General features: G+C 69.5%; 108 protein-coding genes, 2 tRNA genes and 1 riboswitch (1 of these 111 running past the window's edge). Of the genes, 67 read left to right on the top strand and 43 right to left on the bottom strand.

Features of this window, described 5'->3' with window-relative positions:
* Nucleotides 1-1,232 (bottom strand): maltose alpha-D-glucosyltransferase (treS, locus tag BMY74_RS38360; RefSeq protein ID WP_089925372.1); only part of this gene is annotated, 1,232 nt, incomplete at its 3' end.
* A 49-nt stretch (nt 1,233-1,281) separates the two neighbouring features.
* On the bottom strand, nt 1,282-3,258 hold the full coding sequence (locus BMY74_RS38365; RefSeq protein ID WP_089925376.1) for an alpha-1,4-glucan--maltose-1-phosphate maltosyltransferase: 1,977 nt from the start codon (nt 3,256-3,258) through the stop codon (nt 1,282-1,284).
* 348 nt (nt 3,259-3,606) lie between these two features.
* Between BMY74_RS38365 and BMY74_RS45465 the strand changes: the two genes are divergently transcribed.
* The 4 genes from BMY74_RS45465 to BMY74_RS38385 all read left to right on the top strand — a co-directional run bounded on the left by BMY74_RS45465 (nt 3,607) and on the right by BMY74_RS38385 (nt 9,465).
* Nucleotides 3,607-5,190 carry a serine/threonine-protein kinase gene (locus BMY74_RS45465; protein WP_245786607.1) on the top strand — a complete coding sequence of 528 codons (1,584 nt, stop codon included), beginning with the start codon at nt 3,607-3,609 and terminating at the stop codon, nt 5,188-5,190.
* 291 nt (nt 5,191-5,481) lie between these two features.
* Complete coding sequence (gene glgP, locus BMY74_RS38375; RefSeq protein WP_089925379.1) at nt 5,482-8,070, top strand: alpha-glucan family phosphorylase; 2,589 nt, start codon at nt 5,482-5,484, stop codon at nt 8,068-8,070.
* Between the two features lie 298 nt (nt 8,071-8,368).
* Nucleotides 8,369-8,911, top strand: a complete 543-nt coding sequence (locus BMY74_RS38380; RefSeq protein WP_089925382.1) for a hypothetical protein — start codon at nt 8,369-8,371, stop codon at nt 8,909-8,911.
* A gap of 239 nt (nt 8,912-9,150) precedes the next feature.
* A complete protein-coding gene (locus BMY74_RS38385) occupies nt 9,151-9,465 on the top strand; it encodes a hypothetical protein (protein WP_089925385.1) in 315 nt (104 codons plus the stop codon).
* A gap of 120 nt (nt 9,466-9,585) precedes the next feature.
* Here the strand turns inward: BMY74_RS38385 and BMY74_RS38390 are convergent, their stop codons facing one another.
* The 4 genes from BMY74_RS38390 to glgX form a co-directional block, all read right to left on the bottom strand.
* Complete coding sequence (locus BMY74_RS38390) at nt 9,586-10,707, bottom strand: hypothetical protein (protein ID WP_143091872.1); 1,122 nt, start codon at nt 10,705-10,707, stop codon at nt 9,586-9,588.
* 53 nt (nt 10,708-10,760) lie between these two features.
* On the bottom strand, nt 10,761-11,150 hold the full coding sequence (locus BMY74_RS38395; protein ID WP_089925390.1) for a rhodanese-like domain-containing protein: 390 nt from the start codon (nt 11,148-11,150) through the stop codon (nt 10,761-10,763).
* Nucleotides 11,147-11,734: a cysteine dioxygenase gene (locus tag BMY74_RS38400; RefSeq protein ID WP_089925393.1), complete on the bottom strand. Its 588-nt coding sequence runs from the start codon at nt 11,732-11,734 to the stop codon at nt 11,147-11,149. Before BMY74_RS38400 ends, BMY74_RS38395 begins: the two co-directional genes overlap by 4 nt.
* 246 nt (nt 11,735-11,980) lie before the next feature.
* A complete protein-coding gene (glgX, locus tag BMY74_RS38405) occupies nt 11,981-14,095 on the bottom strand; it encodes a glycogen debranching protein GlgX (RefSeq protein WP_089925716.1) in 2,115 nt (704 codons plus the stop codon).
* A gap of 89 nt (nt 14,096-14,184) precedes the next feature.
* Here glgX and BMY74_RS38410 point away from each other — a divergent pair, with 89 nt between their 5' ends.
* The 4 genes from BMY74_RS38410 (at nt 14,185) to BMY74_RS38425 (ending at nt 18,085) form a co-directional block, all read left to right on the top strand.
* Entirely contained in the window at nt 14,185-15,027 is an 843-nt protein-coding gene (locus BMY74_RS38410) for an ABC transporter ATP-binding protein (RefSeq protein ID WP_089925396.1), read from the top strand.
* A 174-nt stretch (nt 15,028-15,201) separates the two neighbouring features.
* Nucleotides 15,202-15,978, top strand: a complete 777-nt coding sequence (locus tag BMY74_RS38415; RefSeq protein WP_245786608.1) for an enoyl-CoA hydratase/isomerase family protein — start codon at nt 15,202-15,204, stop codon at nt 15,976-15,978.
* Complete coding sequence (locus BMY74_RS38420; RefSeq protein WP_089925399.1) at nt 15,968-16,924, top strand: class I SAM-dependent methyltransferase; 957 nt, start codon at nt 15,968-15,970, stop codon at nt 16,922-16,924. Before BMY74_RS38415 ends, BMY74_RS38420 begins: the two co-directional genes overlap by 11 nt.
* Complete coding sequence (locus BMY74_RS38425; RefSeq protein WP_089925403.1) at nt 16,925-18,085, top strand: THUMP-like domain-containing protein; 1,161 nt, start codon at nt 16,925-16,927, stop codon at nt 18,083-18,085. It begins immediately after the preceding gene.
* On the opposite strand, the gene BMY74_RS38430 is transcribed toward BMY74_RS38425, so the two are convergent.
* Nucleotides 18,044-18,631, bottom strand: a complete 588-nt coding sequence (locus BMY74_RS38430) for a TetR/AcrR family transcriptional regulator (RefSeq protein ID WP_089925405.1) — start codon at nt 18,629-18,631, stop codon at nt 18,044-18,046. The two genes, BMY74_RS38425 and BMY74_RS38430, sit on opposite strands and share 42 nt — an antisense overlap.
* A 92-nt stretch (nt 18,632-18,723) precedes the next feature.
* On the opposite strand from BMY74_RS38430, the gene BMY74_RS38435 reads away from it, so the two are divergent.
* Nucleotides 18,724-19,113, top strand: a complete 390-nt coding sequence (locus BMY74_RS38435) for a DUF4267 domain-containing protein (RefSeq protein ID WP_089925407.1) — start codon at nt 18,724-18,726, stop codon at nt 19,111-19,113.
* Here BMY74_RS38435 and BMY74_RS38440 read toward each other — a convergent pair.
* The 4 genes from BMY74_RS38440 to BMY74_RS38455 all read right to left on the bottom strand — a co-directional run bounded on the left by BMY74_RS38440 (nt 19,049) and on the right by BMY74_RS38455 (nt 25,861).
* Nucleotides 19,049-19,774, bottom strand: a complete 726-nt coding sequence (locus tag BMY74_RS38440) for a nucleotidyltransferase domain-containing protein (RefSeq protein ID WP_089925411.1) — start codon at nt 19,772-19,774, stop codon at nt 19,049-19,051. The two genes, BMY74_RS38435 and BMY74_RS38440, sit on opposite strands and share 65 nt — an antisense overlap.
* A gap of 24 nt (nt 19,775-19,798) precedes the next feature.
* Nucleotides 19,799-21,625 carry a hypothetical protein gene (locus BMY74_RS38445; protein WP_089925413.1) on the bottom strand — a complete coding sequence of 609 codons (1,827 nt, stop codon included), beginning with the start codon at nt 21,623-21,625 and terminating at the stop codon, nt 19,799-19,801.
* A 65-nt stretch (nt 21,626-21,690) separates the two neighbouring features.
* Nucleotides 21,691-24,948 carry a GH92 family glycosyl hydrolase gene (locus BMY74_RS38450; protein WP_089925416.1) on the bottom strand — a complete coding sequence of 1,086 codons (3,258 nt, stop codon included), beginning with the start codon at nt 24,946-24,948 and terminating at the stop codon, nt 21,691-21,693.
* Between the two features lie 58 nt (nt 24,949-25,006).
* A complete protein-coding gene (locus tag BMY74_RS38455; RefSeq protein ID WP_089925419.1) occupies nt 25,007-25,861 on the bottom strand; it encodes a nucleoside hydrolase in 855 nt (284 codons plus the stop codon).
* Between the two features lie 52 nt (nt 25,862-25,913).
* Between BMY74_RS38455 and BMY74_RS38460 the strand changes: the two genes are divergently transcribed.
* Entirely contained in the window at nt 25,914-26,666 is a 753-nt protein-coding gene (locus tag BMY74_RS38460) for an acyltransferase (protein WP_089925422.1), read from the top strand.
* A 3-nt stretch (nt 26,667-26,669) separates the two neighbouring features.
* Here the strand turns inward: BMY74_RS38460 and BMY74_RS38465 are convergent, their stop codons facing one another.
* Genes BMY74_RS38465 through BMY74_RS38485 form a run of 5 tightly spaced genes read right to left on the bottom strand, consistent with a single transcriptional unit; the run spans nt 26,670 to nt 31,302 of the window.
* Nucleotides 26,670-27,434: an SGNH/GDSL hydrolase family protein gene (locus tag BMY74_RS38465; RefSeq protein ID WP_089925424.1), complete on the bottom strand. Its 765-nt coding sequence runs from the start codon at nt 27,432-27,434 to the stop codon at nt 26,670-26,672.
* Between the two features lie 48 nt (nt 27,435-27,482).
* Nucleotides 27,483-28,730: a glycosyltransferase family 4 protein gene (locus BMY74_RS38470; protein WP_089925427.1), complete on the bottom strand. Its 1,248-nt coding sequence runs from the start codon at nt 28,728-28,730 to the stop codon at nt 27,483-27,485.
* Between the two features lie 4 nt (nt 28,731-28,734).
* Entirely contained in the window at nt 28,735-30,198 is a 1,464-nt protein-coding gene (locus tag BMY74_RS38475; protein ID WP_089925430.1) for a 1,4-alpha-glucan branching protein domain-containing protein, read from the bottom strand.
* On the bottom strand, nt 30,195-30,923 hold the full coding sequence (locus tag BMY74_RS38480; protein ID WP_245786610.1) for a class I SAM-dependent methyltransferase: 729 nt from the start codon (nt 30,921-30,923) through the stop codon (nt 30,195-30,197). The genes BMY74_RS38475 and BMY74_RS38480 overlap by 4 nt, the downstream gene beginning before the upstream one ends.
* Before the next feature lie 10 nt (nt 30,924-30,933).
* Nucleotides 30,934-31,302 (bottom strand): hypothetical protein, encoded by a 369-nt coding sequence (locus tag BMY74_RS38485; RefSeq protein WP_089925433.1) that lies wholly within the window; start codon nt 31,300-31,302, stop codon nt 30,934-30,936.
* A 145-nt stretch (nt 31,303-31,447) separates the two neighbouring features.
* Between BMY74_RS38485 and BMY74_RS38490 the strand changes: the two genes are divergently transcribed.
* On the top strand, nt 31,448-32,086 hold the full coding sequence (locus tag BMY74_RS38490) for a TetR/AcrR family transcriptional regulator (RefSeq protein WP_089925436.1): 639 nt from the start codon (nt 31,448-31,450) through the stop codon (nt 32,084-32,086).
* Here the strand turns inward: BMY74_RS38490 and BMY74_RS38495 are convergent, their stop codons facing one another.
* Nucleotides 32,087-32,929, bottom strand: a complete 843-nt coding sequence (locus tag BMY74_RS38495; protein ID WP_089925438.1) for a DegV family protein — start codon at nt 32,927-32,929, stop codon at nt 32,087-32,089. It lies immediately after the preceding gene.
* Between the two features lie 315 nt (nt 32,930-33,244).
* On the opposite strand from BMY74_RS38495, the gene BMY74_RS38500 reads away from it, so the two are divergent.
* The 4 genes from BMY74_RS38500 (at nt 33,245) to BMY74_RS38515 (ending at nt 36,391) form a co-directional block, all read left to right on the top strand.
* Nucleotides 33,245-34,195, top strand: coding sequence for a coiled-coil domain-containing protein (locus BMY74_RS38500; RefSeq protein WP_143091873.1), 951 nt, complete (start codon nt 33,245-33,247; stop codon nt 34,193-34,195).
* Entirely contained in the window at nt 34,192-34,746 is a 555-nt protein-coding gene (locus BMY74_RS38505) for a hypothetical protein (protein ID WP_089925443.1), read from the top strand. Before BMY74_RS38500 ends, BMY74_RS38505 begins: the two co-directional genes overlap by 4 nt.
* Before the next feature lie 11 nt (nt 34,747-34,757).
* Nucleotides 34,758-35,492 carry a hypothetical protein gene (locus tag BMY74_RS45470; protein WP_089925447.1) on the top strand — a complete coding sequence of 245 codons (735 nt, stop codon included), beginning with the start codon at nt 34,758-34,760 and terminating at the stop codon, nt 35,490-35,492.
* Nucleotides 35,493-35,584: 92 nt separating this feature from the next.
* Entirely contained in the window at nt 35,585-36,391 is an 807-nt protein-coding gene (locus BMY74_RS38515; RefSeq protein WP_089925451.1) for an isocitrate lyase/PEP mutase family protein, read from the top strand.
* Here the strand turns inward: BMY74_RS38515 and BMY74_RS45475 are convergent.
* Both BMY74_RS45475 and BMY74_RS38520 read right to left on the bottom strand, forming a co-directional pair.
* A complete protein-coding gene (locus tag BMY74_RS45475) occupies nt 36,388-36,537 on the bottom strand; it encodes a hypothetical protein (RefSeq protein WP_177230128.1) in 150 nt (49 codons plus the stop codon). The genes BMY74_RS38515 and BMY74_RS45475 overlap by 4 nt on opposite strands.
* Before the next feature lie 64 nt (nt 36,538-36,601).
* Entirely contained in the window at nt 36,602-37,444 is an 843-nt protein-coding gene (locus tag BMY74_RS38520) for a DegV family protein (RefSeq protein ID WP_089925457.1), read from the bottom strand.
* Between the two features lie 215 nt (nt 37,445-37,659).
* Here BMY74_RS38520 and BMY74_RS38525 point away from each other — a divergent pair, with 215 nt between their 5' ends.
* The 9 genes from BMY74_RS38525 (at nt 37,660) to mnmA (ending at nt 45,912) form a co-directional block, all read left to right on the top strand.
* Entirely contained in the window at nt 37,660-38,442 is a 783-nt protein-coding gene (locus BMY74_RS38525; protein ID WP_089925460.1) for an electron transfer flavoprotein subunit beta/FixA family protein, read from the top strand.
* A gap of 13 nt (nt 38,443-38,455) precedes the next feature.
* On the top strand, nt 38,456-39,409 hold the full coding sequence (locus BMY74_RS38530) for an electron transfer flavoprotein subunit alpha/FixB family protein (RefSeq protein WP_089925463.1): 954 nt from the start codon (nt 38,456-38,458) through the stop codon (nt 39,407-39,409).
* A 280-nt stretch (nt 39,410-39,689) separates the two neighbouring features.
* Nucleotides 39,690-39,812 (top strand): hypothetical protein, encoded by a 123-nt coding sequence (locus BMY74_RS46740; RefSeq protein ID WP_281245042.1) that lies wholly within the window; start codon nt 39,690-39,692, stop codon nt 39,810-39,812.
* Nucleotides 39,813-39,859: 47 nt separating this feature from the next.
* The gene (locus BMY74_RS38535) at nt 39,860-40,555 is read left to right on the top strand and encodes a hypothetical protein (RefSeq protein ID WP_089925469.1); all 696 of its coding nucleotides are present in this window, start codon (nt 39,860-39,862) and stop codon (nt 40,553-40,555) included.
* Nucleotides 40,556-40,721: 166 nt separating this feature from the next.
* Nucleotides 40,722-41,495 carry a GNAT family N-acetyltransferase gene (locus BMY74_RS38540; RefSeq protein WP_089925472.1) on the top strand — a complete coding sequence of 258 codons (774 nt, stop codon included), beginning with the start codon at nt 40,722-40,724 and terminating at the stop codon, nt 41,493-41,495.
* Complete coding sequence (locus BMY74_RS38545; RefSeq protein ID WP_089925476.1) at nt 41,492-42,364, top strand: lysophospholipid acyltransferase family protein; 873 nt, start codon at nt 41,492-41,494, stop codon at nt 42,362-42,364. Before BMY74_RS38540 ends, BMY74_RS38545 begins: the two co-directional genes overlap by 4 nt.
* Nucleotides 42,321-43,664 carry an MFS transporter gene (locus BMY74_RS38550; RefSeq protein WP_245786611.1) on the top strand — a complete coding sequence of 448 codons (1,344 nt, stop codon included), beginning with the start codon at nt 42,321-42,323 and terminating at the stop codon, nt 43,662-43,664. Before BMY74_RS38545 ends, BMY74_RS38550 begins: the two co-directional genes overlap by 44 nt.
* Nucleotides 43,664-44,833 (top strand): cysteine desulfurase family protein, encoded by a 1,170-nt coding sequence (locus BMY74_RS38555; RefSeq protein WP_089925479.1) that lies wholly within the window; start codon nt 43,664-43,666, stop codon nt 44,831-44,833. Before BMY74_RS38550 ends, BMY74_RS38555 begins: the two co-directional genes overlap by 1 nt.
* A complete protein-coding gene (gene mnmA / locus BMY74_RS38560) occupies nt 44,830-45,912 on the top strand; it encodes a tRNA 2-thiouridine(34) synthase MnmA (RefSeq protein ID WP_089925483.1) in 1,083 nt (360 codons plus the stop codon). Before BMY74_RS38555 ends, mnmA begins: the two co-directional genes overlap by 4 nt.
* Before the next feature lie 214 nt (nt 45,913-46,126).
* Here mnmA and BMY74_RS38565 read toward each other — a convergent pair whose 3' ends face one another.
* Together BMY74_RS38565 and BMY74_RS38570 are read right to left on the bottom strand one after the other, a co-directional pair.
* Nucleotides 46,127-46,978, bottom strand: a complete 852-nt coding sequence (locus tag BMY74_RS38565) for a serine/threonine dehydratase (RefSeq protein ID WP_089925486.1) — start codon at nt 46,976-46,978, stop codon at nt 46,127-46,129.
* Nucleotides 46,975-47,478, bottom strand: a complete 504-nt coding sequence (locus tag BMY74_RS38570; RefSeq protein ID WP_089925489.1) for a DUF6584 family protein — start codon at nt 47,476-47,478, stop codon at nt 46,975-46,977. The genes BMY74_RS38565 and BMY74_RS38570 overlap by 4 nt, the downstream gene beginning before the upstream one ends.
* Nucleotides 47,479-47,514: 36 nt before the next feature.
* Here BMY74_RS38570 and BMY74_RS38575 point away from each other — a divergent pair, with 36 nt between their 5' ends.
* Complete coding sequence (locus BMY74_RS38575; RefSeq protein WP_089925493.1) at nt 47,515-48,657, top strand: hypothetical protein; 1,143 nt, start codon at nt 47,515-47,517, stop codon at nt 48,655-48,657.
* A complete protein-coding gene (locus BMY74_RS38580; protein WP_143091875.1) occupies nt 48,654-49,082 on the top strand; it encodes a hypothetical protein in 429 nt (142 codons plus the stop codon). The genes BMY74_RS38575 and BMY74_RS38580 overlap by 4 nt, the downstream gene beginning before the upstream one ends.
* Nucleotides 49,083-49,335: 253 nt before the next feature.
* Here the strand turns inward: BMY74_RS38580 and BMY74_RS38585 are convergent, their stop codons facing one another.
* Nucleotides 49,336-50,670: a glycoside hydrolase family 18 protein gene (locus tag BMY74_RS38585; RefSeq protein WP_089925499.1), complete on the bottom strand. Its 1,335-nt coding sequence runs from the start codon at nt 50,668-50,670 to the stop codon at nt 49,336-49,338.
* A 139-nt stretch (nt 50,671-50,809) separates the two neighbouring features.
* On the opposite strand from BMY74_RS38585, the gene BMY74_RS38590 reads away from it, so the two are divergent.
* Both BMY74_RS38590 and BMY74_RS38595 read left to right on the top strand, forming a co-directional pair.
* On the top strand, nt 50,810-51,859 hold the full coding sequence (locus tag BMY74_RS38590) for a methionine synthase (protein WP_089925502.1): 1,050 nt from the start codon (nt 50,810-50,812) through the stop codon (nt 51,857-51,859).
* Nucleotides 51,860-51,951: 92 nt separating this feature from the next.
* Nucleotides 51,952-53,805, top strand: a complete 1,854-nt coding sequence (locus BMY74_RS38595) for a glycoside hydrolase family 9 protein (RefSeq protein WP_089925505.1) — start codon at nt 51,952-51,954, stop codon at nt 53,803-53,805.
* Between the two features lie 54 nt (nt 53,806-53,859).
* Here BMY74_RS38595 and BMY74_RS38600 read toward each other — a convergent pair whose 3' ends face one another.
* Nucleotides 53,860-54,339, bottom strand: a complete 480-nt coding sequence (locus BMY74_RS38600) for a GNAT family N-acetyltransferase (protein WP_089925507.1) — start codon at nt 54,337-54,339, stop codon at nt 53,860-53,862.
* Nucleotides 54,340-54,404: 65 nt separating this feature from the next.
* On the opposite strand from BMY74_RS38600, the gene BMY74_RS38605 reads away from it, so the two are divergent.
* The 6 genes from BMY74_RS38605 (at nt 54,405) to BMY74_RS38630 (ending at nt 59,460) form a co-directional block, all read left to right on the top strand.
* Nucleotides 54,405-54,920, top strand: coding sequence for an LppU/SCO3897 family protein (locus BMY74_RS38605; protein ID WP_143091876.1), 516 nt, complete (start codon nt 54,405-54,407; stop codon nt 54,918-54,920).
* A complete protein-coding gene (locus BMY74_RS38610) occupies nt 54,917-55,474 on the top strand; it encodes a YdeI/OmpD-associated family protein (protein ID WP_245786612.1) in 558 nt (185 codons plus the stop codon). The genes BMY74_RS38605 and BMY74_RS38610 overlap by 4 nt, the downstream gene beginning before the upstream one ends.
* A 5-nt stretch (nt 55,475-55,479) precedes the next feature.
* Nucleotides 55,480-56,133, top strand: coding sequence for a hypothetical protein (locus BMY74_RS38615; RefSeq protein WP_089925518.1), 654 nt, complete (start codon nt 55,480-55,482; stop codon nt 56,131-56,133).
* A 33-nt stretch (nt 56,134-56,166) separates the two neighbouring features.
* A complete protein-coding gene (gene ligA / locus BMY74_RS38620) occupies nt 56,167-58,275 on the top strand; it encodes an NAD-dependent DNA ligase LigA (protein ID WP_425434896.1) in 2,109 nt (702 codons plus the stop codon).
* Entirely contained in the window at nt 58,268-58,756 is a 489-nt protein-coding gene (locus BMY74_RS38625; RefSeq protein WP_089925524.1) for a GNAT family N-acetyltransferase, read from the top strand. The genes ligA and BMY74_RS38625 overlap by 8 nt, the downstream gene beginning before the upstream one ends.
* Nucleotides 58,757-59,208: 452 nt before the next feature.
* Nucleotides 59,209-59,460, top strand: coding sequence for a hypothetical protein (locus BMY74_RS38630; RefSeq protein WP_143091877.1), 252 nt, complete (start codon nt 59,209-59,211; stop codon nt 59,458-59,460).
* Here BMY74_RS38630 and BMY74_RS38635 read toward each other — a convergent pair.
* Entirely contained in the window at nt 59,449-59,865 is a 417-nt protein-coding gene (locus BMY74_RS38635; protein ID WP_143091878.1) for an SWIM zinc finger family protein, read from the bottom strand. The genes BMY74_RS38630 and BMY74_RS38635 overlap by 12 nt on opposite strands.
* Nucleotides 59,866-60,095: 230 nt before the next feature.
* On the bottom strand, nt 60,096-60,320 hold the full coding sequence (locus BMY74_RS38640; RefSeq protein WP_089925728.1) for a hypothetical protein: 225 nt from the start codon (nt 60,318-60,320) through the stop codon (nt 60,096-60,098).
* Between the two features lie 104 nt (nt 60,321-60,424).
* Between BMY74_RS38640 and BMY74_RS38645 the strand changes: the two genes are divergently transcribed.
* A complete protein-coding gene (locus tag BMY74_RS38645; protein ID WP_089925534.1) occupies nt 60,425-62,080 on the top strand; it encodes a DUF262 domain-containing protein in 1,656 nt (551 codons plus the stop codon).
* Here the strand turns inward: BMY74_RS38645 and BMY74_RS46745 are convergent, their stop codons facing one another.
* Entirely contained in the window at nt 62,081-62,206 is a 126-nt protein-coding gene (locus BMY74_RS46745) for a hypothetical protein (protein WP_256557383.1), read from the bottom strand.
* A gap of 60 nt (nt 62,207-62,266) precedes the next feature.
* Between BMY74_RS46745 and BMY74_RS38650 the strand changes: the two genes are divergently transcribed.
* Nucleotides 62,267-62,950, top strand: a complete 684-nt coding sequence (locus tag BMY74_RS38650) for a 3-keto-5-aminohexanoate cleavage protein (RefSeq protein ID WP_089925537.1) — start codon at nt 62,267-62,269, stop codon at nt 62,948-62,950.
* Nucleotides 62,951-62,976: 26 nt separating this feature from the next.
* Here the strand turns inward: BMY74_RS38650 and BMY74_RS38655 are convergent, their stop codons facing one another.
* Entirely contained in the window at nt 62,977-63,630 is a 654-nt protein-coding gene (locus BMY74_RS38655; protein ID WP_177230139.1) for an ACT domain-containing protein, read from the bottom strand.
* Nucleotides 63,631-63,860: 230 nt separating this feature from the next.
* Here BMY74_RS38655 and gatC point away from each other — a divergent pair, with 230 nt between their 5' ends.
* The 7 genes from gatC (at nt 63,861) to BMY74_RS38690 (ending at nt 73,065) form a co-directional block, all read left to right on the top strand.
* Entirely contained in the window at nt 63,861-64,160 is a 300-nt protein-coding gene (gene gatC, locus BMY74_RS38660; protein ID WP_030467875.1) for an Asp-tRNA(Asn)/Glu-tRNA(Gln) amidotransferase subunit GatC, read from the top strand.
* Nucleotides 64,157-65,641, top strand: coding sequence for an Asp-tRNA(Asn)/Glu-tRNA(Gln) amidotransferase subunit GatA (gene gatA, locus BMY74_RS38665; RefSeq protein ID WP_089925543.1), 1,485 nt, complete (start codon nt 64,157-64,159; stop codon nt 65,639-65,641). Before gatC ends, gatA begins: the two co-directional genes overlap by 4 nt.
* Nucleotides 65,638-65,835, top strand: coding sequence for a hypothetical protein (locus BMY74_RS38670; RefSeq protein WP_245786613.1), 198 nt, complete (start codon nt 65,638-65,640; stop codon nt 65,833-65,835). The genes gatA and BMY74_RS38670 overlap by 4 nt, the downstream gene beginning before the upstream one ends.
* Complete coding sequence (gene gatB / locus BMY74_RS38675; RefSeq protein WP_089925546.1) at nt 65,832-67,334, top strand: Asp-tRNA(Asn)/Glu-tRNA(Gln) amidotransferase subunit GatB; 1,503 nt, start codon at nt 65,832-65,834, stop codon at nt 67,332-67,334. The genes BMY74_RS38670 and gatB overlap by 4 nt, the downstream gene beginning before the upstream one ends.
* 205 nt (nt 67,335-67,539) lie before the next feature.
* Nucleotides 67,540-67,743 (top strand): hypothetical protein, encoded by a 204-nt coding sequence (locus tag BMY74_RS38680; protein WP_143091879.1) that lies wholly within the window; start codon nt 67,540-67,542, stop codon nt 67,741-67,743.
* A gap of 122 nt (nt 67,744-67,865) precedes the next feature.
* Entirely contained in the window at nt 67,866-70,400 is a 2,535-nt protein-coding gene (locus BMY74_RS38685) for a CHAT domain-containing protein (RefSeq protein ID WP_177230129.1), read from the top strand.
* Nucleotides 70,401-70,578: 178 nt separating this feature from the next.
* Nucleotides 70,579-73,065: a M14 family zinc carboxypeptidase gene (locus tag BMY74_RS38690; protein WP_089925557.1), complete on the top strand. Its 2,487-nt coding sequence runs from the start codon at nt 70,579-70,581 to the stop codon at nt 73,063-73,065.
* A gap of 77 nt (nt 73,066-73,142) precedes the next feature.
* On the opposite strand, the gene BMY74_RS38695 is transcribed toward BMY74_RS38690, so the two are convergent.
* From BMY74_RS38695 to BMY74_RS44485, 3 genes are read right to left on the bottom strand one after another with little or no spacing between them, the layout of a single operon-like run.
* Entirely contained in the window at nt 73,143-73,526 is a 384-nt protein-coding gene (locus BMY74_RS38695) for a VOC family protein (RefSeq protein ID WP_089925560.1), read from the bottom strand.
* Nucleotides 73,523-73,891, bottom strand: a complete 369-nt coding sequence (locus tag BMY74_RS44480; protein ID WP_143091880.1) for an SgcJ/EcaC family oxidoreductase — start codon at nt 73,889-73,891, stop codon at nt 73,523-73,525. The genes BMY74_RS38695 and BMY74_RS44480 overlap by 4 nt, the downstream gene beginning before the upstream one ends.
* A complete protein-coding gene (locus BMY74_RS44485; protein WP_143091881.1) occupies nt 73,888-74,412 on the bottom strand; it encodes an MPN domain-containing protein in 525 nt (174 codons plus the stop codon). Before BMY74_RS44485 ends, BMY74_RS44480 begins: the two co-directional genes overlap by 4 nt.
* Before the next feature lie 146 nt (nt 74,413-74,558).
* On the opposite strand from BMY74_RS44485, the gene BMY74_RS38705 reads away from it, so the two are divergent.
* Complete coding sequence (locus BMY74_RS38705) at nt 74,559-75,506, top strand: LysR family transcriptional regulator (protein ID WP_089925564.1); 948 nt, start codon at nt 74,559-74,561, stop codon at nt 75,504-75,506.
* Nucleotides 75,507-75,510: 4 nt separating this feature from the next.
* On the opposite strand, the gene BMY74_RS38710 is transcribed toward BMY74_RS38705, so the two are convergent.
* Nucleotides 75,511-76,671 (bottom strand): PQQ-dependent sugar dehydrogenase, encoded by a 1,161-nt coding sequence (locus tag BMY74_RS38710; protein WP_245786614.1) that lies wholly within the window; start codon nt 76,669-76,671, stop codon nt 75,511-75,513.
* A 35-nt stretch (nt 76,672-76,706) separates the two neighbouring features.
* Complete coding sequence (locus tag BMY74_RS38715) at nt 76,707-77,585, bottom strand: alpha/beta fold hydrolase (RefSeq protein ID WP_245786615.1); 879 nt, start codon at nt 77,583-77,585, stop codon at nt 76,707-76,709.
* A 28-nt stretch (nt 77,586-77,613) separates the two neighbouring features.
* Here BMY74_RS38715 and BMY74_RS38720 point away from each other — a divergent pair, with 28 nt between their 5' ends.
* Nucleotides 77,614-78,528 (top strand): 2-hydroxyacid dehydrogenase, encoded by a 915-nt coding sequence (locus BMY74_RS38720; protein ID WP_245786616.1) that lies wholly within the window; start codon nt 77,614-77,616, stop codon nt 78,526-78,528.
* Between the two features lie 25 nt (nt 78,529-78,553).
* Here the strand turns inward: BMY74_RS38720 and BMY74_RS38725 are convergent, their stop codons facing one another.
* The gene (locus tag BMY74_RS38725) at nt 78,554-78,853 is read right to left on the bottom strand and encodes a hypothetical protein (protein ID WP_089925573.1); all 300 of its coding nucleotides are present in this window, start codon (nt 78,851-78,853) and stop codon (nt 78,554-78,556) included.
* 83 nt (nt 78,854-78,936) lie between these two features.
* On the opposite strand from BMY74_RS38725, the gene BMY74_RS38730 reads away from it, so the two are divergent.
* On the top strand, nt 78,937-79,665 hold the full coding sequence (locus tag BMY74_RS38730; protein ID WP_089925576.1) for a DoxX family protein: 729 nt from the start codon (nt 78,937-78,939) through the stop codon (nt 79,663-79,665).
* Nucleotides 79,666-79,674: 9 nt separating this feature from the next.
* On the top strand, nt 79,675-79,917 hold the full coding sequence (locus BMY74_RS38735) for a hypothetical protein (protein ID WP_089925580.1): 243 nt from the start codon (nt 79,675-79,677) through the stop codon (nt 79,915-79,917).
* Here the strand turns inward: BMY74_RS38735 and ilvD are convergent.
* From ilvD to BMY74_RS38750, 3 genes are all read right to left on the bottom strand, one after another.
* Nucleotides 79,914-81,758 (bottom strand): dihydroxy-acid dehydratase, encoded by a 1,845-nt coding sequence (gene ilvD / locus BMY74_RS38740; RefSeq protein WP_089925582.1) that lies wholly within the window; start codon nt 81,756-81,758, stop codon nt 79,914-79,916. The two genes, BMY74_RS38735 and ilvD, sit on opposite strands and share 4 nt — an antisense overlap.
* Before the next feature lie 77 nt (nt 81,759-81,835).
* Nucleotides 81,836-82,261, bottom strand: a complete 426-nt coding sequence (locus BMY74_RS38745; protein ID WP_089925585.1) for a vitamin K epoxide reductase family protein — start codon at nt 82,259-82,261, stop codon at nt 81,836-81,838.
* On the bottom strand, nt 82,258-82,698 hold the full coding sequence (locus BMY74_RS38750; RefSeq protein WP_177230131.1) for a PH domain-containing protein: 441 nt from the start codon (nt 82,696-82,698) through the stop codon (nt 82,258-82,260). Before BMY74_RS38750 ends, BMY74_RS38745 begins: the two co-directional genes overlap by 4 nt.
* Nucleotides 82,699-82,930: 232 nt before the next feature.
* On the opposite strand from BMY74_RS38750, the gene BMY74_RS38755 reads away from it, so the two are divergent.
* The 4 genes from BMY74_RS38755 (at nt 82,931) to BMY74_RS38770 (ending at nt 86,659) form a co-directional block, all read left to right on the top strand.
* Nucleotides 82,931-84,763 carry an acetolactate synthase large subunit gene (locus BMY74_RS38755; RefSeq protein ID WP_089925593.1) on the top strand — a complete coding sequence of 611 codons (1,833 nt, stop codon included), beginning with the start codon at nt 82,931-82,933 and terminating at the stop codon, nt 84,761-84,763.
* Entirely contained in the window at nt 84,763-85,269 is a 507-nt protein-coding gene (ilvN, locus tag BMY74_RS38760; protein WP_030467896.1) for an acetolactate synthase small subunit, read from the top strand. Before BMY74_RS38755 ends, ilvN begins: the two co-directional genes overlap by 1 nt.
* A 22-nt stretch (nt 85,270-85,291) precedes the next feature.
* On the top strand, nt 85,292-86,305 hold the full coding sequence (gene ilvC, locus BMY74_RS38765) for a ketol-acid reductoisomerase (protein WP_089925596.1): 1,014 nt from the start codon (nt 85,292-85,294) through the stop codon (nt 86,303-86,305).
* Between the two features lie 90 nt (nt 86,306-86,395).
* The gene (locus tag BMY74_RS38770) at nt 86,396-86,659 is read left to right on the top strand and encodes a DUF397 domain-containing protein (protein WP_089925599.1); all 264 of its coding nucleotides are present in this window, start codon (nt 86,396-86,398) and stop codon (nt 86,657-86,659) included.
* Here BMY74_RS38770 and BMY74_RS38775 read toward each other — a convergent pair.
* Nucleotides 86,592-87,158, bottom strand: coding sequence for an AAA family ATPase (locus BMY74_RS38775; protein WP_177230132.1), 567 nt, complete (start codon nt 87,156-87,158; stop codon nt 86,592-86,594). The two genes, BMY74_RS38770 and BMY74_RS38775, sit on opposite strands and share 68 nt — an antisense overlap.
* Before the next feature lie 513 nt (nt 87,159-87,671).
* Between BMY74_RS38775 and serA the strand changes: the two genes are divergently transcribed.
* The 3 genes from serA to BMY74_RS38790 all read left to right on the top strand — a co-directional run bounded on the left by serA (nt 87,672) and on the right by BMY74_RS38790 (nt 94,111).
* Complete coding sequence (gene serA / locus BMY74_RS38780) at nt 87,672-89,267, top strand: phosphoglycerate dehydrogenase (RefSeq protein ID WP_371927540.1); 1,596 nt, start codon at nt 87,672-87,674, stop codon at nt 89,265-89,267.
* A 241-nt stretch (nt 89,268-89,508) separates the two neighbouring features.
* Nucleotides 89,509-92,784 carry a S8 family peptidase gene (locus tag BMY74_RS38785; RefSeq protein ID WP_425434897.1) on the top strand — a complete coding sequence of 1,092 codons (3,276 nt, stop codon included), beginning with the start codon at nt 89,509-89,511 and terminating at the stop codon, nt 92,782-92,784.
* A 289-nt stretch (nt 92,785-93,073) separates the two neighbouring features.
* The gene (locus BMY74_RS38790; RefSeq protein ID WP_089925743.1) at nt 93,074-94,111 is read left to right on the top strand and encodes a 3-isopropylmalate dehydrogenase; all 1,038 of its coding nucleotides are present in this window, start codon (nt 93,074-93,076) and stop codon (nt 94,109-94,111) included.
* A gap of 69 nt (nt 94,112-94,180) precedes the next feature.
* Here the strand turns inward: BMY74_RS38790 and BMY74_RS38795 are convergent, their stop codons facing one another.
* Entirely contained in the window at nt 94,181-94,600 is a 420-nt protein-coding gene (locus BMY74_RS38795) for a YciI family protein (RefSeq protein ID WP_089925608.1), read from the bottom strand.
* An 80-nt stretch (nt 94,601-94,680) separates the two neighbouring features.
* A riboswitch (cobalamin riboswitch) is annotated at nt 94,681-94,827 on the top strand.
* Between the two features lie 34 nt (nt 94,828-94,861).
* Between BMY74_RS38795 and BMY74_RS38800 the strand changes: the two genes are divergently transcribed.
* The 6 genes from BMY74_RS38800 (at nt 94,862) to BMY74_RS38825 (ending at nt 101,486) form a co-directional block, all read left to right on the top strand.
* Nucleotides 94,862-95,884 (top strand): FecCD family ABC transporter permease, encoded by a 1,023-nt coding sequence (locus tag BMY74_RS38800; protein ID WP_245786617.1) that lies wholly within the window; start codon nt 94,862-94,864, stop codon nt 95,882-95,884.
* Nucleotides 95,884-96,624 (top strand): ABC transporter ATP-binding protein, encoded by a 741-nt coding sequence (locus BMY74_RS38805; protein WP_089925612.1) that lies wholly within the window; start codon nt 95,884-95,886, stop codon nt 96,622-96,624. Before BMY74_RS38800 ends, BMY74_RS38805 begins: the two co-directional genes overlap by 1 nt.
* A complete protein-coding gene (locus BMY74_RS38810; RefSeq protein ID WP_089925616.1) occupies nt 96,621-97,601 on the top strand; it encodes an ABC transporter substrate-binding protein in 981 nt (326 codons plus the stop codon). The genes BMY74_RS38805 and BMY74_RS38810 overlap by 4 nt, the downstream gene beginning before the upstream one ends.
* 798 nt (nt 97,602-98,399) lie before the next feature.
* Nucleotides 98,400-99,983: a citramalate synthase gene (gene cimA, locus BMY74_RS38815; RefSeq protein WP_245786618.1), complete on the top strand. Its 1,584-nt coding sequence runs from the start codon at nt 98,400-98,402 to the stop codon at nt 99,981-99,983.
* A gap of 17 nt (nt 99,984-100,000) precedes the next feature.
* Nucleotides 100,001-100,759: a fumarylacetoacetate hydrolase family protein gene (locus tag BMY74_RS38820; protein ID WP_089925625.1), complete on the top strand. Its 759-nt coding sequence runs from the start codon at nt 100,001-100,003 to the stop codon at nt 100,757-100,759.
* Nucleotides 100,760-100,826: 67 nt separating this feature from the next.
* Nucleotides 100,827-101,486, top strand: a complete 660-nt coding sequence (locus tag BMY74_RS38825) for a response regulator transcription factor (RefSeq protein ID WP_089925628.1) — start codon at nt 100,827-100,829, stop codon at nt 101,484-101,486.
* On the opposite strand, the gene BMY74_RS38830 is transcribed toward BMY74_RS38825, so the two are convergent.
* Nucleotides 101,476-102,732, bottom strand: a complete 1,257-nt coding sequence (locus BMY74_RS38830; protein WP_089925631.1) for an FAD-dependent oxidoreductase — start codon at nt 102,730-102,732, stop codon at nt 101,476-101,478. The genes BMY74_RS38825 and BMY74_RS38830 overlap by 11 nt on opposite strands.
* 382 nt (nt 102,733-103,114) lie before the next feature.
* Between BMY74_RS38830 and BMY74_RS38835 the strand changes: the two genes are divergently transcribed.
* The 3 genes from BMY74_RS38835 (at nt 103,115) to BMY74_RS38845 (ending at nt 104,290) form a co-directional block, all read left to right on the top strand.
* On the top strand, nt 103,115-103,852 hold the full coding sequence (locus tag BMY74_RS38835) for an HAD family hydrolase (RefSeq protein ID WP_245786619.1): 738 nt from the start codon (nt 103,115-103,117) through the stop codon (nt 103,850-103,852).
* A gap of 151 nt (nt 103,853-104,003) precedes the next feature.
* Nucleotides 104,004-104,075: transfer RNA gene (locus BMY74_RS38840), tRNA-Gln, on the top strand.
* A 142-nt stretch (nt 104,076-104,217) separates the two neighbouring features.
* Nucleotides 104,218-104,290, top strand: a tRNA-Glu gene (locus BMY74_RS38845).
* 1,243 nt (nt 104,291-105,533) lie between these two features.
* Here BMY74_RS38845 and BMY74_RS38850 read toward each other — a convergent pair.
* Nucleotides 105,534-106,235, bottom strand: coding sequence for an IclR family transcriptional regulator (locus BMY74_RS38850; protein WP_177230133.1), 702 nt, complete (start codon nt 106,233-106,235; stop codon nt 105,534-105,536).
* 73 nt (nt 106,236-106,308) lie between these two features.
* On the opposite strand from BMY74_RS38850, the gene leuC reads away from it, so the two are divergent.
* The 3 genes from leuC to BMY74_RS38865 all read left to right on the top strand — a co-directional run bounded on the left by leuC (nt 106,309) and on the right by BMY74_RS38865 (nt 109,195).
* Entirely contained in the window at nt 106,309-107,715 is a 1,407-nt protein-coding gene (leuC, locus tag BMY74_RS38855) for a 3-isopropylmalate dehydratase large subunit (RefSeq protein ID WP_089925638.1), read from the top strand.
* 2 nt (nt 107,716-107,717) lie between these two features.
* A complete protein-coding gene (gene leuD / locus BMY74_RS38860) occupies nt 107,718-108,320 on the top strand; it encodes a 3-isopropylmalate dehydratase small subunit (protein WP_089925641.1) in 603 nt (200 codons plus the stop codon).
* Nucleotides 108,321-108,505: 185 nt separating this feature from the next.
* Nucleotides 108,506-109,195: an HU family DNA-binding protein gene (locus BMY74_RS38865; RefSeq protein WP_089925644.1), complete on the top strand. Its 690-nt coding sequence runs from the start codon at nt 108,506-108,508 to the stop codon at nt 109,193-109,195.
* 298 nt (nt 109,196-109,493) lie between these two features.
* Here BMY74_RS38865 and BMY74_RS38870 read toward each other — a convergent pair whose 3' ends face one another.
* Both BMY74_RS38870 and BMY74_RS38875 read right to left on the bottom strand, forming a co-directional pair.
* Nucleotides 109,494-110,411, bottom strand: a complete 918-nt coding sequence (locus BMY74_RS38870) for an NUDIX hydrolase (protein WP_245786625.1) — start codon at nt 110,409-110,411, stop codon at nt 109,494-109,496.
* On the bottom strand, nt 110,411-112,705 hold the full coding sequence (locus tag BMY74_RS38875; RefSeq protein WP_177230134.1) for an RNA degradosome polyphosphate kinase: 2,295 nt from the start codon (nt 112,703-112,705) through the stop codon (nt 110,411-110,413). Before BMY74_RS38875 ends, BMY74_RS38870 begins: the two co-directional genes overlap by 1 nt.
* Before the next feature lie 430 nt (nt 112,706-113,135).
* Here BMY74_RS38875 and BMY74_RS38885 point away from each other — a divergent pair, with 430 nt between their 5' ends.
* Nucleotides 113,136-114,668 (top strand): LVIVD repeat-containing protein, encoded by a 1,533-nt coding sequence (locus BMY74_RS38885; protein ID WP_089925653.1) that lies wholly within the window; start codon nt 113,136-113,138, stop codon nt 114,666-114,668.
* Here BMY74_RS38885 and BMY74_RS38890 read toward each other — a convergent pair.
* Nucleotides 114,590-114,974 carry the 3' end of an acyltransferase family protein gene (locus BMY74_RS38890; protein ID WP_089925656.1) on the bottom strand. 782 nt of this gene lie beyond the right edge of the window, so only the last 385 of its 1,167 coding nucleotides appear in the window; the start codon falls outside the window, past its right edge — the gene reads right to left on this strand; the stop codon is at nt 114,590-114,592. The two genes, BMY74_RS38885 and BMY74_RS38890, sit on opposite strands and share 79 nt — an antisense overlap.

Genomic DNA, 114,974 nt, shown 5'->3' on the forward strand with positions numbered 1-114,974 from the left:
GACAGCAGCAGCGCGGTGAACAGTTCGTGCTGGTTGCGGTCGTTCTCCAGCAGCGGGGCGAGCCGTCGGCGGATGCCGATGTTCGCCTTCATCCGCGGGTCCTTGGCGTACTCGGAGTACATGTAGTCGCGCTCTTCGTCGCTGACCATCTCGAGCGTGAGCTCGTCGTGGTTGCGCAGGAAGATGCCCCACTGGGCGTTCTCCGGGATCGCCGGCGTCTGCGCCAGGATCTCCGAGATCGGGAACCGCGACTCCCGCCGCACCGCCATGAAGATCCGCGGCATCAACGGGAAGTGGAACGCCATGTGGCACTCGTCCCCGCCGACCGCCGGGTCGCCGAAGTACTCGACCACGTCCGACGGCCACTGGTTCGCCTCCGCCAGCAGCACCCGGCCGGGGAACTCGTCGTCGACGACCTTGCGGCACTTCTTGAGGAACTCGTGCGTGCGCGGCAGGTTCTCGCAGATCGTGCCCTCCTCTTCGAAGAGGTACGGCACGGCGTCGAGGCGGAACCCGTCGATGCCGAGGTCGAGCCAGAAGCGCAGGATGTCGAGCATCGCCTCCTGCACCTCCGGGTTCTCGTAGTTGAGGTCCGGCTGGTGGCTGAAGAAGCGGTGCCAGAAGAACTGCCCGCGCACCGGGTCGTAGGTCCAGTTCGACGTCTCCGTGTCGACGAAGATGATCCGCGCGTCGGAGTACCGCGAATCGTCGTCGCTCCACACGTAGTAGTCGCCGTACGGGCCGTCCGGGTTCTGCCGCGACTCCTGGAACCACGGGTGCGCGTCCGAGGTGTGGTTGAGCACCAGGTCGGTGATCACCCGGATGCCCCGGCGGTGCGCCTCCTCGAGCAGGTAGACGAAGTCCTCGACCGTGCCGAACTCCGGCAGCACCGCGCGGAAGTCGCTGATGTCGTACCCGCCGTCGCGCAGCGGAGAGGCGTAGAACGGCGGCAGCCAGAGGCAGTCGACGCCGAGCCACTCCAGGTAGTCGAGGCGGGAGGCGAGCCCCCGGAGGTCGCCCGTGCCGTCACCGTTGGAGTCGCTGAAGGCGCGGACGAGGACCTCGTAGAAGACCGCGCCCTTGAACCAGTCGGGGTTCGCCGAGGCCGGCTTGGCCGACTTGAAGTCCTCGGCCTGGGGTTCGACCAGGAAGCCTTCCGCGTCGACGGCCTCGCCGGTGTGGGGTGTTCCTTCCAGCCCGAGCGCGGAGTCGGGACGGGTGTCGTCGGACATGGTTCCCACCTCGTCGGGGGTTGTGCGGGTGAGCATGCTGAAGGGTGCCCTAGGAGAAACGTCGTTGCAGGCTCACGACGTGTGCGGTGGCGCGCCAGGGTTCGAGGCGGATGTAGTTCGCCTGGCCCCAGTCCCACGTCTCGCCGGTGACCTCGTCGTGTGCGATCACGCGCTCGTGCCAGTCGAACCCGAGCTCCGGCAGGTCGAGGTACAGCGTCCCCTCCTGCGCGTTGTGCGGGTCGAGGCTGACGACGACCACGACCGTGTCTCCGGTCGCCGGATCGCGCTTGGAGAAGGCGACCAACGCGTCGTTCTCGACGCTCTGGAACTTCAGCGTGCGCATCTGCTGGAGCGCTGGGTGCGCCTTGCGGATGTGGTTGAGCTTGCGCAGCCACGGCTCGAGGCTGCGGCCATCGGCCAGTGCGCGGGCGTAGTCGCGTGGCCGCAGCTGGTACTTCTCGGAGTTGAGGTACTCCTCGCTGCCGGGCTTCACGGCCTCGTGCTCGAACAGCTCGTAACCGCTGTACACGCCCCACGTGGGGGAGAGGGTGGCCGCGAGCGCCGCGCGGAGCCCGAACATCGCGGGGCCGCCGAACTGCAGCGACTCGTGCAGGATGTCCGGCGTGTTCACGAACAGGTTCGGCCGCGCCTCGTCCCAGTGGTCGCGGATGTCCTCGCCGAACTCGATCAGCTCCTGCTTGCCCGTCCGCCACGTGAAGTACGTGTAGGACTGGGTGAAGCCGAGCTTCGCGAGGCCGTAGAGGCGGGCCGGGCGGGTGAAGGCCTCGGCCAGGAACAGCGTGTCCGGGTAGACCTCCTTCACCTTCCAGATCAGCCACTGCCAGAAGTCCGGCGGCTTGGTGTGCGGGTTGTCGACCCGGAAGATGCGCACCCCGTGCTCGGCCCAGAACAGGACCACGCGCAACACCTCGTGGTAGAGGCCCTGCGGGTCGAGGTCGAAGTTGATCGGGTAGATGTCCTGGTACTTCTTGGGCGGGTTCTCGGCGTACGCGATCGTGCCGTCGGGCAGCTGCGTGAACCACTCCGGGTGCTTGAGCACCCACGGGTGGTCCGGCGCGCACTGCAGCGCGAAGTCGAGCGCGACCTCCAGTCCGAGCTCCTTCGCCCGCGCTACGAGCGCGTCGAAGTCCTCGATGGTGCCGAGCTGCGGGTGGATCGCGTCGTGCCCGCCCTCGTCCGCGCCGATGGCCCACGGTGATCCCGTGTCCTCGGGCGTCGCGACGAGCGTGTTGTTGGGGCCCTTGCGGTTGACTCGCCCGATCGGGTGGATCGGCGGGAAGTAGACGACGTCGAAGCCCATCGCCGCGACCCGGTCGAGCTCCTTGGTCGCCGTGGCGAACGTGCCGTGCACCGCCTGGCCGGTCTCGTCGATCCCGCCCGTGCTGCGCGGGAAGAACTCGTACCACGAGCCGTACGCCGCCTTCTTGCGGTCGCACCAGATCTTGTGCGTCTTGCCCTTGGTGACCAGCTCGCGCACGGGGTGCTCGAACATGATCTTCTGCACGTCGGCCGCGAGCGCCGGCGAGACCCGTTCGGTGAGCGGCCTGTCCGTGTCGCGCAGCGCCTCCGCCGCGGACATGAGCAAAGCTCGCTCTTGTCGCCTATCGGGTCGCCTTGCCACCCGATCGAGTAGCTGGGCACCGATTTCAAGATCGTTTGCGAGATCACCGGCACCCTGTCCCGCCGCGATCTTCACCTCAACGGCGTGGTTCCAGGTGCCCCAGGGGTCACTCCACGCATCGATGCGGAAGCTCCAGGCGCCCTCGGCGTCCGGAACCACCGTCGCGCCCCACCTGTCGAGGCCGACTCCGACCTCGTGCATGCGGGTCTGGCGAGCGACTCGGTCGTTCGGCCCTCTCCACGTGACGGTGGCCGCGAGCTTGTCGTGCCCCTCGCGCCAGACCGTGGCCTGGACCGGAATGTGTTCTCCCACAACGGCTTTGGCTGGGTATCTGCCAGCCGACACCACCGGGGTCACGTCGTCGATACCGAGTCGTCCGCTCATCGGCAGCGCCCTTCAGCCGTGTCGCTCCGCGTCAATGCGTTGAATCCTGCCTTGCTCGATCAAGCCCTCTGACAGCGGGTTACCCCATCTAGATCCGTACCCAGCCGTGTTCGATCGCACACCTCGACCGCCGTTCGTGTCCAGTGGGTGGACCGCAAACCTTCGTCGCGTTTCTCGGCGGTCAGGCGGGTGCGTCGCGGTGCCCTGCTGAGCGTCGAGGAACCCGATGAAGATTGCGGTCCACCCACAGGGTCTCTCGTCCACCTTCTCCATGCTTGGTGGCTGTCTGATTGCACTCTTCCCGTACAACTCACCGTGTTACACGCGCGCTACGGGTACCGTGCGCGCGTGAACAAGCTTGGAGGTCGCTACGTCCTGCTTGACCAACTCGGCGCCGGTGCGATGGGTGTCGTGTGGCGGGCGCGCGACGAGTTCCTGCACCGTGACGTGGCGGTCAAGCAGCTGCTTCTCAACGACGTCGAGTCGAACGAGTTCCACGAGGCGGTGCAGCGCGCCATGCGCGAGGGCCGCATCGCGGCGCGCCTGCAGCACCCGAACGCGATCGCCGTGTACGACGTCGTGGTCGAGGACGGCAAGCCCTGCCTCGTCATGGAGTACCTGCCCTCCCGCAACCTCTCGTCGATCCTGTCGGACCGCGGCACGATGCCGCCGCAGGAGGCCGCGCGCATCGGGTCGCTGGCGGCTGGCGCGCTGGCCGCCGCCCATTCCGCCGGCATCGTGCACCGCGACATCAAGCCCGGCAACGTCCTCATTGGACGCGACGGCACCGTCAAGATCACCGACTTCGGCATTTCGCGCGCTTTGGGCGATGTGGCCGTCACCAAGACCGGCATGCTCGCGGGCACGCCCGCGTACCTGGCGCCGGAACTGGCCCGCGGCGCCGAGCCCGCGCCGCCCTCGGACGTGTTCTCGCTCGGCGCGACGATCTACGCGATGACCGAGGGCGAACCGCCGTTCGGCAAGAGCACGAACGACCTCGGCCTGCTCTACAAGGTCGCGCGCGGCGAGACCCGCCCGCCGATGCGCTCGGGCCCGCTCACCGGCCTGCTGACGAGGCTCCTCGCGAACGAGCCGTCGCAGCGCCCGACCGCGGCCCAGGCGGCGGAGGAGCTGAAGGCGATCGCCGCCGGCCAGCCCGTCCCCGCCACCCGCGTGATCCCGCCGCGCCCGATGACCCCGCCGACCGGCACCGCCGTGATGGGCGCCGCGGGTCCCGGCACCCAGACGCAGCGCCCGATGCCGCCGCAGCAGCCACCGCGCACCCGCCCGCCGGCCCCGCTGCCCGCGACCTACGACGACGGCTACGACGACTACGAGCCGGAACCGGAACCGAAGAAGAGCAACCGCGGCCTCGCCGTCGCGGCCGCGGTCCTCGGTGTGCTCCTGATCTCCGGCGTCGCCTACGCGATCTACTCGAACTACGGCGACGACTCGACCGGCGCGGGGGTGAACCCGTCGGTGACCACCACGTCGGAGACCCCGGAACCCACCTACGACAAGCCGACGCAGAACACGCCGACCAAGACGACCGAGAAGCAGACGCCGTCGTCCAAGCCGGCCCCGACGACCACGACGAAGCCGCCGGCCACCAAGTTCACCCCGGCCCAGATCACGACCTTCGTGAAGCAGCACTACGCGAAGCTGCCGGCGAACGTCGACGCCGCCCGAGGCGACTGGGACCCGGACAAGGCGCCGAGCTCGGCCGAGGAGAAGGAGTTCTGGGGCCAGTTCTCCAAGGTCGCGATCAAGGAGGGCCCGCTGGTCGACGCCGGTGAGGACGGCACGTTCACCGTCACGACGGCGCTGGAGCTGACCGAGAAGGAGACCAACAAGGTCTCGGTCGAGGAGCACACGCTCAAGATCTCGGGCAAGGGCGACAAGCCGCTGATCACGAACGAGCAGAGGGGCTGAGCGCCGTCCGGTCGGGCCGAGCCGGGCGTGGCGCCCTGCGGCCGTCTCGAAGGGACGGCCCGCAGGGTTCGCCCGAGACCTGCGAACCACGGGCCGGCGGGTGCGTCGGCGCGTCCGGTGTCACCGGACCGGGTGCCGGGCTCCGCCGAGGCGCCGGCGTGGACAGGCGTCCCGAGCTGCACTTCTGACCTGTTCACGGCCCCTGCCCGTCTTGACCGGTTCTGCAAGTCGTTGCAGGTCTGACCGGGAACGTTGTCAGCCCCTGGAGGGTGGCAGGTAAGTTCGCTCGTCATGCGAGCACTTCGACGGTTCACCGTGCGAGCCAGCCTGCCGGAGCCCTTGTCCGCGTTGAGCACGCTCGCCACCAACCTGCGCTGGACGTGGCACCCGCCGACGCAGGACCTGTTCGCCTCGATCGACCCCCGCGTCTGGTCCGAGGTCGGTGGCGACCCGTTGCGCCTGCTCTCCGTCGTGGACGCCGGGAAGCTGGAGGCACTGGCGAGAGACGAGCAGTTCCTGCTCAAGCTCCACGCGCTCGCGAGTGACCTGGAGCGGTACGTGCAGGGGCCGCGCTGGTACCAGCGCCGGCAGGACGAGATCACCCAGCGCCGTGAGCACGGTGCGCCGGACACGCCGCTGCCCACGAGCGTCGCGTACTTCTCGATGGAGTTCGGCGTGCACGAGGCGCTGCCGAACTACTCGGGCGGTCTCGGCATCCTCGCGGGCGACCACCTCAAGGCGGCGTCCGACCTGGGCGTGCCGCTGATCGCGGTCGGTCTGCTCTACCGGTCCGGGTACTTCCGGCAGTCGCTGTCGCTCGACGGCTGGCAGATCGAGCACTACCCGTCGCTCGACCCGCGCGGGCTGCCGCTCGAGCTGCTGACCGAGCCGTCCGGGCTGCCGCTGCTCGTGCACGTGGCGATGCCAGGCGACCGGATGCTGCGCGCGAAGATCTGGAAGGCGCAGGTCGGGCGGGTTCCGCTGCTGCTGCTCGACTCGGACGTGGAGCAGAACGACGAGGACCTGCGCGGTGTCACCGACCGGCTCTACGGCGGCGACCAGAACCACCGGATCCGCCAGGAGATCCTCGCGGGCATCGGCGGCGTGCGGGCCGTGCGGACGTTCTGCGAGCTCACCGGGCACGCGCAGCCCGAGGTCTTCCACACCAACGAGGGCCACGCCGGGTTCCTCGGCCTCGAGCGGATCCGCGAGTACATCACCAACGACGGCCTCGACTTCGACCAGGCGCTCACGGCCTCGCGCGCCGGTGCGGTGTTCACGACGCACACCCCCGTGCCCGCCGGCATCGACCGGTTCCCCGTCGACCTGGTGCAGCACTACTTCGGCGCCGAGAACCTGGTGCCGGGCGTGAACACCCAGCGCATCCTCGCGCTGGGCGCCGAGGACAACCCCGGCATGTTCAACATGGCGCACATGGGGCTGCGGCTCGCCCAGCGCGCGAACGGCGTGTCCAAACTGCACGGTGAGGTCAGCCGGGACATGTTCCGCGGCCTCTGGCCGGGCTTCGACGCCACCGAGGTGCCGATCGGGTCGGTCACCAACGGCGTGCACGGACCGACGTGGGCCGCGACCGAGATGAGCAAGCTGCTGGGAGCGTCCGAAGCGGACACCCAGAGCAGCACCGGGTTCGGCATCGGCTCGTTCGAGCCGGTCACCGACGCCGGGCTGTGGGAGCTGCGCAGCACCCTGCGTGGCCGCCTGGTCGACGAGGTGCGGCGGCGGGTGCGCGAGTCGTGGCTGCAGCGCGGCGCGTCGGCGCTGGAGCTGGGCTGGACCGACGGCGTGTTCGACCCGAACGTGCTGACCGTGGGCTTCGCACGGCGCGTGCCGACGTACAAGCGCCTCACGCTCATGCTGCGCGACCCGGAGCGGCTGCGTTCGCTGCTGCTGCACCCCGAACGGCCCGTGCAGCTCGTCGTGGCGGGCAAGTCGCACCCGGCCGATGACGGTGGCAAGGCGCTGATCCAGCAGATCGTGCGCTACGCCGACGACGCGGGCGTGAGGCACCGGATCGTCTTCCTGCCGGACTACGACATGTCCATGGCCCGGTACCTGTACTGGGGCTGCGACGTGTGGCTGAACAACCCGATGCGTCCCCTTGAGGCGTGCGGTACCTCGGGCATGAAGGCGGCGTTGAACGGCGGCCTCAACCTGTCCATCCGCGACGGCTGGTGGGACGAGCTGTACGACGGCTCGAACGGCTGGGCCATCCCGACCGCGGACGGCGTCAACGATCCGGTCCGCCGCGACGACCTGGAGGCGAACGCGCTGTACGACCTGCTCGGCTCGCAGGTCGCGCCGCTGTTCTACGACCGCGGTGAGGACGGCGTGCCCACCCGCTGGATGTCGATGGTCCGGCACACGCTGGCCTCGCTCGGCCCGGTCGTGCAGGCCTCGCGCATGGTCCGCGAGTACGTCGAGACGTACTACGCGCCGGCCGCCGCGTCCGCGCAGAACGTCGTCGGCGAGGGCTACCGGGGCGCCAAGGAGCTCTCCGCGTACCGGCACCGGCTGCGCGCGTCGTGGACGCGGGTGCGGGTGCTCGACAGCGACCTGGTGCTCGGCGGCTCGTCGGTGCCGGTGCTCGGGGCGCCGGTCATCGTGCGCGCGCGGGTCGAGCTGGCCGGGCTGGAACCGTCCGAAGTGGACGTCCAGGTCGTGCTCGGCAAGGTGTCGCACGACTCCGACGAGCTGAAGGACGTCGTGTCGTCGCCCATGAACTACGCGGGCAACGGCAACTACGAGGCCGAGGTGCCGCTGCCGCACGCGGGGGCGCTCGGGTACACCGTGCGCGTGCTGCCGCGCCACGGCCTGCTGGCGACTCCGGCGGAACTCGGCAGGGTCGTTCTCGCTAGTTGACGTTTCACCAGATCAACACAGGGCATCCGGTTCGCCTTCCCAGGGCGAGCTGGATGCCCTGATGTGTTCGTCTTCCTCGTTTCCCGTTCACTGCTGGTGACATGGCGCAGGCGTGTACCCCTGTACCCCCTTCCCTCAAACGAATGACCACTTGTTCGAGTGGGTGAATTCGTGATCTCCGCTGGTAGGGGTACGTGTGCGGGCTTACGCTCCATGGCATGGAATGAACCGCTCCTGAATTCGTGAGCGATTTCCGGTGCGGCTCCAAGTGAATTGCGCATTGAGGAAGAAGGTAGCCGTGAAGAAAACGATTACCGCACTCTCGCTCGTCGCAGCTCTGTTCACCGCGTCCACCATCCCGGCTGCCACCGCGTCGCCCGCCGCGCCAGAACTCCCAGCCGCCTGCGCCGGTCTCGTCACGGACCTCGCCGGAAAACTCCAGAAGACCATCGCCAGTCTCCTGCCCCTGCCCAACGTGGGTGCGGTGACACCGTTGATCGGTGACCTGCTCGGCCTCGTGACAGCCATGCAGAGTGCGGGCTGTCTGCCGACACCACCGGTGAGCGTGCCGGGTGTGCCGCTGCCGGCCAAGGCCGCCGAGTACGCGGGTCCGGCCGAGTGCCTGCCCGTCGTGCTGAACCTGATCGCGTCCGTCGCCGGGCTGGGCGGCACCGTCCTGGGTGCCGCGAGCGGTGCGTTGCCCGACGTCGGCAAGCTCACCGGCCTGTTGACCACGTTGCTCAAGACCGTCACCGACCTGCTGAGCAAGTGCGGGCTGCCGGCACCTCCAGGAGGCCTGCCCACGCTGCCGGGACTGCCGCTGCCGGTGGAGAAGGGCTGATCTGATCGCGGGGTGGGAAGGGCCCGTCACCGGTCTCGGTGACGGGCCCTTTCCTGTGTGCGGAGCGTGGTATTCCTCAGGAACAAGAATAGGACCGAAGAGCTGCGAGGTCACCCATTCGTCGTAGTCCAAGCCTTTTTCTTCAAACCACACAATGGAGCGAAGGATTCGAAATCGGCTCGGAGACGTGGTTAATCTGCAATTGCTCGATCCGCTGCTCGAAGAACGGAAAACTGCAGATGATCAAGAAGGCAATCGTCCTCGGTGCCGCCATCGCGGGCATGGGACTTTTCGCGTCGACCGCGCACGCCGCTCCGACCCCGAGCCGGGACGTGCTGGACACGCAGCTCGTCGGTCCCATCTCCATCACCGCGCTGTCGCACAACCCGTGGACTCCCGGGAACGGCAACGTCACCGGATCGGGCAACATCGGAGGCAACGGCAACAACGTCGGAAACAACAACAACGGCGGTAACGGCAACAGCAACGGTGGCGGCGGCAACAACGTCGGCGCGGGCAACTCGGGCGGGAACGGCAACAATTCCCCCGGCTGATCCTCGCCGCTCGGCCGGCTGACCCGCCGGACGGCGTCGATCACGCCGCCGGTGCGCCCTCCGGCTCCCGTCGCCCAGCTGGTTCCCCGGCGGTCGTGAGACCACCCGGACTTCCTCGGATCAGCTGATCTGCAGACGGGCGCGGGTCGCCGCCACCCGCGGACTCCAGCCCGCGAGCTCGTGCGCCTCGGCCACGAGTTCGCGGGCTTTCGCGTTGTCGCCGTCCGCCATCCACGCCCGCGCGATGGTGACCAGGTCGTCCGCCCGGCCCTGGGCGTTCTCGCTCGACTCGGCGGAGTACCCCGCGAGCTGCCTGGCCTTCGCGGTGTCGCCCTCGATCAGCGCCATGATCGCCAGCGTCCCGTGCGCGCGGGACTTCGGATATCCGGCCTCGTAGGCGTTGGCGAACATGCCGCGCGCGGTCTCCAGCCCTGCCTCCGCCGGGAACTGCCCCGCCTCGACCGCCAGCACCGCGACCCCGGCGGTGGTCGCCATGACGAACGCCAGGTCGCGTTTGCTCAGGTCAGGGCGGTTGCTCAGGCCGATGACGGTCTGCAGCGCGTCGAGGTAGCGCTCGCGCGCACACGACGTCACGACCTTGAGCCCGACGACGGTGAGCAGGTCGGGGTGTTCCTGGACGAGCTCGGCGTAGATCCGTTCGGCTTCGTCGAGGTCACCACGCTGGTAGGCGTCCATGCCGGCGATCACGCCCGGCCGCGCCTCCAGCTCGCCGAGCGGCCGGCCGGTCATCTTCGGCAGCGTGAACACGAACCAGCCGAGGCTGGTGTTGCCCGCCTGGTCCCTCGGCACGAGCTGCAGCAGGAAGCACGCGGTGGCGGCGAGTGCCATGCCCTTGCCGAACGAGGACCCGATCGCGAGCCACGTCAGAGCCGCGACCGCCGCGCAGACCAGGATCGCGAACGCCCCGGCGAGAACGGTCCGCCGGCGCACCCCCGGCTTCAGCCCGGTGATCCCGACCGTGGCGAGCACCGGGATGCGGCGCAGCACCAGCCGCTGGTGCGTCCACGTCCACGACTTCAGCTCACCGCCGATGCCGATGATCACGTGCGTGATCCGGAGTCCGAAGAGGACGGCGCCGAGCGCCAGGCCCGCCTGGGCCGCGGTCAGTTCCACGAGCAGGCCGACCAGCGCTCCGGCCAGGCCGAGGTAGAACTCCGAGAGGGTCCAGGCGATCGTGCCGGCCACCACCAGCGCCGTCACGACCGTGCGCACAATCGTCACGATCACCAGACGTTACCGGCGTGGGAGCGGTTCCCGGACCGAGCCCACCGGACTCAGACCACCGGCTGCGAGCCGCCCTCGCGGATCGGCAGTCCGGCGGCGCGCCAGCCGCGGAACCCGCCGACGAGGTCCGTCGCGTTCGGCAGCCCGATCTTCTGCAGGTCCCTGGCCGCGAGCGACGACGCCCAGCCCTCGTTGCACACCACGACCACGGTCGTGTCGGCGGTGAAGCCCGGCAGCCGCCACTCGCCCGCGGGGTCGAGCCGCCACTCCAGCACGATCCGCTCGACCACGACGGAGTTCTCGATCTCGCCCTCGGCCAGCCGGTTGTGGGCCGGCCGGATGTCCACGACCAGCGCGTCCTCCAGCTGGTGCAGCTCGTGCGGTTGCAGCCGCTGGAGGTGCGACCGCGCGTCGTCGAGGATGGCGTCCAGGGTGCTCACGGGCCCTCCAGGTCGGCCAGCTGACGCAGTTCCGCCAGCGGCAGGCGCTGCGCGGGCAGCGGCGGGATCGAGTCGGGGATGTCGAGCAGCGACGCGTACTCGCGTGTCGGCACGAGCGGTGGCGAGTAGGCGTGCACGGTCGCGGCCGGGGCGTCGAACGGGTTCAGCACCTGGTGCGCCCGCCCGGACCCGAAGCCGAGCGCGTCGCCGGTGTCGCGGACGGCGGACCGGATCGGCCCGGCGGGGTAGCGGTAGTCCTCCTGCAGCTTGCCCGTGAGCACGGTGAACGACCCGGCCGATCCGCCGTGGTCGTGCGGCTCGGTGTGCTGGCCCGGCAGCCACGACAGCAGCCAGAGCTCGACGCCCTCGGTCAGTCCGAGCCGCGCCCACCAGCGGCGTTCCTCCGAGTAGTCGAGGATCCGCAGCAGCCCCGTGGTCAGCTCGCTCGCCACGAACGACGTCAGGTCGCGCAGCTCACGAGGGGTCCACAGGTCGCGGGACGGGTGGATCACGTCGCGCAGCAGCCGGCCGTCCAGCACGGGGTGGAGGTCGAATTGATCTTGTTCGGCATACGTCGAGGTCACGCGCTCGCTCCTGAAGGCCGCGTCCGGGTACGGGGTAGCGATCAAGACGCGACGCAGGGCGCTTGCTCAGCGCGTGCGTCGCGTCGGGCTACACCCGCACGACGCCACGAGCACGAGGTCGATCGTGCGGTCGGTCCAGCAGTAGACGACCACGACCGAGATGGTGCCAGAGATTTTCGGAACGTGGCTAGAGCGTCCACAGAGCGAAAGAACGTCGGACACAGAGTCAAGTGACCGGAGGGATTTCTAGCGCGGAATGCGGAGCAAGAGCAACGAGCGGGCCGCCACCGACAGCTTCGCGCGTGGAGTCAGTGAACCGGGGTTGGCGGGGGAGCCGTCGACCGTCGTCGTGTCGAGGAACGGCTCGTACGACGGCCCGTAGCGCTCGTGCGGCAGCGTCACGTCGATGGGATCCGCACCGGCGTGCATCAGCATCAGCCACGAGTCGTCCGATACGAGCTCACCGTCACGCGTGCGCGAAAGGCAGTTCGAGCCGTCGATGAACATGCCGAGCGTGCGGCGGCCCTCGTCGAACCAGTCCGTCTCGGCCATCTCCTGCCCGTCCGGCCGGAACCACACCAGGTCGGGGTTGCCGCTGGGCGTCGTGCGGCCCTCGAAGAACTCGGGCTGCCGCAGCGCCGGGGACGACGCGCGCAGGTCGATCAGCCGTTGGGTGAACCCGAGCAGCGCCTCACCCGCGTCGCTCGTCGTCCAGTCGACCCAGGACACCTTGTTGTCGAGGCAGTACGCGTTGTTGTTGCCGCCCTGGGTGCGCCACATCTCGTCGCCCGCCGTCATCATCGGCGTGCCGGTCGACAGCAGCAGCGTCGCGAGCAGGTTCCGCGCCTGCTTGGCCCGCAGCGCGAGGACCTCCGGATCGGACGTCTCACCCTCCGCGCCGCAGTTCCACGACCGGTTGTCGTTCGTGCCGTCGCGGTTGGACTCGCCGTTCTCCTCGTTGTGCTTTCCGTTGTAGGACACCAGGTCCCGCAGCGTGAAGCCGTCGTGCGCGGTGATGAAGTTGATCGACTGCCACGGCCGGCGCAGGTCGTCCGCGTACAGGTCGCTCGACCCGGACAACCGGTACGCGAGATCGCGCACCGACGTGTGCCCGCGCCAGAAGTCCCTGACCGTGTCGCGGTAGCGGCCGTTCCACTCCGCCCACTGCACGCCGAAGTCGCCGACCCGGTAACCGTCGCCCGTCGCGTCCCACGGCTCGGCGATCAGCTTGGCCCGGCACAGCACCGGGTCCGTCGTGATGGCCGTGAGCAACGCGCTGTCGCGGTCGAAGAACCCGCCGCCCGGCCGCCCCATCGTGGAGGCGAGGTCGAACCGGAAGCCGTCGACGCCCATCTCGGCCGCCCAGTACCGCAGCGAGTCCGTCACCAGCCTGACCACCTGCGGCGACCCGGCGTCGAGCGTGTTGCCGCAGCCCGTGATGTCGACCGTGCTGCCGCCGCCCGCGTGCAGGTAGTAGCCCGGCGCGTCGTAGCCGCGGAAGCAGATCGTCGGCCCGTCCGGACCGCCCTCGCAGGTGTGGTTGTAGACGACGTCGATCAGCACCTCGATGTTCGCCGCGTGCAGCGCCGCGACCATCGTGCGGAACTCCTGGACCTCGTTGCCGCGCTCGCTCGCGTAGGCCGCGTGCGGCGCGCAGTAGGCGAGCGGCGAGTAGCCCCAGTAGTTGCTCGCACCCCTGCCGATCAGCGACGGCTCGTCCTGGAACGCCTGCACCGGCAACAGTTCGACGGTCGTGACGCCCAGCCGCGTGAGGTGCTCGATCGCCGCCGGGTGCGCGAGACCCAGGTACGTGCCGCGCAGCTTCTCCGGGATCTCCGGGTGGTTCTTGGTGAAGCCCCGGACGTGCATCTCGTAGATCACGGCCTCTTCGAACGGCACCTCGGGCTTCACGCCCGTGTCCGCCCCGCCCGGCGAGCTCACGACGGACAGCGGCACGCTGCCGAGCGAGTCGACCGCGGACGGCGGCCCGTGCATCGGGTCGCCGACGTACCCGAGCGCCGCCTCCAGGTTCGTGATCCGGCCCTCGACCTGCCGCGCGTACGGGTCGACCAGCAGCTTCGCCGGGTTGCACCGCAGCCCGCGCCCCGCGTCGTACGGGCCGTGCACCCGGAACCCGTACCGCTGCCCCGGTGTGACACCCGGCACCAGCCCGTGCCAGACGCCGAACGTCCGTTCGGTCAGCTCGACCCGCTTCTCGGTGCCGTCGTCGTCGACCAGGCAGACCTCGACCGCGTCGGCGACGTGGGACGTCACCGCGAACCGGACACCGCCCGCCTCGGCGTGTGCCCCCAGCGGGAACGGTCGGCCTGCCAGCACCTCGGACTCGGGTCGCGTAGCCATGCCTCCGATCTTGGCATCCGCGACCGACAAAAAACTCGAGAGTTCACACCGGCGGCGCAGCGGGGCCGCCCGGCGCGAGGGACACCCCGATGAGTGGTCGGTGCGGGGCCGTTCGGAACAATGGGGGCGTGGCGGACGTCGACGTGACAGATCTGGTCGTGCACATGGCGGGCGTATCGGTCCGCCGAGGGAAGAACACGCTGGTCGGCAACATCGACTGGAGCGTGGAACTGGACGAGCGCTGGGTGGTGCTGGGCCCGAACGGTGCCGGCAAGACCACCCTGCTAAGGCTCTCCAGCGCCGAACTGCACCCGACGAGGGGCAAGGTCCACCTGCTGGGTGAACGCCTGGGCAAGACCGACGTCCAGGAGCTCAAGCCCCGCATCGGCCTGTGCAGCGCCGCGCTCGGCGGCCGCATCCCGCCCGACGAGACGGTGGTCGACCTGGTCGTCTCCGCGGGCTACGCCGTGCTCGGCCGGTGGCGCGAGGAGTACGGCAAGGAGGACACCGACCGTGCCCGCGAACTGCTCGGCACCCTCGGCATGGAGCACCTCGCCGACCGCCTCTACGGCACCCTCAGCGAGGGCGAGCGCAAGCGCACGCTGATCGCCCGCGCCCTGATGACCGACCCGGAGATGCTGCTGCTCGACGAGCCCGCGGCCGGGTTGGACCTGGGCGGCCGCGAGGACCTGGTCGCGAAGCTCTCGGAGCTGGCGATGGACCCCGACGCGCCCGCGATGGTGCTGGTCACGCACCACGTGGAGGAGATCCCGCCGGGCTTCACGCACGCGCTGCTGCTGCGCGAGGGCTCGATCGTGGCGCAGGGCCTGCTGGAGGACACCCTCACCGAGGAGAACCTCTCGAAGACGTTCGGGCAGGACTTGGAACTGCAGAAGTCGGGAGACCGCTTCTTCGCCCGCAGGAAGATCTGACAAGCTACCGCTAGGTAACGTGAGGGCAGCCGGACTGAACCGCGAGTTCGCGTCGGTCGTCCGGTCGCCTCTTCGGGTCAACCGCCGAAGGCGATTCGGGCCGAAGCGGCGGCCGGACGACCGACTTCCCGGCGAACGAGCCGCCGTCTGCGCAGCAGCGGCAAAGGAGGCACTGTGGAGTTCGTGAGGCTCGAGGTCCAGGACGGGATCGGCACGATCCGCCTGGAGCGGCCGCCGATGAACGCCCTGAACCGGCAGGTGCAGACCGAGCTCCAGGCCGCCGCCAAGGAGGCCTCCGAGCGCGCGGACGTCTACGCGGTCATCGTCTACGGCGGTGAGAAGGTCTTCGCGGCCGGCGCGGACGTCAAGGAGTTCGCGCAGATCTCCCACGCCGAGATGACCCTGCGGGCCAAGGGCCTGTCGGACGCCCTCGGCGCGCTGGCCTCGGTGCCGAAGCCGACGGTCGCCGCGATCACCGGCTACGCGCTCGGTGGCGGGTTCGAGGTCGCGCTCGGCTGCGACCGCCGCATCGCGGGCGACAACGCGAAGGTCGGCCAGCCCGAGATCCTGCTCGGCCTGATCCCCGGCGGTGGCGGCACGCAGCGTCTCGCCCGGCTGATCGGCCCGTCGAAGACCAAGGACCTGCTCTACACCGGCCGGTTCGTCGGCGCCCAGGAGGCGCTCGAGATCGGCATGGTCGACGAGGTCGTGGCGCCCGACGACGTGTACGCGGCGGCCGTGCGCTGGGCCAAGCAGTTCGTGAACGGGCCGGTGCTCGCGCTGGCCGCGACGAAGGCCGCCGTCGACGGTGGCCTCGACACCGACCTGGAGTCGGGCCTCAAGCTCGAGAGCCACCTCTTCGCGGCGCTGTTCGCGACGGAGGACAAGAAGGCGGGCGTGGAGTCGTTCATCGAGAACGGCCCCGGAAAGGCGAAGTTCAGTGGCAACTGATCCGGCACCCAACCCGCACGCGACGGCCGAAGAGGTCGAGGCGGCCTACAAGGACACCAAGCTCGCGCAGGTGCTCTACCACGACTGGGAAGCGGGCACGTACGACGAGAAGTGGTCGATCTCCTACGACGACCGCTGCATCACCTACGCGACGGACCGCTTCCGCGCCGCCGCCGGTGACGTCGGACCGTACGAGCACGCGCTGGAACTGGGCTGCGGCACGGGTTTCTTCCTGCTGAACCTGATGCAGGGCGGCGTGATCAAGAAGGGCTCGGTCACCGACCTGTCGCCCGGCATGGTCGAGGTCGCGCTGCGCAACGCCGAGCACCTCGGGCTGGACGTCGACGGCCGCGTCGCCGACGCCGAGCGCATCCCGTACGACGACGACACGTTCGACCTCGTCGTCGGTCACGCGGTGCTGCACCACATCCCGGACGTCGAGGCGGCGATGCGCGAGGTGCTGCGCGTGCTGAAGCCCGGCGGCAAGTTCGTGTTCGCGGGCGACCCGACGAACATCGGCAACTTCTACGCCCGCAAGCTCGGCCAGGCGACGTGGTGGCTCACCACCAACATCACCAAGGCCGTGCCGGTGCTGAACGACTGGCGCCGCCCGCAGAAGGAGCTCGACGAGTCCTCGCGCGCTGCCGCGCTGGAGGCCGTGGTCGACCTGCACACGTTCGACCCGGACCAGCTCGAGGCGACGGCCCGTCGTGCCGGTGCCGTCGGCGTCCGCGCGGTGACCGACGAGCTCTCGGCCGCGCTGTTCGGCTGGCCTGTGCGCACGTTCGAGGCCGCCGTGCCGCGCGAGAAGCTGGGCTTCGGTTGGGCGATGTTCGCCTACCGCACCTGGCAGAACCTCTCGTGGGTCGACCAGAACGTGCTCTCGAAGGTGCTGCCGCGCGAGGTGTTCTACAACGTGGCGATCACCGGTAAGAAGTCTTCGTAAGTGGGTTACGCGTTCACCACGTCCGACGTGGCGTTCCTGCGCTCCGCCGCCGGAACCGCCGCGTTGGCCGAGGTGGACGCGTTGCCGTTCACGGACTCCACGCGCCTGCGTGACGTCGAGACGGCCCGGAAGCTCCTCGGACCGTCGTTCGCCCCGGTCGTGGAAACCGTGCTGCTCCGGCGCCGTGCTGTGTCCAAACTGGACTCCGCCGGGTCGTGGCTCTTCACCGACGACGCGCTGCAGCAGGCCACGGCCTCGGCCGTCGCCCGGCACCGGGCGGCGCGGTTCGCCGGACGCACCGTGCACGACGTGACGTGTTCGGTCGGCGCGGACCTGTTCGCGTTGAGCGAGGTCGCGTCGTTCTGCCTCGGCTCGGACCTCGACCCGGTGCGGCTCGCCATGGCGCGCAACAACGTTCCGGACCGGCCCGTGGTCGTGGCCGACGCGCTGCGGCCCGTCTCCCGTGCGTCCGCGGTGACGGCCGACCCGGCCCGCCGCGACTCCGCCGGGCGCCGCAAGTGGAACCCATCGGACTTCGTGCCGCCGCTCGACGAGCTGGCCGAGGTGTACGCGGGTGTCGACCTGGCGGTGAAGTGCGCTCCCGGCATCGACTTCGCCGTCGCGCCGTGGGCCGACGAGATCGAGGTCGTGTCGCTGGACGGCGCGGTCCGCGAGGCCTGTTTGTGGACACGAGGCCTCGCCACGCTCGGGGTGTCGCGCCGGGCCACGGTGCTGCACGGCTCGTCGTCGTGGACCCTGACGGACGCCGAACCCGATGACTGCCCGGTCGCCCCGCCCGGCGCGTGGCTCGTCGACCCGGACGGCGCGGTCGTGCGCGCCGGCCTGGTGCGGCACTACGCGGCGCGGCACGGGTTGTGGCAGCTCGACGAACGCATCGCGTACCTGAGCGGCTCCGAGCCCCCGCCCGGCATCCGCGCGTTCCGCGTGCTCGAACACGGGCACTACACGGAGAAGTCGCTCAAGTCGTTGCTCAAGACGCGGGGGATCGGCCGGCTGGAGATCCTCGTGCGCGGCCTGGACGTCGACCCGAACACGATGCGCAAGCGCCTCAAGCTCTCCGGGTCCGGGTCGGCGACGGTCGTGCTGACGCGGATCGGCTCAGGGCCGGTCTTCGTCCTGTGCGAGGCTGAGCGCACCTAGCAGCAGGTCGAGGCGGGTCTTGTCGTGCGCCGGGCGCAGCCTGCCGCCCTGCATGAGCGTCGCGATGCCGTGCAGCGAGCTCCAGAAGACCTCCGTCAACGCCTCCAGGTCCCGGTCGCCCCTCACCGGTTCGACCGCGGCGACCAGTTCCCCGAACGCGTCGAGCAACTCCTGCGGCACCTCGTCTGTGCCCCACGGGATGTCGGACTGCTGCACGAACATCGCGTCGTAGAGCGCTGGCCTCTCTCTCGCGAACTCCAGGTACGCCTCCGCCGCGGCCCGCAGCCGTGACTGCCCGCGCGACGGCCGGGCCTTCCGCAACAGCCGGGCCAGGTCGCCGCAACCCTGGATCGCGACCGCGCGCACGATCGCGTCCTTGCCCTTGAAGTGGCTGTAGAGCACCGGCTGGCTGTACTCGACCTTCTCGGCGAGCCTGCGCGTGGTCACCGCGTCCCAGCCCTCCGCCTCGGCCAGGTCCCTGGCCGTGTCGATGATCAGCTGGTGGCGTTCGGCCCGCTCGCGCTCACGCCGGTTCTGGATCGTCACGCCACAGAATCTAGCACTGCTAGACATGCGAGCGCTCCTAGTGTTAGCGTCGCTCGTGTCGCTAGCAGTGCTAGATTCCTTCGGAGGATGCAATGCGCTTGGCCACGATCATGGGGTGGCTCGTCGTCGCGGCGGGCTTCTACTTCGGCTTGAGCTACCTGCTCAACGGGGACGGGGCCGCGGCCGGCTTCGGCATCGTCGACCCGGCGGGCTACTACGTCGTGAAGGGCGTGCGGGATCTCGCCTACGCCTTGACGGCGCTGGTCCTGCTGCTGATGAAGCAGTACCGGGCGTTGGGCTGGGTGGTGCTGGCGGACGCGATCATCCCGATCGGCGACTGCCTGGCCGTGATCACGCACGGCGGCACGGTGGGCTACGCGCTGATGGTGCACGGCTCGGCTGCCGTGCTCGTGCTGATCACCGCGTTCCTGCTGCTCCGTGCGACAGCACCCGAACGGCCTCGCGCAGTTCCGGCTCGGTGATCTCCCCGAGCAGCAGCCCGGTCAACGCCCGGAACGCCCGCCACAGCTCGTCGGGATGCGTGGACAGGACCAGCGTCCCGGCGAACGCGCCGGCCTCGGACAGGTCGTCGAACCCCCTGCCCTGCACCGCGTTCACGCCTTCGCGCAGGCACCACAACGACATCACGTGGTCCCGCAATCCGTTGATCATGTAGACCGCCTGCCACACCCGCCCGCGCGCGATCGACGACCGCGCGTGCAGCGCGTACAGCCACGCGAGACCGATGAGCTCGTCGCGGTCGGGCTGCCCGGCCTGCGGCAGCTCGTTGGTCTCCCCGAACAGCAGCCGGAACGCGGGCCCGGTCGCCCCGAACTCGTCCGACGGCCAGAACGCGACGTCGACCTGCAACGTCGACCGCATCAGGAACACGCGGAACAACACGTTCCCGCGCCGCACGTCGAGATGGCCGACGGCACCGCACGCGTACATCAACGCCGTCCAGTCGACGACCACGGCGTCGAACTCGCGCTTGACCGACAACGCGAAGTCGATGTCGGACCAGCGGTCCTCCTCACCGACCGCGACCGACCCGGTGAGCGCCGCCCCGACCACCCGCGGATCGACGTCGGCGGCGTTGACGAGATCACGACGCACCTGGTCGCGTTCGGAAACCGTGAACACCTCACAACCTTATGCGCCACCACTTCAGCCAGGCTTGCGAACCAGGTTCGTGTACCCGGCCAGCGCCAGCGTCGCGAGCCCCCACACCGCGAGCTGCACCAGCCAGATGGCCGCCGTGAACGCCTGCCCCTTCCGCGAGGCCGTGTCGAGGTCGCACCGGGCCCGCATCCCGGTCATGGCCAGCGGCAACCCGCGATCCAGGCCGAGCCCGACGAGTTCCACGGTGGAACAGGGAGTCCCGGCACCGACCGGTGCCGTGGCAACCCTTTCCGCGACGAGGTGCCCAGGCCGCGTGGGGACCTGCCCGGCCAGCCAGCCGATCGCCCCGGCCACGACGAGGACCAGCAACAACGCGGCGGCGGTGCGGCGAGCGCGGTACCCGTACCCGGCCAGCGCGCCCCACAACCAGTGGAACCACCGCGTCATCCGCCCGCCCAGCGACTGCGGGCTCCGCCGCCGCAGATCCGTCTGCTGTGCCATGAGAATCCGGCGCACCGTGCCGTCGTGACCCGCCGCTCGCTCGACCGCGGCCAGCCGCTGGTAGCCGGACGCGTGGTAGGCGGGGGTGTGGCAGCGGATGACGTGCAGCCACTCCTCCCAGTCCCAGCGCGGCGCGAGCGACCTGTAGCTGAAGTCTTCAAGGCGCACGAGGTTCTTGTGCTCACACGTCGCGCCGCGGCCGCGATCGGGGCACAGGGCGGAGTGCGGCAGTGCCACCGTGACGCCGACCGTCGTGTCCCGGAGGTCCACAGCCGGGGCCGACTGCGTCTCCAGCGTCACCGTCTCACCGCAGCCGAAGCTCTCGTCGATGCGGGCGCCCACCAGCCTGATCGCGGAGTCGCCTGCGGAGAGCCGGGTCCGGCCGTGCAGTGCGAGGGCTCCGCCCACGCGGACACGGTCGGCGGTGAGCGCGGGACCGGCAGGGTTGCTGATCGTCGTGTCCGTCAGTGCGATGACCCCACCGATGCGGCCGCCGAGCAGGTTGACCGCCCCGGCCGAGTCGTGGCCCACGATGCGGACCTCGCTTCTCAGCAGGAGATTTCCGTCGATCTTGACGCTGTTCGCGTCCACCGCGATGCCCGCCGTGCTGGTGATCTCGGTGTCCTTCACGCCGACCTGGCCTGAGACGTGCGCACCGCGGAGGGCGAGTCCTTCTCCGCGACCGCTGATCCGGATGCTCTCCCACAGCGCCAGGTTGCCACCGATCTCGGCGCTTTCGAGCACCACAGCGGGACCTGAGTCGTTGGTGATCTCCGTCTCCGACACGTCGAAGTCCGTCACGAAGCGGGCGCCGGTGAAGTTGATCGCACCGCGGGTGCCCTGTCCGTGGATCCGGACGCCGCCTCGAAAGGAGACCTGCCCGCCGACCCCCAGGCCACTTGCCTCGATCGCGGGACCGGTGGTGTTGGTGATCGCCGTGCCTTCGAGGCTCAGGTCTCCGCCGATGTGTGCACCTACGAGTCGGACCGCGCCTGCTGTCCCGTCACCAGTGATCCGGACGCCGCGGCGCAGGAAGAGGACGTTGTCGACGTGGAGGCTGTCCGCGTGGATTCCCGCGCAGCGGCCGCCGTTGAAGATCAGGTCAGGCAGGCTGGCGAAGAGGGCGGTGATCGGCTTCTCGATCGTGCAGTCGGTGAAGGCCAACCCGACCGAGGCCTTCACCCTGGTGAGGTTGAGGGCGCCGTCGACACGGGCGCCGCGCAACCTCACCCCACTTGGGTCGAGCTCGCCGTGACGTCCGAGCAGCAGTTCCCTGATCAGCTCGGCGGGCACCACGTCGTCGGGCTCGGTGCAGGTCAGCCACTGGCCGTTGCGGGCGGCCTCGACGAGCCGCCGCTCGATGTCGGTCACCCGCGGATCATGCCCGCGGCAGGGGCGGCCCGGTCCGCGGAACCGGGCCGCCCCACCGGGATGGCCTAACCCAGGGCGACCGCGAAGACGTGCATGTTCACGTCGTCCGGCAGCACGACGCTCGCCAGCGTCTTGCCCTCCGGTGCCACGTACGTCTTCGTCGCGAAGATGTGCGTGGCGACCTTCTCGTTGCCGCCGCCGGACTGGTTGCGGTACGGCGTGTTCGCGACGACCACGTTGCCGAAGCTCGGTGCCGCCCCGCCGCCGCCCAGCGTCCAGTCGCTGAACCCGATGTCGACCGACGCCGTGGTGCCGTCGGTGAACGTCACCGTGGCCGCCTTCGAGCGCGCCCCGTTGGCTGCGGAGCCGATGAAGGCGAGCTTGGTACCGGACAGGGACAGCGTCTGCTTCTGAGCCGTCGCGTTGTCGGGACGGCCCGCGGGCGACGACGGCCAGGTGAACGTGAGTCCGTCGACGGTGGCCGTGCCGCCCGGCGGGAGTCCGGCCGCGGCCAGGGCTTCCCGCGAGTAGCTGTAGCCGCCGCCGTCGAAGTCGCCCTCGCCGGTGGCGTCCGCCGAAGCGCCCACGTTGTTCACGGCGGCGAGCATGCTGCCCGCCGGCGCGACCTTCACGATCTGCGGCAGCACCACCGGTTTCTGGGCACCCTCGACGGTCACCGTCACGGTGATGTCGTAGAAACCCTGTGCCGCATCGGGTTTCGCCGTGACGGTGAACTCACCCGGCACGGCACCGGTCGCCGGCGTGAACGTGAGGGCGTCCGAGCCGGTGATCGTGTAGGTGGCCTTCGGGTCGCCGTCGTAGAGCTTGACCGAGTTGACCTTCGCCGTGACCGTCTTCCCCGGCTCCACCACGAGCTGGCGCGGTTCGACCGTGAGGAAGTACGGCTGGTCGTGCGTGATCGGCTTCTCGCCCTCGCGGAACGACGGCGGCGCGTCGGAAGCGCCGGTGCCCCACGACGAAGGCGCCTTGCCCAGCACGAAGTCGAGCCTGCCACCGCGCTGCACGAACGACTCCGGCAGCCAGGTCTTCGTGGCGGCCTTGCCGTTGACCTTCAGCGACTGCACGTACTTCGTGGCCGTGTTCGCCTGCGGTGCGGTGATCGTGATGTCCCTGCCACCGCCGCGGTTGATCTTCACCGACGTGAAGAGCGGGGCGCTCAGCACGAGTTCGGCGCGGGACGGCACCTGCGGGTAGATGCCCATGGCGGTGAACACGAACCACGACGACATGGCGCCGAGGTCGTCGTTGCCGGGGATGCCGCCGGGGGCGTTCTTCCAGAGCGTGTTGATGGTCTCGCGCAGGGTTTCCTGCGTCTTGGCCGGCTGGCCCGTGTAGTTGTACAGCCACGGCACGTTCACCGACGGCTCGTTGTCCAGTTCGGACTTCGACCCGCCGTGACCACTGAGGGCCCAGCTGCCGTCGGCGTTGTGGAAGAAGTCGTCCAGCCGCTTGGTCGCGCGCTCGCGGCCGCCCAGGGACTCGACGAGCCCGGCGACGTTGTGCGTGACCATCCACGTGTACTGCGCGCTGCTGCCCTCGACGAACCCGTTGCCGGTGTCGGGCGTGAAGTCCTTGACCCACGTGCCGTCGGCGTTGCGGTTGCGGATGTAGCCGCCGGTGGCGTCCGCGACGGGGTCGAAGTTGTTCTGCCACCACTGGGCGCGCTCGGCGAACGTCTTCGCGGTCTTCTTGTCGCCGGTGCGCTCGGCGAGCTGGCTGATCGCGAAGTCCGCCGCGGAGATCTCCAGGGTCTCCGCCGCGCCGCCCCAGGCGTTCGTCACGGCCGGCATGTACTGGTGCCGCAGGTACTTGTCGAGCGACGGCCGCTGCCCGACCGACATGACGGCCCAGCCGTCCTTGCTCAGGTCCAGTGCCGTGGGCACGGTCGCGGCCTTCACCAGGGACTTCAGGGATGCCTTGACGTCGTAGCCCTCGCCGCCGAACGCCGAGATGGCGGCCAGCGCGATCGGCGCCGGGTCGCCGTTCATGACGTGCGTGCCGCCGGCCGCGTGCGTCCAGCGGTCCCACACGCCGTTGTTCTGCTCGGCCTGGTTGAGCAGCGACTGCGCGATGTCCGAGCCGATCTGCGGTTCGAGCAGGGTGAGCAGTTGCAGCTGCGAGCGGTAGATGTCCCAGCCGGAGAACGTGCCGTACTGGGCCTTCTGCCGGCGTTTGTCGATCCTGTGGACCTTGCCGTCGAACCCGGCGTACTCGCCGTTGACGTCGCTGAACAGGTTGGGGTGCAACAGCGAGTGGTACAGCGCGGTGTAGAACTTCGTCCGCTCGTCATCGGAGCCGCCGCCGACCTCGATGCGCTTGAGCTGCTTCTGCCACGCGATGTACGCGTTGTCCCTCATGTCCTCAATGGACTGGCCCTTGTTCTCGGCCGCCAGGTTCGCCTTGGCGTTGTCCAGGCTGACGTAGGAGATGCCGACCTTGACGTTCACCTGCGAGCCGGGCGCGAACCCGAGGTAGGCGCCGGAACCCTTGCCCAGCACTGGCCAGCCGTTCGTCCCGTACGTCGTGCCGCCCCGGGAAGTAGTGCTTCCGGGCGTGACAACGTTGTCCTGGTACGTGCCGACCTCGGTGAACGCCTGGTCGAACTCCGCCACGAAGTGCAGCGTGTAGTAGCTGCGGCGGCCGACCTGGTTGATGTAGCCGCAGAAGTTGCCGGACGTGACGGAGCCCGTGATGGTCCGCTTGTCCCTGTCGACCACGGTCTGCGCGTCACTGCTGCCGACCTGCGACTTGGAGGTGTTGACCAGCACCGTCGCGGGCTTGTCGGCGGGGAAGCTGAACCGCGCCGCGCCGGTCCGTTCGGTGGCGGACAGCTCGGCCTTCGCACCGGACTTGAGCGTCACGTCGTAGCGGCCGGGCTTGGCCACCTCGTCCGCGTGCGCGAACTCGCTCGCGTAGACCGCGTCGGTCGCGTCCGTCGTCGGACTGGTCGTGACGGTCCCGACGTGCGGGAAGATCGGGATGTCGCCGCTGCCGCCCGCGCAGCCCGTGCCGGACATGTGGGTGAGGCTGAAGCCGCGGATCTTCGTGGCGTCGTACCGGTAACCGCCGGGAGCCGCGGCGCGCAGGGTGTTGCCGCGACTCGCTTCCGGACTGAAGGAGAACATGCCGAACGGCACGACCGCGCCGGGGAAGGTGTTCCCGAGGTTGGTCGTGCCGATGAACGGGTTCACGTGTGCTGCCGGGTCCGGCACCACCTGGATCTGGGGCTGAGCGGAGGCAGGGACCACTCCGAACGTCATGGCCGCCACTACCGCAGCTGTCGTGAGGACTCTTCGCTGCATGGTCGCGGACCCTACTTACCGTGCCCGCGCAACCCCAGAGAGCGACGCGAAGTTGTCGTCAAACGGACAAGCGCTGCTCCATGAAGGACCGCAACGCGGGCCAATCGGTCTCCACCGCGACCTCTACCTGGTGCTTTCCCTCGACCAGGGCGCCTTCGTCGTCGATGTCGAGCCCGTGGGTCTCGAGCTTCAGGGTTCCGGGCACGATCGCCTCCGCCACCGCCACGGCGTCGTGGATCAGGATGCCCTCCTCGCGGTCGGAGTGGTTCTGGTCCTTGTGCGCCGCGAGGTAAGCGCGGTAGGTGCCGGTGAGGTTGCTGAGCACGGGGTCGACGTTCGCGAGGAACTCGGTGTCCGCGATGCACCGCTGAGTGAGGTTGAGCGGCACCACGACCGGGTTGCCCTTGCGGATGACGGTCCGCGCGGCCTTCGCGTCGGCCCAGAAGTTGAACTCGGCCCGCGCCGTCATGTTGCCCAGCCCGAGCCCGCCACCCATGACGATCAACCGCGGGAACTCCACACCGGCCTCGAGCGCCGCGGCGATGTTCGTGAGCGGCCCGATCGCCGCGACCACGGTGTCCGGCGTGATCGTGTCGGCGAAGAACCGCACGACGTCCTCGCCGCTGATCGGGACGGGGTTCTCGGGCAACGTGAGCGCCTGCCCGCCGAGCCCGTCCGCGCCGTGCACGTCCGCCGCGCCGCCGGGCCCCTCGGACCCCTTGACCACGGGCACGTCGGTGCGCCCGAGGTGCGCGAGCAACCGCAGTGCGTTCGCCGTGGTGAGGTCGAGCCCGACGTTGCCGAAGACCGTGGTCAGGCCCTTCAGTTCGACCTCGGGACTGCGGGCAGCGAGCGCGATCGCGAACGCGTCGTCGACGCCGGGGTCGGTGTCGATGATGAGAGGAGTCGCCATGCCGCCAGCTTGCCTGAGACGGGCCCGGCACCCGAAGTTAGAGTCTTCGTCCATGACTTCGATGTGGGGCGCCCCGGTCTGGACGCGCTGGCGCAGGTCGCGTCGTGACCCGATGCAGGCGCGGTTCCTCACGGTGGCCTCCCTGCGCTGGGTGCTGCGCCACCGCGCCTACACGCCCTGGTACCTCGTCCGGTACTGGCGGCTGCTGAAGTTCCGCCTGTTCAACCCGCACGTCGTGCTGCGCGGCATGGTGTTCTTCGGCAAGCGCGTCGAGGTGATGGCCCGCCCCGGCTTCGGCCGCCTCGAGATCGGCCGCTGGGTCCACATCGGCGACGGCAACGCCATCCGCTGCCACGAGGGGTCGCTGCGCATCGGTGACAAGGTCGTGTTCGGCAAGGACAACACCGTCAACTGCTACCTCGACATCGAGATCGGCGCGTCGTCGCTGGTCGCGGACTGGGTATACATCTGCGACTTCGACCACAAGGTCGAGGACATCACGCTGCCCATCAAGGACCAGGGCATCGTGAAGTCGCCGGTGCGGATCGGGCCGGACTGCTGGCTCGGCGCCAAGGTGACGGTGCTGCGCGGCACCCGTGTCGGGCGCGGGTGCGTGCTCGGGGCGCATGCGGTCGTGCGCGGGGACATCCCGGACTTCAAGATCGCGGTCGGGATGCCCGCGCGGGTGGTGCGGGACCGGCGCGCCGACTACGAGGCGGACGCGCAGCGGCGGGCGGACATCGCGGACATGGCCCGCAAAGCCAAGGAGGCCCTGGCCCAGCGGTCGGAGGACGCGTCGGCCTGACGGTCAGCGAGCGACCCGCAGCGGCGCGAGCTGCGGGCGCTTCGGGGTGAAGCCGTCGCCCGGCTGCCTGCCGATGAGCTTGTTCCGCGTCCGCGTGTAGGCCACCGGCAGCACCTGGTCGCGCAGCCACCGCCAGTGGTCCAGCACCGACGCCGACGCGGCCGTGCCCTCCAGCGGCGTCAGCCACGCCGGGTCGAACGGGATGCCGAGCGTCGACAGCAGGTGCCCGGCCAACCGCCTGTGCCCCAACGACGACAGGTGCAGGCGGTCGGGGCCGAAATAGCGCGAGTCGTGCACGCATTCATCGGCCTCGACGTCGACCAGCACGGCGTCGTAACGGGAAGCTGCGTCACGCACGGCCGTGTTCAGGGCCTCGATGCGTGGGCGCATGCGCCAGCCGAACGGCATGCGGTGCGAGATGTCGCTCAACGTGAAGACGGCGACGGTCGGCGCGAACGACGTCACGGCGCGCACGATGTCATCAACCCGCTGCGCGAGCTGGGAAGCCGTTGCGCCGGACATGACGTCGTTGCCGCCGCCGAAGAGCACGACCAGGTCCGGTTCCAGCGCCCGCGCGTTCGGGACCTGCTCCACCAGCATCTGGTCGAGGCGCCGGCCGCGCACGCCGAGGTTGGCGTAGCGGAAGCCCGGCCCGTCCAGCGCGGACGCGACGCGGTCCGCCCAGCCGCGGTACCGGCCGTCGGGCAGCAGGTCGTCCAGGCCCTCGGTGCAGCTGTCCCCGAGCGCCACGAAGCGTTGGTATTCCATTCAGTCCTCGGTCACCTCTTGTTAACGGGACCGGCGACTGTAGCGGATCTAGGTGAACAGATTTCCCGTCGCGATCTTGGGGCGGCCCAGCACGCGCGGTTCGCGCACCGAGGCGTTCGCGTACACCGATGCCGTGTCGGAGGCGATCGTGGCCCAGTTGAAGTCGGTGGCGAGCCGGGCTTTCGCGGCCTTCGCGCGGGTGGCGGCGGCGGTGGGATCCGACAGCACGGTGCGCACGGCGCGGGTGAGTCCGTCCACGTCACCGGGGGCGAACGACAGTCCGGTGACGCCGTCCAGCACGACCTCGCCGAGCCCGCCGGCGGTGGAGGCGACCAGGGGCGTTCCGGCGGCGGCGGCCTCCAGGGCCACGATGCCGAACGGTTCGTAGCGCGAGGGGAGCACGACGGCGTCGGCAGCGGTGAGCAACGCCGCCAGAGTCCGGTCGGAGAGGTGGCCGACGAACTCCACGGCCCGCAGCACGCGGTGTTTGCGCGCCTGGTCCTGCAGCCACTCGGTCTGCGACCCGCCACCGGCCACGACGACGCGCGTGCCGCGGTGGAACCGGCGGATGCGGGGGAGCGCGGCGATCAGGTCCTGGATGCCCTTTTCCCACTCGATGCGGCCGAAGAAGAACAGCAGCGGATCGCCGTGCGGCGAGTACGTGCGCCGGGCCGCGCCGACGTCCTTCGCGCGGACCTTCCAGCCGCCCGGCTCGATGCCGTTGTGCAGCACGGAGACGTCGGCGGTGTCCACTTCGAACAGGTGCGCGACCTCGCCGCGCATCGCCGACGAGCACGTGATCAGCGAGTCGGCGCGGTTCGCCAGCCACCACTCCACGGAGTGCACCTGCTGGTTCAGCGGGTGCGACAGCCAGCCCGAGTGACGGCCGGCCTCGGTCGCGTGGATCGTGGCGACCAGCGGCACGCCGAACGCCTCGGCCAGCGCGACGGCCGGGTGCGCGACGAGCCAGTCGTGCGCGTGCACCACGTCCGGGCGCCACGAACCCAACGCCAGCCCGGCGCGCGTCATGGCGTGACCCATCGCGAGCGTCCACGCCAGAAGGTCCTTCTCGAACACGAAGTGCGCCGGGTCCTCGGCGACGCGCACGAGCCGCACGCCCTCGCTCACCACGTCGGTGGTCGGGTGCGTGATCGCGTCGGTGCCGGAGGGCTGCCGGCACAGCACGACGACGTCGTGCCCCTGCGCGGCCAGCTGTGTCGCGAGCGCGTGGACGTGCCTGCCCAGCCCGCCGACGACCACCGGCGGGTACTCCCACGACAACATCAGCACGCGCATCCCGTTACCCCATTCCTCGCGCGTCCAGGTGCCCGAACGGGCCGTCCGCCGCGCGGAGCTCCGCCGCCCTGCCCAGTCCACGACCGCCGCGCGCCAACGCCGCGAGCTCGCTGAACCGGTCGCTGTGAATCTTCGCGCGGTAGCGGGCGTAGTCCGCGGCCGAGTCCTTCGTGACCATGAACGCCCAGTCGCTCGACAACGCCAGCAGCGCCTCGCGCACCGCCTGGTCCAGCACCGGATCCCGCACGTCGGAGGAGAAGTCCAGTCCCAGCAACTCCTTCTGCACCGACTCGTTCAACGACACGATGTCCGCGACCTGCGCGCCGTCCCACACGCGCCAGTCCTTGCCGCTGCCCCACGACGACGCCGGCAGCTCGACCGGCGCCCCCACGTGCCCGGCCTCGGCGGCACCGCGCAACGTCGTCACGCGCACCCCCGCCTCGGGCAACGCGCGCAGCACGGCTTCGAGCCACAACGGACCCTCGTGCCACCAGTGCCCGTACAGCTCGGTGTCGTAGGCCGCCACGACCATTCCGCCGTCGATCGCGCGCAACCGCCGCACGACCGTGTCCACGAAATCGGCCACATGCCTGTCGAGAGCCTCACGCGCCAGCAGCGGGTCGTACGGGCGCTTGTCCTCCGGCGCCACGTTCTTGCCCGTCACCCGCGACGGCTTGAGGCCCGTCGGGTGGTCGAAGGTGTGAAAATCCCGGTAGGCCGCATCACCCGGATAGCCGACCTTGGGCGACCACACGCGGTACGAGACCTCGAGGTCACGCCCGAACGCCAGCACGTCCGACGACCCGACGGGATGCGCGACCGACGTGTCGCCGTGCAGCGCGGGTCCGTCGACCATGAACCGCCGCACGCCCGCCGCCGCGTACCCCGCCTCCATGCCGGGCGAGTAACCGCACTCCGGAGCCCAGATCCCCTCCGGTGCACGGCCGATGCGCAGCGCCGTGTCGTCCAGGCCCGTCCGCAGCGCGAAAGCCCTGACGCGCGGATCCAGCAACGGCTGGAACGGGTGCGTCGCCGGACCGCCGAGCAGCTCGATCGTCGACGAGTCCACAAGGGACCGCAGCACGGGCGAGAACCCGTGCCGCCACTGCGTTTCGAACCTCTCCAGCGCCCACCGCGACGCCCGGTGCTCGTACGCGGACAGCTCCGGCAGCCGTTGCCCGGCGAAGTGCGAGCGCAGGTGCCAGTTGCCGAGCCAGTCGTGCATGCCCCGCAGGCAGTACGGGTCGTCCAGCTGCGCGGCCAGGACGGGCGTGACGCCGAGCGTCAGGACGTCGCTGCGGCCCTCGTCCGCGAACCGCCGCAGCATGTCCACGACGGGCAGGTACGAGTGCGCCCACGCCTGGTAGAGCCACTCCTCGCCGACCGGCCACGCGCCGTGGTGCGCGAGCCAGGGCAGGTGGCTGTGCAGGACCAGGCAGAACGTGCCCTCGGAGGCCTTTCCCGTCACGGGCGCACCGCCACGGCCACGAGGTCGAGGCAGGCGTCCATGTCGTCGGGCGTGATGTCGAAGTCCTCCACCGTCACCGACTCCACAGCCTCCTTGAGCTCGACCGGCCACGGGGCACCGGACAGGGCGACTTCGACCTGTGCGTTGATGATCTGTCCGTTCAGGAGCGTGTCAAGCCTTCGTCCGTGACGCAGCCCCGTCAGTTCGTCAACGCGGAAACCTGCGCCCCGCAGCATCTCGTCCAGTTCGGACGGTGCGAGTTCCCTGGTGTGGAACGGGTTCAGCGGCGTGTCCTGGCCGGGGGAGAACGTGATCCTGTTCGGCGTCGTCACGATGAGCTTCCCGCCGGGGCGCAGCACCCGCCGGCACTCCGCCAGGAACCCCTCCTGGTCCCACAGGTGCTCGATGACCTGCAGGTTCGCCACGACGTCGACGCTCCCGTCGCGCAGCGGCAGCGTCGCCAGGTTCCCGCGCAGCACGTCGAGCTGCGGATAGGCGCGCGCCACGTGCCGCGACGTCAGCTCGTCGTAGTCGAGGGCGACCACCCGGCGGGCGACCGTTCTGATCAGCTGGGCGCCGTAGCCCTCACCGCAGCCCGCCTCCAGCACGACCGCGTCCACGCAGTGGCCGATGAGGTGCAGGTAGGCCGCCTCGTGGCGCCGGAACCAGTAGTTCTCTTCCGCGATACCGGGCACCGTGCGTTCGCCGGTCAGGGGGAGGGTCACGCCCGCCAGGTTACTTGTGAGTAGACCGCCTGCGAACTACCTGGTGCGCGATCGCGGTGACGACACCGGCCGCGGTGAGCGCGGCGGTCGTCGGGACGTCCATGTACTTGGTCAGGCTGGGTGCCTCGCTGGGCCCGGTCAGCCACATGGTCAACGGCGTGGCGTACGCCAGCGCGAGGGCGCCTGACCACCAGCGCAGGGCCTTCGACCGGCGGTCGCGCAGGCTCGCGCCGAGGACGACGGCGATCGGGATCCCGGAGAGCAGTCCGAACCCGCCGACGACCATGACGGGCGCGGCCCAGGCCGCGACCAGCACGGACTTGGACGGGTGGGCGGCGGTGCGGCTCGAGATCGTGGTGGTGGTCGTGGTGGTGGACATGGTCGTTCTCCTTCTGGGGTTGGGGACTCGGCCCTTCAACTCGTTAGTGTCAGTCACGTTGGTTAGAGGCTATAACGCTTGTGACATGCAGAAGCTAAGCCGGGACGACCGTGACTGTCAATAACGAATGTGAGAGGGTCTAACCATGACGGCAGAGTCGGCGCAGAAGCCGCGTGAGCGCTACCGGGCTCAAGTGCGTGACGAGGTCAAGAAGCACGCGTGGGAGCAGATCGCGTCCAACGGCGTGACAGCGTTGTCACTCAACGCCATCGCCAAGGAGATGGGCATGACCGGCCCGGCGCTGTACCGGTACTTCGCCGGCCGCGACGAGCTGATCACCGCGCTCATCCGGGACGCGTACCGCAGCCTCGCCGACACCGTCCGTGCCGCGCACGAGCCGGGCATCACCGCCGCGGGGCTCGCCGCGGTCATCAGGGAGTGGGCGCTCGCCGACCCGCAGCGGTACATGCTGATCTACGGCACGCCCGTACCGGGATACCAGGCGCCCGACGACATCACCGCGATCTCCGACGAGATCCTGGCGGTGCTGCTGCAGGTCTGCGCCCGCGAGTCGGACGGCGAACCGAAGACCCCGTTCGACGTCGTCCTGGGCATGAACCGCGGGTGGGCGGGCGCGTTGCCGGCGTCGTCGCCGACGGTGCACCGCGCCCTGTCGTTCTGGACGCGGGTGCAGGGCGTGCTCTCGCTGGAGCTCGCCGGTCACCTCACGCCGCTGGGGTTCGATCCGGGGCTCCTCCTCGCGGAGGAGGTCGCGGAGCTCTGATCAGAACGGTGAGACCGTCACGGCCAGCGCGCCCGGTCCCACGTTCGCGCCGATCGCTGCGCTGACCTGCGTCAACACGACGTCACGGGCGTGCGGGATCCGCTTCTGCAACATCTGCAGCAGCTCGTGGCCCTCCTTCTCCGCCGCGAAGTGCTCGACGGCGAGGTCCACGTTGCGCCCGTAGGCGAGCGCCACGGCCTTGTCCACGAGCTTCGCCAGCGCCCGGTCGCGGCCCACGACCTTGTCGAACGGCTCCACCTGACCGTTCACGACGGTGAGCAGCGGCTTGACCGACAGCGCGTCGCCGAAGAGCTTCGCCGCCGCGCTGACCCGGCCCGCCTGGCGCAGGTAGTGCAGCGTGTCGACGTAGATCAGGACGCTGGCGTCGCGCCCGCGCTGCTCGGCGACGCTGCGCGCGTTCTGCACGTTGCCGCCGCCCTGGACGATCCGCGCGGCCGCGAGCGCCGCGAAACCGAGCGTCATGCCCGACGAGTGCGAGTCCACGATGAACACCGGCACGCGCGACTTGGCCGCGGCCTGCTTCGCCGCGTCCGTCGCGGGGGAGAGCTTCGGCGTCACGTGCACCGAGACGATCGTCTCCGCGCCCTTGGCCCACGCGTCCTGGTAGGCCCAGAAGAACGCGTCCGGTGCCGGCGGCTGCGTGGTGATGGGGATCTGCGCCTCCATCGCCCGCAGCAGCCTGTCGGTCGGCACGTAGGCCTCGTCGATCAGTTCCGACCCGATCTTGAGCTGCATGGGGACCGTGATGATGTCGAACCGGTCCGCCAGGCGGGACGGGAGTGACGCGGTCGAGTCGGTGACGACGGCTACTCGTGAGGACACGAACGAGAAGGTTAACCAAGGGTGATCGCGCTAGCCACGACCGATGGTTGGCAATTCGTGTGATCTCGCGCGGGACGGTTGCTTTGCGTGTTCGTCGAACGCACGGAGCGAACACCCCGGAATGGCACCCCGGTTGACACAATCGGGTGACTGGGTGACGTTCGGTGTTGATCTAGTGACGTCTCGTTCGCGCAGGAAAATGGCGTTATTCCACGTGCTTGAGCAAGCTTGTTCGTCCACTTTAGACGCTGGTTGGCCCCTCCCGCCGTGGGTAAGCTCGCACAATCTTCTGCCCGGTTGAGTGAGTAGGTGACCATGGGTGCAAAAGAGCAGGAACTAGTTCCGTTGCACGCCGGTTTCGACGTTGTCTACCGAGGTTTTCATCGACGTCAGGTCATCGAGCACATCGAGAATCTCGAGGAGCAGCTGCGCTTCACGAGCCTCGACCGGGCCGAGGCGCTGGCGCAGGCCGCCGATCTGCGCAAGATCCTGGAGATGACGCGCCAGGACCTGGAGGAGGCGCGCGCCAGGATCGAACGCCTGGAGACCACCTCCGGTTCGCACGCGAGCGCCACCGAACGGATGCACCGCATGCTGCGCCTCGCCGAGGACGAGGCCGCGGAGATGCACCTGCAGACCGAACGCGAGTGCGCGGACCTCCGCGAGCGCACGGAGGCCGAACTGGCCGCGGTGCGCGCCGAGGCGGAACGCGAGTCCGCCGCCATGCGCGCCGAGGCGGAGTCCGAGCTCTACGCCACCCGCCAGGACTGCGCGTCGCGTGCCGCCGCCATGGAACGCCGCGAGCTCGAGATGGAGCGCCGCTGCGCCGACCTCGAGGCCCAGCACCGCCAGCGCGCCGACGAGGTGGAGCGCGAGTGCGCCGAGGCCGTCGAACTGGCCCAGGTCGACGCGGACAGGCTGTTGCGGGAGACCGCGCTGCAGTGCAACTCGCTGGAGGCCGACTCCGAACGCAAGCGCGAGAAGGCCCAGCAGTTCTTCGAGCTCACCATGACCCGGCGCACCAACGAGGCCGCGCAACACCTGCAGGAGCAGGAGGCGCTGGCGAGGGCGCGGTCGGAGTTCGTGGTGAAGATGGCGAGCCGTGAAGCGCAGCGCCGGCTGGCCGAGGTCGCCGACCGCACCGCCGAGCTGCACGAGCTGCGCCGCACCGTCCACTCGCAACTGTCGGCCGCCCGCACCGCCCTCTCGGCGGCGGCGGAACGCGTTGCGCCCGTGCACATCCCCGAACAAGTGGCCGCGTCGTGAAGCGTTGGGTCCCGCTGGTGGTCGGCGCGCTGATGGTGCCGGCGTCGGTGACGGCGTTCGGGTTCTCGGTCTACGGCGACGAACTGACGACGGCGCTGTCGTCCTCACCGGCGCAGCCCGTCGTCCTGGCGGGCCCCGTGCCGGTGACGGACTTCGTCGCGCCACTGCGCATGGAACCCCCGGCCCCGCTGATGGTGCCGGCGGCCGTCGCCCAGCAGGCGGTGCGCGATCTGTTCACGACGCACGCCGTCAAGGGCATCACCTTCGCGCCGGGCACCGCCTCCCTGGTGGGCCGAGGCGAGGACGTGCGGCGCTCACTGGCAGGCGTGCTGCGCAACGTGACCGGCTCGGTGACGTTGGTGGCGCACGCGTGGAACGGCGAGACGGCGTCGCACCGCTGCGACGTCCTCGCGATGGAAAGGGCCGGCCTGCTGCGGCAGTACCTGGCCGAGCAGGGCGTGGACAGCGAGATCACCACGCGGGTGGTCGTGGACCCCGTCTGGGGCCCTCCGTCGGACTTCGGACCCCAGATCGACGTCCTCGTGAGCTAGGAGCCTTGGCAATGGCAGGGGCAGTCGGGATCGTCTTCGGGTTGTGCGTGCTGTCCTTCACGTTGGGGGCGGCCCTCATGTACGTGCTGGTGCGACGCCGCGAGGAGGCAGCACAGGACAACGCGGCACCCTCGGAGGCGCCGGCCGAGCCGAAGTGGGCCGGGCGGACGTGGGTGGACAAGCCCATGGCGGTCGAGCCGGTGGACGCCGACTACGAGACGCGGCCGATCCACCGCAACGCGGTGGTGGGCCTGCCGCACCTGGAACCGGCGCTGGCAACGCTGGCCGAGCCGGTGGCGCACCGCGGGGCGGACCGGTCTGCGGTGCGCTCTGCAGGACCTGCCGCTCGACTCGTGGTGGAGCCCGCCGAACCTCTTGCGCCGCAAGCCGCCGTGGATCTCGCCGCCGAACTCGCTGTGGATCCTGCAGCCGAATTGGTCGCGGAGCCCGCCGCCGAGGAGACCGCAGGCGAGCCGGTTCCGCAGTTCGCGCAGGACCCGGCCGCCCAGCAGCCGGTCACGCAGCCCGCGCACGAGTCAGCCGCACACGTGCCGGCCACCCAACCCGCGCAACAGCCCGCACAAGAGCCGGCCGAACCTCCAGAGCCGCCCGCGACGCGCACCACCCTCCCCCCACCCGCCACACCCCAACCGGCCGAACACACCACCTGGGTGGAGCGCGAGGACTTCCGCCAGCGCTACCTCCGCACGTTCGAAGAGGTCCGCCGCAGGGCCGGCAGCAACTGAACGACGCAACGCAAGCAGCGATGTCGGAAAGTCGTCGGTTCCTGTCCGAAATCCGCCAGAGGAACCGCGACCCCCGCTGATATCACTCGGTCATGACTTCCGCACCTGACCGCACGAAGCTCTTCCACGCCCTCCACCACCACGGACCGCTCGCCCTCCCGAACGCCTGGGACGTGGCCTCTGCCCTCGTCGTCGAGGCGGCCGGGGCCAAGGCCGTCGCCACCACCAGTGCCGGGGTGGCGTGGAGCCTCGGCGCGCCGGACGGGGACGCGCTCGACCGCGAGCGGGCCATCGACCTCGTGGCCCGGATCGCGAAGGCGGTCGGGGTTCCGGTGTCCGCGGACATCGAGTCGGGCTTCGGCGTGGACGCGGAGCAGGTCGGGGACACGGCGAGGGCCGTCGTCGAGGCGGGTGCGTCCGGCGTCAACATCGAGGACGGCCTGCAAGGCGGGCTGCGCGACGTGGCGGAGCAGCAGGAACGGCTCGCGGCGGCCAGGGAGGCGGCGCCCGACCTCTACATCAACGCGCGGACCGACGTCTTCCTGCGCGGAGTCGGTGAGCCGGAGGAACGTCTGCGGCTGGCGGTCGACCGTGCGCGGGCCTATCTGGAGGCGGGGGCGAGCGGCATCTTCGTGCCGGGGGTGACGGATCTGGCGACGGTGGCCGAGCTCGCGAAGGCGATCGACGCGCCGCTCAACGTGCTGGCCGGGCCGGGCGCGCCCGCGGTCCACGAGTTGGGGACCGCGGGCGCTGCCAGGATCAGCGTCGGCACCGCACTGGCGTCAGCGGCCTACGCGGTGGCCAGGACCGCCGCCGAGGAGTTGCTGACGAAGGGCACGTACGACAGCACCGGTGACGGGCTGGAGTACGGCGAGCTGAACGCGCTCTTCGGGAACTAGTGCTTCCTGCCGCGGAACTTCCGCAGCAGCTGTTCGGCCTGGGCGCGCTTGCGCGGGTCCTGCGCCATCTGCCGTGCCTTGGCTTGCAGCTTGTGGCCCTGCGGACTGCGCAGGAACCTGGTGATCTTGTCCATGAAGCCGGCCATCGGTCCTCCAGGTGTCCGTTACGTCCATTTCAACGGACGAAACCTCACCCGGAGTTCCCGAGGGTCACACCGGCGAAACGGTGATCCCGAGCGCACCTGGTCCGACGTGGGCCCCGATGGCCGAGCTGACCTGCGTCACCATGAACTGGCGAACGTTGGGCACCTTGCGCCGCAACGTCCTCAGCAGTCGCGACGCCTTCTCCTCGGCGTCGAAGTGCTCCACGGCGACGTCCACGGTGTCGGTGCCCGCGCGCTTGATCGCGATGTCGATCATCCGGTTGAGCGCGCGGTCGGCGCCGATCACCTTGTCCAGCGGGGTGATCTGGCCGTCGGCCATGGTCAGCAACGGCTTCATCGACAGCACCCCGCCGACCAGGGCGGCGGCGGCACCGATGCGGCCGCCGCGGCGCAGGTACTCGAGCGTGTCGACGTAGATCAGCTCGGTGGACCTGTCGAAACGCGCCTGGGCCGTCGCGAGCACCTTCTCGACGTTGCCGCCCGCCTCGGCGACCTTCGCGGCCGCTTGGACGGCGTAGCCGATGCTCATCCCGCACGTGTGGGTGTCGATGACGTGCACGGGCACGCGGACCTTGGCGGCAGCTTCGCGAGCGGCCTCGACGGTCGCGGACTGGCGGCTCGACACGTGCACGGACACGATCGAGCGAACACCCTGTGCGGCCAACTCGTTGTACGTCCAGAAGAACGCGTTCGGGTCGGGCGGGATCGTCGCCACCGGAACGTTGGCACGCATGGCCGACACCAGGTCGGGGACCGGGATGCGGGACTCGTCGTCGGTGTGGTCGCCGATCCGCACCTGGATCTGCACCACTTCGATGCCGAGCCGATCAGTCAGCTGCGCCGGGAGACAAGCCGTGGAGTCTGTCACGATCGCTACTCGCCGGTACATGTCAGCGCAGCCTAGTCCCTCGAATGGGGTAGGTCTCAAATGGTGGCGTTAACGGGTGATAACTGTCACGCTAGCGGGGTGCTTGCTGCTGTTTGCAGCGCTGCTACTGGCGGGTAACATCCGGGTGATGGCAGGGTCGTGAACACCCGGCGGCGCAGTTCTAGAGTCCTCTGCGCAAGCGTCGCCGCCCGTCCGCAGGAGGTCGAAGAGGACCTATGAACATTGTTGTCCTGGTCAAGCAGGTGCCTGACACCTGGTCCGAGCGCAAGCTCACCGACGCCGACCACACCCTTGACCGCGAATCCGCGGATGCCGTGCTCGACGAGATCAACGAGCGCGCCGTCGAAGAGGCCCTGCAGCTGCAGGAAGCCCACGGCGGTGAGGTCACCGTGATCGCGATGGGTCCCGACCGCGCCACCGACGCCATCCGCAAGGCGTTGTCGATGGGTGCGGACAAGGCGATCCACGTGAGCGACGAGGCTCTGCACGGTTCGGACGTGCTGGCGACGGCGAAGGTCCTCGCGAAGGCGATCGGCACGGTCGAGAACGTCGACCTGGTCATCGCGGGCAACGAGGCGACCGACGGCCGCGCGGGCGCTGTCCCGGCCGTTCTCGCCGAGCTGCTCGGCCTGCCGCAGGTCACCCAGCTGCGCAAGGTCACCGTCGAGGGCACCACGATCAAGGGCGAGCGCGAGACCGACGAGGGCGTCGCGTTCCTCGAGGCCTCGCTCCCGGCCGTGGTCTCCGTGACCGAGAAGATCAACGAGCCGCGGTACCCGTCCTTCAAGGGCATCATGGCCGCCAAGAAGAAGCCCGTCTCCACGCTCACCGTGGCGGACCTGGGCATCGACGCCTCCGAGGTCGGCCTGTCCGGCGCGTACACCCAGGTGCAGGAGGCTTCCCCGAAGCCGCCGCGCAGCGCGGGTCAGCGCGTCGAGGACGGTGGCGACGGCGGTTCCAAGATCGCCGAGTTCCTCGTCGGCCAGAAGCTCATCTGAGGGAGGGGAAGTCATGTCTGAAGTACTCGTGCTGGTCGACCACGTCGACGGCGAGGTCAAGAAGGTCACCTACGAGCTGCTGACGGCCGCGCGCCGCCTCGGCACCCCGTCCGCCGTGGTCGTGGGCGCGCCCGGCACCGCGTCCAAGATCCGCGAGTCGCTCGGCAAGTACGGCGCCGCCAAGGTGTACGCCGTCGAGTCCGACGACGCCGCGAGCTTCCTCGTCACCCCGAAGGTCGACGCCCTCGCCGCCCTCGCCCCGAACGCGTCCGCGGTGCTCGTCTCCGCGACGATCGAGGGCAAGGAGGTCGCGGGCCGCCTCGCCGTGCGCATCGACTCCGGCTGGCTCGTCGACGTCGTGGACGTCGAGGCCGACGGCACCGGCGTGCAGTCCATCTTCGGTGGCGCGTTCGTCGTCAAGGCGAAGGTCAGCAAGGGCACCCCGGTCATCACGGTCCGCCCCGGCGGCGTGGAGGCCGAGGAGTCCGCCGCGGACGCCGCCCTCGACGAGTCGGTCTCCATCTCCGTGGACGCCGCCAAGTCCGCCCGCGTCACCTCGCGTGAGACCGTCGTCGGCGGCGACCGCCCGGAGCTGACCGAGGCCTCGGTCGTCGTCTCCGGTGGCCGCGGCGTCGGCTCCGCCGAGAAGTTCTCCGTCGTCGAGGAACTCGCCGACTCGCTCGGCGCCGCCGTCGGTGCCTCGCGCGCCGCCGTCGACTCCGGCTACTACCCGCACCAGTTCCAGGTGGGCCAGACCGGCAAGACGGTCTCGCCGCAGCTGTACGTGGCGCTGGGCATCTCCGGTGCCATCCAGCACCGCGCGGGCATGCAGACCTCGAAGACGATCGTCGCGGTCAACAAGGACCCCGAGGCCCCGATCTTCGAGATCGCCGACTTCGGTGTGGTGGGCGACCTGTTCAACGTCGCGCCGCAGCTGACCGAGGACGTCAAGAAGCGCAAGGGCTGAGCCTCCCGCTCACCGACGGCCGTCCCACTCCGGTGGGGCGGCCGTTCGCGTTAGGCTCCGCGTCATGACGGACGAGCGTTACTGGCTCCAGTACCAGTGAAGGAAAGTCCAGCGGCTGCACACCTCGCCTGACGACAGCGAGGCGAGCGGCTGTCCCAGCGAGATCCGCGAATACCGGCGCCGCTACCGGTTCCACTCTCCCGAGTCCCCTTCCTACGAGCGCACCTTCCTGCTCAGGTGGTGCTCGGACTGCCGCACTTTCGGCACCTACACCGTGCACGTGAGCCGGGACGTGGTGCTGGACGACCCGCTGGCCGATCTCGGTGAGGACGAGTGCGATCGCCTCGTGGGCAAGGAACGGCACCTCGTCCGGGAACTCGACCGCCGCTTCAGGCGGCGCTGATCGGCCGGTACCGTCCTGCGAACGGCTCTCCTGGGGGGAACTGAAGCGTGATCAGCATGCGGCTGCACCACATCGACATCGCGGACGGCGCGCCGGAGGACGAGCTCGGCTCCGTCTCCATCGCGGAGACGGACGACCCGGACAGCCACCAGTTCACGTTCGAGGTCGGCGGCGATCCGCACGACACGGACCGGATGGCCTCGTACGGCGTCGTGCTCGGCGGCCTGACCGACGGCGGCTGCATCCGGTACGCCGACCTCACCGAGGGCGTTCTGACGCTGGAGTTCCGCGAGTCGACGGTGAGGAGCTTCGGCCTGGACGAAGCGGTGCTGCGGATGCGGCTTGAGTTCGAACCCGGCGTGGTCGCCGCGCTGGGACGTGGGCTCCGCACGGTCTTCACGTCCGGACCGTTCGACTTCCGCCCGGTGCTCGGCGGTGACCTCGCGGTCGAGCCCGGCGGTCAGCGGGAGGTCTTCCTGCACTTCCCCGACGTCGAGATCGCGTTCGACGAACTGGAGGAGATCGTCGAACGCGTGGTGGGCGACGCCGGTGAGGTCACCGGTACGGGTTCCGGGCAGACCGGCGGCAACCTCGACATCGCGATCTGGGGCGACGTCGACCTCCCAGCGTTGCTGCGGACGCTCGCCGGGGAGTTCATGGACGCCGGACTGCCGGGCGGGTCCGAGTTCCACCTGGTCGGTGAGAACCGGCGGGTGTCACTGCGGTCGCTGAGCGGCGCATGATGTGCTGAAACAGGCTGGAACGCGGCACTCGTGACCGTCTCGCAACCGGAATCGCCCCACATCACCCGAGCAGTCGCGCGGACAACCCGGGGTTAACCCACCTGCCACTGACCGGTCATCGTTCTGACCTGCTGCGATTAGCCGACCCGGCTTCACCCTGGTTCGCATGACGCAGCCGGAACTGCTTGTCAGCACCCCCGTCCAGCAGGACGCGGACGCACCCCGCTACTCCCTCCTCGTCGCCCGTGACAGCGAAGAAGTCGTCGCCGCGCAGAGACTGCGCTACGAGGTGTTCGCCGGTGAGATGGGGGCGACGCTGCACACCGGCGTGCCCGGCCACGACGTCGACGAGTTCGACGAGCACTGCGACCACCTCGTGGTGCGCGACGACCGCAACGGCGAGATCGTCGGCGGCTACCGGATGCTGCCGCCCGAGCGCGCGCGGGAAGCCGGAAGGCTTTACAGCGACGGCGAGTTCGACCTCTCCAACCTCGACGCGATCCGGCACAGCACCGTCGAGACCGGTCGCTCGTGCGTGCACCCCGACCACCGCAACGGTGCCGTCGTCAGCCTCGTGTGGGCCGGCATCGCGCGGTACATGTTGCTGAGCGGGCACAAGTGGCTCGTCGGGTGCGCGTCGATCCCCTTGCAGGACGGCGGAACGCTCGCGGCCGGCGTGTGGGACACCGTGCACGCCAAGCACTACGCGCCCGAGCGGTACCGCGTCACGCCGCACCATCCGTGGGACGTCGACTCGGTCGTGCGGCCGGAGAAGACCGTGGTGCCGCCGTTGCTCAAGGGGTACCTGCGGCTCGGCGCCAAGATCTGCGGACGGCCCGCGCTCGACGCGGACTTCGGCGTCGCCGACCTCTTCATCCTGCTCGGCATGGACGAGATCGACCAGCGCTACCTGAAGTTCTTCCTGGGGGAGACGCCATGAGCCACGCGTGGATGCCCGCGTCGCCGTGTGGTGACGGGTGCGTCGGCAGCGCGCCGGACGAGGTCGGCAGGCTGCGGCAGACCTGGCGGGCGGTCACCGCGGTGACCGCCATCCTCTGCGGCGTCGCCATCGCCCTCGCGCTGCTCCTGCCCGGCCGGCAGCGGGAAAGCGTTGTGCGGCTGTGGTTCCACGCCGTGCTCCGGGCGTTCGGCGTGAGGCTCGAGGTCCACGGCGCCAGGAGGTTCCAGGAGATCCCGAAACGCGGTGTGCTCGTCGCGAGCAACCACGTGTCGTGGCTCGACGAGCTCGCGATCGACTCGGTGCAGCCGGTGAAGATCGTGGCCAAGAAGGACATCAAGAGCTGGCCCGTGCTCGGACCGATCATCACGGCGGTGGGCACGGTCTACCTCGACCGGGAGAGGCTGCGCGAGTTGCCGCGGACCGTGGACGAGCTGGCCACGACGCTGCGCAACGGCAGCGCGGTCGTCATCCACGCCGAGGGCACGACGTGGTGCGGGCTCGCGTCCGGGCACTACAAGCCGGCGCTGTTCCAGGCCGCGCTCGACGCCGGGGTGCCGGTGCGGCCGATCGTGCTGCGCTACCGGATCGGCGACCACGTCACGACGCAGCCCGCGTTCATCGGCAGCGACACGCTGGTCGATTCGATCCGCCGGGTGCTGAAGGTCCGCGATCTGGTCGTCGAGGTCCACGTGCTGGACGAGATCGCTCCCGGACGTGCCGCCACGCGCAGGGAGTTGGCGAAACTTGCCGAAGAACAATCAATCCGCTTGACCTCGACCGAACTGGAGATTGCACCATCTACAGGTGACACTCACCGAGCCCGCACCATCTCGCCTCTGGTCGCCTGAACGCCGCTGGCCCACCACGGGCATCCTCCTGCTGGTCACCCTGCTCGCCTTCGAGGCGATGGGGGTCGGCACGGCGATGCCCACCATGGTCCGCGAGCTGGAGGGCGAGGCGCTGTACGCGTGGCCGTTCCTCGCGAACCTCGCGGCGAGCGTCATCGCGACTGTTTTCTCCGGACGGCTGTCCGACCGGCGCGGCCCGAAACCCGCGGTGCTGATCGGCGTCGTGCTGTTCCTCGCCGGGCTCGTGGTCGCGGGCCTGGCCGAGACGATGGCCGTGCTGCTCGCGGGCCGCGTGCTGCAGGGGTTCGGCGCGGGTTTCCTGATCGTCGCGATCTACGTCGTGATCGCGGTCGCCTACCCCGAGGACGCCAGGCCGGCCGTGTTCGGCGCGCTGTCCGCGGCGTGGGTCGTGCCGTCGCTGGTGGGACCGGCCGTCGCGGGCTGGGCGACCGAGCACCTCACGTGGCGGCTGGTGTTCCTCGCCATCGTGCCGTTGGTGCTCATCGGCATCGTGTTGCTCATTCCTGTGCTCAAGAAGCTCCCACCGCACGCCGAGACGCCCCCGCAGCGCAAGTACCTGCCTCTCGCCGCCGTGGCCGTCGGTCTGGGCGTGGCGGGCCTGAGCTGGTCGTTGCAGCACCGCACGTGGTGGATGCTCGTGGTGGCGCTGCTGCTGCTCGCGCCCGCGTTGCGCATCCTGCTGCCCAAGGGCACGCTCATCGCCCGCCGCGGCCTGCCGGTCACGATCCTGGCCCGAGGCCTGCTCGCAGGCACGTTCTTCGCGGTCGAGGGCTTCATCCCGCTGACGTTGTCCGTCGTGCACGGCTACTCACCGCTCGAAGCGGGCATTCCGCTCACGCTGAGCGCCCTCGGCTGGGCGGGTGCGTCGATGTGGGCGTCGAGGCACCCCGAGATCGAACGCCACACGCTCGTGCGCACCGGGTTCCTGTTCGTGGCGACCGGTGTCGCGGCCGTGACGCTCATCGCACCCACGTGGGGTCCCGCCTTCCTCACACCGGTCCTGTGGGCCGTGGCGGGCGCCGGCATGGGCATGGCGACGTCCAGCGTCGGCGTGCTGATGATGGCCGCGTCGCCCGAGGCCGACCGGGGTTTCAACTCGGCGGCGCTGCAGATCTCGGACATGCTCTTCTCCGCGACCATGATCGGACTCGGCGGCGTGCTCGTCGTGGCGACGGCGCCGACCGCGGGCGTGGTGGTGCTCAACCTGTCGATGGCGGCGTTGGCGGTGGTGGGAGCGGTTCTGACCGGGCCGCGGATGCGGGCTACGCTGAAGGCCTGATGGCTTATCTCGACCACGCGGCCACGACCCCCATGCACCCCGAGGCGGTCGCGGCCATGACCGAGGCGTTGTCCACCACGGGCAACGCCTCGTCGCTGCACACCTCCGGCAGGCGGGCGCGGCGCGCCGTCGAGGAGGCCCGCGAGGACATCGCCGACGCCCTGGGAGCCCGGCCGTCCGAGGTGCTCTTCACCGGCGGCGGCACCGAGAGCGACAACCTCGCCGTCAAGGGCGTCTACTGGGCCAGCGGCCGCCGTCGCGTGCTCGCCTCGGCCGTCGAGCACCACGCCGTGCTGGACGCCGTCGAGTGGCTGGAGCAGCAGGGCGCGGACGTCACCTGGCTGCCCACCGACCGCTTCGGGCGGGTGTCGCCGGAGTCGGTGGCCGACGCGCTGGACGACGACGTAGCGCTCGTCACCACGATGTGGGCGAACAACGAGGTCGGCACCATCAACCCCGTCCACGACATCGCGCGCGTGTGCGCGGAGCGCGGTGTGCCGTTCCACACGGACGCGGTGCAGGCCGTGGGCGCCGTCCCGGTCGACTTCGCCGCGTCCGGCGCCTCCGCGCTGACCATGACCGGCCACAAGGTCGGCGGTCCGTACGGCGTCGGCGTGCTGCTGCTCGCGCGGGACGTGAAGTGCACGCCGTTGATGCACGGCGGAGGCCAGGAACGTGACGTGCGCTCCGGCACCCTCGACGTGCCGTCGATCGTCGGCCTGGCGCGCGCGGTGCGGATCTCGGTGGAGGAACAGGCTTCCCGTGCCGTGGAGATCGCGGCGCTGCGGGACGAGCTGATCGCGTCGGTGCGCGCCGTCGTGCCGGACGTGGTCGTGAACGGCGACCCGGTCGACCGCCTGCCGGGCAACGCGCACCTGACGTTCCCCGGCTGCGAGGGCGACAGCCTGCTGATGCTGCTCGACGCGAAGGGTGTCGAGGCCTCGACGGGCTCCGCGTGCACGGCCGGCGTCGCGCAGCCTTCGCACGTGCTGCTGGCGATGGACGTCGAACCGGCGCTGGCGCGCGGATCCCTGAGGTTCTCCCTCGGGCATACGTCGACGCGCGCGGATGTTGAACAACTCGCGGCGGTCATCGGCCCGGTGGTCGAGCGCGCGCGTACGGCAGGTCTGGCAGGCATGAGGCGTTCCCGGAAGGTGGTCAAGCAGTGAAGGTCCTCGCGGCGATGAGCGGTGGTGTCGATTCCGCGGTGGCGGCGGCACGGGCCGTCGAAGCGGGGCACGACGTGACGGGCGTGCACTTGGCGTTGTCGGCGAAGCCCGGCACGCTGCGCACGGGCGCACGCGGCTGCTGCACGATCGAGGACGCGCACGACGCTCGTCGCGCCGCCGACCTGATGGGCATCCCGTTCTACGTCTGGGACTTCGCCGAGCGCTTCACCGAGGAGGTCGTGGAGGACTTCGTCGCGGAGTACGCGGCGGGCCGCACGCCGAACCCGTGCCTGCGCTGCAACGAGCGGATCAAGTTCGAGGCGTTGCTGGACAAGGCGATCGCGCTGGGCTTCGACGCCGTCTGCACCGGCCACTACGCGCGCCTGGAGATGGTGGACGGCCGTCCCGAACTGCGCCGCTCCGCCGACCTGGGCAAGGACCAGTCGTACGTGCTGGCATCGCTCACCGAAGAGCAGCTCTCGCACGCGATGTTCCCGCTCGGCGACACGACGAAGGACGAGGTGCGCGTCGAGGCGGCCTCGCGGGGCCTGTCGGTCGCGAAGAAGCCGGACAGCCACGACATCTGCTTCATCCCGGACGGCGACACGCAGAAGTTCCTGGCGGGCCGCATGGAGACCAAGCCGGGCCTGCTGATCGACGACGCGACCGGCGCGGTGCTCGGCCGGCACGCGGGCGTGCACGAGTTCACCGTCGGCCAGCGCAAGGGCCTCGGCCTCGACGGCCCGGCGCCCGACGGCCGCCCGCGGTACGTCCTGGCGCTGGAGCCGGTGTCGGGCACCGTGCGCGTCGGCGCGGTCGAAAAGCTCGCCGTGACGGAGATCTCGGCTTCGGCACCGGTCGCGCACGTGGAGCTCGACGGGCCCGTCGAGTGCGTCGCGCAGGTGCGGGCGCACGGCGGCACGGCACCGGCGGTCGCCGAACTCGTCGACGGCGTGCTGCGGGTGCAGCTGAGGGAGCCGTTGAAGGGCGTGGCGCCCGGTCAGGCCGTGGCGATCTACCGCGAGGACGCGGCCGGGGACGTCGTGCTGGCCAGCGCGACCATCGACTCGACCCGCTAATTCGGTTGTAGGGCAGGACAAGGCGGATCTAGCGTTCGCCGCGTGACGTTCATTGACACGGAGTTCGACCTCGCCGCGCGGGCTCGTACCGCGTTCCGGTGCTTCGTCGGTCCAGCGGACCGGCGGAAGCTGAACGGTCAGGCCCGTCGCGACGAGATGCCCGTGTGGGTCGTGTCGCCGTTGCGCCGGTTGGGTGCGCGCCGGTTCCGCAGGTCTAGCTGGGACGCCACTCCGAGTTCGCTCCGCACAGGAGCACGCAGGGCAGCTCAGTCGTCACGTCGCCCCTGAGGAACGCCGCGAACGCCGCCCCGGCCGCGGGTTCGACGGCGATCCGGAACTCCTCCCACAGGCGGTCGCGCGCCGCGAGGATCTCCGCGTCCGGCACCAGCAGTGAGGAAACCCTGTGCTGCTGGAGGATTTCCAGCGACAACGAGCCCGCGCGCGTGGCGCCCAGTGCGTCCGCCGCCACGGAGTCCACCACCGAGTCGACGGGTTCGCCGGCCTCCAGGGCGTTGTGCATCGCGCAGCAGTTCTCCGGCTCCACGGCGACGATGTGCCGTCCACCGGACGCCAGCGCGGCACCCGCGACCAGTCCGCCGCCACCGACCGCGACGAAGATCGTGTCGACGTCCGGGGCGTCCTCCACGATCTCTTGCGTGACCGTGGACTGGCCCTCGATGACCGGTTGGGCGTTGTACGCCTCGATGTAGGGCAGGTCGACCTCGCGCGCGGCGGCGGCGGCTTCGGCGTACGTGGTGCCGTGGCGGATCAGCTTGGCGCCCAACGCCTCGATGCGCCTCGTCTTGGTCTCGGGCGCGGTCACCGGGACGAACACGGTCGCGTGCGCGCCGAGCAGTTGCGCGGCCTGGGCGACGGCGATGCCGTGGTTGCCACCGGACGCGGTGACGACCTCGGAGGCGTTCAGCGACAGCAGGGTGTTGACGGCGCCGCGCAGTTTGAACGAGCCGGTGAGCTGGAGGTGCTCGAGCTTGAGCACGAGCGGGCGCCCGTCCACCGCGACGCGCATGATCGGGGTGCGGCGGACGTACTGCGACAGCGTTCTCATGAGACCAGCTTCCACAAGAACTGCACGAGAGTCACGATGCCCAGCAGGAAACACACCAGGACGAACGTGCCGCCGACCATCACGATCAGGCAGGCGCCCCAGGACGTCTCCTGGTCCGGGGTCGCGTCCAGCTCGCGTTGCAGCTCCAGCTGGGCGTCCTGGTGCAGCGAGGCGAGGCGCGTGCGCGCGGTCTCGGTCGGCGCCTCGTCCACGCGGCCCTGCCATGAGAGCGCGACCAGCCGGGCGTCCGCGCGGCGGTAGGCGTGTTCGAACGCCTGGAGCTCCTCGGGGTCGCGCTCGTCGGAGAGGTAGGTCCAGCGGCCCGCCTGGGCCGGCTGGCCGAGCACCCGGTAGACCTCCGCGAGCCGTTCGCGCAGGTCGAGCCGCTGCGGGTAGGTGCCCACGAGTCCGGCGACGCGCTGACGTGCGCGCAGGACGCTGGCGAGGTCGCCTCGGCGCAACTCCTCGGCCGCTTTGCGGAGCGTCAGCTCTACCGGCATGCGAAACAGTTTTGCAGGTAGGGCTAGCTTTGACCCGTGTTCGGCCTATCACTGCTGGTCTCCGGCCTCGCCTGGTGGCTGGGGCTCTACCTGCTCGCCCGCGATCCCCGCAAGCCGCTGCTGTGGTGGGCGGGCGCGGGGATGATCGGCTATTCGGTGGCGGTCGTCGCGCCACATCCGGTGGTCATCGGGGTGCCCGCGCTGGCCTGGACGGGTGCGATCCTGGTGCTCGCCCGGCCGGAGTTGATCAGGTGGTGGCTGGTCGCGCTGCCGGCGTTCTTCGCGGCGTCGTTCTTCGCGCCGTGGGTCGTGTTGCTTCCTTTGGCCACAGTCACAGTCCTAGCCATAAGGAAACGTGCTTATTTTTCACTCGTCGGGGTGATGTTCGGACTCTCCGCGGGTGCCTTCCTGCTCGGGTTGCTCCCCGACGCGATCACGCTGCCGTCGCTCGGCATCGACGTGGTGGCCTTCGGCGTGCTCGTCGCCGTCACCGACGCGGTCGAGGAGGGCGAGGCGATCCGCGCGGACATGCTGCGGTCGCTCGTGATCTCCGGCTTCACCGCGGTCCTGTTCGGCTCCCAGGTGGTCCTCTTCGGCGGACCGGAACTGCTCGTCTTCACGACGGTGGCGGCGGCGATCGCGGTCCAGGTACTCGCGAACCCCCTCGCGTCCGTGGCAGACCGTCTCGCCGTGCCGGCCGTAGCGGCCCAACGAGCCGAACTGCGCGAGGCCGCCGAGTCGTTGCCCAGGAGGCGTCCGCTGATCACCGAGGACGAGGTGGAGTTCGCCCGGCTCACCCGCAAGGCGCTGAGCCACTACGGCGATCTGGGGAAACTCGTCGCGAGCCCGTTGATCGCGCTGACCGACGACGGCTCGCCTTTGGACCGGGCGGCGCAGTTGAAGAGCATGCTGCTCGCCAGCATTCAACGGCTGAAGCCTTCGGAAGGCGATTTCGGCACGAGTGACGAATGGCGTTACTACAACGCGGTCTACTTCTACTACGTCAAGGGAATCCGGCCGTATTCGGTCCGGACCAAGCGCGAGGACCTCGACGCCGAAGACCGCCGCGCATTGCAGTGGTTCGTGACGCAGGTGCCCGAGCGCACCCTCCACAACTGGCAGAACGCTGCCGCGCGCCTGGTCGCGGCGGACCTGCTGGCAGGAGTTGGCAGCGCTTGACGTGGCTTTGGCAGCGTTCGGGCGGCCATCGTCGGGCCATGTTGAAATTCGCCTTGAAACTCGACGGTGTCGCTTCGTTCGCACTCGGTCTGCTGACCCTGCTGATCCGCCCGGAAGTGGGGATGCCGGTCGCGTGGCAGGTCGGACTCGGTTCTTTCTGCGTCGTTTACGGCGTGGGAGTCTTCTTCTTGGGAACCCGGGAGGTTCCGGACCGCCGAATCGTGCTCCTCGTCATCATCGGGAACGCGGTCTGGGCGGCCGACAGCGTTCTCACCGCGACGCTGGACTGGTTCCCGTTGACCGGCGTCGGAGTCGCGCTGGTACTCGCCCAGGGACTCGCGGTGCTCGGCTTCGCGGTGCTCCAGGCCGTCGGGCTGAGGAGCGCGGCGGCCCCGAGCCGGCCGCTGTCACGATCTGCCGCCTGACAGCAGGACCAGTCGTTCGTGGCAGTGCAATCACCCTGGCGGTGGTGTCACGCAGTGTTCGAGTCGTCTTACTGTCCGGATGCGTGATCGTTCAACATCGGAGGTGGTCACCATGGCTGGTTGTTCTTGCTGCGGCGGGTGTACGGGGCCCGGCTGCGGGTGCTGCAGCTCCTGCTGAGCGCCTTGATGAGATGAGGAAGGCCGTTGCGGGGACGGAAGTTCCCGCAACGGCCTTCGCTCTGCAGGGGCGAGATCAGCCCGTGTAGGTCTTGAAGAGGTTCGTGAACTCCCAGTTCGCCTGCGAGATCCCGCTGCACGTCGGCGAGACCCCGCCGCCGGGGCAGCCCTTGTCCCGGCCCGCGGACCAGAACGCGACCCGTCCGACGTGGTTGGCCTTGGCGTAGTCGAGGACCTTGCGGGCGTCGTCCTGGGTCGTCGTCGGGCCGGTGTCGTTGCGCCCGATCATCGGCGTGAGGCCCAGCAGCGCCTTCAACTGCGCGTCGGACTTCGACGGCCAGATGGCGCGCATCTGGCCGAGGGTGGCGTTCGCGGCGTTGACCATTGCGTCGCCCCAGTTGCCTGTGTAGCCGAAGTTCATCAGCATCGGGTTCACGAGCACCGTGACGCCCTTGGCGGCCGCGTCCTTGAGCACGTCGACCGAGTACGGGTCCATGCCGTAGTCCTGGCCCTGGATGCGCATCGTGTAGCTGACGGTGGTGCCGCGGGTGTCCTGGAGGCGCTTCAGGGCCGTGTTCACGACCGCCTGCGGGATGGTGGCTTCCACGTCCACGTCGATGCTGTTCGAGCCGACGGCGTCGAGCACCTTCACGTACGCGTTGTACAGCGCGTCGGCGGTCGAGCAGACGTGCTCCAGGTACGGGCCCATGGCGCCGCCGGTCGCGACGATGACGCTGCCGCCCGCCGCCTTCAGGGCCTTGGTGTCGTTCACGATGCGGCTGTCGTTCAACGGGACCGTGCCGCCCCACGCCGGGTCGCACCCGGCGGACGAGCCCAGCGCGAACGCGAGCGTGAAGTGCTTCTGGCCGGTCGCGTTGGCCACGTCCATCAGGGACGGCGTCGGCATCGTGATGTCGACGTACGGGGCGACGCGCGCGCTACCCGGCGTGGGCGGCACATCGGACCCCGTGGTGGTGGTTGGGCCACCAGTCGTGGTCGTCGTCGTGGTGGTCGTGGTGCCACCGCCACCGCCACACGGAACGCCGTTGAGCTTGCAGTTGGTCGGCACCGCCGAGCCGTTCACGAGGAAGCCGAAGCTCGTCGACGCTCCCGCGCCGATGTTGCCGTTGTACTCGCGGTTCGTGAACGTGTGGTGGTTGCCGCTGCTGGTCGCCGAGGCGTCCCAGAACGAGCCGAGCGTCGCGCCGGCGAGGTCGAACTCGAGTTTCCAGCCCGTCAGCGCGGTGGAGCCCGCGCTGATCGTGAACTTGCCCTGGTAGCCGGAGCCCCAGTTCGAGTCCTGGCTGAACGCCGCGGACTCGCCGGCGGCGGAGGCGGAGGGAGCGAGCGCGACGAGTCCGGCCACGAGTGCGGTGGCGGCCCCGGCGGCGAAAACGGCAAAGCGGGCCATCGGGTGGGTCCTTCCGGCAGGGGAGGAAGGGAGTGGCGCAGGACCGCGGGGCGCGTCGCGGTCCTGCACCACGTGCAGGGAGGCGCCCGTACGTTCAGCGCCTGCTCGATCACGGTAAGTGGCCTAGACCATAGCGTCAATGGGTCTAGACCTCTTCTGTCCGCCGGACAGTGGAACAATTCGGTGGGTGCGTGGAGCAACTGGAATCGGATCGCTGCCCGGAACCGACATCGACGAGGCGGCGCGCGTCGTCGTCGGAGAACTGCCCGAGCTGCCGCACGTCCCGGAGCTGCCTGGCCGGGGGGTGGGCGCGGACGTGATCGGCCGCACCGCCGGCCTGCTCGTCGACCTCGCGATCGAGGTCATCACGTCCGGCTACCGCGTGACGCCGCGCCCCGGCCGTGACCACCGGCGTGCCGTCGACCTGCTGCGCGGCGACCTCGACGCGTTCGACGAGGCCCTGGAACGCGCGGGCGCGCGGCCGGAGACGGTCAAGGTGCAGGCCGCCGGGCCGTGGACGCTGATGTCGAACATCGAGCTGATGCGCGGCCATCGCGTGCTCACGGACCCCGGTGCGGTGAAGGAGTTCGCCGAGTCGCTCGCCGAGGGCCTGCGGCAGCACGCCGCCGAGGTCGCCAAGCGCACGAAGGCGAAGGTCGTCGTGCAGCTCGACGAACCGGGGCTGCCCGCCGTGTTGCAGGGCCTGCTGCCGACGCCGTCGAAGCTCGGCACCGTTCCCGCCGTGCCCGGACCGGACGCCCGTGCGGTCCTTGCGACCGTCATCGAGGCGTTGAAGGACCACGAGGTGATGGTGCACTGCTGCGCGCCGCACCCGCCGTTGACGTTGCTGCGGGAGGCCGGTGCGAACGCTATCGCGTTCGACGTCGGCCTGATCAAGGGGGCGGAGGCGCTCGACGAGATCGGCGAGACCTGGGAGGCGGGCACGACGCTCGCGCTCGGGCTGGTGCCGAGCGTCGATCCCGGCACCCCGGTGACGCTGAAGGACGTCGGGCAACGGGCGTTCACCCTGGTCGACCGCCTCGGCTTCCCGCGGTCGATCCTCGCCGAGAAGGCGCTGCCCACTCCGACGTGCGGTCTGGCGGGTGCGTCGTCCGCCTGGGTCAAACGGGCGCTTTCGCTGACCCGTGACCTGTCCTCGGCGTTCTCGGAGCCGCCCGAGGGCTGGTGATGTCCGGTTTGTGGGGCTAGTCTGCTGCGCACTATTAGGAAACTTTCTTAACCGAAGGCCGATCGCCGAGGCCTGGACCGGGAGTTCCTCACATGCGCATCAGACGTGCGGCGCTCGTCGCCGCAGTGCTCACAGGCGTGGTCGTGGCGCCTGCACAGGCCGCGCCCAGCAGCCACATCAGGCTGGACCAGGTCGGTTTCGGCAACTCCGAGCCGAAGCACGCCTACGTGCTCGGAGGTGCCGCCGGCACGAAGTTCTCCGTCGTGGACAGCCGTGGTCGCACGGTGCTGACCGGGAAGACGGGTGCGTCGACGGGGTCGTGGAGCGACAAGTACCCGGCGGTGCACCCGATCGACTTCTCCCAGCTGAAGCGATCGGGCACCTACCGGATCAAGGTCGGTACCTCGACGTCGCCGGCGTTCAAGGTCGACTCGTTGAAGAAGCTGTTCTCGCCGGTCGCGCACAACACCGTCGAGTTCTTCCAGGCGCAGCGCGACGGCGCCGACGTGATCCCGGGCAGGCTGAACCGCAAGCCCGCGCACCTCACGGACCGCGAGGCCCTCGTGTACGAGGCGCCGGTGTTCGCGGGCGAGGGTGGCGACCAGATCGCGGCACCGCTGAAGCCGACCGGGGCCAAGGTCGACCTGGAGGGCGGCTGGTTCGACGCGGGTGACTTCGTCAAGTTCACGCACGCCTCGTCGTACTCCACCGCGTCGATGCTGCTGGCGTTGCGCAACAAGCACGACGACGCGCTGTACGAAGAGGCGAAGTTCGGCCTCAAGTGGCTCGACAAGGCGTGGGACGAGAAGACCGGCACGCTCTACGCGCAGGTCGGCATCGGCACCGGCTCCGAGGAGTTCGGCTTCGTCGGCGACCACGACGTGTGGCGCCTGCCCGAGGCCGACGACAGGCTGAACGTCAAGCCGGGCGACAGCGAGTACTACATCAAGCACCGCCCGGTGTTCCGCGCGAACGTCGCCGGCGAGAAGATCAGCCCGAACCTCGTCGGCCGCGTGGCCGGGTCGTTCGCGCTGGCCGCGCAGATCGAGTCCCGCAGGAACCCGCGAGTGGCGCGTTCCTACCTGGACAAGGCCGCACAGCTCTTCGCGCTGGCCAAGACCACGGACGTCGGCGAGCTCGTGACGGCGTTCCCGCACGCGTACTACCCCGAGGAGTCGTGGACCGACGACCTGGAGTTCGGCGCCACCCAGCTCGCGCTCGCCGCGAAGGCGTTGAACGACAAGCGGTACAACGAGTTCGCGCGTGCCGCCACGCACTGGGCCAAGGAGTTCCTGGCCACCGGTGACCCGGACACGTTGAACGTCTACAACATCTCCGCGCTGGGCCACGCCGACCTCGCGCCGTTGCTCAAGAAGGGCGTCCCCGGCGCCGAGGTGACCGAGAAGCAGGTCGTCGGAGACATCCAGCGGCAGCTGCGCAAGGGTGCCGACGCCGCCAGGACCTCGCCGTTCCGCACCGCCGCCAACGTCGAGACCTGGGACGTCGGCTCGCGCACGTTCGGCTACATCACCACGGCCGCGCTCTACCAGAAGCTGACCGGCGACAAGACGTACGCGACGTTCGGCACGCAGCAGCGCGGCTTCGCCCTCGGCACCAACGCCTGGGGCACCTCGCTGATCGTCGGTGTCGGCACGAAGTTCCCCGAGTGCCCGCACCACCAGGCCGCGAACCTCTCCGGCTCGCCGAACGGCGGCTCGAAGGTGCTGGTCGGCGCCGTGATCAACGGGCCGAACGACGCGTCCCTGTTCGGCGACCTCGGTGAGATGCCGCCGGGATCCGTCGACTGCACCAAGCCCTACACGCTCGAGTTCAACTCCGCGAAGTCCGTGTTCGCCGACGACCTGCGCTCGTGGCCGAGCTCCGAGCCGGCGATCGACTTCACGGCGACGGGTGTGCTCGGCTTCTCGCTGATCGCGAACTCCTGAGCGGTGCCGGCGCGGGTGTCCACTTCGGACGGGCACCCGCGCCGGCCTCCCGGTTCAGAGCCGGTCGAACGGCTCCGCGTACCGGAACCCGCCCGGTGCGACGTCCCCGAACAGCCGCGCCTGGAAGTGCGGCGCCCACGCGGGATCCGGCGGCGTGATGCCGAACTCCGAGGCGAGCCGGAAGCCGAACCGCGAGTAGTAGACCGGCGAACCCAGCAGGATGACGGCCTTCTCACCACGGGCCTCGGCCGCGCCCAGCACGGCGTGCATCAACGCGGACCCGATCCCGGCGCGCTGGTGCGACGGGTGCACCGCGATCGGCCCGAGCCCGAGAGCCGGCGTGTCGCCGACGTACCCGCGCGTGCACACGACGTGGCCCAGCACGGTGTCCTCCACCAGCGACAACTCCGGGATCCAGCCCTCGTCGGCCCTCAACCAGTCGATCAGCGGAGCCTCTGGGCCGTCGTTGAAGGCCAGGTTGGTGACCGTGCGGATGGCGTCGATGTCTGCGGGTGTCTCCCGCCGGATCAGCATGACCCCGCACTGTGGTCAACCGCGTCGCCGCGCGCCACTCGGTTTCCGCGGCCATAATCCGCAGCGTGGTCGTGAGACGGACCGTGATGGTGTGCGTACTTGCCGTGGTGGCTTATGTCGCCGTGTGGTGGATGTTCAGTGAAGAAGAGGAACCCGCGCAGGCGACACAGGCCTTCGTCACCGACTACTCCAAGGTGGAGAAGGGCAGTTGCGTGCGGTTCACGGGCCCCGGTGAGAACGACCAGGGCCTGACCGTCGTCGACTGCGCGGGCGCCAAGGCGGCGCTGAGGGTCGGAACGGTCCTCACCGAGACCAGCGGCGCGTGCCCGCGCGGTGACTACAAGGTGTTGCGCGACACCAGGAACAACGCGGCGCTGTGCCTGATGCCCAACGCCGCGAGGGGTGACTGCTTCGAGTACGACACCGGCGACCTGCAGAGGTCCGTCGTGTCCAAGTTCGACTGCGCGGCGCCGCGGGTGAACGTGCAGGTGGTGGACGTGGCGCGGGAAAGTTGCCCCGAGGAGGCGGAGTTCGGTGTTCCCTATGAGGAGATGACGCTCTGCCTGAGGAGGGTGCGTTGATCGTCTTCGAGGGGCCCGCGGAGTTCGACGCGTGGCTGCACGAGAACGGTGCCACGGAGACCGAGCTGTGGCTCAAGTACGCCAAGAAGGGCTCGGGGCTCAAGACCATCACCTACGACGAGGCGCTGGACGTCGCCTTGTGCCATGGGTGGATCGACGGACTCGTGCGGTCCGTGGACGAGACCTACTACTCGCAGCGCTGGACACCGCGCAAGGCGCGCAGCAGGTGGTCCAAGCGCAACTGCGGCAAGGTCGAGGAACTGATCGCGGCGGGAAGGATGCTGCCCGCGGGGCTCAAGGAGATCGAGAAGGCCAAAGCGGACGGACGCTGGGACGCGGCCTACGCGGGACCGGCCACGATCGAGGTGCCGGACGACCTCACCGAGGCCCTGAACGCCAATCCCGCAGCCGCGGAGTTCTTCAAGACGCTCAACAGCCAGAACAGGTATGCCGTGCTGCTGCGCATCCACGACGCGAAGAGGCCGGAGACGCGGCGGAAACGCATCGCCCAGTTCGTTCAAATGCTGGCGGAGGGCCGAAAGCTCTACTCTTGAGAATCATGAAGTGGTTCCGCCGTCGCAAAGCCGAAGAAGTCGTCCCCGACCACCTGCCGAACGCCGAGGAGGCCGCCCGGCGGTTCTGGGAGCGCTGGTTCGAGCTGGTGCCGGTGGTCAGCGCGGCGCTCGGCGACGGCGAGCCGCACCGGGTCGAGGACGACCTGCGGGACCTCGTGGACGTGTTGCACCCCGATCTGGCGTTCTCCCTCGAACAGGGCCACATGGCGATGTACGCGCTGGTGGTCACCGGTCAGGAGGACCCGAGGCTGCGCCCGTACACCGACGCGTGGATCGGCGCCGCGCCGCCGTCGGACATGGTGTGGGAGTTCCACGACTCGGTGCCGCCCGTGCCGGACCCCACCGAGGTCGTCGTGAACCTCGGGAAGGTGAAGATGCGGCTCGGCGACTACCGCGTGGTGGCCCAGGTGGACGGTGACGTCGTGGACGTCGCGGTCTACCACCCCGCCCTCGCGGACCTGAGCGACCAGCAGCGGCAGACGATGACGTTCCTGCCGCTGGACGTCACTCTCGGCGAGCGGCTGGCGGGGGAGCGGCTGCGGCGCGTGGAGACCGCGGAGCTCGAGCCGCAGGGCACGATCAGCCTGCTGGAGCTGCGTTCCCTCGTGCGGGAACTCGCCGGCGTTTCGGACCGGTGAAAACTGTCGGACCTGGTCACTAAGCTGTCGGACGTGACCAGCGAGAGCCTTGAAGACGTCCCCGCGCAGGTGCGCGAGCGGCATGCCGTGCTCGCGGAAGAGGTGCGTTCGCACCAGTTCCGCTACTACGTGCTGGACGACCCGATCGTCACCGATGGTGAGTTCGACGCGTTGCTCAAGGAGCTCGAGGCGCTGGAGGCCGAGCACCCCGGCCTGGCGACGCCGGAGTCGCCGACCCAGCTCGTCGGCGGCACGTTCTCGACCGAGTTCAAGGCGGTCGACCACCTGGAGCGCATGCTCAGCCTCGACAACGTCTTCGCGCAGGACGAGCTGACGGCGTGGTTCGAGCGCGTCCAGAAGGAGATCGGCGCCGGCACGCACTTCCTGTGCGAGCTGAAGATCGACGGCCTCGCGATCAACCTGCTCTACGAGAAGGGTCGGTTGACGCGGGCGCTGACCCGCGGCGACGGCCGCACGGGTGAGGACGTGACGCTGAACGTCCGCACGATCGCGGACGTCCCGGTGGTGCTGAACGGGTCCGACGAGTACCCGGTGCCCGACCTGGTGGAGGTGCGCGGTGAGGTCTTCTTCGCGGTGGAGGACTTCCTGGCCCTGAACGCCTCGCTGGTCGAGCAGGGCAAGCCGCCGTTCGCGAACCCGCGCAACACCGCGGCGGGGTCGTTGCGGCAGAAGGACCCGAAGGTCACCGCGTCGCGCAGGCTGCGGATGATCTGCCACGGCATCGGCAAGACCGAGGGCTTCGACGTCGCCAGCCAGTCGCTCGCGTACGAGGCGCTGAAGTCGTGGGGCCTGCCGACGTCACCGCACACCGAGGTGCTCACCGACCCGGCGGAGGTCCGCAAGAAGGTCGAGTACTGGGGCGAGCACCGGCACGACGCGGTGCACGAGATCGACGGCCTGGTGATCAAGGTCGACGAGGTGGCGTTGCAACGGCGCCTGGGCACGACGTCGCGCGCGCCGCGGTGGGCCATCGCCTACAAGTACCCGCCGGAAGAGGCGACGACGACGTTGCTCGACATCCAGGTCCAGGTCGGCCGCACGGGCCGCGTGACGCCGTTCGCACTGATGGAGCCGGTGAAGGTGGCCGGCTCGACGGTCGCGCGCGCCACGCTGCACAACGCCTCGGAGGTCAAGCGCAAGGGCGTGCTGATCGGCGACCGCATCGTCATCCGCAAGGCGGGCGACGTGATCCCCGAGGTGCTCGGCCCGGTGCTGGCCGCGCGCCCGGCCGACGCGCGCGAGTTCGAGATGCCCACGCGCTGCCCGGAGTGCAACTCGGTGCTGCGGCCCATGAAGGAGGGCGACGTCGACATCCGCTGTCCCAACGCGGAGACGTGCCCCGGTCAGCTCCGCGAACGCCTGGCGTACCTGGCCTCCCGCGCCGCGCTCGACATCGAGGTGCTCGGGTACGAGGCCGCGGCCGCGATCACCGAGTCCACGATCTACACCAACGAGGCCGACCTGTTCGACCTCGACGCGGAGGCGTTGCGGCAGGTCGAGCGCTTCACCACGAAGAACGGCGAGCTGTCCGCGAACGCGCTGAAGCTGGTCGACAACCTGGAGGCGGCGAAGGAGCGTCCTCTGTGGAGGGTGCTGGTCGCGCTGTCCATCCGGCACGTCGGGCCGACGGCGGCCCGTGCGCTGGCGCAGCAGTTCGGCTCGATGGACGCGATCCTCGAAGCACCCGAAGAGGCGCTGGCGGGCGCCGAGGGCGTGGGCCAGACCATCGCGACGGCCGTGGTGGAATGGCGGGAGACGGAGTGGCGCCAGGGCGTCGTGGAGCGCTGGCGGGCCGCGGGCGTGCGGATGGAGGACGAGCGCGACGCGTCCATCGTGCGCAACCTCGAAGGCCTGTCCATCGTGGTCACCGGCTCGCTGACGGAGTTCTCGCGCGACTCGGCGAAGGAGTCGATCCTCGCCCGCGGCGGCAAGGCGGCCGGTTCGGTGTCCAAGAAGACGGCTTTCGTCGTGGTCGGCGACTCGCCAGGATCCAAGTACGACAAGGCCGTCTCGCTGAAGGTCCCCGTCCTCGACGAGGATGGCTTCCGCGTCCTGCTGGAGCAGGGCCCGGACGCCGCGCGGGAGGTAGCCCTGCCCACCGAGGAAGGCTCAGATGGCTGATTTGATCATCCGCCCGGCAACGGAGGCCGACCTGGAAGCGGTAGGCGCCGTCACGGTCGAGGCGTACAAGGCGGACGGCGTGGTGAGCGGCGACTACGCGAAGGTGCTCGCCGACGCCACCTCCCGCTTCCGCGACGCCGAAGTGGTCGTCGCCCAGGACGAGTCCGGCACCGTCCTGGGCACGGTGACGGTAGTGCACCCCGGCACGCCCTACGCGGAGATCTCCCGCCCGGGCGAACTGGAATTCCGCATGCTGGCGGTCTCGGCGGCGGCCCGCGGCCGAGGCGTCGGCGAGACCCTGGTGCGCGCGGTGATCGACAGGGCGCGCGAGGCCGGCGCCACCCACGTGGTCCTGTCGTCGTCGGAGAAGATGCTGGCGGCGCACCGGCTGTACGAGCGGCTGGGCTTCACCCGCCTGCCGGACCGCGACTGGTCGCCGACACCCGGCCTCAAGCTGGTCGCGTACGAGATGCCGGTCTGAACAACCGGCCCCGGCTTGGGGGCTGGTCTGAACGACCGGCGTCCGCGGTCGCGGGCCTCGGCTTGGGCGTGCTGGCCCGAGCGACCGGCGTCTGCGGTCGCGCGCCCTGGCTTTGGCGGGCCGGCCTGAACAGCCCACGTCCGCGGCCCGCGGACCCCTGGTGTCGGTGCGCCGGCCGGAGCGACCGGCGCCTGCGGTCGCGGGCCCCGGCTTGGGCGTGCCGGCCTGAGCGACCGGCACATGCGGCCGCGCGTCCCCACCGCATGGCGCCGCGGACGGGGGTTCGCGAATGAGATCGGTCATCGTGCTCGTGCCGGCGTTGCTCGCGGGAGCGTCCGCCGCACCGGTGGGTCTGCCGGACCAGGACCGGAGCCGGCTCGAGGAGCTGGCTCACGCGTACCTGCAATGGCGGGCGCGGCACGGCGAGGGCGTCGGCCCGCACCCGCTACCGGGTGGCTGTGGTCAGGGCCCAGGCCGAACGGTTCCACGCCGACCAGATAGGCCGGGTCGTCGTGGCCAGGGTCCACGAACACTCCGAGCTTCACTTCGCCAAGCCGAGCCCGGTGCCGCACACCGCGTACGGCCTGCCCCACCTGCTCACGTTCCGCCGCTCGGGTGCCGGCTGGCTGCTCAGCGACGTCGCACTGGGCCACTACAAGCACTGCGCGTTGCTGCCGGAGACGCAACGACCGTCAGAGTGCTGAGATGATCCGCGCCCGCAGCTTGGAGTCACCGGCGGCCTGTTCGTACAGCAGCTGCCGCAGCACGTCGGGCGGCAGCGATCTCAGCACGTCCTTGAGCTCGACGTCCTCGGCGTCCGGCGGCGGCACCGTCTCACCCCGGTCCAGCAGCACCAGCCCGACCGCCACGCAGTGCTTGCAGAAGAACCCCTCGGACCCGTGCGGACAGCTGCAGGCCCCCACCAGCTGCGTCCCCGACCACGACAGCTCCACGGCGTACGCGTCGTCGTCACCACCCCGCACCCGCGCCGCCACGTGACGGCTGTGCACCCGCAGGGACAACACGGCTTCGCGGTAGGTCAGGCCGCGCCAGTACGACTTGGTGCCCGCGCGGTGCAGCAGCAGCTCGGTGGTGAGGGTCGTCGACACGGGGGTCATCCAACCGGGTGACCGCAGAAAGGATCAACATGATCGCGATCGGTCCACCGGAACCCGAGGACAGCTCCAGCTGAGAGCAGTTCCAGGCGGACTGCTACACCCACGTCCAACGCCCTGGCGAGGACGTCCGCTACCAGCGGGACCCCGAGGCGCGGCCGCGCGCTCGTCGGGGCGGTGACGGACCGGGCGAAGCCGCGGTCCGTCCACCAGCGCACAGTCCTCTAACGCGCGGTCGCCTCCAGGTCCAGCAAGGTCACGGCCGCGCGGAAGTACTTGTTGGTGCCCAGGTCACGCACCGTCTTGATGTTGAACGCCGCCTTCAGCTTCTCTGCGTCGCCGGGGCTCACGCCCTGCAGCGCGTCGACGGGGGCGTCCAGGATCTCGGTGAGCGGGAGGTTCTCGTAAGCCTTGTCGAGGAGCATGTCGAGGTTCACGGTGACGGCCATGATCTTCATCCCTCCGGGAAGTGGGCGATCACGGCAGATTCTGGGGTCAGTCCGGAGATCTCGCAGGACGTAACGACGGCCCGCACCCGCCCGATGAGGCGGTCATGCACAAGCTCGAAGCCCACGAGGTGCCTCTGCACAAGGTGTTCGGCAGCGACTACGACTTCCGGATCCCTGACTACCAGCGGCCCTACGCGTGGGAGGTCGAGCAGGCCCACCAACTGCTGGAAGACCTCGTCGAGGCCGTCGACGGCGACGAGCCCTACTTCCTCGGGTCGATGGTCCTCGTCAAGACCGACGGCAAGGCCGACTCCGAGGTGATCGACGGCCAGCAGCGGCTCACGACGCTCACCATCCTCCTCGCGATCGTCCGTGACCTCGCGCCTCCCGGAGGCATCCGGGACTCGCTCGGCAAGATGATCGTCGAGCAGGGCGACGAGCTGCTCGGCCTCGAGCCGAAACCGCGGCTCGCGCTCCGGAAGCGGGATCAGGACTTCTTCCGCGCGCACGTGCAGGAACCCGGCCGCATCGAGGACCTGGTCGCGCTCGGCGACGGAGCGCTGAAGACCGACGCGCAGAAGGCGATCCGCGACAACGCCAAGGCCTTGCGCGCCGCTCTCGTCGACCTCGGCGAGGAGGCGAGGCACCGGCTGGTCAAGATGATCAGCTCGCAGACGTTCCTCGTGGTCGTCAGCACCCCGAACCTGGCCAGCGCTCACCGGATCTTCAGCGTGATGAACGCCAGGGGACTCGACCTGTCTCCGGCGGACATCTTCAAGTCGAAGGTCATCGGCGAGCTTGACGACGAGTACGCCAGGAAGTGGGACGAGGCCGAGGTCAGGCTCGGCCGCAGCGACTTCGCCGACCTGTTCCTGTACATCCGGATGATCTTCGCCAAGGAGCGCGCCAAACAGGACCTCATGACCGAGTTCCCGAAGCAGGTGCTGAACCAGTACCTCTCGGGACGACAGGCCGAGTTCGTCGACGACGTGCTGGTGCCGTACGCCGAGGCGTACGAGCAGATCCGCGACTTCGAGTACGAGTCGACGGTCAAGGCGGAGCAGATCAACTCGTGGTTCCGCCGCCTCGCCCAGATCGACAACAGCGACTGGTTGCCGCCCGCGTTGTGGGCCGTGCGCCACCACGGCGACGATCCCGGCTGGCTGGACGCGTTCCTCTCGAGGCTGGAGCGACTCGCCGCCAGCATGTTCATCCGCCGCATCTACACCACGCCACGGGTGATCCGGTACTCCAACCTGCTGCGGGAACTGGCTGCCGGGCACGGGCTGGACTCCCCGGCGTTCGTTCTCGATGCGGACGAACGCGCGGAGACCGTGCGGCAGCTCGACGGTGCGCTCTACCTGGTGCAGAAGACACGGCGGTACGTGCTGCTCAGACTCGACGAGATGCTGGCGGGTGATCCCGGGGCCGTGTACAAGTTCCCGGTCATCACGGTGGAGCACGTTCTGCCGCAGAGCCCGAAGGAAGGCTCGCTTTGGTTGAGCGACTTCACGGCGGAGGAGCGCAACACCTGGACGCATCGGCTCGCGAACCTCGTGTTGCTGAACCGGTGGAAGAACTCTCAGGCGAGCAACAACGACTTCAGCACGAAGAAGGTCAAGTACTTCCTGAGCGGCAAGAGCGTGTCGGCGTTCGCCCTGACCAGCCAGGTGATCGCGCAGGCGGAGTGGACACCCGCCGTGCTGGAGACCAGGCAGAAGGAACTGCTGCGCACGCTCAGCGAAGGCTGGGACCTGTGATCAGGGCTTGCGGCGCTTGACCGCGACCACGATCACCGCCACCAGCGCCAGCAACCCGGCCACGCCCAGCGCCAGGTCTCCGATCGCCAGGTCGTCGGCTTGGGCGAGCACCAGGGCCAGTCGCATGAGACCAACCTAATCCTTGGACCACCGCCGCGCCGAGGATTGTGTGGGACCGTATGAGGTGTGCTGCAAGCCTGTCTGAACGGCTCCCGCACAGCCGAGGAGCACCCGGCCCTGCCGCTGTCCCCCGAACGCCTCGCCGAGGACGCGGCCGACGTCGCCGCGCTCGGCGTCACGTCGGTGCACATCCACCCGCGTGACGTCATCGGCGGGCTCACGCTCGTCGGGCCCGAGGTGGCCACGACGATCGCCACCGTCCGCGCGGCCGTGCCCGGCATCGAGATCAGCGTGTCCACCACCGTGCCCGGCCGCCGGGAGCACCTGATCGCCAGCTGGGCGGCGCTCGCGGCGGGGCGGCCCGACGTCGCCGGCGTGCACGTCGCGGAACCGGGCTGGCGCGACCTCGCCCGGGCCCTGCACCGGGTGGGTGTCGGGGTGGAGCTCGTCGTCGCCACTCCGGCGCAGCTAGGAGACCTGCCCGAAGGCGTCAGCCGGATCACCGTCGTGGCGACGAGGGAGACGGCCGAGAGCCTGCTCGGCCACGTGGAGCCGCTCGGTCTGCCGGTGCTGCTGCACGGCCGCGACAGCGACGCCTGGCCCGTCCTCGACTACGCCGCGGTCCTCGAACACGACGTGCGCATGGGCCTGGAGGACACGCTGCACCTGCCCGACGGCCGCCTGGCCAGGAACAACGCGGAACTCGTAGCACTGGCCAGGAGACGCCAGCGCACCAGGGCGCCGAGCTAGTCGCCGGAGCCCCGAACACCACCGCCCTAGTCGGGGAGCACCACCGCGACGATGCCCGCCAGGTGCGCCAATCTGGCCACCTCGGCCGCACGGAACATCGGGCCCCCGGGCCGTCCCACGACGAGCACGCGGTCCGGCTTGCCCAGCGGCGTCGCGGCCAGTTCGGTGCCCAGCTCGCGCCAGGTCTCCGGCACCCACTCCTCCTCGCCGTCGAGCACGGTCGCGCGCTCCAGCGGGAACCACGGCACGTCGAGCATGCGGGTCTCGGGCGCGGCCGACGACGCGGTCAGCCGGTGGATGCCGGTGCCGTTCGGGCCGACCACGACGGCCCAGCCGGCGCGGATGATCTTCGGGACGCCCTCGGTGAAGATCTCGAGGCCCTTGCGCGGTTCCTCGGCGATCTCCTCGACCAGTTCCAGCTCGCGGTGCGTGTCCAGAATGCCCGCGTACGGGCGCACGGCGTCGACCTCGACGCCCTCGATGGACTCGGCCGCGGTGATCAGGGTGTCCGGCAGGCGGCCGGAGGGGAGCTCCACCACGAGGTCGTCGATGGCGAGGCCGGAACCGCGTTCCACCACGTCGACGCTGAGTATGTCCGCCCCGATCTCGCCCAATGCCGTTGCGACCGCGCCGAGGGTGCCGGGACGGTCCGGGAGCTGGACCCGGATCAGGAACGACAAGGTGAACGCCTCCATAGCTCGTGCGAGAGACCCCGCGTCCCGCGCCGTTGCCGGTCGGTGATTCTCGCAGACGCATCGTCAACGCATGACCTGCTGTCCGCGTTGCGAACCGGTTAAGTTGACGTGCCAGTCAACCGTAGTGGCGGTAACCCGTTCGAAGGCGCGCCTGACCAGCCCATAGACTCACGGGGTTCCCGATTCGTATCCCGACCCTACGGGGGTTGACAGGAGTGCCCAGCATCTCCCGCGACGAGGTCGCGCACCTGGCGAAGCTCGCCAGGCTGGCTGTTACCGAGGACGAGCTCGACTTGTTCGCCGGCCAGCTCGACGTGATCCTCCAGTCGGTGGCTTCCGTTGGCGACATCGCCACGGCCGACATCCCGCCGACGTCGCACGCCGTTCCGCTGACCAACGTCTTCCGCGAGGACGTGGTCCGTCCGAGCCTCGGTCAGCAGCAGGCGCTCTCCGGCGCTCCTGAGGCCGAGGACGGCCGGTTCCGCGTGCCCCGCATCCTGGGTGAGGAAGCATGACCAACGACCTGATCCACGCCACCGCGGCCGAGCTCGCCGCGAAGATCCACAGCGGTGAGGTCACCTCCGTCGAGGTCACGCAGGCCCACCTGGACCGCATCGCCGAGACCGACGGGAAGGTCAACGCCTTCCTGCACGTCGACACCCAGGGCGCGCTCGCGCAGGCCCGCAGGGTCGACGAGGCCGTCAAGGCCGGTGAGCAGGTCTCCCCGCTCGCCGGTGTGCCGTTGGCGCTCAAGGACGTCATGACGACCGAGGGCGTGCCGACCACGGTCGGTTCGAAGATCCTCGAAGGCTGGCTGCCGCCCTACGACGCGACGGTGACGCGCAAGCTCAAGGAAGCCGGCGTCGTCATCCTCGGCAAGACGAACATGGACGAGTTCGCCATGGGTTCGTCCACCGAGAACTCGGCGTACGGCCCCACGCACAACCCGTGGGACCTCGACCGCATCCCCGGCGGCTCCGGCGGTGGCTCGTCCGCCGCGCTGGCCGCCCTGCAGGCGCCGCTCGCGATCGGCACCGACACCGGTGGCTCGATCCGCCAGCCCGGCGCCGTCACCGGCACCGTCGGCGTGAAGCCCACCTACGGCGGTGTCAGCCGCTACGGCCTCGTGGCGTTCTCGTCCAGCCTCGACCAGGCCGGTCCGTGTGCGCGCACGGTGCTCGACGCCGCGCTGCTGCACGAGGTCATCGCGGGCTACGACCACATGGACTCCACGTCCATCAACGCGCCCGTGCCGCCCGTCGTCGCCGCCGCCCGCGAGGGCCTGAGCGGTGACCTGTCCGGTCTGCGCATCGGTGTCGTCACGCAGTTCAGCGGTGAGGGCTACCAGCAGGGCGTGCTGCGCAGCTTCGAGGCCGCCGTGTCGCAGCTCAAGGAGCTCGGCGCGGAGATCGCGGACGTGTCGTGCCCGAGCTTCGACTACGCGCTTCCGGCGTACTACCTCATCGCGCCGAGCGAGTGCTCGTCGAACCTCGCCCGGTTCGACGCCATGCGCTACGGCCTGCGCGTCGGCGACGACGGCACGCGCAGCACCGAGGAGGTCATGTCGCTGACCCGCGAGGCCGGCTTCGGCCCGGAGGTCAAGCGCCGCATCATGATCGGCACGTACGCGCTGTCGTCCGGCTATTACGACGCGTACTACGGCTCGGCCCAGAAGGTCCGCACGCTGATCACGCAGGACTTCGCGAAGGCGTTCGAGAACTTCGACGTGCTCATCTCCCCGACCACGCCCACCACGGCGTTCAAGATCGGCGAGCGCGCGAACGACCCGATGGCCATGTACAAGGCCGACCTCTGCACCATCCCCGCGAACCTCGCGGGCACCCCGGCCATGAGCGTGCCGAGCGGTCTGTCCGATGAGGACGGTCTGCCGGTCGGTCTGCAGATCATGGCTCCCGCACTGCAGGACCACCGCATGTACCGCGTCGCCGCGGCGTACGAGGCGGCGCGCGGCGCGTTTGGAGGCCCGTCGCTGTGAACATCAAGAAGGCAAGGGGAATCCTCGGCCTCGCCGGTGCCGTCGCGGGAGCGGCGGGAGCGTTCTCCGGCTTCCGCAACGCCCGTGCGAAGAACGACAAGCTGGCACTGGCGAACGCGATCGCCAGCATCGCGGTGGCGCTCACCGGTGCTGCGCTGGCTGTTCGTGCTCTGCGGAAGGACGACTTGGCATGACCTCCCTGGTTGAGCTGATGGACTACGACGAGGTCGTCGAGAAGTACGACCCCGTCCTGGGCCTGGAAGTGCACGTCGAGCTGCACACCAACACGAAGATGTTCTGCGGCTGTGCCAACGAGTTCGGTGGCGAGCCGAACACGCACACCTGCCCGACGTGCCTGGGCCTGCCGGGCTCGCTGCCGGTGGTGAACGCCAAGGCCGTCGAGTCCGCGATCCGCATCGGCCTCGCGCTGAACTGTGAGATCGCCGAGTGGTGCCGGTTCGCGCGGAAGAACTACTTCTACCCGGACATGCCGAAGAACTTCCAGACGTCGCAGTACGACGAGCCGATCGCCTTCAACGGCTGGCTCGACGTGACGCTGGACGACGGCGAGGTCATCCGCGTCGAGATCGAGCGCGCGCACATGGAGGAGGACACGGGCAAGTCGCTGCACGTCGGCGGCGCGACCGGTCGCATCCACGGCGCCGAGCACTCGCTGCTCGACTACAACCGCGCCGGCGTGCCGCTGATCGAGATCGTCACGAAGATGATCCCGGGCACCGGCCGCCGCGCCCCCGAGGTCGCCCGCGCGTACGTCACGGCGCTGCGCGACCTGCTGAAGGCGCTCGACGTGTCCGACGTCCGCATGGACCAGGGCTCGCTGCGCTGCGACGCGAACGTGTCGCTCAGCCCGAAGGCGACCGGCGCCCTGGGCACCCGCACCGAGACCAAGAACGTCAACTCGCTGCGCAGCGTCGAACGCGCCGTCCGCTTCGAGATGACGCGCCAGGCGGCCGTGCTCGAGTCCGGCGGCGAGGTCGTCCAGGAGACCCGTCACTTCGACGAGTCGTCCGGCAGCACCTCCCCGGGCCGCAAGAAGGAGACGGCGGAGGACTACCGCTACTTCCCGGAGCCCGACCTGGTCCCGATCGCGCCGTCGCGCGAGTGGGTCGAGGAGCTCCGCGGCACCCTGCCCGAGCTCCCCTGGGAGCGCCGCGCGCGCATCCAGAAGGACTGGAACCTCACCGACGAGGTCCTCCGCGACCTGGTCAACGCGGGCGCCCTGGACCTCATCATCGCGACCGTCGAGGCGGGCGCGAAGCCGGACGAGGCCCGCCCCTGGTGGGTGTCGTACCTCGCGCAGCAGGCGAACACGCGCGGCGTGGAGCTGTCGGCCCTGCCCATCACGCCGGCCGACGTGGCGCGCGTGATCGAGCTGGTCAACACCGGCGCCCTGACCAACAAGCTCGCCCGCGAGGCCGTCAACGGCGTCCTGGAGGGCGAGGGCACGCCGGACGAGGTCGTCGAGAAGCGCGGCCTCAAGGTCGTCTCGGACGACTCGGCGCTCGAGAAGGCCGTCGACGAGGCCCTCGCGGCCCAGCCGGACGTGGCCCAGAAGATCCGCGACGGCAAGGTCCAGGCGGCCGGTGCCATCGTCGGCGCGGTCATGAAGGCCACCAAGGGCCAGGCGGACGCGGCCCGGGTTCGCGAGATCGTGCTCGCTCGCTGCTCCTAGATACATATAGGACATAAAAATCACAAAGGGTCACCTGTTTGTGCAGGTGGCCCTTTGTGATCTTAGGCCGTCTGAGTGGCTGTTAGCTAAATGAGACGTATGTGTGTAGCCGTGTGTGCGACTCTTTCGGGGCAATCCATCTGGGGGGATGGATGGTAATAGTCCAAACGAGGGGGGAAACCTCATGAGTGGCCAGCACGAAGGTTTGTTCACAAACATCGTCGACAAGTTCAAGGACGTCCTGGACGGCGACGACGACCGCAAGGACAAGACCCCGGAGCCGGAAGACCCGCCGCTGGAGACGCAGTGCTGCGGCCGTCCTCCGGGTCAGACGCTCGTCGCCTGGGGGCACAAGGCGGACTGCCCGAACCACCCGGACAACCTGGCCACCACGGAAAAGGTCGGCTAGGTCACCCTCCGCGTTGTCCGCTGACCTGGCCTGCGCCTGGTTGGCGGACAGCGCCGTTCGGGCGCATGTGGTGTGATGATCACATGCCCGCTCGTGCCTTGGACAGAGCGCGCGAGTTGTACATGAGCGGATGGAACGAGCAGGAGAACTACCGAGCTCCCGCTGCCATCCGGTTGTTCAACCGAGCACTCGCGCACGCTGACCGAGCACCCGACAGTCCTGATCGGACAGAACTGCGGGTGCGCGTCCTCTACAACCTGGGTCGCAGTGTTGGCGAGACCAGCGGAATGGCCGCGGCCGTCGCGACGTTCGACGCGGCCCGCCGAGAAGCCGACCTGCTCGAGGACCTCAAGCTGCGCGCCTTGCTCCACGGCTGCATCGACCACAGTCAAGGCATGATCGTCCTTCGCCTGGGACAGCCCGAACAGGCTGTGCAGTGGTTCGGCCCGATGATCTCGTTCGTCGAGCAGGAGATGTCCTCGGCACAGGAGCCGGTCACCTCGGACCTGGTGCGCCGCCTCGCTTCCTCGCTGATCGCCCGCGCATTCGCCAATGCCGCGATCCGGAGGGCCGAGCTGGCGATCGCAGATCTCGAACGTGCCAACGCCCTCTCGCGCGAATACGAACTGCAAGATCTTTACCCCTACACGTTGCACGCGATCGCCAATGCCTACAAACAGAGCGGCGACCTTGCGGAGGCACTGCGGCGCTACGAGGACGTGAGTCGCTTCTTGAGCAGGCAGGAGCAGGCTTCCCTGCTCAGCGGCGTGCAGCTGGACCACGCCGAGGCCATGCTGATGGTCGGTCTGTCCGATGAGGCAGGGCGGGCGCTCGACGAGGCGCTGCCGGTGATGCGCAAGGAGAAGGTCCACCAGGACGTCGCCGAGGTCGAGATGTTCCGCGCGTCGGCCGCGTTGCTCGACGACCAGTTGGATCTGGCCCGCCGGATGGCCAAGCGGTCCCAGCGCAAACTGGAGAAGCGCGGCAGCACCTGGTGGATGATGGCGGCGTTGATCGAACTCTGGGCGCACGCCCTGCAGGCCAAGCGCGTCACCAACCTGCTGGTGCAGAAGGCGCTGACGCTGTCCGAACAGCTCGCGGCCAACCACCTCGTGGACGAGGCCCGGCTGGCCAAGTTGCTGGCGGCCCGCCTGGAGGTGCGTCGGCACAGGCTCGTCGAGGGGGAGGAACTGCTGCGGCAGCTCCCCAGCCCGCGTGCTGTGACCCCGATCGACCACCGCATGCAGCGCAGACTCGTGCTCGCCGAACTCGCCTTGGCGAAGGGCAATCGCCGGTCGGCGCTGCTGCACGCGCGCAAGGGTCTGGACGAGCTGGGGAGCGTGCGCGACCAGCTCGGAGGGCTCGAGCTGGTGTCCGCCACCGCCGTGCACGGCCGGGAGCTCGGCGTGCTCGCGATCCGGCTCGTGCAGGAGAGCAACGACGCGCGGCAGCTGTTCACGTGGCTGGAGCGCACGCGAGCGCAGACCTACCGGTACGAGCCGCTGGAACACGTCGAGAACCCGGAGCTGGCCGAACGGATCGCGGAGGTGCGCGGGCTCGGGCGCGACCTGATGCGCGCGGGCCTCGACGGCAGGCCCACCGCGGAGCTGCGGTCCAAGCTGGCCAGGGCGCAGCGGGAGGCCAACCGGCTCGGCTGGAACGCGCAGCGCTGGGGGCGGCCCCGGCCGATGGCCGGGCTCAGGGACGTGATCGCGGAGCTGGGCGAGCGGGCCATGGTGAGCTTCGTCGTGTCCGGTGGCGACATGGCGGCGGTGGTCGTCGCCGGCGCCAAGGTCCGGCTGGTGCGGCTCGGTGACGCGACTGAGGTGCTGGAGAGCGCGCAGAAGCTGCACTTCGACCTCAACGCGTTGGCGCCTGACCACCTGCCGCCGCCGTTGGTGCAGGTGATCGGGGCCTCGGCTCGCAAGCAGGCGGACGCGCTCGACGCGAAGCTGATCAAGCCGCTGGTCCACCTCATCGGTGAGCGCGAACTGGTCGTGGTGCCGACGGGCACGCTGTACGCGGTGCCCTGGGGCGTGATCCCGAGCCTGCACGGCAGGCCCGTCGTCACGGCGCCGAGCGCCACGGCGTGGCTGGCCGCGAGTCAGGCGGAGCGGCCCGCGACCGACAAGGTGTTGCTGGTGCGCGGGCCCAACCTGGGGTTCGCGGACGGGGAGCTCGACCGGCTCGCCGCGCACCACGAGAAGGCCACGGTGCTGTCGGGGGAGGACGCCACGGCGGCGAAGGTCCTCGAGCACCTCGACGGTGCGGACCTCGTGCACGTCGCGGCGCACGGTGAGCACGAGAACGAGAACGCGCTGTTCTCGCGGCTGGAGCTCGACGACGGGCCGTTGTTCGCCCACGAGCTCGGGCGGCTGCGCACCCCGCCCGCCCACGTCGTGCTGGCCGCCTGCTCGCTGGCACTCAACCGGATCCGGCCCGGTGACGAGGCGCTCGGGTTCGCCGGCGCGATGCTGGCGGGTGGGACGCGGACCGTCGTGGCGGCGGCCAGCAAGGTCGGGGACGAGGTCAGTGCCGCGGCCATGGCCGACTACCACCGGGCGTTGGTGGCCGGGGCGGCGCCCGCGGTGGCGTTGGCCGAGGCGATGGCCAAGGACCCGTTCCGGCGGCCGTTCCTCTGCCTGGGATCGGGCTAGTCCGAACGAGTGGTTCGCCGGCTCGAAGTCGCTGGTCGGCGGTGACTTCTGTGCCGTCGGTGAAGGCGGTTGGTGAACTTCTCGCGGGGCTGTGCCATGGTGGAAGTGGACCGAGGGAAGCAACGGCCCGCCTATCGGCTCTAGCCGGTGAGCGGGCCGTTGTGCGAGAAACGTCCGCATGCGCAGAACTCTGCTCGCCGTTCTCCTGGCGGCTGCCGCGGTCGTGGCGGCACCCGTCAACGGAACGGCGCAACCGTCGAGCACGGACCGGGAGCCCGGGAACGGGCCTGAGCGCAACGAGACCGCCACGCTGGACAGCGCTTTCCAAGCGCGTGCACTCACGGCCCAGGGGGAGAACCGGGCCGACAGACACCAGGGTTATCCGCGCCGGACGACGCTGCGGACGTATCCCGAGAACGCGGCCGACAAGTCCATCAAGCTCGGTCTGGCGCCGTACCACTCGCTGGCGCCGCGGCTGAACGCGTTGCAGCAGAAGAGCAACAGGGTCTCCGTCGAGGTCGTCGGCCAGTCGGGGCTCGGCCGGGATCTCTACCTGGTCACGCTGACGGCGCCGGAGAGCCCGGTCGAGACCCGGTTGCAGGAGCGGTTCCGCGGCGCCATCGAAGAAGGGCGCACCGTCCCGCAGAGCCTCTACAAGGCGCCGATCTGGATCAACAACAACATCCACGGCGACGAGTGGGAGGGCACGGACGGCGCGTTGCGCGTCATCGAGCACCTCGCCACGAGCAACGACAAGGACACGCGGACCCTGTTGCAGCGCAGCAGGGTCTACTTCAACCTCACGGCGAACCCGGACGGCCGGGTCGCCGGTACGCGTGCGAACAACGCGGGTTTCGACCTCAACCGCGACTTCGTCACGAGCTCGCAGCCCGAGAACCGGGCCATGCAGGACATCGTGGAACGCACGCAGCCGCTCATGATGTTGGACCAGCACGGTTACGTGACCAACACGCTGATCGAGCCGACCACGCCGCCGCACGGCCAGAACTACGACTTCGACCTGTACATCAAGCACGGCTACGCGAACGGCCTGCTGATGGAGAAGGCCGTGCAGGCGCTCGGGCACCCCGAGGCGGCGAAGCCCGAGATCCCGTTCCGCGACTACCCGGTCGGTGAGTGGGACGGCTGGGCGCCGATCTACACCGCGCAGTACGCGATGTACCACGGCGCCGTCTCGTACACGATCGAGATCCCGATGCGCGTCAACCGGTCCGACTACGAGAACCAGCCCGCGGCGGAGCTGCAGCGGCGTTCGAAGATCAACACGGATGTCGTCGAGGCCACCATCAAGACCACGCTCGACTACGTGGACGACAACCGGCGCAGCCTCATCGCGAACCAGACCGAGATGTTCCGCCGCGGCGCCAACGGCGAGAAGCAGCGGTACATCCCCGACGGGTTCGTGCCCGGCTTCGGCCCGGAGGACCGCTTCACCACGGAGTTCCCGCGCGCCTACGTGATCACCGACGACCGGTCGGCCCCCGCCGCCGCGCGGCTCGTCGACCAGCTCGTCCGGCACGACGTCCGCGTCGAACGGGCGGAGCGGGCGTTCACGCTGGGCGGCAAGCGGTATCCGGCCGGGTCGTACGTCGTGGACATGCACCAGCCCAAGCGCGGCCTCGCGAACGTCATGCTGGAGCAGGGCAGCGACATCTCCGACAAGGCGCCGGTCATGTACGACATCTCCGGCTGGAGCCACCGCCTGCTCTGGGGCGCGTCGGTCGACGTCCTCCGGAGCGGCCAGTTCCGGTTCGACGGCAAGCCCGTCACCGCCGCCTCGCCGACCGGAGCGCTCGACGCCGCACCCGGCGCCGACCTCGCGCTCACCCTGACCGACCAGAAGGACGTCAGCGCGGTCAACGACCTGCTGTCGCGCGGCCTGGAGCTGCGCCGCCAGGACGACGGCACGATCGTCGTCCCCGCCAGGGAGAGGGCCGCTGCGAAGGAGGTCGCCGACCGCTACGGCGTGCGCTTCTCGACCGCGAGGCCCGGTGGCGTCGCGTTGCAGCGCAAGGTGGTCGCGGCCGCGGTGTCCGCCGACGAGCTGCAGGTGCTGCGCGAGTCCGGCTTCGAGATCCGGACGATCTCCACGGCCGTGCTGAACGCGGGCTTCGACTGGTCGCGCGTCGACGCGCTGTACGTGGGCGCGGGCCTGAACTACGGCCAGCTCAACGCCACCGCCAAGGCCGCGCTCGACGAGTTCCTCAAGCGCGGTGGTGTGGTCACGCGCGGGGCGACGGGCAGCAGGTTCAACACCGACGCCAAGCTCCTGCAGGCCACCCCGGTCGCCGGCTGGGAGGACGCCAACGGCGTGGTGAACGTCGTCAACGGCACCGGCCCGATCGGCACGGGAGCACTCCCGCACTCGTTCGTCTACTCACCGCAGTGGTTCACGAACCTGGGCACGGGCGTGACGGTCGAACAGCGCTACGGCAGCACGGTGATCGCCGCAGGCCACTGGCACGCACGCGACAACGGCACAGGAGGCCAGGACGCGGCCGCGGGGCAGGCGGCGGTCGTTTCGGGCACGGCGGCGAACGGGGCGAAGGTGGTGCTGTTCGGCACCGAGCCGATGTTCCGCGACCACCCGAAGGGCCTGTACGCGCAGGTCGCGAAGGCCCTCTTCTGGACCGGCACGCGCTAGACGGGAAAGGGGCTGGGAGGCCCCGACAGCCTTCCCAGCCCCTCCAGTACCCCACAGAGGGGTTCCCGCTCAGCGATCTACGAAACCCCCGGTGAGGCCTCCGCGGCTCCCGGCGGCAGGAAGCCGTGCGCCGACAGGTCGAACCAGTTGCCCTCCGGATCGATCGCCCGGTACTCGGCGAACGGCCTGTCCCCGCCGCGCAGGGCGGGCCGCGGTTCCAGCGACTCGAGGTACGGGGCGACGTCGTCGACCTGGAACCCGAAGTGGTTGAAGCCGGTCGGCACGTCCCCGTCCAACCGCTGCTGGATCAACGCCAGGTTCACGTACCCGTCGGTGACGAAGTGGCTGCCGTCGGGATCGGTGTGGAACAACGACATCCCGAACCGCGAGGTGTAGAAGTCGGCCATCTCCTTCGCGTCCTGCACGACGAAAGCGATGTGCCGCAACCGTGGCCTGCTCATGACCGTCCCTTCGGGATCATGTTGTGGAAGGCGGCGACCTCCCACCCGTCCGCGCGCCGCACGACGACGGCCTGCGCGTGGGTGGTGATGCCCGCCGGGGCGATGGACGACGTGACGTGCACGACCGAGATGGCGTCGGTCAACGGCCTGACCAGGCTGATCTCGGCGGTGAGCTTGGTGTCGCGGTACGGCCCCGCGAAGAGTTCGGCGTGCCCGCGGGCCACGGCCTGCCGCCCGAACAGCTCCTCACCGCGCACCGTCACGAAGTCGACGTCCTCGGCGAAGACGGAGGCGAATGCCGTGGCGTCCCCGACGGCCCAGCCCTGCTCCATGCGCTGCCACAGCGCGTAGATCTCTTCGGTCATGAGTGGTTCGTCCTCAACGGCAGGCGCAGGCACTGGGCGTCCCACGCGGCGAGCGAGTAGTAGAGGCCGCCGTGGCGGCGTTCGAGGTAGCAGACGACGTTCACGGGCCACCCCGCGTTGCGGAACATGTGCTCGTCCATCGGTGTGGGGCTGTCGCTCAACGGCCGGTCGCGCTCGCACTCGGGGCCGAGCCGGTGCCAGTCCGGGTGCAGGTGGATCGAGCCGAGCACGTCCAGGCCACGCGCGTCCGCGGCACGGGTGATCGCCAGCAGGTCGGCGGGGTCGAGCCACCACGCCCGCACCGGGTTCTCGTACGCCGTGCCGAAACGCGGCACGATCGCCGTCGCGAACTCCTCCCGCGCCGACAGGTCGGTCAGCCGCGCGTTGCGGCCGAACGCCACCTCCGACACCACGGCCTCGGCGCCGGCGGACCGGCCGAGCAGCACCGCGAAACACGGTCTCGGTTCGTCCTCGGTGATGAACGAGTATTCGGCGGACGCGGCCTCCAGAAACGTTTTCACAGCGCGGTGCGAAAACAGCACCGCGTCGGTGCGCGCCGGGCGCTCGGCCAATTCCATCACGCGGGCGAACGTATCGATACCGCGACGTCTCACGCGAGATTCCGGAAGGTATTGGCCCTATTACATTGAGCGATAACATCGGTCGCATGCGTCTGGAAGTGCGACACCTCGAACTGGTCGTGGCGATCGCCGACTGCGGCAGCCTGCGCAAGGCCGCCGCGCGGCTGCACCTCACTCAGCCCGCGGTGACGACGCAGCTCAAGCGCATCGAGAGCCACCTGGGCGGCGCGTTGTTCCTCCGCGTGCCCGACGGCGTCACCCTCACCCCGACAGGTCAGGACTTCGTGCAGGAAGCCCGATCGATGCTCGCCCAGCTCGTCGCCCTGGAACGCGTAACGCGCCGTAACGCGCAAAGTCCCAGCGCCCCGACCAGGCTCGCCGGAATCCCCGCATATCACTTCGGATTACTGGTGAGCGCGTTGAAGGACAACGTCACGAGTCGCACCGTCAAGGAGACCGGGACGCTCACCGCGTTGCTCACGACCGGCGAACTCGACATCGCCGTCATGCGTCGATTTCCCGGTACTCCGCTCACCTTTCCGCCGAACGTCGGACACCGTCTGCTCACCCGCGAGCCGCTGTTCGTCGGAGTGCCCGGCCACCACCCGCACGCCCAGGACGGGGAGATCGCCCTCGAAGCGCTCGCCGGCGACAGCTGGGTCATGCCAGAGCCCGACGACAGCGGCATGAACGCCCACTTCGCCCGCGAGTGCGCGGCCAGGGGGTTCGAACAGCGGATCGCGCACTTCAGCAGCGAGGCGCACGTGGCGTTGACGCTGATCAGGGAGTCCGGCGCGGTCTGCCCGCTCTACCCGGTCGGCGGCACCCCGCCCGGCGTCGCCCGCCTGACGGTCGCCGGGAACCCGCTGGTCCGCGAGGTCGTGCTGGCCTGGCGGACGGACGCACCGGTGGCCGAGGAGGTCGACGACCTGTGCGAGCAGGTCGCCGCGGGTTACCTGAAGCTGGTGGAGGAGAGCGAGGTCTACGCGCGGTGGTGGCGCGATGGAGGAGAGGCGTTCGCGCTCACCCCCTGAGACCTCAGTCCTTCGTACCGCCGCCGTTGTTCGGCCGCACGATGATCGCGACCCGGTCGTCGGACGAGACCGGCTGGCCGCCGTTCTTGTTGACCGTGCCGACCAGCGCCGCCGACTCGTTCAGCATCTCCATCGGCCCGAGCAGGCCGAAGCCGTCCTCGGCCATCACGATCTCCGGCTTGCCGGTGAACGCGCCGGTGGCGTTCATCGACAGCGACTGGTAGCCGGGCGACTTGGACGTCGTCACGTTGAGCTCGTCCGAGTACGACGCGCAGCCCATCACGCCCGGCCGGTCCGGCCACGTCCACGCGGCCTCGCCGAGCTTGCCCGGCGCGACGCGGTAGACGACGTCGGCGTTCGCGGCCCAGTCCGTCACCCAGATCTTCTGCGTGTCCGCGGAGACGCACAGGCCGCCGGGCAGGCGCAGGCCCGACGACACCACCGCGGTGCCGGCGGTCGGGTTGCCCTGGGCGGGCTGGCCGGAGCCGTCGATGCGGAGCACCTTGCCGGCGAGCGAGTTCGGGTCGGCGGCCAGCGCGGGGTTCCCGGCGTCCCCGGTCGCGACCAGGATCGCGCCCTTGCGGTCGCTCGCCAGCACGCCGCGGTTGCCCGACGGGCCCTTCGGGATGCCGGTGAGGATCGGCTTGGGCGTGTCGCCGGGGGCGATGCGCAGCACCCGGTTGTCCGTCGCCGTCGTCACGTAGACGTACGCGAGCTGGTCCTCGGCGAACGTCGCCGACAGCGCGAGGCCCGTCAGGCCGCCGTCGGTCGACGCGTCGACCTGGAGCTGGGCGATCACGACCGGGTCGACGTCCTTGGTGACCTTGAGCAGACGCCCGCCGCGTTCGGTCGCGTACGCGGCCACACCGCCCTGCGCGTCCCCGCCGATCGGGGCGACACCCGTGACGGTGTTGAGGCACGTGGCCACGACGGCCGGGTGGTAGTCCTTGCAGCCCTGCGGCGGCGGCACGCTCTGCGGCGCCGGGTTGCGGCCCTGCTCACCGGGCGCGGGCTGGTACTCGCCGGGCAGCTCGGGACGGGGACCCGCCTGCGGGGTCAGCTGCGGTTGCGCGCTCCACTGCGTCGGCGCCGGCTCGTCGGGAAAGCTCGCGCAGCCCCCTGCCAGCAGGCAGGCGGCGGTCAGCAACGCAACGGAACGAACCACGACCCCAGGTTAGGGGCGCGACCGTGAACCCGAAGTCAACTTCTCCCCGACGTGGCGAAGTCGACCGAACGCACCCGGTCGAGCAGCAGGTCGAGCTCGTCGCTGACCACCTCGGGCGCCTCCAGCGGCAGGTAGTGGCTGCACGGCAGCACCCGCAGCCTGGCCTGCGGCAACGCCGAGACGGGCCCGGCCATGCTCTCCGTCGTCGCCAGCACGTCGTCCCGGCCGGCCAGCAGTGTGATGGGGCACACGATCGGGGAGAGGTCCTGGCGCGGCGTCTCGCCCAACGCGAGGGCGAGGGTGAAGTACCAGCGCCAGTCGTGCTGCAGGAACCGGCTGACAGCGTGGCCGACGTCCTTCGGGTCGCTCGACGGCTTGATCACGCCGCTGTGCCGCAACAGGAACGTTGTCGCGTCCGTCACCGGCAGCCGGTGCAGCACCCTGTCGAGTACGGGACCGGCCTGCTGCAGCAGCTTCGTGCCGGTCAGGCCGACGATCCGGCGCACGTTCCTCGGCACCAGCGGCAGCATGGCGTCGAACGAGTCACCCGGCGCGCCCGCGACGAGCAGCAGGCCCGCCACGCGTTCCGGATGGCGCAACGCCAGCTCGGCCGCGACCGTCACGCCCATCGACCAGCCCATGACGACGCACCGCTCGACGCCCGCGTCGTCCAGCGTGGAGATCGCGTCCGACACGTGGTCGTCCAGCGAGATGTTGCGCTCGTCGACGGGCCGGTCAGACCCCATCGTGCCGCGCATGTACCAGCTGAGCAGGCCTGCGCGCCCGGTCAGCGACGGCCACGACTCGGGGCCGGAGCCCACGCCGGGGCACAGCAGCACCGGTGTCCCCTCGCCGGGGACCTGCCACGTCCGGATCTTCGTGCCGTCCCAGGCGATGATGTCGTGCTCCCGCATGGCGGACATTCTGACGTACTTTGACCCGGTGACGCTCACCGTGCTCGTGCCAGATGACTTCGGAGTCCAAGCGCTGTCCCAGGTGGACGGTGTCCGGCCGGTTCGCTACGTGCCGGGGGAGCCGTTGCCGTCCGGCGGGATGGATGCCGAGGTCCTGATCCCCAGGTTCCTCGCCGGCACCGACCCGCGCGAGGTGTTCGCGCAGCTGCCGAACCTCAAGCTCGTGCAACTGCTCAGCGCCGGCGCCGAGAACTTCGTCGGCAAGGTGCCGGACGGCGTGCTGCTCTCCACCTGCCGCGGCGCGCACGGCGGCAGCACGGCGGAGTGGGCGATCGGCGCCCTGCTGGCCATCTACCGAGACCTCCTCGTCTTCGAACGCGCCCGCGCCGAGGGCCGCTGGGACTACCACCTCACGGACACGTTGCAGGACAAGAAGGTCCTGGTCATCGGCGCAGGTGACCTGGGCGAGCAGCTGCGCAGGCGCCTGGAGCCGTTCGACGCCACCGCGACGCTGGTCGGCCGCACCGCCCGCGACGGCGTGCACGGCAGGGACGAGCTGCCGGAGCTGTTGCCGCACTTCGACGCCGTCGTCGTCTTCACGCCCATGACCGAGGAGACCCGCCACCTCGTCGACGCCAAGTTCCTGGCCGCGATGAAGGACGGCGCGATCCTGGTCAACGGTGCCCGCGGCCCCGTCGTCGACACGGACGCATTGCTCACCGAACTGAATTCCGGGCGACTGCGCGCGGCCCTCGACGTGACCGATCCCGAGCCGCTGCCCGACAACCATCCACTGTGGACGGCGCCGGGCCTGCTGCTCACCCCGCACGTGGCCGGTTCCTGCGAGGGGCACACGCGGCGCGCCTACGCCGTGGCCGTCGCGGAGATCTCCCGGTTCGCCGCGGGGGAGGAGCCCCGCAACCTCGTGCGCGGTGACTACTAGGGCCGGGTGTGCGCACCCGGCTCGGTCAGACGGGATCGGTGAACGAGACCGGCTTGCCGGTGGCGCGGGCGTAGGCGATCTCCCTGCGCGTGGACTCGCCGACGTACCCACCGGGGTTGACCACCAGGACCCGGTCGGCCAGGTCGATCTTGCGCAGGTGGAGTGCGTCCAGCGCGGCCTTCTGCTCGCCGGTGACCGGCCCGTCCGCCTCGCCCGGCGCGACGACGATGACACCCGCGAAGGTCAGCTCGCGGTTCGCCGCGCGCATCTCGTCCGCGAACCGGGTGGAACCGCAGATGCAGACGATCTCGGGTCGGTCGGGCACGACTCGGAGACTAGTCCATCCGGGTGAAACTGGGCTGCCGTTCGGCTCTCGCGCGCCCGCACGCGTGCCCCTAGCGTGCGGGCGTGGCCACTCACGACAAGGGCTCGACCAGCTCGAGCGCCTTCTCCGAAGACTCGTTCTACTCGGGCAGCGGAGGGGGAGTTCACCACTTCGACGACAGCACCGCGAGAGTCGGCGGAGACACCGTGCAGTCCTACGACTCGACGACGAAGTCGTTCGACAACACGGGCTACACCCCGCTGGACACGTCCACTGTGGACGACCGGGACGACGACCCGTTCAGCGACGACCGCAGGAAGTTCGGCTGGACGGCCGGCCCGGACATCGGCCTGCTCGGCCTGCGCGCCGTGCTCGGCGGCATCTTCGTGCTGCACGGCCTGCAGAAGGTCTTCGGCCTGTTCGGCGGGCCCGGCATCAACGGGTTCGCGCAGTCGCTCGAGAAGATGGGCTACCGCGAGTCCGTGGTCCTCGCCTGGGTCACCGGCATCACCGAACTGGCGGGCGGCGGCCTGCTCGTGCTCGGCCTCTTCACGCCACTGGCCGCGGCGGGCCTGCTCGCTGTGATGGCCAACGTCATCGCGTTGCAGTACAAGGGCGGCTTCTTCGGCCCCAACGGCGTGGAGCTCGAACTGGCGCTCGCCGGCATGGCGTTCACGGCGCTGTTCGCGGGCCCCGGCCGGGCCGCGCTCGACTACAACCGCAGCTGGTTCCGCCACCCGCTGGCGGCCGGGTTCATCGCGCTGGTGATCGGAGCCGGCGGCGCGGCCGTCACGTACTTCGTCTTCCGGTAGAAAAGCCCCGTGCCGAAGAACGTGACGGGAGCCGTGCTCCAGCTCGCTCTCGTGGTGGTCGGGATCCCGGTCGTCTACCTGGTGGCGTTCCCGTTCGGGCTCACCGCGCGGTCGCTGCTGCCGCCGATCGGCCTGCTCGCGGGCCTGGTCGTCGCCGGCGTCATGGTCAAGAAGACGAACCAGCCCGTCAGCGGACCGCTGACGGGCTGGCTGGTCTTCGGCGCCTGTCTGGCGCTCGCCTTCGCTCTTTAGCGGCTGGGGTCGCGAACCGCGCCCGTGGACGCGTCCGTCGCCATGCGCGCGTACGCCCGCAGCGCGCCCGTGACCGGGCGGACGCGGTCGACCGGCTGCCACGGCCGTTCCGACGCCTCCATCTTGGCGCGGCGCTCGGCCAGCACCTCGTCGTCCACCAGCAGTTCGAGCCGGCGCTCGTGGACGTCGATCAGGATGCGGTCGCCGTTCTCGACGAGGCCGATCGTGCCGCCGCCCGCCGCCTCCGGCGAGATGTGGCCGATCGACAGGCCCGACGAACCGCCGGAGAACCGGCCGTCCGTGATCAGCGCGCACTTCTTGCCGAGGCCCGAGCCCTTGAGGAACGCGGTCGGGTGCAGCATCTCCTGCATGCCGGGGCCGCCGGACGGGCCCTCGTAGCGCACGACCAGGACCTCGCCCGCCTGGATCTCCTTCTTGAGGATCACCGAGACGGCCTCCTCCTGGGACTCGACGACGCGCGCCGGGCCCTCGAAGTGCCACAGCTCCTCGTCGATGCCCGCGGCCTTGATGATCGCGCCGCGCTCGGCCAGGTTGCCGCGCAGCACCGCGAGGCCGCCGTCCTTGGTGTAGGCGTGCTCGAAGTCGCGGATGCAGCCGCCGGCGGCATCGGTGTCCAAAGAGGACCAGCGGTTCGACGTCGAGAACGCCTCGGTCGTCCGCACGCCACCGGGGGCCGCGTGGAAGAGCTCCAAGGCCTCCTCGGACGGGTTCTCCGCCCGGATGTCCCACTTGCCGAGCCACTCCGCGAGGGTCGGCGTGTGCACCGACGTCACGTCGTCGTTCAGCAGGCCCGCGCGGTAGAGCTCGCCCAGCAGCGCGGGGATTCCGCCGGCCCGGTGGACGTCCTCCATGTGGTAGTCGGAGTTCGGCGACACCTTCGACAGGCACGGCACGCGGCGGGACAGGTCGTCGATGTCCTGCAGCGTGAAGTCGATCTCGCCCTCCTGCGCGGCGGCGAGGATGTGCAGCACGGTGTTCGTCGAGCCGCCCATGGCCATGTCGAGCGCCATCGCGTTCTCGAACGCCTTGCGGTTCGCGATCGAGCGCGGCAGCGCCGACTCGTCGTCCTCGCCGTACCAGCGCTTGCACAGCTCCACGACGACGCGGCCGGCCTCGGAGAACAGCTCGCGGCGCGCGGCGTGCGTGGCGAGCGTCGAGCCGTTGCCCGGCAGCGACAGGCCCAGCGCCTCGGTGAGGCAGTTCATGGAGTTCGCGGTGAACATGCCGGAGCAGGAGCCGCACGTCGGGCACGCGGAGCGCTCGACCTCGGAGAGGCCGTCCTCGCTCACGGCGGGGGAGGCCGACGCGGAGATCGCGGTGATCAGGTCCGTCGGCGCGACGGCGACGCCCTCGACGACGACGGCCTTGCCGGCCTCCATCGGGCCGCCGGACACGAACACGACGGGGATGTTGAGGCGCATGGCCGCGTTGAGCATGCCGGGCGTGATCTTGTCGCAGTTCGAGATGCAGACGATCGCGTCGGCCTGGTGCGCGTTGACCATGTACTCGACGGAGTCGGCGATGATCTCGCGGCTGGGCAGCGAGTAGAGCATCCCGCTGTGGCCCATGGCGATGCCGTCGTCGACCGCGATGGTGTGGAACTCGCGCGGCACGCCACCCGCTTCTCGCACGGCCTCGGCCACGATGTCGCCGAGATCGCGCAGGTGCACGTGGCCCGGCACGAACTGCGTGTAGGAGTTGGCGATCGCGATGATGGGCTTGCCGAAGTCGCTGTCCGTCATGCCGGTCGCACGCCAGAGGGCGCGGGCTCCGGCGGCGTTGCGACCGTGCGTGGTGGTGCGAGAGCGGAGCTGAGGCACTGCTCCTCCAGATTCAGTTCAAGAAAAAAGCGCGCGGGACGCGGGGGTGAGGCGTCCACCAGTCTGGGAGCGGTGCCTCAAAGGTTACTTGTGCGCAGACTCGACGAGACCAGCAGATACGCCAGTGCGAGCGTGATCACGTGCACAGCGGTGCACCACAGGCAGATCTTGCCGATGATGAGGAACTCCGCCGCGACCAGGTAGACCACCATCAGCACGCCGATCCCGACGGCCGCGAGGCGTACCCACTTCAGGGCCTCGACCCGCCACGCGAACGGGAGGCAGATCACGGTCAGGAACGCGAAGAAGGCCAGTCCGAGGAACGCCACGGGGATGCCGAACAGCTCCGACTGCTCGCTCGTGGTCACCGTCTCGCAGTCGACGACGGCGTCCGCGGAGCACAGCAGCGCGCTCGCGTTGAAGTGCGTGTACGTCAGGTAAGCCGAGGTCAGCAGGCCTGCGATGGACAGCAGCAGGCTCAGCAGCGGAACCCGTTTGATCACTTCTCAGACTGTACGGACTTCTCCTCCGCCACTTTCGGGGCATCCTCGGTGGGCTCCTCGACCGGCACGGGAACGGTGGTGTCGGGGACGCGCCCACCGCTGATCACCGACAGCGCAGGCAGGTGCATGAACCGCACCGCGGGCAGCGTCACCTCGGAGTCGTCGGCCTTGACCGCCCGCAGCCACCCCTTCCGCACCAGCCGGATCGACTTCACGTCGGACCAGTTGAGCGTCGTCGTGCCGAACACCCCGCGCGCGACGATCTCCTCCTCGGTGACCGTCGTGCGGTTGCGCAGCACCCAGTAGGCGTAGGCGAGCGGCAGGACGTAGAGCGCTTGCAGCCCCGGAGCGAGCCACGCCACAGGGGTGACGCAGATGACGATCAAAGCCGCTGCGAGCAGGGCCGTTGCCGGGATGCGAAAGACCAGCTTCTTCACCCGGTCGATTGTTCCACGTCCACGATCCGGGAATTCCGTCTCGCAGAGTTGACGCCCTCTTGCCAGAGGCGATAACGTCCCGGCCATGCAGCGCACGCTCGTTCTCGTACTTCTCAGGCGCGTCGACGCCTGAGCCGAACAGCCTGCGTCGACGCGCGACCCTCGCACGACCCTTCTCCGGGTTGTCGAGGGTTTTTTCGTGTCCGGACCCCGATACCCACGAGGCAATGAGATGACCAGCGCACCATCGCGACAGGCTTCCGAGCCCACGTCGCCACGTCCAGGTCCGCGGCCCAAACCGGCCCCGCCGACGGGCGCACCGATCCGTGTAACCGGTGCTCAGTCGCTCGTCCGCTCCCTTGAGGCGGTCGGCTGCGAAGTGGTCTTCGGCATTCCCGGCGGAACGATCCTCCCCGCTTACGACCCGCTGCTGGACTCCACGAAGGTCCGGCACATCCTCGTCCGCCACGAGCAGGGCGCGGGACACGCGGCGACCGGATACGCGCAGGCCACCGGCAAGGTCGGGGTCTGCATGGCGACCTCGGGACCGGGTGCGACGAACCTCGTCACCCCGCTCGCGGACGCGAACATGGACTCCGTGCCCGTCGTCGCGATCACCGGCCAGCAGTCGCGGCCGCTGATCGGCACGGACGCCTTCCAGGAGGCGGACATCTGCGGCATCACGATGCCGATCACCAAGCACAACGTCCTCGTGACCGACGCCGCGGAGATCCCGCGGGCGATCGCGGAGGCGTTCCACATCGCGGCGACCGGCCGACCCGGCCCGGTCCTCGTCGACATCCCGAAGGACGTGCTGCAGGAGCAGACCAGCTTCTCGTGGCCGCCCGAGATGCGCCTGCCCGGTTACCGGCCGACGACCCGGCCGCACGGCAAGCAGGTGCGCGAAGCCGCCAAGCTGATCGTCAGCGCCCGCAAGCCCGTCCTGTACGTGGGCGGCGGCGTGATCAAGGCGGACGCGCACGCCGAGCTGCTGCGCCTGGCGGAGGACACCGGCATCCCGGTCGTCACGACGCTGATGGCGCGCGGCGCGTTCCCCGACTCGCACGAGCAGCACCTGGGCATGCCGGGCATGCACGGCACCGTCGCGGCCGTCGCGGCGATGCAGAAGTCGGACCTGCTGATCGCGTTGGGCGCCCGTTTCGACGACCGCGTCACGGGCCAGCTCGGCTCGTTCGCCCCCGACGCGCAGGTCATCCACGCCGACATCGACCCGGCCGAGATCTCCAAGAACCGCCGCGCGGACGTCCCGATCGTGGGCGACTGCAAGGAGATCATCACCGAGCTGATCGACGCCGTGCGCGCCGAGCGCGAGACGGCCAAGGCCGTCGACCTCGCGCCGTGGTGGACCACGCTGAACTCGCTGCGCGAGACGTTCCCGCTGGGCTACGACTGGCCCGAGGACGGCACGCTGTCGCCGCAGTACGTCATCGAGCGCATCGGCTCGCTGTCGCCGGCCGACACGATCTACACCGCGGGCGTCGGCCAGCACCAGATGTGGGCCGCGCAGTTCGTGAAGTACGAGCACCCGCGCACGTGGATCAACTCCGGCGGCCTCGGCACGATGGGCTTCGCCGTTCCCGCCGCCATGGGCATCAAGGCCGGTGAGCCGGACCGCACGGTGTGGGCCATCGACGGCGACGGCTGCTTCCAGATGACCAACCAGGAGCTCGCCACCTGCGCCATCGAGGGCCTGCCGGTGAAGATCGCCGTGATCAACAACGGCAACCTGGGCATGGTCCGCCAGTGGCAGACGCTGTTCTACGGCGAGCGGTACTCCAACACGGATCTGGGCACGCACAAGCACCGCATCCCAGACTTCAAGCTCCTGGCGGAAGCCCTCGGCTGCGTGGGCCTGCGCGCCGAGTCGCGCGAGGAGGTGGACGAGGTGATCGCGAAGGCCCTGGAGATCAACGACAGGCCTGTCGTGATCGACTTCGTCGTCGGCAAGGACGCGCAGGTCTGGCCCATGGTCGCGGCCGGCACCGGCAACTCCGAGATCATGGCCGCCCGCGGCATCCGCCCCCTGTTCGACGAGGACATCTGATGACCAGGCACACGCTGAGCGTTTTGGTCGAGGACAAGCCCGGTGTGCTCGCACGCGTCGCCGGCCTGTTCTCCCGCCGCGGCTTCAACATCGAGTCGCTGGCGGTCGGCCGCACGGAGTACCCCGACATCTCGCGCATGACGATCGTGGTGTCGGTCGACGAGCTGCCGCTGGAGCAGGTCACCAAGCAGCTCAACAAGCTCATCAACGTCATCAAGATCGTCGAGCTGGAGCCCACCGCTTCCGTTCAGCGGCAACTGGTGTTGATTAAGGTTCGTGCGGATGCGACGGTGCGGTCGCAGGTCCTCGAGACCGTCCAGCTCTTCCGCGCGAAGGTCGTCGACGTCTCGCCCGAGGCCGTCACCATCGAGGCGACGGGCACGTCCGAGAAGCTCGACGCACTTCTGCGCATGCTGGAGCCCTACGGGCTCCGCGAGATCGTCCAGTCCGGCATGGTCGCCATCGGCCGTGGCGCTCGTTCCATCACCGCCACCGCGGTTCGCTAGAAACCACACAGAAGGAAATACAGTGAGCGTTGAGATCTTCTACGACGACGATGCCGACCTGAGCGTCATCCAGGGCCGCAAGGTGGCCGTGATCGGCTACGGCAGCCAGGGCCACGCCCACGCGCTGTCCCTGCGCGACTCGGGCGTCGAGGTCCGCATCGGTCTGCAGGAGGGCTCCAAGTCCCGCGCCAAGGCCGAGGAAGAGGGCCTGGAGGTCGGCACGCCGGCTGAGGTCTCCGCGTGGGCCGACGTGATCATGATCCTGGCGCCGGACACCGCGCAGCGCCACATCTACGCCAACGAGATCGCCGCGAACCTCAAGGAGGGCGACGCGCTCTTCTTCGGCCACGGCTTCAACATCCGCTACGGCCTCATCACGGCTCCGTCCGGTGTGGACGTCGCCATGGTCGCCCCGAAGGGCCCGGGCCACCTGGTCCGCCGCCAGTTCGTCGACGGCAAGGGCGTCCCCGCGCTCATCGCCGTCGAGCAGGACGCCTCGGGCAACGCGCAGGCCCTCGCCCTCTCGTACGCGAAGGGCATCGGCGGCACGCGCGCCGGCGTCATCAAGACGACGTTCAAGGAAGAGACCGAGACCGACCTCTTCGGCGAGCAGGCCGTCCTCTGCGGTGGCGCCTCGGCTCTCGTCCAGGCGGGCTTCGAGGTCCTCACCGAGGCGGGCTACGCCCCCGAGGTCGCGTACTTCGAGTGCCTGCACGAGCTCAAGCTGATCGTCGACCTCATGTACGAGGGCGGCATCGCCCGCATGCGCTACTCGATCTCCGACACCGCGGAGTTCGGCGACCTGACCCGCGGCCCGCGCGTCATCACCCCCTCCGTCAAGGAGGAGATGAAGAAGATCCTGGGCGAGATCCAGGACGGCACCTTCGCGAACGAGTGGGTGGCCGAGGACGACAACGGCCGCGCGAACTACAAGAAGCTGCAGCAGGAGGGTGAGAACCACCCGATCGAGGCAACGGGCAAGAAGCTCCGCGACATGATGTCGTGGGTCGACCGCCCCATCACCGAGACGGCCTGACGCCAGTCTTCTCCCAGGAAGGGCCCGCCGAGCGCACGCTCAGCGGGCCTTTCCGCTTTTCGTTCGCTTCCATCCGCTAACTTCATGCGCATGACCGACAGCGCGCCGATCTACGACGACAAGGCCCACGTGCGCGGCAAGCTCGACCTCCGCAACGCGCAGTGGAAGCGCCCGCCGGAGCCCGAACCGGAAGACGGCCACGTCGAGATCGCGTTCATCGAGCACACCGACGGCGCCACCTACGTCGCGATGCGCAACTCCAAGCAGCTCGAACCGGTCCTGACCTTCACGATGGCGGAGTGGGACGCATTCGTCCTGGGAGCCAAGGACGGGGAGTTCGACGAGCCCTGGTGACCGCCTCGACGACCTCCGCGAGCGGCAGCGTGCCGTCCACGATCACGGCACCGAGATCCCGGTAGCGGACCTCGATCCGTTCGTTGTGCCACAACGAGGCCGCCAGCTCCTCGGGGTGCTTCCCGAACGAGTTGCTGGTCCTGGTGGCCAGCCGCTCCTTCAAGGTCTCGTCGTCGATCACCAGGCACACGATCACGTCGAAGAGGTCACGTACCTCGTCTTCGTTCTCGACACCCCCGAACAGGTACGCGGTCCGGTCACGCGACGCGGCGGCGAGGGCCTCGACCCGTTCCCGGCTGATCAGCCACCCGTACCGGTCGAGCCACCCGGCGGGCACCGGGTCCGGCGGGTCGACGACGACCTCTCCGCTCTCCCGGTGCACCCAGCGGTTGTAGCCCTCCCAGTCGGTGTCGACCGCCACCTCTCCTCGCTGCGCTAGCAGCTCGCAGACCGTCGACTTGCCCGACCCGGAAACCCCGGTCACCCACACCAGCGGCATGGGGCGGAGCGTCGCACGGACCTCGCACGCGGGGCGAGCGAATTGGGCGACCCGGCGCGCGGTGCCAACCGGCGCCGGCCTACGCACACAGGCTTGGCGCGTGGTGCCAACCGGACAGCCGCATGCACAAAGCCGCCTACGCACGCAGCCTGGTGTGGCGGTGCGCAGCGAGCCGTCCGAACCTTCACGCATCGGGAGCCGGTGCACAATCGCACCCCAACACTCGTCAAGACCCACGCAACCAGGCCACACCAGCCGACCCGCGCAGAAACCAGCAACACTCCACCAGGTCCCAACCACCGGACGTCACCCTGACGAGTGAACGGCACGTCCAGCCCCACCCATCCCATACTCCAAGACGCGGGCAGTGACCTGAGCCACCCGGCGGAATCCCCTCGCAAGCCCCCTGTCTATGCTCGTTAACAGTCCGGACACATTGCGGTGCTCCGGTCGGCGCGGGCCAGCCGCCCCCGACCACGCCCGCGCCCCACGATCCGACCCTTCCTGGGAGCGATGTCCGTGAGCAACACGAGCCGACCTGTTGTCCTCATCGCCGAGAAGCTCGCGCCGTCCGTTCTGGACGCTCTCGGTGACGGCGTCGAAGTGCGCCACGTCGACGGCACCGACCGCGAAGCCCTCCTGAGCGCCGTCGCAGACGCGGACGCCCTGCTCGTCCGTTCCGCCACCCAGGTGAACGCCGAGGTCTTCGCGGCCACGCGCAAGCTGAAGGTCGTGGCCCGCGCGGGTGTCGGCCTGGACAACGTCGAGGTCCCGGCCGCCACGCAGAACGGCGTGATGGTCGTCAACGCCCCGACGTCCAACATCGTCAGCGCCGCCGAGCACGCCGTGGCCCTCCTCCTCAGCGTCGCGCGCCAGATCCCGGCCGCCCACGAGACGCTGCAGAACCACGAGTGGAAGCGCTCCAAGTTCAACGGCGTCGAGATCAACGGCAAGACGGTCGGCGTCGTCGGCCTCGGCAAGATCGGCCAGCTGTTCGCGCAGCGCGTCGCCGCGTTCGGTGTCGAGCTCATCGCCTACGACCCGTACGTCAGCGCCGCCCGCGCCGCGCAGCTCGGCATCGAGCTCGTCAGCCTCGAGGAGCTCCTCGAGCGCGCCGACGCGATCTCCATCCACCTGCCGAAGACGCCGGAGACCAAGGGTCTGATCGGCGCCGAGCAGCTGGCCAAGGCCAAGCGCGGCGTCATCATCGTCAACGCCGCGCGCGGTGGCCTCATCGACGAGGAAGCCCTCGCCGAGGCGGTCAAGGAGGGCCAGGTCGGCGGCGCCGGCATCGACGTCTTCTCCACCGAGCCCACGACCGAGAGCCCGCTCTTCAACGTGCCGGGCATCGTCGTCACGCCGCACCTCGGCGCGTCCACGGCCGAGGCGCAGGACCGCGCGGGCACCGACGTCGCGAAGAGCGTCATCCTCGCGCTCGCCGGCGAGTTCGTGCCGGACGCCGTCAACGTCCAGGGCGGCGCGGTCGGCGAGGAGGTGCGCCCGTACCTGCCGCTCGTGCAGAAGCTGGGCACCGTCCTCAGTGCACTCACGCCCAAGGCGCCGACCACGGTCACCGTCGAGGTCCGCGGCGAACTGTCCACTGAGGACGTCGCGATCCTGCCGCTCGCCGCGCTGCGCGGGGTGTTCTCCAAGGTCGTCGAGTCGCAGGTGACGTTCGTGAACGCGCCGAGCCTCGCCGCCGACCTGGGCGTCACGGTCGAGCTCACCAAGGAGACCGAGAGCCCGAACCACCGCAGCCTCGTCACGGTCAAGGCCGTGCAGGCGGACGGCTCGACCAACAGCGTGTCCGGCACGATCAGCGGCATCGCGCAGGTCGAGAAGCTGGTGAACATCAACGGCCGCAACTTCGACCTCCGCGCCGAGGGCACCGTGCTGCTGCTCGAGTACCCGGACCGCCCCGGCGTCATGGGCACCGTCGGCACGCTGCTCGGCGAGGCCGGCGTGAACATCGAGGCCGCGCAGATCAGCCAGACCGGCAGCGACGCCGTCATGGTGCTGCGCGTCGACCGCCCGGTCGACACGCAGGTGCTCGACCCGATCGGTGCCGCCGTGGGCGCGCGCACGGTCCGCTCTGTCGACTTCGGATAGTCACGACAAACGGGAAGGGGACGGTCAAAGTCCCCTTCCCGTGTCTATCGCCATTCACAACGAAGTCGTAACAGGCAACTATCCGTAGACAACATTCATACTTTCGGGGCAGTCGCAGACACACGGTCAGCGATTAGCGTCCCCCCGAGGTTGACCCGGTGCCGTAGAGGGCACGGCACTGCACGCAACGGGTCGAAACACACACCTCGGTTGGGGCAACGTTGTGAAAAGACGATCGAGTCTGGTGGTGTTCTCTGCCATCACCACACTGCTGATCGCACCCGCCACCGCACAGGCGCAGGGCGAACCGCTCGCGCAGCCGGTCAAGGGTGCACAGGGACTGGACGCGAAAGCGTTGCAGCTCAAGGTTTCTCCCAGGCTGAACGCCGCGGGCTCCGTCACCGCGTTCGTCGCGCTGGACCGCAAGCCGGCCGTCGACGCGTTCGAGGAGAAGAAGAGCCAGGGCAAAGAGGTCGCGAAGCAGGCCGCCAAGCAGGCCAAGAACGACACCTCCGCCACCGCGGACCAGGTCGTCGGCCAGCTCAAGAGCGCCGACACGCAGACCAAGGAGCTCTACCGCACCTCCAACGGCGTTCCCGGCGTCGTCGTGCAGGCCGACGCGCAGAAGGTCCGCGACCTCGCGCAGCGCGCGGACGTCCTCGCGGTCTACCCGGTCGTGCCGAAGAAGCGCCAGAACTCGAACGCCGTCCAGCTCACCAGGACGCTCAACGTCTGGCAGCAGTACGGCAAGCTCGGTGACGACATCCGCGTCGGCATCATCGACACCGGCGTCGACTACACGCACGCGAACTTCGGCGGCCCCGGCACAGTCGAGGCGTTCAAGGCCGTCGACCCGACCAAGGCCGACCCGAACTTCCCGACCGCGAAGGTCGTCGGCGGCTACGACTTCGTCGGCGAGGACTACGACGGCGAGAGCACCGACCCGGCGATCAACACGCCGAAGCCCGACCCCAACCCGATCGACTGCAACGGCCACGGCTCGCACGTCGCGGGCACCACGGCCGGTTTCGGTGAGAACGCCGACGGCAGCACGTTCAAGGGCGACTACACCAAGCTCGACGCCGCGAAGCTCAACGAGATGAAGATCGGGCCCGGCACCGCGCCTAAGGCCCAGGTCTACGCGCTCAAGGTGTTCGGCTGCGAGGGCTCGACCAACGTCACCTCGCAGGCCCTCGACTGGTCGCTCGACCCCGACGGCGACGGCGACTTCTCCGACCACCTCGACGTGGTCAACCTGTCGCTCGGCTCCGACTACGGTGCCCCGGACGACCCCGACAGCCTGTTCGTCAAGAAGCTGTACCGCGTCGGCGTCATGCCGGTCTTCTCCGCGGGCAACGGCGGCGACCTCTACGACATCGGCGGCTCGCCGGGCAACACGCCGGAGGCGCTGACCGTCGCGTCCACGCGCGACTCCTACGTGCTGCGCGACGGCGCCGAGGTCAAGGGCCAGGGCCTCAAGCCCGGTCAGTACAGCCAGAACTTCACCGGCTACCTGGGTTACAACAAGGAACTGCCGGTCGCGAAGCTGACGCAGGCGGGCAACCTCGACGGCTGCCAGCCGATCACCGACGCCGTCGCCGGCAAGTTCGTCTGGCTGGAGTGGGACGACAACGACGCCACGCGCCGTTGTGGTTCGGCCGCCCGCGCGAACAACGTGCAGGCCGCCGGCGGTCAGGGCGTGCTCCTGTCGTCCACCCTGGAGAACTTCGCGGCGGGCATCGCGGGCAACGCGGCCATCCCGATGTTCCAGTTCACCGGTTCGGCCACCGCGGCGATCCGCCCGGCGCTCGACGCCGGCACGCTGGTCGTCCGCCTCGCGGGTGACCTGCGCACCTCGACCGCGACGTACGACCAGTCCATTTCGGACACCCCGAGCGCGTTCACGAGCCGCGGCACCCGCGGCCAGTCCATCAAGCCGGACGTCGCCGCCCCCGGTGACACGATCTCGTCGACCGCCGTCGGTTCCGGCAACGACCGCCTCGTGATCTCCGGTACGTCGATGGCCTCCCCGCACGTCGCGGGCGTCGCCGCCCTGGTCCGCCAGGCGCACCCGGACTGGACGCTGGAAGAGGTCAAGGCCTCGATCATGAACACCGCCGGCGCGGACGTGAAGGAGAACGGCAAGACCTTCGCGCCCAACCGGGTCGGCACCGGCCGCGTGGACGGCAAGTCCGCGATCGACAACCAGGTCCTCGCGTACGTCGAGGAGGACAACGGCTACGTCAGCGCGAACTTCGGCGTCGTCGAGGTCTCGAAGCCGGTCTCGCTGTCCAAGACCATCAAGGTCGTCAACAAGTCCACGAAGCCCGTGGAGTACAAGGTCGGCTACAGCGCGGCCACGACGATCCCCGGCGTGAGCTACGTGCTCTCGCAGGACAAGGTGAAGCTGAGCCCGCGCGGTGTCGCGCGCGTCAAGGTCACCCTGAAGATCACCGACCCGAAGGCCCTGCGCAAGACGGTCGACTCGACGGTCGAGCCGCTGCAGCTCGACGTGCCGCGGCAGTTCCTCGCGGACGCCTCCGGGCGCGTGACCTTCACGCCGACCTCCGGCGCCACCGTGCCGCTGCGCCTGTCGGTGTACTCGGCGCCGAAGCCGGTGGCCGACATCAACACGGCCGACAGCATCAAGTTCCGCGGCAACGACAAGCAGGCCGTGCTGAACCTGACCGGCAGGGGCGTCGACCAGGGCTCCGGCTCGCAGGCCTACCGCTCGCTGGTCAGCGTCCTCGAGCTGCAGGCCCAGTCGCCGAAGCTGCGCGACTGCCGCCGCAACGTCACCGAGAACTGCGCGCTCAACGACACCGCCAAGGGCGGCGACCTGCGGTACGTCGGCGCGGCCTCCACGGCCCCGCTGGCCAAGGCGCAGGGCAAGCCCGAGGAGGCGCTGCTCGCGTTCGGTGTCGCGACGTGGGGCAACTGGTACAACCTGGGCAAGAACACCATCCCGTTCGTCGACATCGACACCAACGGTGACGGCACGGCGGACTTCGAGGTGTACGCGACCCGCCTGACCGACACCGACCTGCTGGTCGCGTCCACCGTGGACCTGAAGACGGGCGAGACCGTCGACATCCAGGGCGTGAACGGCCTGTTCGGCGACGTCGACGCGAACGTCCAGGACACCAACGTTGTCGTCCTGCCGGTGCTGCTGAGCGCACTGGGCATCGACGCGACGAAGGACACGGCGCGCCTGTCGTACGTCGTGGGTACCACGGGCTACTACCCGGCGCCGGGCAACGCGAACAGGCTGATCGACGTGATCGACCGCAACCTGTCCTTCGACCCGCTCAAGCCGGGTCTGTGGGCGCAGGGCGGCGGCGACGCGGCGCTCTCGTACTTCGCTAAGCCGGGCACCGCGCTCGTGGTGAACAAGGACGAGGCCGCGCTCAAGGCCGACAAGTCCGAGGGCCTGCTGGTCCTCAACCACCACAACGCCAACGGTGACCGCGCGTCGGTCGTCACGGTGAAGTCGAGCGGCCGCGGTGGCGCTTCCTGAGCGCTGCTAGGTCGGATGTCTGACGAGAGGCCCGGTTTCTCCAGCGGAGAGCCGGGCCTCTCGGCACGTCACGGTCCGGAACTGCCTGCCGTCACCCCTTGACGCGACCCCGTTCCTGCGGTCGAGTGACACCCGAAAGCGCGGTATAGGCCGTGTGGGTGTCCCGCAGTACGGGAGATAACACCCCGATGGGGTGTCCGGCATGCGGCGGGCGGCCGCGATGCCGGTAGCCTTTCGCGTGAGGAAAATAGTCCCACCAATTGGGGACTGACACCTGGGAGGTGTGTGGATGCGGCTCGCAGTGATCCCAGGAGACGGGATCGGGCCCGAGGTCATCGCTGAGGCCCTGAAGGTCCTCAACGAGGTCGTTCCGGCGGCCGAGATCACTCGCTACGACCTCGGCGCGGCGCGCTGGCACGCCACGGGAGAGTTGTTGCCCGAGTCGGTGCTGGGAGAGCTTCGCCAGCACGACGCGATCCTGCTCGGCGCGGTCGGCGACCCGTCGGTGCCGAGCGGAATCCTGGAGCGGGGCCTGTTGCTCAGGCTGCGCTTCGAACTCGACCACCACGTGAACCTCCGCCCTGCTCGTCTCTACCCCGGTGTCCGCAGCCCGCTCGCGGACCCGCCGGAGATCGACATGGTGGTGGTGCGCGAGGGCACCGAGGGCCCGTACGCGGGCAACGGCGGCCTGCTCCGCAAGGACACGCCGCACGAGATCGCCACCGAGGTCTCGCTGAACACCTCGTTCGGCGTCGAGCGGGTGGTCAGGGACGCGTTCGCGCGCGCCTCGAACCGCCAGCGCCGGCACCTGACGCTGGTGCACAAGACGAACGTCCTCACGCACGCCGGCTCGTTGTGGTCGCGCGTCGTGGAGGAGGTCTCGCTGCAGCACCCGGACGTCACCGTCGCCTACCAGCACGTGGACGCGGCGACCATCCACATGGTCACCGACCCGGCGCGCTACGACGTGATCGTCACGGACAACCTGTTCGGCGACATCCTGACCGACCTCGCCGCCGCCGTCACGGGCGGCATCGGCCTGGCCGCGTCGGGGAACATGGACGTCACCAGGCGCAACCCGTCGATGTTCGAGCCGGTGCACGGTTCGGCGCCGGACATCGCGGGCCAGGGCATCGCCGACCCGACGGCCGCCGTGCTGTCGGTCGCGCTGCTGCTCGACCACCTCGGCGAGCACGAGGCGTCCCGCCGGATCGAGGCCTCCGTGGCGTTCGACCTGGCGACGCGCGACCACCAGTCGCCGGGCGCGACCTACGCGATCGGCGACAGGCTCGCCGCTCTCGTGTCGTCGAACGTGCGCACGGGCTGAGTTCTTCTCAGACGTTCTGAAGCCCGGCCGGACGTGTTCCGGCCGGGCTTCGGCGTTTCCGGGCGCGGGTCAGAGCTGGCCGTGGGCCTCACGCCACGCGCGCTCCTTCTTGATCCACTCGTTGTCCTGCGGGAACTCGTCGATCGTCGGCACGCGGCGGATCTCGGTCTTGAAGCCCGGTCCGGCCATCGGCATGCGCTTCGCCCACTCGACCGCCTCCTGGATCGAGGAGACGTTCAGCAGGTAGAAGCCGTTGAAGAGCTCCTTGGTCTCGCCGTACGGGCCGTCCGTGACGACCGGCGGTTCCTGCGAGTAGTCGACGACGACGCCCTCGGACGGCTCGGAGAGACCCTCGGCGGCCAGCAGCACGCCGGCGCGGATCAGCTCGTCGTTGAACGCCCCGACCGTCTCCAGCATCTGGTCGAAGTCGAACTCGCCCATGTTCGCGAAGGCCTCGTCGGTGGCGCGCATGATCAGCATGTACTTCACGGTGTGTCTCCCTGTGCCGGGCGGTTCGTTGACGTCCAGAGGTCGAACGGGGGCGGTGCCGGATCGACATCACACCCCGGAAATTTTCGAACTTCCTGTTTTCGCAGGTAGGGTCACCGAAGTCGTGCGTGGGGGAAGACCGGTCGAAGTCCGGCGCTGACCCGCAACGGTAGGTCCCCTCGGAAGTGGGGACGAGCCCGAACACCCGTGCACGGTGGACCGAGGAACCAACTCCTGCCGTGGACTGCGGGAAGGGCATCAGTGATCTCCAAGATCAGCGCGCTCGTCGGCGTGCTCGTCGTCAGCATCGTCGCGGGTGTGGCCCTCGGGCCCGTCTCCGTTCCGTTCGGCGTGACGCTCGACCTGTTGTGGGCGGCGTTGAGCGGCGGCACCGTCCCCGCCGACCTCGCCGGGCAGTACCACATCGTCTGGGACATCCGGTTGCCCCGAGTCCTGCTCGCCGCGGTCGTCGGCGCGGGCCTGAGCGCGGTCGGGGTGGCGATCCAGGCGATGGTCCGCAACGCCCTGGCCGACCCGTACGTGCTCGGCATCTCCTCAGGCGCGAGCGTGGGCGCGACGGCCGTGGCGACGATGGGCGTCCTGTCCGGCCTCGGCGTCTACGCGCTGTCGGTCGGCGCGTTCGTCACCGGTCTCGGCGCCACGGCACTGGTCTACATCACCGCACGCACGAGCCGAGGGCTCACACCGTTGCGGCTGGTCCTGACCGGAACCGCGCTGGCGTACGGGTTCTCCGCCGTGGCGATGCTGCTGGTGTTCCAGGCACCGCACGGCGAGGCGGCGCGGTCGGCCATGTTCTGGTTGCTCGGCAGCCTGGGCGGCGCGACCTGGACCGCGTTGCCGATCGCCGCCGCCGTGACGGTGCTGGGCATCGCGTACCTGATGACCAGGGCCCGGCAGCTGAACGCGCTGGCGATGGGGGACGAGACCGCGACGACGCTCGGCGTGCCGGTCAACCGGTTCCGCACGCACCTCTTCGTCGTCACCGCCGGCATCACGGGCGTGCTCGTGGCGGTCAGCGGCGCGGTGGGGTTCGTCGGGCTGATGCTGCCGCACCTCACCCGCATGGTCGTGGGCGCGGACCACCGCAAGGTCCTCCCGCTCGCACCCCTCGCCGGAGCGTCGTTCCTGGTGTGGGTCGACGTGGCCGCGCGGATGCTCGCGGCGCCCGAGGAGCTCCCGCTCGGCGTCATCACGGCCGCGATCGGCGTGCCGTGCTTCATCTTCCTCATGCGCCGCAAGAGCTACGTGTTCGGAGGACGTTGATGCGCGTCGACATCGAGCAGGTCACCGTCCGCGGCATCATCACGGACATCACGCTGCACGCTTCGAACGAGGTCGTCGGGATCGTCGGTCCGAACGGCAGCGGCAAGTCCACGACGCTGCGCTGCGTCTACCGCGCGCTGAAACCGGACTCGGGTGCGGTGCTGATCGACGGCGTCGGGGTCCACAAGCGACAGCACATCGCCCGCGACCTCGCCGCCCTGTCGCAGGAGTCGCAGGTCGAGTTCGACTTCACGGTCGCCGAGGTCGTGGAGATGGGCCGCCTGCCGCACGAACGCGACCCCGCCCGCGACCGCCGCGTGGTGGCCGAGGCACTGGACACAGTGGACGTCGCGCACCTGTCCGGACGCAGCTTCCTGAGCCTGTCGGGCGGTGAACGCCAGCGCGTGCTCATCGCCCGCGCCCTCGCCCAGGAACCCCGCGTCCTCGTGCTGGACGAACCCACCAACCACCTCGACATCCGCCACCAGCTCGAGGTGCTCGCGCTGGCGCGGAGCCTGGGCGTCACCGTGCTCACCGTCCTGCACGACCTGAACCTCGCCGCGTCCTACTGCGACCGCCTGCACGTGCTCGACGAGGGACGCCTGGTCGCCTCCGGCACCCCGGCGGAAGTCCTCGTGCCCGAGCTGATCGCCAAGGTTTTCCACGTCACCGCGCACGTCGTGCGGCACCCGACAACAGGGGTCCCCCAGCTCCTGTTCGACCAGGAGGTCACCCCTTGAGAACCGCACTCGCCACAGCCGCCCTGCTGCTCGTCTCCGGCTGTGGCGCCACGGTCGCGAAGGACCCCTCCGCGTCCGATCCGGTGACGGTCACGAACTGCGGCCAGCAGGTCACCTTCGACCGCGTACCGTCCAAAGTGGTCACCAACGACACCGGCATCACCGAGATGATGTTCGCGCTGGGCCTGAAGGACCGCATGGCGGGCTACGTGGTCAACGGCCTCAAGACGGTGGACGTGCAGAGCTCGCCGTGGAAGGCCGACTTCGAGAGCTCGAAGCACCTGGCGGACAAGATCTCCAAGGAAGTCGTCCAGGGCGCCAACGCGGATCTCGTGTTCGCCGGCTGGAACTACGGCTTCAGCGAGAGCACCGGCTTCACCCCGGACGCGCTGAAGGAGCTCGGCATCGGCACGTACCTCCTGACCGAGGCGTGCCGCAACGGCGTGGGCAAGCAACGCGGCATCATGCCGGCGCTGGACGCGCTCTACACGGACCTGCGCAACCTCGGGAAGATCTTCCGCGTCGAGGCGAAGGCGGAGGAGCTGATCAAGGGGTACTCCGAGCAGATCGCTGCCGCCGGGCGGCTGATGGAGGGCAAGCCGCGGCCGAAGGTGTTCCTGTACGACAGCGGGCAGGACCAGCCGTTCACGTCCGGCAAGAACGCGGCACCGCAGGACGTGATCTCGAAGGCCGGCGGGGACAACATCTTCGGGGACCTGAACGACAGCTGGACCACCGTGAACTGGGAGGCGGTGGTGCAGCGGAACCCGGACGTCGTGCTGATCGTGGATTATGCGGACGGTGAGGCGAACACGCCTGAGGAGAAGCAGCGGTTCCTGGAGGGGTACGCGCCGCTGGCCAACTCGCCTGCTGTTCGGGGGAAGCGGTTCTTCTCGCTGCCTTATGCGGCGTTGGTGGAGGGGCCTCGGAACGCTGCCTCGATCGAGGCGTTCGCGAAGTTCCTGGCCGGGGCCTGAGTTCTCGCTCGGTGCGGGTCGCGTTTGGTTGGTCGGGTCGCCTTACGAGGGTGGTCCTGCGGGTCTTGACGAGTGTTGGGGTGCGATTGGGGCTTGACCTTGAGCCTCTGGCGGGGTGCTGTGACGGCCGGTAAAGGGCCGGGCTGAAAAGCGCCCGGCCGTGCCCAGAGGGGTAGCACCCCGCCCCCTCAAGGTAAAGCCCCAATCGCCAATGCGGGTGTGCACCGGCTCCCAATGACGCACAGTTCAGACGGCTCGCTTCGCATCGCCACGCCAGGCTGCGTGCCTGGTCGGCCTTGTGCGTGCGGCTGTCCGGATGGCACCGCGCGCCAGGCCTGCGTGCATGGTTGTGTTCGGGTGGCGAGTGCGGTTGGTACCGCGCGCCGGGCTTGCGTGCAGGTCGCTTTGCGTGGGCGAGTGCGGTTGGCACCGCACGCCAGGCCTGCGTGCGTGGTTGCTTTGTGCGGGCGAGTGCGAGTGGCACCACGCGCCAGGCCTGCGTGCGTGGGCGCGTTGGGTGAGCGAGTGCGGTCGGCCCCGGCGCCCTGTCCGGGCCGCCTCGCCCACCACCGCCCGCGCCCCCGTCACAGGCGTGAACCCGTGACCAGATAGTGGGAGATTTCCTCCCGTCGCTTGGTACGCCACCAAGACCTGTGGCAGCATCCCCGACATGGCTCAGTTCACCGCCATCATTATTGACGAGCGCGTCGGGTAGTTGCCGCCCCTGGCATCCGACGCGCAGACCTCTCGCATCCCGCGGGGGGTCTTTTTGTTTGTCCTGATGAGGAGATGACCCCGATGGCCGGCCCTTCCGACGAGTTCCACGTCTACGACACGACGTTGCGCGACGGCGCACAGCGTGAGGGCATCTCGTACTCCGTCACGGACAAGCTCGCCGTCGCGCGGCTGCTGGACGGGCTCGGCGTCGGGTTCATCGAGGGCGGCTGGCCCGGCGCGTTGCCCAAGGACACGGAGTTCTTCGCGCGGGCGGCGGCCGGTGATCTGGAACTGAAGCACGCCAAGCTGGTCGCGTTCGGGGCGACGCGCAAGGCCGGGGTCAAGGTCGAGGAGGACCCGCAGGTCAAGGCGCTGCTGGACTCGCAGGCGCCGGTGGTGACGCTGGTGGCCAAGTCGGACCTGCGGCACATCGAGCGGGCGTTGCGGACGGACACCGGCGAGAACCTGAAGATGGTGTACGACACCGTGCGCTACCTGAAGGATCACGGCAGGCGCGTGTTCCTCGACGCCGAGCACTTCTTCGACGGGTACGCGTTCTCCCCGGACACCAGCCTCAGGGTGCTGGAGTCCGCTGTGGAGGGTGGCGCGGACGTCGTGGTGCTGTGCGACACCAACGGCGGGCAGCTGCCGCTCGGTCTCGCCGACACGGTCGCGGAGATCGTCGAGAAGACGGGCTTCCGCGTCGGAATCCACTGCCAGGACGACACGTCCTGCGCGGTGGCGAACACCCTCGCGGCCGTTCAGGCGGGCGCGACGCACGTTCAGTGCACCGCCAATGGTTATGGCGAGCGGGCAGGCAACGCGGACCTGTTCGCCGTCGTGGGAAACCTCGTGACCAAGCTCGGCATGGAGGTGCTCCCGACCGGGGCACTGGCCGAGCTCACCCGTGTCTCCCATGCGTTGGCCGAGATCGCGAACATCGCACCCGACACCCACCAGGCTTATGTCGGGTCGTCAGCATTCGCCCACAAGGCGGGTCTGCACGCGAGCGCGATCAAGGTGGATCCGGAGCTGTACAACCACATCGATCCGGACATCGTCGGCAACGACATGCGGGTGCTGGTCACCGAGATGGCCGGTCGGGCGAGCATCGAACTCAAGGGACGTGAGTTCGGGCTCGACCTGGCCGGCCGGTCAACCGAGGTCGGGAGCGCTCTCAAGCGCGTGAAGGAGCTGGAGGCGAAGGGGTGGTCGTTCGAGGCCGCCGACGCCTCGATGGAACTCCTGCTGCGCGACGAGCTGTCCCAACTGGACACTCCGCCGTTCTCGCTCGAGTCCTACCGGGTGGTGCTCGACCACCGGTCGGACGGCGAGATCGTGTCCGAGGCCACGGTCAAGGTGCACGTGGCGGGGGAGCGGGTCATCGCCACCGCCGAGGGCAACGGGCCCGTGCACGCCCTGGACGCGGCGCTGCGCAAGGCGTTGCTGCCGCACCTGTCCTGGTTGGACACCGTCGAGCTGGCCGACTACAAGGTGCGCATCCTCACCGAGCACCCCGGCACGGACGCCGTGACGCGCGTGCTCGTGGAGTCCACGGACGGTGAGCGCGAGTGGACGACCGTCGGGGTGCACGGGAACATCGTCGAGGCGAGCTGGCTCGCCCTGTGCGACGCGCTCGTGCACAAGTCGATGCGCTCCAGCTGACCTCGTAAGCTGGGGTCGTGCGCATTGCCCGAATTGCTCATCCCGCAGGTGTGGCTTTCGTCGAGGTCCAGGGCGACGAAGCCGCAGAGATCGCCGAACACCCCTTCGGCACGCCCACGTTCACCGGCCGCAAGTGGCCGCTGGCCGACGTGCGGCTGCTCGCGCCCATCCTGCCGACCAAGATCATCGGCGTGGGGCGGAACTACGCGGACCACGCGAAGGAGCTCGGCAACGAGGTCCCCGCGGAGCCGTTGCTGTTCTTCAAGCCCAACACGTCGGTGATCGGCCCGAACGTGGAGATCAAGCTCCCGGCCGTGTCCGAGCGCGTCGACTTCGAGGGCGAGGTGGCCGTCATCATCGGCCAGCCGTGCCGCGACGTGCCGCGGGCCAAGGCCACCAGCGTGATCATGGGTTACACGATCGCCAACGACGTGACGGCGCGCGACCTGCAGAAGAAGGACGTGCAGTTCACGCGTGCCAAGGGTTTTGACACGTTCTGCCCGCTGGGTCCGTTCATCGAGACCCAGTTCGACCCGTCGGACGTGCGCGTCGTCACCGAGGTCGACGGTGAGGTCAAACAAGACGGACGTACTTCGTTGATGGTGCACGACATTCCGTCGCTCGTGGAGTACGTGTCGGGAATCATGACGCTGTTGCCGGGCGACCTGATCCTGACGGGAACTCCGGCCGGTGTCGGGCCGCTGGCGGCCGGACAGACGGTGTCCGTGACTGTGGACGGCCTCGGCACGCTCACCAATCCGGTCGCAAATAGGTAGCCGTACGGAGCAATCCGGCACCTGGCGGCTTACGCACCCGGGTACCCGCGAGTAACTTCCCGGTGTCATGACGGACCAGGCGTCCACCCGTGTGTTGCTGGTCGACGGTTCGCAGCTCATCACCGAGGGGCTGCGGATCTCGCTGCACCGCACGCACTGCTTCCGCGTTGTGGGTATCGCTCACACCGTGGCCGACGCTGCGCGCAGTCTGCGCGGCACGTTGGTGGACCTGGTCGTCACGGACTTCGACGTGCCGGGCGCCGGGCCGCTGCGCACCGTGCGGGACACGGCGCAGTACCGGCCGGGCGCCCGAGTCGTCGTGTTGTCCAATGCGGACAGTCCGAGCTGGGCCCGCGCGGCGCTCGACGCCGGCGCGGTGGCCTACCTGCTGAAGACCTCTCCGGTGGCCGAGCTGCTGCCGTTGATCGCGGCCGCCGTGCGCGGTGCTCCCGCCACGATCGACGCGCGGGTGGGGTCGCTGGCGCGTCTGCCTGCGCGGATGCCCCCGCCCGCCGCGCTCGGCCGGCTGTCGGCGCGCGAGTTCGACGTGCTGGCCGAGATGGCGAAGGGCATGGACAACGCGCGCATCGCCCAGCGGCTCTTCATCAGCAACGACACCGTGAAGACCCACGTGAAGGCGATCCTGCGCAAGCTGGGTGCCCGTGACCGCGCCCACGCCGTGGCGATGGTGCTCGGCGAGTCCGCCGAGGCGTTCGTCACGACCTGACGACGGTCTGCGGGTCCCTCCGCGCGAAGTCCGGCGCGTGCTCGGGGCGCGGGCCGATCGCGACCACGTAGGCCGGAACCGCCTGCAGGAACGGCAGCTTCTGCGCGAGCTTGAGCGGCAGCGGCATGCCCGTGCTGGAGACCGTCTCGGTGCTGTTGAGCTTCCGCCCGAGGAACAGCCGGTGGATCACCCGCTGCACGGTCTGGATCAGCACGGTCGGGAAGAGCCTGCGCCCGCGCACCTTCGCGAGCACCGCGGGCGTGACCCGGCCCTCCCGCAACGGCTTCGCCAGAAGCGTTGCCGCCGCGACCGCGTCCTGGACGGCCAGGTTGATGCCCACCCCGCCAACCGGCGACATCGCGTGCGCCGCGTCACCGATGCACAACAGTCCGTCGACGTGCCACTGGCGCAACCGGTCCAGCTTCACGTCGAGCAGCTTCACCTCGTCGAGGTCCTCGAGGTGGCCGACCCTGTCCGCGAGCCACGGGACGAGCGTGACGACGCGTTCGCGGAACTTCTCGACGCCCTCGGCGCGCACCGCCTGGTCCGTCCCCTTGCGAATGAGGAACGCGCACTGGAAGTACTCGCCGCGTGGAATGAGGACGAGCCCGCTGCCGGAGCTGAACCTGCCGGCGCCGCCCTTCACGTCGTCGGTCTCCTTGCGCGGCAGGCGGAACCACCACACGTCCATCGGCGCGCCGAAGCTGTAGACCGGGAGTTGCACGGCGGCGCGCAGGATCGAGCTCCGCCCGTCCGCCGCGACGACCAGGTCGGCCGCGAACTCACCCTCGTGCCCGTCGACGCGGTCCCGGTACTTCACGCCCGTGACCCTGTTGCCGCTCTTGGTGATCTCGGTGACCTCGGTGTTCATCCGCAACGTGAACGACGGCTCCGCCCTGCCCGCGTCCGCCAGCAGGTCGAGGAAGTCCCACTGCGGCACCATCGCGATGCGCTTGTTCGGGCCGGGCAGCCGCGACAGGTCGGCGATCGTGGCCTTGGCGCCGCCGTCGAGCAGCGCCTCGATCTTGTCGACGTCCTGGTGCGGCACCTGCGCGAAAGCCGGACCGAGCCCCAGTTCGTCCAGCAGCGTAAGAGTCGACGCGTGCACCGTGTCGCCGCGGAAGTCGCGCAGGAAGTCGCCGTGCTTCTCCAGCACCGTGACCTCGACGCCGCCGCGCGCCAGCAGCAGCCCCAGCACCATCCCGGCAGGCCCGCCGCCGACGACGAGACAGGTTGTCCTCTCCATGGTGATCCCCTCTTTTCAACTCATGTTGAATTAAGGCCAGCATGCTCCTGATCGCCAAGTGCGTCAAGCTGTGTTCGCGGTGGCCTGGCTCTCGTTCCAGCGTCGGTCCACTGTGGACTGTCTGGTGGGCCAGGCCTCGAAAAGGTTGCGGCTGGTGCGAAATGTCGTTGTGCGAGCTACGGTGTCGCGCCCGCGGAACGCCCGGCTGGAGCGGCGCTCGTCACGTAGTCGAACAACACTCGACCGGGTGATTGCATCCGGCGCTCGGACCAGTCTGACTGGTTCGTTCGGGGCCTCAAGGTCGGCTTGATCGTGCAAGGACCTATAGGAATCACCTCGTTAGCCGAATCGGACGAGGGCCCCTCGCACCTAACCTTCCGGGGTGACAACTGCGTCCCCGACTTTCACGCGTAAGAGAACCGGCGAGATCCGCGCTGTGTGCCTGGACGTCGACGACACACTTGTCGACTACAGCTCTTCTTCGCGAGCCGCGTTGGCCTCGATGGTCGGTAACGCCGACGCCTGGTCGTTGTGGCAGCGGATCACCGACGACCACGTCTCCCGCCAGCTCGCCGGCGAGCTGCAGTACGAGCAGATGCGCAACATCCGCACCCAGGCGTTCTTCGCCGCGCTCGGCGAGGACCTGTCCCTCGGCGAGGCCACCCGCCGCGAGCTGGGCCGCCAGGAGGTCCTGTCGTCGAGCTGGTGCCTGTTCCCGGACGCCATCCCGATGCTCGACTGGCTGCGCGCCACGGGCCTCCCGATCGCCGCGATCAGCAACGCGTCGGGCCGCCACCAGCGCATGAAGATCGCCCAGCTCGGCCTCGCCGAGTACTTCGACGCCGTGCTGATCGCCGGCGAGGTGGGCTGCGCCAAGCCGGACCGCGTGATCTTCCACACCGCGTGCCTCGCCCTGGGCGTACCGCCCGGCGACACCGTCCACGTGGGCGACCGCCTGCACGCCGACGCCATCGGCGCGCGCGACGCGGGAATGCACGGCGTCTGGATCAACCGCGTGGGCCCGACCGGCGGCACGCTGCCCGCGGGCCTGTCGTCCATCGAGACCCTGGCGGAACTGCCGGAGCTCCTCGTGTGCGAGCTCTCCACGGCCCACGCCTGAGACGAGCCCGGAGACCGGCCCTCACCTGCGCGTTTGCGCTTAGGTGGGGGCCGATTTCACTTCTGGCGGGGACGTGGTCTAGTATTTCTCACGGCAGCAACGAGGACCTCGGAACTCCCTGCGGGACAACGAAGTCGATCGTGAAAGCCAATGGGGTATGGTGTAATTGGCAGCACGACTGATTCTGGTTCAGTTAGTCTAGGTTCGAGTCCTGGTACCCCAGCTGCAACGGAAGAACTGCCCTCGGGTAAGCTTCCGGAGCTGCTGAAAATGTAAGACCCGCAGTGCGTAAGAAAAGAACTGAATAGCCGGATTTGGACCGGACAGAGAGATCTGATAAGGTTCACTCCAGCAAGAAGTTCTAGGGCCCCGTCGTCTAGCGGCCTAGGACGCCGCCCTCTCAAGGCGGTAGCGAGGGTTCGAATCCCTTCGGGGCTACAGAGGTGTGAGAGGCCTGTCAGCGGAAAGCGCTGACAGGCCTCTTTCGCTTTGTCCTCTGGGGGCCGAGCCCCCAGACCCCCAGCCGGCGGGCTGCCGCCCCCGGACCCCCGGCGTGGGTGTTGCCCTTCGCTTCGCTCGGTGGGGTGGGGCATTGTTGAGGTCGCTTATGTGATGCTCGCCTCTTAAGGCATTTGAGCCTGCTTCGGCTTCGCCTCAGCGGTCCCAATCTTTGTGGCGCCGGTCTCGCTTTTGTTGGGCTTCCGCTGCGCTGGCTCTTCCGGTGCGGCCTTCTTTTGCTCGGCCATCCCGTCGTGCTCTCACGCAACGCGCCCCTGGCCCTGCGCCCGCCAGATTTCGCTCCGCCTCCTTCCTGCTCCGCCCACTGCTGTGCGGCGCGCCTCACCGTGCATCACTCCCTGGCTCGCTCGCCCTGCCCTTCCGGCTGCGCTCCACCTCCCAACTCCGCCTGCTTCCCTACTCGCTCGTCCTGTCCAGCCCCGTCCGGCCCGCCCTCCTGCCCGCTCGCCCTCCCGCTCTTTTCCACTTCGCCTTCCCTCCGGCCCCGCCTTTCCGACTTCCCCCGGCTCGGCCCGCTTCTGCCCCCGCCGCGCCTACGCCAACTTCTGCCCCGCCGCGCCTACGCCAACTTCTGCCCCAGCCCGTCCTGCCCCGCCCTGCCGCGGCCTGCCCGCCTCGCCGCGGCCTGCCCGCCTCGCCGCGGCCTGCCCGGCCGCCCTGCCCGGCCGCCCTGCCCGCGCCGGCCTGTCCGCGCCGGCCTGTCCGCGCCGGCCTGTCCCGCCGCCTCTCACTTCTCCGCCCTCTGCGCCTCGCCACACCCGCCTCGGCCTGCCCCGCCCCGGTCTGCCCTGCCCCTCCGCGCCTCGCCACACCTCGCCTCGCCTGCCACACCCGGCCCCGGCATGCCTTGCCCCGCTGCGCCTCACCCCCGCGCCCACCCCACCTCGCTTCACCCACCTCGCTTCACCCACCGCGCCTCACCCACCGCGCCTCACCCACCGCGCCTCACCCACCGCGCCAACTTCCTTCCGCCCCGGCCCGTCTCACCTCCATCTGCGGTGGCCGTTCCGTCCCTCTGTTCGTCGCCACTCACCTCCCTCCCCGGTGGTCACCTGTTGAGACGCGGGGTGCGTGTCGGGCGTTGGTGGGCGGCGTGTCGGGGGTGGGAAGCAGAACGGCCGCCCTCCCTTTGGGGAAGGCGGCCGGGTGTGGCGTTGGTGCTTTAGAGGCGGCTTTGCAGGGCCTCGGCTGCTGCCAGTAGGTCTGCTGCCCAGCGGGCGCCTGGGCGGCGGCCCATGCGGTCGATGGGGCCTGAGACTGAGACTGCTGCCACTACTGCGCCTGTGGAGTCGCGTACCGGGGCGGAGACCGAGGCGACGCCCGGCTCTCGTTCCGCCACGCTTTGTGCCCAGCCTCGGCGGCGCACTTCGAGGAGGGTGCGTTCGCCGTAGACGGCGTCGGCCAGGACGGCGCGTTGGGTGCCTGGGTCTGACCACGCGGCAAGGACTTTGGCGCCCGAGCCCGCTGTCATGGGGAGCCTCGCGCCGATGGGAACCGTGTCGCGCAGGCCCGATGGGGGTTCTGCCGAGGAGACGCAGACCCTTTGCATGCCGTCGCGGCGGTAGAGCTGCACGCTTTCGCCGGTGATGTCGCGCAGGCGTGGCAGGACCGAGGAGGCCGCGTCCAGCAACGGGTCCGTGGCGCCGCCGGCGAGTTCCGCGAGAGCGGCGCCGGGGCGCCAGCGGCCGTCGGAGCCTCGGCGCAGCAACCTGTGCACCTCCAGGCCTACGGCGAGGCGGTGCGCTGTCGCTCGGGGGAGGCCGGTGCGGTTGCACAACTCGGCCAAGCCACAAGGATCTTTTGCTACGGCGTTCAACACGGCCACTGCCTTGTCCAGCACGCCGATCCCGCTATGCTGTCCCACAAGCCGATACTAACTTCCCAAGCAGTGAGAAGTCCAGATCTGTCGGCGCGTCCATACTGTGGGAGATGTCGCGATGAGCCGCACGCTCGCGGAGAAGGTGTGGGAGGCACACGTTGTGCGCCACGGAAGTGGTGCGGAGCCGGACCTGCTCTACATCGACCTCCACCTGCTCCACGAAGTCACCAGCCCCCAGGCGTTCGACGGGCTCCGCCTTGCCAACCGCAAGCTGCGCAGGCCCGATCTGACGATCGCCACCGAGGATCACAACGTTCCGACCGTCGACATCGACAAGCCGATCGCCGACCTCGTGTCGCGCACGCAGGTCGAGACGCTCCGCCGCAACTGCGCGGAGTTCGGGGTGCGGCTGCACCCGATGGGCGACTTCGAGCAGGGCATCGTCCACGTCGTGGGCCCGCAGCTCGGCCTCACGCAGCCCGGTATGACCGTGGTGTGCGGCGACAGCCACACGAGCACCCACGGTGCGTTCGGCGCGCTGGCCTTCGGCATCGGCACGTCCGAGGTGGAGCACGTCATGGCGACGCAGACGTTGCCCTTGCGCCCGTTCAAGACGATGGCCATCAACGTCACCGGCTCGCTCGGCGAGGGCGTCACGGCGAAGGACATCATCCTCGCGGTCATCGCGAAGATCGGCACCGGCGGCGGGCAGGGCTACGTGCTCGAGTACCGCGGCGAGGCCATCGAGGCGCTGTCGATGGAAGCGCGCATGACGGTCTGCAACATGTCGATCGAGGCGGGTGCCCGCGCGGGCATGATCGCACCGGACGACACGACTTTCGACTACATCTCGGGGCGTGACCACGCTCCGTCCGGCGCGGACTGGGACAAGGCCGTCGAGTACTGGAAGACGCTGCGCACCGACGACGACGCGACCTTCGACGCCGAGGTGACGATCGACGCCGACGAGCTCACGCCGTTCGTCACGTGGGGCACGAACCCCGGCCAGGGCCTGCCTCTGGGGGCGAACGTCCCCGACCCCGGGAAGATCGCGGACGAGAACGAGCGCGTGGCCGCCGAGAAGGCGCTGACGTACATGGGCCTCGAGCCCGGCACGCCGCTGCGCGACATCCGCGTGGACACGGTGTTCCTCGGCTCCTGCACCAACGGGCGCATCGAGGACCTGCGCGCCGCGGCGGACGTCATCAAGGGCAAGCACGTCGCTTCAGGAGTACGGATGCTGGTCGTCCCCGGTTCGATGCGGGTGCGCAAGCAGGCCGAGGACGAGGGCCTGGACAAGGTGTTCCTCGACGCGGGCGCTGAGTGGCGGCAGGCCGGCTGCTCGATGTGCCTTGGCATGAACCCGGATCAGCTCGCCCCCGGCGAGCGCAGCGCCTCGACCTCCAACCGCAACTTCGAGGGCAGGCAGGGCAAGGGCGGCAGGACCCACCTCGTGTCCCCGCTCGTCGCCGCCGCCACGGCCGTGCGCGGCACCCTGTCGGCCCCCGCAGACCTGGAGAACTGACCATGGAAGCCTTCACCACCCACACCGGTGTCGGTGTGCCGCTGCGCAGGTCCAACGTGGACACCGACCAGATCATCCCGGCCGTCTACCTCAAGCGCGTGACCCGCAGCGGGTTCGAGGACGGGCTCTTCGCCGCCTGGCGCGGTGACGAGCACTTCATCCTCAACCAGGAGCCCTTCAGGGCGGGCAGCGTCCTCGTCGCGGGCCCCGACTTCGGCACCGGGTCCTCTCGGGAACACGCCGTCTGGGCGTTGATGGACTACGGCTTCCGCGTCGTCGTCTCGTCCCGGTTCGCGGACATCTTCCGGGGCAACGCGGGCAAGCAGGGTCTCGTCGCGGCGCAGTGCAGCCAGTCCGATGTCGAGCTGCTGTGGAAACTGCTGGAGTCCGAGCCCGGCACGCCGGTCACCGTCGACCTCACCGACAAGACCGTTCGCGCCAAGGACTTGGTAGCCCCCTTCGAGATCGACGACTACACCCGCTGGCGCCTTCTCGAAGGCCTCGACGACATCGCTTTGACGCTGCGCCACGAGGCCGAGATCAGCGATTTCGAGGGCAATCGCCAGACTTGGCTGCCCACAACGGATCCGCTTCCGGCGGTCTGAGAGGGGGCCGGATTCTCCCCTTGAGAGGGGCGAATCCGGCGCCTCCTGTCCCTCGAAGGGGCGCAATTAGCCACGCCACAACGAAAATTTTGGCGTGGCGATTGGTATTTCTCGCGATTTGGGCCTACCGTTGCGTTCTAGTCGGCCCGACGCTAGGGCCGTGAGCGTCCTGGGAGGGACTGAAGGTGAACAAGGCCCAGCTCATCGAGGCGCTCGCCGAGCGCCTGGGAGACAAGAAGACCGCGGGTGCTGCTGTTGACGGCATCGTCGATGTCATCGTGCGGAGCGTCAACAAGGGCGAGAAGGTCAACATCACGGGCTTCGGCGTCTTCGAGAAGCGTGCCCGTGCGGCTCGCACCGCGCGCAACCCGCGCACGGGCGAGACCGTGAAGGTCAAGAAGACCAACGTGCCCGCGTTCCGCCCCGGCTCGACGTTCAAGGACGTCATCAGCGGTGCGAAGAAGCTGCCGAAGGCCGTTGCCGCCAAGGCCGCCGCCAAGCCCGCCGCCGCTGCCGCCGCGAAGCCCGCGGCCACCAAGGCTCCGGCGACGAAGGCCGCGACGACCCGCGCGACCACGACGCGCACCCGCACGGCCGCGGCCGCCACCAAGGCGCCCGCGACCCGTCGCACCACCACCACGGCCGCCGCGACGAAGACCGCTGCTGCCAAGGCGCCCGCGAAGGCGACCGCCACCAAGGCCGCCGCCACCAAGACGGCTGCCGCGAAGGCTCCTGCCAAGCGCGCCACGGCCGCTGCCAAGCCGGCTGCTGCCAAGACGACGGCCGCCGCCAAGACGACCGCCGCTGCCAAGCCCGCCGCGAAGACCGCGGCTGCGAAGCCGGCTGCTCGCAAGACGGCTGCCAAGAAGAAGTGAGACGGGCCTCCTGAGGGAGGCTGCGTCACTTCAGAACCACGCGGAAGGCCCCGGTGTGCGCACACCGGGGCTTTCGTGTTTGTTGGCCGCTGCTCCACAGCGGCGGCGAGTTCGCCGGGGAAGTCGGTCGTCCGTTGCCCCAATAGAAATAACGCAAGCGCGCCTGCGAATAGCCCCTGCCCGGCTCGGAACAACGCCCGGCACAAGCGAAACCGCCGCCTTCCCGGCCGATTTGGTTGCCAGAGGCGAACTTTCATCGGGGCCGGGAGACGGCGGCGGAGAACGGCGGTGGAGAGCCTCAGGGACGGGGGAGTGCCGAGGCCAGGTAATGCGCCGACACCAGCGTTGGCCAGCGCGAAGGCGAGTCCGAAGTGGACCACGTGCCGAACGGCCTGGTGAAGGCCAGCACCCACGTGCTGCCCTTCTTGCAGGGGATCTCGTCGAGCCTCAGCCCGCCCATTTCGGCCAGCGACTGCACGACGGACGGGATCACGCCGCCCTGCGAGGAGACGACGGCACGGCCTTCGAGAGCGGCCACCTCCAGCAGGCGCACGAGACCGGCGTCCGGGTCGGGCCAGTAGCCCTCCTCCGACAGCCGGTGCTCCTGGACGACGTCCACGCCCAGGTCCTCGGCCACGCCCCGCACGGTGTCCACACAACGCACCCTGGGCGCCGTGTGGACGCGCACGGGTGCCCACAGGGGCAGCAGGGCGCGCAGCGCCGCGGCCTGGCGCCAGCCGGCGTCCGAGAGCGGGCGCAGGTCATCGTCGTCGTCCCACTCGGAACGTTTACCCGCCTTCGCGTGCCGCACCAGCAGGACCAGCAGCAGGTCCGCGGGCAGGCGGGCGAACTCGTCGAGCACCTCGCGGTCCGGTGCGTAGGTGAGCAGGGCCGACGCCTCGGTGACCGGCAGCCACCGCAGTTCGTCGACCTCCTCGTTGGCCGCGAAAGAACCGGAAACGGCTTCGGCGGCGTAGTAGTCGACGGTCTTCGGCACGCCCTTCACCGAATAGGAGACCTGGCTCAGGTGGCGGCCGAGAACGCACGAGAAGCCTGTTTCCTCCTCGATCTCGCGCACCGCGCAGGCGGGAATCGTCTCGCCCTGGTCGAGTTTGCCCTTCGGCAGGGACCAGTCGTCATAACGCTGGCGGTGCACGACCGCGACTTCGACGTTTCCGCCGGCATCACGCCAGAGCACCGCCCCAGCAGCTTTGATCACCCAAGAGCTCCGTGCTTGTGCAGCAGTTCCATCTGATGGTCCCGCACGGACGTGCCGTCCGAGGGCGAGGGTTCCCATTCTCCGTCAGAACGCAGCACCCAGCAGCGCGTGTGCGGGTCGAGCGCGGAGTCGAACATGTCGCCCAGCTGCTTGGTCAGGCGCGGGTCGGCCACGCGCACGGCCACCTCGACGCGGCGGTCCAGGTTGCGGTGCATCATGTCCGCGCTGCCGATCCAGTACTCGCCGGACGCGACGAAGTGGAAGACCCGCGAGTGCTCCAGGAACCGGCCGAGGATCGACCGGACCCGGATGTTCTCCGACAGCCCCTTGATGCCCGGCTTCAGACCGCAGATGCCGCGCACGACCACGTCCACGGGCACGCCCGCCTGCGACGCCCGGTACAGCGCGTCGATGACCTGCTCGTCGACGAGCGAGTTCACCTTGATCCGCACACCCGAGGGCTCACCCGCCTGCGCGCGCTCGATCTCGTCGTTGATCCGGTCCACGATGCCCTTGCGGACGCCGTAGGGGGCGACGAGGAGCGAGCGGTACTCGTCCTGGCGCGCGTAGCCCGTGAGGACGTTGAAGAGGTCCGTGAGGTCCGCGCCGATCGTCGGTTCGGCGGTGAGGATGCCGACGTCCTCGTAGAGCCGCGCGGTCTTCGGGTTGTAGTTGCCGGTGCCGATGTGGCAGTAGCGCCGGATCGTCGAACCCTCCTGGCGCACCACCAACGACGTCTTGCAGTGCGTCTTCAGGCCCACCAGGCCGTAGACGACGTGCACGCCCGCCTTCTCCAGCGTGCGCGCCCACTTGATGTTCGCCTGCTCGTCGAACCGGGCCTTGATCTCCACCAGCGCCACGACCTGCTTGCCGGCCTCGGCCGCGTCGATCAGCGCGTCCACGATGGGCGAGTCACCGGAGGTGCGGTACAGCGTCTGCTTGATGGCGAGCACGTGCGGGTCGGCCGCGGCCTGTTCGATGAAGCGCTGCACCGACGTGGAGAACGAGTCGTACGGGTGGTGCACGAGGACGTCGCCCTCGCGCAGCGTCGCGAACACGCTCTTCGGCGTCTCGCGCTCCCCGAACGCCGGGTGCGTCGCCGGCACGAACGCCGGGTCCTTCAACGTCTTGCGGTCGATGCCGTAGAGCTGCCACAGGCACGACAGGTCGAGCAGGCCGGGCACCGTCACGACGTCGTGCGGGTCGACGTCCATCTCCCGCAACAACAGTTCGAGCATGTGCTCGGTCATGTCGTCGGCGACCTCCAGGCGCACCGGCGGACCGAACCGGCGCCGCGCGAGCTCGCGTTCGAGCGCCTGCAACAGGTCCTCGTCGCGGTCCTCCTCGACCTCGAGGTCCGCGTTGCGCGTGACGCGGAACGCGTGGCACTCGATGACCTCCATGCCGGTGAACAGCTCGCCGAGGTGCGCGGCGATGAGTTCCTCCAGCGGCAGGAAGGTCGCGGACGAGGACGACCGGTCCGCCTCCACGCGAACCAGGCGCGGCACGTTGTCCGGCACCTTCACGCGGGCGAAGCGCTCGCCGCCGCCCTCGGGGTCCCGCACGGTCACCGCGAGGTTCAGCGACAGCCCCGAGATGTACGGGAACGGGTGCGCCGGGTCGACCGCGAGCGGCGTGAGGACCGGGAAGACCTGCTCGCTGAAGTAGTTGGAGAGCCTCAGCCGGTCGTAGTCCGTGAGGTCGCCCCACGTCACGATGCTGATCCGGTGCTCTTCCAGGCCGGGCCTGATGTGGTCGAGGAACGCGCGGGCGTGCTGCTCCACGAGTTCCTGCGAGCGCTTGGAGATCGCCACGAGCTGCTCGAGCGGCGTGAGCCCGTCCGCGCTGCGCACCGTGAGCCCGGTCTCCGCGCGCCGCTTCAGGCCGGCGACCCGGACCATGTAGAACTCGTCGAGGTTCGAGGCGAAGATCGCGAGGAACTTCGCGCGCTCCAGCAACGGCTGCGAGGAGTCCTCGGCCAGGGCGAGCACGCGGGCGTTGAAGTCCAACCAGGACAGTTCACGGTTGAAGTACCGGTCGTCCGGGAGGTCCGTGGGCAGCGGACTCGGCGTCACCGCGGGCGGGGCCGAGGGCACCCCTCGCGTGGGAGCGGCGACCGGCCCCTGGGGTGGCTCCGCCTTCCTCCGCGGGTTGGACGCTCGCCTGGTCGCCGCTCGGGGCTGCCTCTTCGGCGTCGCCGCACGCGGGGTGGCCGCTGCCTTGCCGCCCGTCGAGCGGCGTCGGGAGGGGGTCGCCTTGCCGTCGTTGTCGTCCGTGCTCACGTCACGCATTGTGTCTCAGAATCGGCGCGGGCGCCCCCAACCAGAACGACCGTCTGGTGAACTCCTCGTCACAGAACAGGCATGCGAAGAGCCGTAACGGCTCCGTCAGGACTACGTTCGAGGGTCACCCGCTGGCCCGGACGCAGCATTCGCCAGCCACCCGCCGTGACGGCCTCCGCGCTCACGTCGACGAGGACGCCGTCATCTCGGAGGACGGTCGCGGAACCGTCGCTGTTAAAAGTAGACACAGTCGCCTGCACGGAGCAGAAGCCTAGTGCTGCGGCAGCTGGCCTTCGCCCCCGTGTTCGGCGTTCAGACGGTCGCGAGGTGGCCCGCTGAGCGTCGAACACGCGGCGAAGGCCGGCTGCCGCGGCACGGGTGCCCGGCATCAGACGTTCGGGCCTACACGGTTCTCCGGGCGCACTGCCAGGGTCGATCCATGAAGGTTATTGCCACGATCACCGCGGCGACCCTGTTGGCCTTCACCACGGCAGGCCTGGCTTCGGCGGCTTCCGCCGAACCCACGACTCCGAAGGTGGACAAACCACGACTGCAGGCGGCGGCCAAGAACGTCCGGCTGAAAGCCTCACTTCCCGGTACCGAACGAGCCATCTCGATCGCGTTCGCCCAGTACGGCAAGCGCGACGTGGCGTTCGTGAGCATGGAGACCGGGTTGAAGACGTTCGACGTCACCGATCTCGACAGGCCCAAGCTCCTCGACCACCTCACGAAGGAGGAGATGGCGCTGCCGGGCGACGACCCGACCAAGCGCTTCTGGGAGAACGAGGACATCAACGTCGACCCCAAGCGCAAGCTCGCGTTCCTGGCGCGCGAGGTCAACTCGTTCGGCCGCGCGCTGCCCGGCGACCGCCCGACCGGCAACTACATCGTGTCCGCTGTGGACCCCGCCGACCTCAAAATCCTCAGCTTCCACAGGCAGAACACCGGTCACACCAGCACCTGCGTCAACGACTGCCAGTTCCTCTGGACGGCCGGGCTCGACCGGTCGGACGCCAAGACCGGGCGGATCTTCGTCACGGACATCCGCGATCCGAAGACGCCCAGGGAACTGCCGCACGACGTGGACGTCCGCGGCAAGGCGGGCGAAGGCAAGATCACGCACGACGTCCAGGTCGACGCCCAGGGCATCGCCTGGGTGGCGGGCGACGACGGCACCCGCGGCTACTGGACGCAGGGCTGGCACCGGGACCCGTTGACCGGGAAGTACCGCGAGGCCAAGGCGTGGGACCCCGTCCCGTACGCGGGCGGCGCGGTGCCGAAGGCCGACATGCCGACCTCGTTCACGCACAACTCGTTCCGCCCGGTCGGCCGCACGCTGCTCGACGGCCCGCTGCCCACGCGGGAGAACCCGCCGGGAAGCCTGCTCCTGCACACCGAGGAGGCGTTCGGCTCGCCCACCTGCAAGACCGAGGGCCGGTTCGTCATCTCGTCGTTGCAGGGCACGCACGGCGGTGAGGGCTGGGGTGAGACGCCGAAGGAGATGAAGACCGTCGGCATCTGGAGCCCCGACGACCAGGAGGGCACGATCCCCGGCGACGTCACGTGCTCCGCGCACTACTTCGACGTGCAGAAGAGGATCGTGGCCTACTCCTGGTACAACCAGGGCACCCGCTTCCTCGACATCTCCAACCCCGCCAGGCCGATCCAGATCGGGTACTGGCGGCCGGACACCGCTACTTCGTGGGCGCCGTACTGGCACCGCGGCACGGTGTTCGTGGCGGACATCTCGCGCGGCGTCGAGATCCTGCAGCTGGAGCGGGGCGCCTACGAGGCGCAGGCGAGCGGCACTCCCGTGACGCTCACCGCGCACCACGCGAGGGAACTGGCCAGGGAGAGCGACCGGGAACCCGTGCCGCTCGCCCCGAACCCGTTCTACGGCTGGGCCTGCCCGATGGTCGCGAGCCGCGACGACTCGGACTGCGGCGCAGGAGCCTGCGGCGCACCCTGCTGAGCGACGGCCGCCTTGACGGCGGCCTTCGCGCGCTGGCGGGTGACCACGCGCCGGCCGAGGTCGATCATCGGGATCTCCACGGTCGCGTAGAGGACGCTCGCCAGCACCAGTCCCGCCGCCGTGACCACCACGGACTGACCGAGACCGGACAGGGCGGGCCAGAAGAACGCGATGATCGTCGCGGCGATCGTCTGCACCAGGTACAGCGAGTAGGACCGCTCGCCGACGAACTGCATCGGCTTCGTGGACAGCAACGTCGTGGCCGGTCCCGGTGCGACCATCGCGGTCAGCAGCACCGCCGTCGCG

The organism is Lentzea albida (assembly GCF_900111005.1).
GTDB classification, from domain to species: Bacteria; Actinomycetota; Actinomycetes; order Mycobacteriales; family Pseudonocardiaceae; genus Lentzea; species Lentzea albida.

Bases quoted from the DNA above. Each gene is read 5' to 3' on its own strand.
- cimA (WP_245786618.1), top strand. From the start codon at position 98,400: ATGGCCGGCCCTTCCGACGAGTTCCACGTCTACGACACGACGTTGCGC.
- leuD (WP_089925641.1), top strand. From the start codon at position 107,718: ATGGAAGCCTTCACCACCCACACCGGTGTCGGTGTGCCGCTGCGCAGG.
- BMY74_RS38365 (WP_089925376.1), bottom strand. From the start codon at position 3,258: ATGAGCGGACGACTCGGTATCGACGACGTGACCCCGGTGGTGTCGGCT.
- gatA (WP_089925543.1), top strand. From the start codon at position 64,157: ATGACCAACGACCTGATCCACGCCACCGCGGCCGAGCTCGCCGCGAAG.
- ilvN (WP_030467896.1), top strand. From the start codon at position 84,763: ATGACCAGGCACACGCTGAGCGTTTTGGTCGAGGACAAGCCCGGTGTG.
- BMY74_RS38685 (WP_177230129.1), top strand. From the start codon at position 67,866: ATGAGCGGATGGAACGAGCAGGAGAACTACCGAGCTCCCGCTGCCATC.
- BMY74_RS38805 (WP_089925612.1), top strand. From the start codon at position 95,884: ATGCGCGTCGACATCGAGCAGGTCACCGTCCGCGGCATCATCACGGAC.
- BMY74_RS38825 (WP_089925628.1), top strand. From the start codon at position 100,827: ATGACGGACCAGGCGTCCACCCGTGTGTTGCTGGTCGACGGTTCGCAG.
- BMY74_RS38875 (WP_177230134.1), bottom strand. From the start codon at position 112,705: ATGCGTGACGTGAGCACGGACGACAACGACGGCAAGGCGACCCCCTCC.
- serA (WP_371927540.1), top strand. From the start codon at position 87,672: ATGTCCGTGAGCAACACGAGCCGACCTGTTGTCCTCATCGCCGAGAAG.
- BMY74_RS38515 (WP_089925451.1), top strand. From the start codon at position 35,585: ATGACTTCCGCACCTGACCGCACGAAGCTCTTCCACGCCCTCCACCAC.
- BMY74_RS38645 (WP_089925534.1), top strand. From the start codon at position 60,425: ATGCACAAGCTCGAAGCCCACGAGGTGCCTCTGCACAAGGTGTTCGGC.
- BMY74_RS45475 (WP_177230128.1), bottom strand. From the start codon at position 36,537: ATGGCCGGCTTCATGGACAAGATCACCAGGTTCCTGCGCAGTCCGCAG.
- BMY74_RS38790 (WP_089925743.1), top strand. From the start codon at position 93,074: ATGCGGCTCGCAGTGATCCCAGGAGACGGGATCGGGCCCGAGGTCATC.
- BMY74_RS38470 (WP_089925427.1), bottom strand. From the start codon at position 28,730: ATGCGCGTGCTGATGTTGTCGTGGGAGTACCCGCCGGTGGTCGTCGGC.
- BMY74_RS38600 (WP_089925507.1), bottom strand. From the start codon at position 54,339: ATGCTGATCCGGCGGGAGACACCCGCAGACATCGACGCCATCCGCACG.
- BMY74_RS38615 (WP_089925518.1), top strand. From the start codon at position 55,480: ATGAAGTGGTTCCGCCGTCGCAAAGCCGAAGAAGTCGTCCCCGACCAC.
- BMY74_RS38465 (WP_089925424.1), bottom strand. From the start codon at position 27,434: ATGGAATACCAACGCTTCGTGGCGCTCGGGGACAGCTGCACCGAGGGC.
- gatB (WP_089925546.1), top strand. From the start codon at position 65,832: ATGACCTCCCTGGTTGAGCTGATGGACTACGACGAGGTCGTCGAGAAG.
- BMY74_RS38525 (WP_089925460.1), top strand. From the start codon at position 37,660: ATGAACATTGTTGTCCTGGTCAAGCAGGTGCCTGACACCTGGTCCGAG.
- BMY74_RS46745 (WP_256557383.1), bottom strand. From the start codon at position 62,206: ATGCGACTGGCCCTGGTGCTCGCCCAAGCCGACGACCTGGCGATCGGA.
- BMY74_RS38640 (WP_089925728.1), bottom strand. From the start codon at position 60,320: ATGGCCGTCACCGTGAACCTCGACATGCTCCTCGACAAGGCTTACGAG.
- BMY74_RS38830 (WP_089925631.1), bottom strand. From the start codon at position 102,732: ATGGAGAGGACAACCTGTCTCGTCGTCGGCGGCGGGCCTGCCGGGATG.
- BMY74_RS38565 (WP_089925486.1), bottom strand. From the start codon at position 46,978: ATGAGAACGCTGTCGCAGTACGTCCGCCGCACCCCGATCATGCGCGTC.
- BMY74_RS38490 (WP_089925436.1), top strand. From the start codon at position 31,448: ATGACGGCAGAGTCGGCGCAGAAGCCGCGTGAGCGCTACCGGGCTCAA.
- BMY74_RS38540 (WP_089925472.1), top strand. From the start codon at position 40,722: ATGACGCAGCCGGAACTGCTTGTCAGCACCCCCGTCCAGCAGGACGCG.
- BMY74_RS38385 (WP_089925385.1), top strand. From the start codon at position 9,151: ATGATCAAGAAGGCAATCGTCCTCGGTGCCGCCATCGCGGGCATGGGA.
- BMY74_RS38570 (WP_089925489.1), bottom strand. From the start codon at position 47,478: ATGCCGGTAGAGCTGACGCTCCGCAAAGCGGCCGAGGAGTTGCGCCGA.
- BMY74_RS38885 (WP_089925653.1), top strand. From the start codon at position 113,136: ATGAAGGTTATTGCCACGATCACCGCGGCGACCCTGTTGGCCTTCACC.
- BMY74_RS38775 (WP_177230132.1), bottom strand. From the start codon at position 87,158: ATGCCGCTGGTGTGGGTGACCGGGGTTTCCGGGTCGGGCAAGTCGACG.
- BMY74_RS38690 (WP_089925557.1), top strand. From the start codon at position 70,579: ATGCGCAGAACTCTGCTCGCCGTTCTCCTGGCGGCTGCCGCGGTCGTG.
- BMY74_RS38455 (WP_089925419.1), bottom strand. From the start codon at position 25,861: ATGGCGACTCCTCTCATCATCGACACCGACCCCGGCGTCGACGACGCG.
- BMY74_RS38755 (WP_089925593.1), top strand. From the start codon at position 82,931: ATGACCAGCGCACCATCGCGACAGGCTTCCGAGCCCACGTCGCCACGT.
- BMY74_RS44480 (WP_143091880.1), bottom strand. From the start codon at position 73,891: ATGACCGAAGAGATCTACGCGCTGTGGCAGCGCATGGAGCAGGGCTGG.
- leuC (WP_089925638.1), top strand. From the start codon at position 106,309: ATGAGCCGCACGCTCGCGGAGAAGGTGTGGGAGGCACACGTTGTGCGC.
- BMY74_RS38450 (WP_089925416.1), bottom strand. From the start codon at position 24,948: ATGCAGCGAAGAGTCCTCACGACAGCTGCGGTAGTGGCGGCCATGACG.
- BMY74_RS38460 (WP_089925422.1), top strand. From the start codon at position 25,914: ATGACTTCGATGTGGGGCGCCCCGGTCTGGACGCGCTGGCGCAGGTCG.
- BMY74_RS38695 (WP_089925560.1), bottom strand. From the start codon at position 73,526: ATGAGCAGGCCACGGTTGCGGCACATCGCTTTCGTCGTGCAGGACGCG.
- BMY74_RS38585 (WP_089925499.1), bottom strand. From the start codon at position 50,670: ATGGCCCGCTTTGCCGTTTTCGCCGCCGGGGCCGCCACCGCACTCGTG.
- BMY74_RS38705 (WP_089925564.1), top strand. From the start codon at position 74,559: ATGCGTCTGGAAGTGCGACACCTCGAACTGGTCGTGGCGATCGCCGAC.
- BMY74_RS38715 (WP_245786615.1), bottom strand. From the start codon at position 77,585: ATGCGGGAGCACGACATCATCGCCTGGGACGGCACGAAGATCCGGACG.
- glgX (WP_089925716.1), bottom strand. From the start codon at position 14,095: ATGGCTACGCGACCCGAGTCCGAGGTGCTGGCAGGCCGACCGTTCCCG.
- BMY74_RS38410 (WP_089925396.1), top strand. From the start codon at position 14,185: ATGAGTGGTCGGTGCGGGGCCGTTCGGAACAATGGGGGCGTGGCGGAC.
- BMY74_RS38595 (WP_089925505.1), top strand. From the start codon at position 51,952: ATGCGCATCAGACGTGCGGCGCTCGTCGCCGCAGTGCTCACAGGCGTG.
- BMY74_RS45470 (WP_089925447.1), top strand. From the start codon at position 34,758: ATGGCAGGGGCAGTCGGGATCGTCTTCGGGTTGTGCGTGCTGTCCTTC.
- BMY74_RS38625 (WP_089925524.1), top strand. From the start codon at position 58,268: ATGGCTGATTTGATCATCCGCCCGGCAACGGAGGCCGACCTGGAAGCG.
- BMY74_RS38770 (WP_089925599.1), top strand. From the start codon at position 86,396: ATGACCGACAGCGCGCCGATCTACGACGACAAGGCCCACGTGCGCGGC.
- BMY74_RS38530 (WP_089925463.1), top strand. From the start codon at position 38,456: ATGTCTGAAGTACTCGTGCTGGTCGACCACGTCGACGGCGAGGTCAAG.
- BMY74_RS38590 (WP_089925502.1), top strand. From the start codon at position 50,810: ATGGGTCTAGACCTCTTCTGTCCGCCGGACAGTGGAACAATTCGGTGG.
- BMY74_RS38555 (WP_089925479.1), top strand. From the start codon at position 43,664: ATGGCTTATCTCGACCACGCGGCCACGACCCCCATGCACCCCGAGGCG.
- BMY74_RS38435 (WP_089925407.1), top strand. From the start codon at position 18,724: ATGCGCTTGGCCACGATCATGGGGTGGCTCGTCGTCGCGGCGGGCTTC.
- BMY74_RS38500 (WP_143091873.1), top strand. From the start codon at position 33,245: ATGGGTGCAAAAGAGCAGGAACTAGTTCCGTTGCACGCCGGTTTCGAC.
- BMY74_RS38485 (WP_089925433.1), bottom strand. From the start codon at position 31,302: ATGTCCACCACCACGACCACCACCACGATCTCGAGCCGCACCGCCGCC.
- BMY74_RS38520 (WP_089925457.1), bottom strand. From the start codon at position 37,444: ATGTACCGGCGAGTAGCGATCGTGACAGACTCCACGGCTTGTCTCCCG.
- glgP (WP_089925379.1), top strand. From the start codon at position 5,482: ATGCGAGCACTTCGACGGTTCACCGTGCGAGCCAGCCTGCCGGAGCCC.
- BMY74_RS38545 (WP_089925476.1), top strand. From the start codon at position 41,492: ATGAGCCACGCGTGGATGCCCGCGTCGCCGTGTGGTGACGGGTGCGTC.